The sequence below is a fragment of the Secundilactobacillus malefermentans genome, assembly GCF_008033155.1.
GTDB classification, from domain to species: domain Bacteria; phylum Bacillota; class Bacilli; order Lactobacillales; family Lactobacillaceae; genus Secundilactobacillus; species Secundilactobacillus malefermentans.
In genome coordinates, this window is sequence record NZ_CP042371.1 from 461,371 (window position 1) to 576,713 (window position 115,343).

Below are 115,343 nucleotides of genomic sequence, written 5' to 3' on the forward strand. Positions count from 1 at the left end.
ATTAAGTCATTTTGCGTTTCGCTTAATAATCTTTCCGTCAGTAATTGCGCCGTTTTTCCGTATGCACCAATAATCATTATTTTTGTCATTAATTTTTCCTCCTTACTTCTTATTGCAAATTTTACTCCTTAAAGTATACTTTAAGTCAAGGAGTGGATCGAGCTATGAAAATTGATGAAGTTGCAACCCAATACCAAGTTTCAAATTCTACATTGCGCTACTACGAAAATGAAGATCTTTTAGGTCCCGTGAATCGTGTCAATGGGATTCGCGAATTTAAGGAATCTGATTTAGAACAACTCGATTTTATTATTTGTTTAAAGCGTTGTGGCATGACGATTAGCCAAATGAAGTCCTTCATGGCGCTCTATCAAAAGGGAGATTCAACCGCTACGGAGCGATTAACAATCCTCCAAAAGCAATTACAAACATCCCGCGATAATTTAAATAAGTTGGAACAGTCAATTGAGCACCTGGAAACAAAAATTAATGACGTTAAGGCGTTAGTCTAAAACAACCTTCAACTATTCATAGAATAAGTTGAAGGTTGTTTTTTGATGCAAGGTTTTGGAGTATATCTGTCAGTAAAATGAATTTTAGTTAATTAGTTTTTGTAACTCATAGATCTGCTGAAACACCTGATTTTCTTCCTGTCGATCTTGTCGACTGGCCATGTGAATTGTACTACCTGGCCGATTGCGTTTTGTGTACAATAATTTTGGTAAATACACATACTGACCAGGAGTGTTAGCCACAAAAGTTGATGTAAAGAGGTAATCTTCAGCTAAGTGCAAAGACTCATCGAAAGATAAATTTGCTGAACGAATTGCTGAAGTTCGAAAGGCCTTATTCCAAACATACCCACCGAATTCAGTCCCTCGTTGCGAGACCTGATCAAATGCCGTTTTTTGATTTAATTCAATAAAAGAGTCAGACTGTGTCGCCGGACGACGATACCATTCATATCCAACAGCTGCCATAACCGCTCCAGTATTCAAGCCTTTCCCCAACATTTCAACAAAGCTTGGTGCAATCATATCATCGCCATCCACAAAGACTACGCCATCCCCAGTCGCATGACTCAGACCATAATTACGGGCCACTGAAACTCCTCGATGTTCTAACTGAACCGCATGGAAGTCTGAATTGCTTTTTGCAAATTCACTCAGCTGCGCAAAGGTGCCATCGGTCGATCCATCATCAATCAGCCATAATTCAAATGGCACCGTTTGATTTGCTAAGTTTTCCAACAATGCTTTTACATATGAACCCAGATTATAGGTTGGTACGACAACTGATAGTTTCATACGTATCGCCCACTTTTCTATCTTGATTAATTTACTGCAGCCAGTGGTGGTCGTTTACCAGTTGCGTCAATTGGTATTCTCACGAGCACTTGTTTGTCGTCCGTTAGCGGTAGTCCATCCAAATAAACTTCCCGGTGACTACCTGAATCGACTAGTTGATAGCCCACTTCTTTAGCCTCTTCTTGTAAGCCAGCAACTTGAGTGGCCGTCACAGCTCCACTGAAACTGGTTTGCATTTCAGTACCTTCACTCAATTGTTCAAAGTTGACGAGTTCGGATAGGCTGGCCTGATTCACCGCCTGATTATAAATTGTTTCATTAATGAACAACGGTTGTTTAAGCCAAATTTTAAAATCATCTCCATGCCAAACGGCTTGAACTGGGTACGGTCAATAATCTTTAAACCCAGGAACCTCAATTCCAGCCTTTGGTCCCTCACTAATTAACTGTGCTAATTTTGTGACGGCCGCCGCTTTTGCCAGGAAAGTCGGATCAGCGGTGCGCTTTGGTGCGGTACCACTTGCCGTTAGGTAACTTCTTTTTGTCAGTTCCACGAAACTTACATGAGTGCTGCGACTATATTCTGCTTGTTCTCTAGCTTCCCAATCAAACATTTAAGTCTCCTCCTTCTTATCCTGGCAATCGGCCTCTAGTCGATACAAAGTATAGAGCATTGAGCGGGAATAGCTACTAAAGCGTTTTTATTATTGCAAAAAATGACATAAAAAAGCCATCCCGTTACTGACAACAGAATGGCCATAAGCATTATAATCAAGCAATTTTATCTTAAAGCTTGAATAATTTTTCCGCAGTACCATGGGCAAATTGCTCACGGTCTTTTTCACTCAAATCAGCTTTCGTCATAAAGCCTTGGACATTTTCTTTACGCTCAATATAGGGAAAATCCTCTGAATACATCAAGTGATCAGCACCCATTTCCGTCAATACCATTTGTAATTGAGGATCCGAATACATTCCGGATGGCGTTACATAAACATTTTTCTTATAGTAATACTCAAATGAATGTGGCAGATCCAATCCAGAAAATGGTAAGAATTCGCTTAACCGTTCAAGAAACATTGGCACAAATTCGCCCCAATGACCTGAAATTAATTTTAGATTCGGATACTTTTCCAGTAAGCCGGAAATAATTAAGCGAACCATTTGGACGCCTTGTTCCATGTGCCAGCCCCAAGCAGCGCCGCCCATAAAGGTCGCTAGTGCTGGGGAATACGCCTTACTATCATATAGGATTGCTTTTTGTTCATCCTTAATAACGCCTGGATGTAGATACAACGGCACATCCAATTTCTCGGCCATGGCAAAAATCGGTTCAAATTTGGGATCGTCTAAGAATTGGCCATCAACGGTACCGCTAATAATACCGCCTTTTAAATTCAGTTTAGTAACAGCACGTTCCAGTTCCTTCGCTGCCTCATCTGGTAGATTAATCGGAACCACCGCTAATCCAGCAAGGCGGTCAGGATACTTTGCGACTGCTTCTGCAAGTGACTCATTTTGTGCGCGGCAAGCCTCAACAACTAAATTATCTGGCAGCACCTGAGGAGAATTCCCGGCGTCAGAGATAACCTGCATATCGATGCCGTACTGGTCCATATAGTCAATGTGCTTTGCGAAGTCGGTTAAGGTCGCGTTCAACATGTCTTGATGGGGATTATTGTTCTTAACCTCTGAATAGGCATTAAATTGCTTAATATTAGCTGGTGTATCAAAGTGTTCTTCAACTGTAATAATTTTCATAAAAAGTAGCGCCTCTCTATTTCCTTGTGTCACTGATACTCCGCATGGCATCAATAAATTTTTGCTGATCGAAGTTCTGGTCTGAAACAACGGCGGCCAACTGCTTTTCTTCAGCATCTAAAATTTGAAAAATTTTCGGATAGATTGCGGTTCCTTTTTCCGTCAGTGCAAGTTGGTACGCCCGTTTGTCTTGTAGATTCGGTCTTCGCTCAATCAAGCCCTGGGAAATCAACTGCTTAACTGCTCGGGTCACATTACTCGCATCAATGAATTCTCTTTCCCCCAACGTTTTCTGAGTTAGGCCCGGATTATCATGAATTTTTAAAATATAAAAATAATTACTGGCACTGAGTCCAATCAGGGCCAATTGTTGGTCCAACCGTTGGCTTACCTGTCGTCCAGCAATAATCAACCACTTATGGATTGAATTATCTCGTGATTCTTGCAAACTGTCAGCTCCTCATTTTTCATCTAAATTGATTTTCAAGCCAATGCCATTGGTGCTTGCAACTGTGGCCCTTCTCCGCGATGCGCAAGAATCCAGTCATCTCCGTTCCACATTTCTGAACTTTGGCGACCAGCTGAATAATCCCAATAACTATCACGTTCGAATTCTAAAACTTCACCGTTAGCACCAAGTCCAACCCAGCAATAGTTTCCCATATTTTGCGTATCGGCATATTTTGCCCAAACAATTGGTACTGTAACTGTTTTACCAGTATCGTCAGTGTAGTGGCGTTCCTGGTATGATGTGCTTAAAGGCTCAAGTCGTTGCCGATATGATGCATCAACGTTTTGCCATACTTGCTCCGCCTTGGTCCATAATTCCTTTTCCTGTGGTAAACTTCCTGAACTTGGGTGGATTAGTGAATTATAGGTCATCACATAACCATCATCTCGGCACAGAACCGTCACGTGTTTGCGCCCCAAAGCTTCCTTTTTCAAATTAGCCGGTTGATATCGACGCAACTGAATTTTCTCGCCATCACGCTCAACCGTCTGATCATAAACTAACTGATAATCATCTGGAATAGGTAGCTCAGAATAAGTTCGACCATTAATTTCGAGTTTAGTCATTTGTTAACCCCTTTTCAGTACATTGTTGTTCAACAATAATCTTTTAACCATCGGTATTATGACCCATTTTAGTTGCGTGCGCAAGCAATTAAACTTATAAAGGTGCCAGTATATAAACCGCGAAACAAAAAAATATGGACCAAAACCAACTTCGAGGAGGTTTTGATCCATATTTTTGTTTAGATACAGTCACAATTGCAACTTAGATCAGGTCACTTCTTTGCATAAAAATCATGCATTGCCTGATCCAGCTCTTCTGGTACCGACTGCCACACTTCTTCCGGACTTCTTATGCTGGTTCCCTGTGCCCTGACAATGTTAAATTGATCGAATCCCATCATTTCCACAAACATTTCCCTTAAGTAAAAGTGAGAAAATTCAAGTGGTGTGTATCGATCGTTATTGGTATAAATTGAACCACTTGCCTGTAATAGCATCACTCTATAATCATCTGTCATCAATCCCACTGAGCCAGTTTCCGTATATTTGAAAGTCTGCTGAGCAATCAAGATGTTATCGATATAATCCTTCATTCGGGAGGTCACATTAAAATTGTGAAGTGGCGAAACAATCACGATTCGATGGTGCGCTTTAAATTGGGTTAATAAGTTATTAGATACTTGCGCGACGTGGTCCTCGTCAGCAGTCATTTTTTCACCACTTCGTTGCTTATTCCAAACATCTAATAGTTGTCCCTTTTCAATCCGTGGAATTTCTGAGTCGTAGAGATTCAGAACTGTGGGCTGCTCATTTGGAAAGAGCTGCTGATACTTTGTTAAAAACTGTTCCTCTAATTGGTTAGAAAAGTGATCCTGGTTTGCGAAATCTGGATGAGCATTAATAAGTAAAGTTTGCATCGTCATACTCCTTTTTCTTTGATAAACTTAGTGTATAACTAAAAGGTGCCAATACATGGCACCTTTATGGAGGGATTTTCAAATGAATAAATCTGAACGGCTTAACCAGGAACTTATTTTTCTCAGGGACAAACACACATTTCAGCTTAAGAACCTCATGGCTGAATTTGAGATTTCCAAACGAACTGCCCTCAGGGACATTGAGGAACTTGAATCCATGGGCCTTGCCCTCTACGGTGAGAACGGGCGCAGTGGCGGCTATCGCCTGATTAACCAAACACCTTTAATTCCGGTCTACTTTAACAGTGAGGAAACGCAGGCAATCTTTTTCGCATTGGATGCCTTGAAGGCAATTTCCGCGACGCCTTTCAACGAATCTTATCAACGAATTCAGAAAAAACTAATGGCCACAATTTTGCCTGAACGCCAGAAAAATGTGACCAAAATGCTGGCTGCTGTCCACTACTACAACGCTGAACAGGTGACACTTTCGATTGATTTAGAAAAGTTGTTAGACGCAATTTTTGATGAAAAAGTTGTTAACGTCACCTATACACAGCACGAACGTAGTCATTTGCAACTGCAAATTCTTGAGTTATTTTATCGAAACGGCATTTGGTTTACGAGTGCTTTTGATTTTGTGACTCAACAATGGGGCACTTACCGTTGTGACTACATGTTCGATTTATCGACTAATAAAACGGTTAAGACTACCTACTCGAGATTAGAACTCCAGCAAATCCAAGATCAATATGAAAATAAATTCCACAACATCCCTTTTCGCTGTCGATTGACCGCTTACGGCAAGGAGTTGTTCCTGAAACATCATTATCCAAACATGCATTTGGAAGTAATAAATGATATTCCCTACATGGTTGGCGGTTATAACCAGACAGAACTAGACTATATGACCCATTTTTTGATTTCATTTGGTAAGCACATGCATATTGAGTATCCGAAGCAGCTCCAGGAAAGTTATCTGAATCAGCTAGATGACATACGGGGAAGCTATATTTGATGAGGCTAACATTCAAATTAGGGACTTCTTCTCTCTAATGGTAAAATAGGCATCATAAATTAAAATGAGGTGAGATTATGGTAAATGGCGAGATTCAAGCATTGACCATTGCGGGTAACGATTCTGACGGAAGCGCCGGAATGCCCGCTGATTTGCGCAGTTTCTATGCCCGAAATGTCTATGGTATGGGACTAATCACGGCCGCAGTGGCGGGAAATTCATATGGTATCGAAGCCGCTCATGTAATGCCGGTGGATTTTATCAAGACTCAATTTGACGTTTTAGCAAAGGATTTTAAAATTCGAGCATCCAAAACTGGTATGTTGGCAGATTCCGACGTCATCAACGTTGTGGCCGATAACTACGATACGCAGGTCTTTGGCCCACTCGTTGTTGATCCGGTCATCATCACCAAACACGGCGCGATGCTGCTTGAGGAAGAAGCTTATGAAACCTTCAAGAAGCGACTAATTCCGTTAGCCAACGTCATTACACCGAATTTCTTTGAAGCGCAAAAATTAACTGACGAGCCGTTAGACTCAAAAGAATCCATCATTGCCGCGGCAGCCAAATTGCAGAATCTTGGCGCAAAAAACGTCATGATTAAGGGCCGCCATGACAATCCTGAACAAGCTGACGTTAGCGATTATATTTTGTTGGAAAATGGTGACTCCTTCTGGCTATCAGAGCAATTCGTTAATACGGAAAGAGTCAATGGTACTGGCGACACGCTATCCGCCGTTATCGCCGCTGAGCTTGCCAAAGGATTTTCCGTTGAGCAGGCAATTCGAACTGCGAAAGCATTTGTCCACACCGCTATTTCAAATGAAATCGCTGTGGGTCACAAGTATGGCCCGATTAATCATTGGGCGGCGATGAAGAATATGGATTAAAATCACATCCATTTTTGATGGTATGTAGCAAATAATCAATGTTTAAATAATGTGGATAGAAATAAAAGAACAACGTCTTCCCGATTGAGGGAGACGTTGTTTTTAGTTGTGATATTAAGTTTCCAATGAATCTATTTCATCCATCAATCTCAGTCAAGATGCATCCACTCAACAGCACCAATCGGTTTGTTCTCTTCAGGGAATATTTAAGTCCTATTCCCATTCCACTGTCGAAGGTGGCTTACTCGTAACATCATACACGATACGATTGACATGCTTCACTTCGTTTACAATTCGGACGGAAATATCACTTAATACTTCCCAAGGAATATGAGCAAAGTCAGCAGTCATCCCATCAATCGAGGTAACTGCACGAATACCAACGGTGTAGTCGTAAGTTCGACTATCACCCATTACGCCGACTGATCGAATACCTGGAAGTACCGTAAAGTACTGCCAAATATCGCGGTCTAAACCAGCTTTTTTAATTTCTTCACGTAAAATTAAGTCACTATCCCGAACGATTTCAAGCTTTTCAGGTGTAATTTCACCAAGAACTCGAATTCCAAGACCTGGACCTGGGAATGGTTGACGCCAAACGAGGTCTGACGGCATCCCCAGCTTTTCACCTAATTCACGCGCTTCATCCTTGAAAAGTGAACGCAGTGGTTCAATCAATTGGAAGTGCATGTCATCAGGTAAGCCACCCACATTATGGTGCGACTTAATCGTTTGAGCAGTGTCGGTTCCACTTTCGATAACATCAGTGTACAGAGTACCTTGAGCTAAGAAGTCAATTCCATCAAGCTTTTGAGCTTCATCATTGAAAACTTCAATAAACTCTTTACCGATAATCTTCCGCTTCTGTTCTGGATCACTCACGCCAGCAAGTTTTGATAAGAATCGTTCTTGCGCGTTAACTTGCACAACGTTCAAGCCAAACTTACCTTTAAGACTGGCCATCACTTGGTCAGCTTCACCCTTACGTAAAAGGCCATGATCAACAAAAATGCTGGTCAGCTGATTCCCAATCGCTTTGTGGAGTAAAACCCCAACAACTGAAGAGTCAACGCCACCGGAAAGGCCAAGTAACACTTTGCGGTCACCAACTGTTTCACGAATGGATTGAATTTGAAGATCAATAAAGTCGTCCATTGACCAGTTAGCTTCAGCCTGACAAACGTCAAACGCAAAGTTCTTCAAAATGTCATTACCATAGTCCGTATTCCGAACTTCAGCATGAAATTGGATTCCATAGAAGTTACGTGCCGTATCCTGCATAGCAGAAATTGGGCAGTCGTCACTTGTTGCAACTCGTTCGAATCCTTCAGGTACCTTGGTTACCAAGTCACCGTGACTCATCCAAACGTTTTGCGTCTTTGGCGTGCCCTTGAATAATTTGGCATCATCAGAAGTAATGCTAATCTCTGCACGACCGTATTGTCCGTTATCAGAACTTACATCGCCGCCCTCAAGAGAGTACGCCATCAATTGCATCCCATAACAAATTCCTAAAATTGGAATGCCAAGCTTAAAAATTTCTGGGTCAACACGGAGCGCGCCATCAGCGTAAACACTGTTGGGTCCACCAGAGAAGATGATTCCCTTTGGATTAATTTCTTTTATTTCTTGAGCCGTGAGCTTATGCGACTTGAGTTCAGAATAAATTCCGAGGTCTCGAATTCGTCGCGTAATCAATTGGTTATACTGACTACCAAAATCCAGCACGATAATTTTATCAAATGTCGATAGATCTACGTTGGCCACTGCGTTCACCCTTTCAAAATAATGTATTTAAACAATCATACCCATCTCAATTGTTCCGGTCAATTACTATGAGGAAACTCTCATCAGTACTTCCGGAGTAATAATCGGTCAATCAAATGGTTATTGGTCTTATGAATAATTAAATCTGCCCGTGAGCGAGTCGGCAAAATAAACTCGTTCAGGTTCACTAAATCAACTTCGCGCCAAACCCGTTCCGCCATCATGATGGCATCGTCACGATTACCGGTCGCGTATGGATAATAATAATTTTTTGGATCCTGAAAGGCTGTATCTAGCAACGCCTTAAATCGCTCCAGGTACCACTGCTCCACCAGTTGTGGATTGGCATCGACGTAAATCGAAAAATCAGTAAAATCCGAAACATAAACCTGCTCGTTACTGGGCAGTTGAAGGGTATTAATCCCCTCAACAATCAAAACATTGGGTCGGTCAATTATTTGAGATTGATCAGGCACAATATCGTATATTTGGTGCGAATAGGTTGGTGCTTCGACGTTTGGTTTTCCAGCTTTGACGTCATTTAAAAATTGAATCAACGTCTTCATGTCATAGCTTTCGGGGAACCCTTTACGGTCCATAATCCCCTTCTCCTCCAACACTTTGTTGGGGTAGAGAAACCCATCAGTCGTAATCAACTCAATTCGTTCAGAGGTAAAAAAATGTTGAAGTAAAACGGCTAGCAAACGGGCAGTTGTGCTCTTTCCGACCGCAACACTTCCAGCAATTCCAATAATAAAGGGAACGTCGTGGGCTTCCTTTTTCAAGAAGTTTGCTTGCACAACTTGCCAGCGTTTGAACTGAGCCAACTTCAAGGAAAGCAAATAAACCAGCGGAATATAAATATCCTGCACGTCTTGCAACGAAATTTGATCATTAAACGCCTGAATTTGTTGCAAACTTTCTTGAGACATTGGCACACGTGCTTCTTGATAAAACTGTTTCCACTGCTCCTTGGTGAAAGAATCGTAGTTGATCAACTCTGCCATTTGCTTTTCCTATCCTCTGTATGAAAATTAAATTGAACTGTTATATTATAGCATTCTTTTCACCCGATAAAGACACAAAAATAGCGGCCAATAATGGTCGCCATTTTGTTACTTCACAATTTCATAATCTTTTTCTGGAACTTGATCAAATAATGGTGATAACTCACCAATCGCAATGACGGAAAGTTGGTGCATCGCCCGTGAGCAAATGGTGTACATCAGCTGACGTTCGTCATCATCATGATAAGTTACCTTGGAAGCTTCCCAAACGACCACTGCATCGAACTCTAGCCCTTTGGCGAGGTACGATGGCACAATGATGGTCCCTGGGGCAAGTCGCTGGTTCTCAGATTGAATGAGGGTGGCTTTTACGCCGCGCCCATTCAGCTGATCCGCAAGGGCGCGACAATCCTCTAGATTTTTTCCAATGATTGCGGTCGTTTCTCGTTCACTATCATTGAAGGCAAGTTGGGCTTCCAAGCGATCCAACGCCTGATCCATACTTGGTTGAACGCTCACTGTTGGCAGCGCGCCTTCCCGAGCAAACGAGTCAACTGCCTCACCATTCGTCAAGATGTGTTTAGTAAAGTCGGTAATTTGTTGAGTTGACCGATAGGACTTCGTTAACTGAATGACGCGTGTCTTGTCTTTATCAAACATCGTACTCAACTCTTCCAACAGCGTCTTACTATTTTCTTTGGTGAAAATTGCCTGGTTCAAATCGCCCAGCAATGTAAATCGAGCCTTTGGAAAACTAAACTTTAAATAAGCAAGTTGGAAAGGTGTATAATCTTGAATTTCGTCAATAAAGACGTAACGCATGGCCCGCTCACCCTTTTTACCCGTCATCAAATCGTACAAGTATAGGTAAGTCGAAATATCAGATAACCGAACGTGGCGATCCTTAATATGGTCGATAGACTGCTTAATCTTTTCTTGCCAGTCTTCACGCGAAATCCCATACTTTTCCAAATTAATAATCTGGGGAACACTTCGTAAGAAATGGACAAACTGGGAATTGATGCTGAGGAACCGATTCTTCATAATCGCATTTCGGACTGATTGGAATTCCTTCACCACAATTTTGCGTGCCAAGAATTTAAATTCCTTGTCATCAGAGTCGCTCTCTTTGGCTTCCCCAGCGTACATATCATTAATTTGTTCCTGACTCAAATCTTGAACAGCCTGCTCAACCCACTTCGTCTTCATTTCTGAGGTGATTCGGCGATTTAATTGTTTAATCAACCGCTCTTTCGTGCCTTGAAGACGATTAGACAGCCGATAGTTTTCGTTAAAGCTATAGTAAATTTCGCTAATTTGTTCTGCCGAAATGAAGTTCTTTCCTCTAAATGGAATGTTCCGGAAGATCATGTCCTCTTTCCCCAAATGATTGGAGTAAGTCGTGACCGCCTTGAAGAACGCCAAACTGTTGATGACATCATTAATTCGTTTTTGAGACGTTGATTCATTTTCTGCAAATCGCTCAGTCAAGGTTTCCACTTTCATGTTGGGCACCCGACGTCCCAAGAACTGGTAGTACGTCATCTGAACCATGTTGTGCTCGCCTAATTCAGGGAGCACTTGATCGATATAGTCGTTAAATAGTTGGTTGGGTGAGAACAAGATAACCTGTCCCGCCGTCAAATGGCCTCGATAGCGGTACAACAAGTAGGCGACTCGTTGGAGCACTGCCGCTGTTTTACCTGAACCAGCAGATCCCTGAACAAAGAGTAAATCTGACTTTGTATCCCGAATGATTTGGTTTTGTTCCTTTTGAATCGTGGTCACGATACTCTTCATTTTGGTATCAGATTGCTCGCTTAGGGCATCCAACAACATTTGGTCGCCAACTGCCTCTTCCGTATCGAAAACAGTCTTAATCTTGCTGTCTTCAATTTGGAATTGTCGTTTGAGCTTGACGTCCACCGCCTGCTCACCATCTGGTGTCTGATAAGTGACCTCGCCAATTCCGCCATCGTAATAGACACTCGAAATGGGCGCACGCCAATCATAGACTAAAAAGTGGTCGGGCTTGTCCGAAAATGAAGCTAATCCAATATAGATTGTTTCACTCTTTGGCTCGCCTAATTCGTGGAAATCAATTCGCGCGAAATAAGGCGTTTTTTGTAATCTTTTTAAAGTCGCTAATTGAGAAGTTGCATGCTGCCAACTATTTTGACGCTCAGCTAGCATTTGTTGTTGTTGCCGAACTGAAATTGCGGTTTCCATCATTCCAGTGTAAGAATCCGTCTTAATTCGTAGATCATTTTGAAAATTATTGCGGATTCCGGTTTCATCGCTTTCGGCAGTGTTAATCCGCCGTTTTGCTTCAACCTGGGCATCTTTAATCTTGCTAACAACACCGTCTAAATGCTGCTGTTCTTGCTCTTTGATGGAACCTGGCATAAAACCCCTCCATTCTCAAATTCGAGTATAAAGTTTACCACTTTTTGGGGACATAAGCCATCTTATTGTTTCATAACGATTGTTTTCTAACGTCTTTTCAAAAATTGCCGAGAAAAACTGAAAGTTTGCAATAAAGCGTTTTCAATTATGATAGAATAAAGCTGTTAGCTTTATAAAAATGAATTGCGAGGAGCGAATTTCACATGACAACTTTTAACATCTATATGGTTCGTCACGGTCAAACCTACCTTAATAAATATCACCGAATTCAAGGCTGGGCAGATACCCCACTGACAGACAACGGCGTCAAGGATGCCAAACGTGCTGGAGAACGACTACAGAACGTTGTCTTCGACAGAGCGATTTCTAGTGATGCGCGTCGTGCCAAGCAGACCGCTCAGTATATTTTAGCTGAGAATAACGGCAAGCTTGAGGAACCAGAAATTGATATTGCCTTCCGGGAAGAAAACTTTGGTTACTTTGAGGGGAACGATGACTACGCAACTTGGCATATGGTGGGGAGCCCTCATGGGACAAACAACTTCCACGAAATGATTGATACCTTCTCCATTGAAAAAACGAAGGATATGTTGCACGATGCTGATCCTTACCATGATGCAGAAGACAACGCAACGTTCTGGGGTCGACTTCAACCAGGATTTGATCGAATCATCAAGGACGCTAAGGACGGCGACAAGGTGTTCATTTCCACTCATGGTACCTTAATTCGAAGCGTCGTTTCCAAATTTTCCGACATCAACGTAGCGGTCTCCGCAATTAACGGCTCCGTTACTAAATTAAAAGTCGAAGATGGCAAAATTTCCGTTGTGTACTTTAACAACGTGGACCAGCCTATCGATTAATTTTTCCAAAACTAAAAGCGCTTGAGATTAGGTCTCAGGCGCTTTTAGTGTGCATTGGTTTAGTTTAGAAATGAGATGTTGCTATGTGAAAATATGACTTCTTAAATAAGTGGTACTCGTTAGCTTAGTCATCCGAGGATAAGAGATCGTTAAAGGTCTAATCCTTCACCAGCGACTCCGCTTGTGCTCGCTTCTGATACATTGGAATTTCATCCTCACTGGCACGAACCCAGTGACGTGGTGAAATTTCAACCATCTTACGTTCCTTATCATCATGTTCGAGTTTAGCATCGTAATCAAGTTGTTGACGAGTCCGCTCGTACTCAGGATCAGGAACTGGCACAGCAGAAATTAAACTCTTTGTGTAGTCATGCAATGGATGAGAGTAAATCTCATCTGCATCCGCAATTTCAAGCATTTTGCCATAGTGCATAACCCCAATTCGGTCACTAATGTACTTAACCATTGAAAGGTCATGGGCAATGAAAAGGTAGGTCAACTTACGTTCACGCTGTAAATCCTTCAACAAGTTGACAACCTGGGCTTGGATAGAAACATCCAAGGCTGAAATTGGTTCATCAGCAATGATGAAGTCTGGCTCAACGGCCAAGGCACGCGCAATACCAATCCGCTGACGTTGTCCACCAGAGAATTCGTGAGGATAACGACTTGAGTGGTCCTTGTTCAAACCAACCGTTTCGAGCAAGTTTTCGACTCGTTTGCTTCGTTCTTCATCGTTCTTGGCAAGGTTATTAATGTCGATTCCTTCCGCCACAATATCTTTAACCTTCATCCGAGGGTTCAAAGAAGCGTAGGGATCTTGGAAAATCATCTGCATGTCACGACGAAGATCTGACATCGTTTTACCCTTTTTCAGGCCAACAATCTCTTTGCCATGAAATTTAATAGAACCTGCAGTTGGTGTGTACAAATGAATAATAGCCCGACCAATTGTCGTCTTACCAGATCCAGACTCACCAACGAGACCAAAAGTTTCACCTTCGTAAATATCAAACGAGATATCATCGACGGCACGAACTTCGTCTGCCTTACCAACGTTGAAGTATTGCTTCAAATGGCTGACTTCTAGTACTTTTTTACTATCATCGTAATCGACCATTATAGCTCCTCCTCTTCTTTGACAGGCTTTTTAGCCTCTTCAGCTAATTCTTGTTGCATTTCCTTATACTTCTTTTGACGCTCAATAATCTGAGCAGGAGGCGTTACCTCTGGTGCATCTGGATGAAGTAACCAGGTAGCAGCGTAGTGTGTATCGGATACCTTGAAGAATGGTGGCTCTTGTTCCGTATCAATCTTCATGGCGTACGCATTCCGTGGCGCAAACGAATCTCCCTTTGGTGGATCCAATAAATCAGGAGGCGTTCCTGGAATTGATGGTAATGAATCGTCGGCAGTGTCCATCGTTGGCATTGAATTCAATAGTCCCCATGTGTATGGGTGCTTTGGATCGTAGAATATTTCGTCAACGGTTCCAAATTCAACAATTTTACCTGCATACATAACGGCAACCCGATCGGCCATTCCAGCAACAACACCCAAATCATGGGTGATGAAAATAATTGAAGTTGAAATTTTATCTTGAAGTTCCTTCATCAAGCGCAAAATTTGAGCTTGAATCGTCACATCCAAAGCAGTTGTAGGTTCATCAGCAATGATGATTTCTGGGTAGTTAATCAACGCAATCGCAATCACGATTCGTTGACGCATCCCACCTGAAAATTGGTGAGGATAGTCATTGATTCGGTGTTCCGCATCAGTGATTCCAACCAACTTCATCATTTCCAACGCTTGTGACATTGCCTTATCCTTCTTCATACCCTTATGAATCATGAGCGGTTCGGCAATTTGCCGGCCAATCTTCATGGTTGGGTCTAGAGAAGTCATCGGATCTTGGAAAATTTCAGCGATTTCGGCACCACGCATGGCTTCAATTTCCTTATCGCTCATCTTTAAAATATCTTTATCATGGAACATAATGCTACCCTTCGCAACATCGGCATTCGAAGCGTTTAAGCCCATGATTGAACGGGTTGTAACTGTTTTACCTGAACCAGATTCACCAACGATTGCGAGCGTTTCACCCTTATTGAGGTCGAAACTAACGTCACGAATGGCTTTAACTGTTCCAGCATAAGTATTGAAATTAATCGTTAAGTCTTTAACTTCTAGAATTTTTTCTTTACTTTCCATAGTTCGTTAGTTCACCTACCCTCTCGATTGTGACTGTGGATCAAAGGCATCTCGTAGACCATCACCAAATAGGTTAAAGGCAATCATAATGATTGAAAGTACGATTGCGGGATACCACATTTGATAAGGCAAGAATTGGAAGTTCTTCTGGCCATCATTCAGCAAAGTACCAAGTGATGCTTTAGGAGAACTGATACCAATCCCAATGTACGAAAGTAGCGCTTCGAAGAAGATTGCGTTTGGAATCGTAAACATTGTTTGAATAATAATGACACTTGAAAGGTTTGGCAACAAATGTTTGAACGCAATTTTCCATGAGCTTTCACCCAAAGTTTCAGCGGCCAAAACGTATTCTTGTTCCTTAATTTCAAGGGTTTGGGCCCGGACAAGACGCGCCATTGTCGTCCAACCAGTAAAGGCAATTGCCAAGATAATTGACGTCATACCAGGTTTCAAGATCAAGATTAACAGCACGATAACAACCAAGTTAGGAATCGACAAAATGATTTCGATTACCCGTTGCATGAATGTATCGACACGGCCACCCTTCCAACCTGAGAAAATTCCGTAAGTAACACCAATTGTTAAATCAAAGAACGTTGCAACAACGGCAATGATTAAGGAAATTCGTGTCCCAAATAAAATTCTTGATAAGAGGTCACGACCTAAGTAGTCAGTTCCAAGCCAGTAATGAATGCTTGAGCCAGCGCCTGCTTGTGCGTACGCATTAACTCGGTGTCCCGCCTGTACCAAAGTTCCGTTAAATCCGTTTATACCAACTCCCGGCCATTTTGGTGGTAAGTTCGCAAATTGTGGATTAACAGCATTTGGGTTATGTGGAGACCAAATGAGTGAGCCAAATGCCAGAATGAAGAAGAAGACCAGGATCCACATTGAAATAACGGCACCCTTATTCTTTTTCAAACGACGCCAAGCATCTTGAGCAAACGTCAATGATGGCGCAGCAATCTTTTCACTATCTAGATTATCGCCCTTCGTTAGTTTATCAAAACTACCTGCAGGGAGTTTAATTTCATCAGCCATATTTATTTTTACCCCCTGTTTTCCGTAATTCGGATTCGTGGATCAATGATGCCATATACGATATCCGTAAGAAGCAACACGACCGTCAACATGAAACAATAAACGATTGTCAGTCCCATAATGGTTGGGTAATCATTCGTCAAAACGGATTGAACGAATTGGTTACCAATACCAGGGATTGAGAAGATGTTTTCAATAACCATCGAACCGGTCATGATGTTAACCGCAACGGGTCCAATGATGGTGACCAACGGAATCAAACTATTCCGGAGCGCATGGTGATAAATAACACCCGTTTTGCTCATTCCTTTGGCCCGAGCAAGTTCAATGTAATCCGAACTCAACACATCGACCATTTCCGTCCGGACGAATCGCGCGGATTCAGCCAGCGGCGCCATTGCCAACGCAAGCGTCGGTAGCACCGTGTAACTAAAGCCACCCCAATCGGCAATTGGGAACCAACCCAATTTCAATCCGATAAAGTACTGAAGTACAACGGCCAACACGAAACTTGGAATTGAAATTCCCAAGATTGAGATAATGGTTGTTGCACTATCCATCCAAGTGTTTCGTTTAACGGCACCAAAGGCACCAATGACGATTCCAACAATAACGCCAAGAACCATTGCTTGAACCCCTAATTGAATTGAGGCGCCAATTCGACTTGAGATCAAGTATGAAACTGGTTGGTCACTGAATTGGAAGGAAGTTCCGAAGTCACCATGAGTTGCGTTAATCAAATACTCGATGTATTGCAGCCATACTGGCTTATCCAACCCATATTGTTTGTAAATCAAATGGATTTGAGAAGGCGAAAGTTTCTCCTGGTTGGTCAGTGGCGTACCTGGCATTAACTTCATCAAGAAGAACGTTAACGTGGTAACGATGAAAAGTGTTAATACCAGATAGAAAATTCGTTTACCTAGATATCTTGCCATATTCTTTCCTCTCATTTCTAACTAAATTAGTCCTAATAAAACCATAATAACCGTATAATCAATGCACTTCAATATGTAAAGGTAAGGGTTAACGACTAAGTTAATCCTTACTTATAGTCTAGATTATTTAGCTACATACATATTTTTAAAGTTAAATGGTGTTCCAGCGGTGTTGTAGATGATACCTTTCACCTTAGAATTCATCATTTGTGGTTGGCTAGTCTGGAATAATGGAACGACACCTTGGTCCTTCATTAATTCTTTTTCAGCTTTAACCATATTATCCCAACGTTGCTGTGTTTGATCGGCAGAAGCGTCATTGGCTTTGTCCATGTAGTTGTTGAAAGCTTTGTTGGTCCAACTACCATTATTTTGTGGGTTATCCTTTGTCATAATGTTTAAATCAGTTGAAGGATCTGAGTAATCAGCACCCCAAAGTGTAATGACAGCTTGGAAGTTACCAGCAGCGGAACGTTGCAAACGTGTCTTATATGGTAAGTTCAAGTTTTCAACTTTCACTTGTGGCAATACCTTTTGAATTTGGCTTTGAATATACTCAGCCGCGTTCTTTTCTTGTGGCGTGTTATCAGCCATCAAAGTAAAGGTTAACTTCTTCAAACCAACTTCCTTAAGACCTTCTTTCATCAACTTTTGAGCCTTAGCTTTGTCGTATGAAATTCCAACGCCATCGCTATCGGCATCCTTAGTGAAATCGGCACCCGTCTTAGGATTCTTTGCCAAGTCCTTCGTTACAAATCCAGGAGCAGCAATTGACCCATCAGCTAGGACATTCTTAACCATTTGTTTACGTTGTAATGCGTAAGAGATGGCTTGACGAATTTTCTTGTTCTGGAATGCCTTGCCGACTTTCTTATCCTTTTGGTTAAACTCAAGATAAGCTAATCGAGCCATTGGACGAACCTTCATTGACTTGTTAGACAACATGTTCTTAACTTGTTGGCCAGTCAATGTTGCGGCGTCTAATTTGCCACTCTGGAATTGGTTCAAAGCAGTATTGGAATCAGCAACAACTTGATCGTTGAGTTTCTTCAACGTCACGTTCTTCTTGTCCCAGTACTTATTATTCTTGACCAAAGACCAAGAATCGTTAGTCCCAGTCCAGCCCTTCAACGTGTAAGGACCGTTGTAAAGAACAGCGCTTGCTTTAGTTCCGTATGTCTTACCTTCTTTTTCAACAAATTGTTGATTTTGAGGGAAGAATGGGACGAAGCCCATTAGGAGTTTGAAGTATGGAATGTTCTTTTCCAACGTAACAACAAGTTTGTACTTGCCATCAGCCTTAACACCTAAGCTATTAACGGCTTTCTTACCATCAACAATGGCATCAGCATTCTTGATTCCAGAGTAAATGTAAGAATATTGGCCTGCAGTCTTTGGATTAACGGTACGACGCCAGCCGTAAACGAAATCATTTGCGGTTACTTCTGCACCGTTACTCCATTTAGCGCCTTTACGTAAAGTAAAGGTCCAAGTCTTGCCGTTCTTTGAAGTGGCTGTCTTAGTTGCCATACCTGCTTCAACCTTGTTGTCTTTGCCCAAACGATATAACCCCTCGTTTGTGTTGTTCATCATGTTAAAACTAATTTGATCGGTTGCCTTTGAACTGTCCATACTTGGTAACTGTGATGATTCCATCCAGTTGACCGTTTGGTTAGTTGCCAGGTTTCCCTTTGAGCTACTACCTGAATCGCTGTCCTTCGTACTGCCGCAAGCAGCTAATAGAAGTACAGAAGCAGCTGCAACAACTACCGTCGCACCAATTTGCTTAATTTTCATACCGGTCTCCCCCGAGAAGTTGTTTTATAACTTATTTACCAATATATGCTTGGCTGTAATCCCAGTTTGCGCCGGTTGGGAAGTAAACTAATCCCTTAACCTTTGAGTTTACTAACTGAGGTTGAACTTGTTGATACAATGGAACAATTCCTTGATCCTGTAAGATGGTCTTTGATGCTGTAACCATATCGTTCCAACGAGCTGTTGAATTGTTGGCATCCTTACCTTCAGCATTCTTTACGGCTGTATCGTAAGCCTTGTTGCTCCAGCTACCATTGTTGTAACTGTTGCTTGATGTGAAGAGTGATAAGAATGAAATTGGATCTGGGAAGTCTGCACCCCATGCAGAAACAACTAAATCAAAGTCACCACTTTGTGAACGGCTCAAACGAGTCTTGAATGGTAAGTTTTGGTTGGTGATCTTCAAGTTAGGCAATTTAGTCAACTGACTTTGTAGGAATTCAGTTGTCTTCTTACCAGCATCAGTATCATCAGAAAGTAAGTCTAATGAAATTGATTTTTCGCCAGTTTCTTTAAGCGCTTCTTTCCAAAGCTTTTGTGCTTCAGCAACGTTCTTAGTTGAAGCTGACTTAACGGCAGAAGCCTTAGTGAAGTCTTCACCATTCTTGCTTGCCAAACCTTGTGATACTAAGTTGTTAGCAACGATTGAACCATCAGCTAACACGTGGTTAACAAATTGTTTCTTATCGATAACCATTGAGATAGCTTGACGAGCCTTTTTATTCTTGAAAATCTTATCTTTCTTTTGGTTCATTTCAAGGTAGAAGGTTGAAGCTGACTTACGAGACTTGAATTGTTTGTCGTTCTTGTATTGCTTAACTTGAGTCCCTGAAAGGATGGTTGCATCTAACTTCTTGCTGTTAAATTGGTTAAGGGCTGTACCAGGATCCTTAAAGACCTGAGTATGAACCTTCTTTAATTTAACATTCTTAGCATTCCAGTAATTCTTGTTCTTAACCAAGTCCCATGAATCGCTGGTACCATTCCAGTTAGTTAACTTGAATGGGCCATTGTAAACTAAGCTTGAAGAGTTAGAAGCATATTTTGAGCCTAACTTCGTTACTTCCGACTTAAGTTGTGGGAAGAATGATGGGTTAGCGACTAACATCTTGAAGTATGCTTGTGGTTTATCCAAAGTAACAACCAGTTTATAATCTCCGTCAGCCTTTACGCCTAACTTATTAACTGCTAATTTACCTGTATTAACCTTTGTGGCATTCTTGATGTTATCAAACAAGTAAGCATATTGTGATGCCGTTTTTGGATCAAGTGTTCGTTGCCAAGCGTAAACGAAATCGTTTGCGGTAACAGCCTTGCCGTTGCTCCACTTAGACTTTCTAAGGTTAAAGGTATATGTTTTACCATCCTTAGAAACTGAGTAAGTTTTTGCAACCCCTGGATGAAGCTTTGAGTTCGTTCCAAAACGTAACAACCCCTCGTTAACGTTGTTAAGAACTTCCCCACTTGTAACGTCGGTGGATTTTGAACTATCCATCGTTGGAATCTCTGACTTCTCGTACCAATTCAACGTTTGGTCACTTGCTAAATCTTTACTTGAGCTATCGCTGCTTTTAGAACCACACGCAGCTAACAGAACTAAAGATGCAGCAGCAACAGCGCCTAGCTTTGCAACTGAACTTATTTTCATGCTTTACTCTCTCCTTTATTATGTAGGCCTCAAACCTATATATATGCACTTCCTCGAAAAGTTGAATTAATTGTATATTAGAAAGAGATTAAAATCAATGAACTTTTTTAATGAAAGTAACAGTATCAGGGCAAATGACTGTTGTAATGGGAATAACAGAATGAATATTTTTTTAGAAAATAATATAAATACTCATAAATAAGCCGATGCGCCATAAATCTGAAAGAAAACACGTTAAATTATGAGGATAAAACTCATGTATACCGTATACAAAAAATCACACAAGGATGTAAGATGCTATAATATAGTAGAAATTCAATTTAAGGATGGTGATTCAATGTCAGAATCAAGCTCACCCAAAGCAATTGCTATCGGGCTTAACACCGGTCAACAAGACTTTGATTACTCAATGGAAGAACTTAGTGCGTTAGCTGCTGCTAACAACGTCGACATTGTTGAAACAGTAACTCAAAATTTAGATCGACCAGTCGCAGGAACCTATTTCGGAACTGGTAAGGTAGAGGAACTTAAGGATATCGTCATTGATGACGAGGTTGAAATGGTTATCGCAAACGATGAACTTTCTCCCAGCCAAATTCGTAATCTAGAAGGCGTCATTAATGTTGCCGTCATTGATCGAACTGGTTTAATTCTCCAAATATTTGCGGATCGGGCGCAGAGTCGAGAAGCCAAACTACAAGTTCAACTTGCAAAGCTACAGTATCAATTACCCCGACTTCACACGAGTGCGTCACAACGTTTAGACCAACAAACAGGTACCAGTAGCGGCGGTGGCTTTACCAACCGTGGTGCTGGTGAATCACAAATTGAATTGAATCGACGAGTGATTGAGCGTCAAATTAATCACGTTCGCCAGGAATTGAAAGAGATTTCTAAATCAGAGGAAACAAAGCGTCAACAGCGTGAACGTCAAGGTTTGCCAATGATTGCGCTAGTTGGTTATACCAACGCTGGAAAGTCGACAATCATGAACGCGTTAGTTCGTCAATTTGGAACGAGTGAGGAAAAGCAAGTCTTCGAAAAGAACATGCTTTTCGCAACGTTGGATACCAGCGTTCGTCAGTTAACGTTCGGAGATCAAAAAAAGCTGCTACTTAGTGATACAGTCGGTTTCGTTGCCCATCTCCCAACCCATTTGATTGAAGCGTTTAAGTCAACGTTGTACGAAGCTGCAAATGCGGACCTCCTCATTCAAGTAGTCGACGCTGCTGACCCAAATCGGGACAGCATGATGGCGACCACGATGAAGACCCTTGAGGATATCGGCGTTCCTAACTTACCGATGATTGTCGCCTACAATAAAGCGGACCTAACAGACGTTTCCTTCCCCAGTCGTGAGGGCGAAAACCTGACCATGTCTGCGCGGGACGATGCCTCTATCGCCCTTTTGATCGATATGATTCGTGAAAAGGTTTTTAAGAACTACGTAACCGCGGACTTTTTAATTCCATTTGCCAATGGTGATGTCGTTTCGTACTTTAATGAAAATGCGAACGTCCTCTCTACTGAGTACGTGGCTGATGGCTCTAAGATGAAGGTCGAATTAACAAGAACTGATTACGATCGTTTCGAAAAATTTGTCGTATAAGAAAAACGAGATTCATCCGAACTAACGGATGAATCTCGTTTTTTAGTATTTATATTAATTTTATCGAGGCAGCCAGACCGGTTGCCGTCACGCTCTCTATGCCATTCTCTTTTCCAAATAACGTGACAATAGCGATAGTGCGTAACAAACCACAAAGTACATAACCGCCAACATCAGGAACATTGGAATAATGTAATTCGTATTTTGACCATAAACAATCTGAGCGTTGTGCATCACATCAGGCAACACAATGATTGTGGCCAATGACGTGTCCTTAATCAGTGAAATAAATTGACTAACGATTGCGGGAATCATTTTCTTCATAGCTTGTGGGAGCATAATGTGCCACATTGCTTGAGAATAGGTTAGCCCGTTTGCACGAGCACCTTCCATTTGACCCCAATCAACTGCTAAAATCCCAGAACGGACAATTTCAGCAAGCATTGCTGACTCAAAGATAATCATTGAAATAATGGTTGCCCAAACACTACTTGGTTTCAAGCCAATGTTTGGCAGGCCAAAGTAAACAAAGAAGATAATTAGCAGCAATGGTAAGTTCCGGATCAGGTCAATAACGAAGCCAACGATCGCGGAAACGTACTTAATTTTAATGTATCTAATAATTCCTAAAATTGCTCCAATAATATAACTACCGATAATTGAAATAACGGAAACAAAAATCGTAATTGCCAACCCTTCAAGTAAATAAACAATATTCATGGAAGAGTAAGCATTGATAAAATTAGTTAACATGGCTTTCTCCTCCTAAGCTAATTTCTTTTCCAGGTGACGCATATAGTAGCTCAATGGCATGGTAATCACTAAGTACAGGACACCGACTGCCATATAAGTATTAATGGTATCAAGCGAATTCGACGCAATTACGTTTCCTTGGTACATCAAATCAAATCCAGCAACAAAGGCTAGAACTGATGAGTTCTTAACTAAATTAATGAATTGATTTCCAAGTGGTGGAATAACGTACCGGTAAGCTTGAGGCAAGATGATCAAGCGCATTGACTGCCAGAAGGTCATTCCGTTTGCTCGGGCACCCTCCATTTGACCAGAATTAACGGACTGAATCCCTGAACGAACTGTCTCAGCAATGAAAGCTGACGTGTAAAGGGTTAATCCAATAGTTCCGGCGGTAAAGCCATCAACCTTCGCAAAGGTTAGTGGAATGACCACATAGAAGAACATGGTAATAACCAATAGTGGAATGTTTCGAAAAACTTCAATATAAATTCTCGCAATGACCCGCAAAAACTTAATTGGCGTCGTTTCAAAAATCGCAAACATTGAACCAATGATTAAACTGAAGAACAGCGCAATCACACTACATAGGAGCGTTCTGCCCAACCCCAAGAGGAGGTCTGGACCATAATTTGCAAATATACTAATCATCGCTTTGCCTCCCCATAGTTAAAGCCTTGCACATTTCCGAACCATTTGTACAAAATTTTATTGTATTCCCCGGTTTTTTCAATGTGTTTTAGAGCTTGATTAATGCTTCCTTTAAATTGAGTTTGTCCCTTATTAATCGCAATTCCGTAAGGCTCATTCGTAAATGACCCACCAACAACTTCATATCCAGGATTTTCAATAGCCATCCCAAAAAGGATCCCATTATCAGTCGTTAACGCGTCTCCTTGTCCAGACTTCAGTGCAGTTAACGCCTGCGCGTAGTCGGATAATTGGAGCACCTTCGCTTTTGGCGCATATTTTCCAATGTTCTCAACAGAGTTCGACCCAACAACCCCTAATACGGTAGTCCCAGCCTTATTTAAGTCCTGAACGTTTCTAATGGGACTGCCCTTTTTAACGAGCAATGACTGACCAGCATCAAAGTATGAGTTCGAAAAATCAACTTGCTTTTCCCGTTCTTTGGTAATGGTCATTGTGGCTATGATGCCATCAATATTCCCATTTGTAAGTAATGGAATTCGAGTTTGACTTGTTACTTGGACAAATTTTGCTTTTCCTTTTGGTCCTAAAATTTGCTTTGTTAATGCTTTAGCAACATCAACTTCGAAGCCCTGAATTTCATTATCTTTAATATTCATTAAGCCAAACAGCTTTGTGTCGGCTTTAACACCCCAAGTAATTGTGTTGGTACTTTTGGCGTTATTGAGAACATTTTGTTCCGACAACGGTTTTGCACCACAAGAAGTTAACACAACTAATGCAGCACAAAGGGTTGCCATTACGCCGATGTAACGGATGATTTTTTTCATATTAAACCCCTCTTACTAAATTAGTGCGTAATAATCTTCCCAAGGAATTGACGTGCCCGTTCGTTTGATGGCTGACCATCGAAGAACGTTTCTTTACTGTCGTCTTCCAAAATTTGACCATCCGCCATAAAGATAACTCGGTTAGCCACTTCACGAGCAAAGCCCATTTCGTGGGTCACAACCAACATTGTCATTGAGGAATCACGTGCGATATCCTTCATAACATTTAAAACATCATCAATCATTTCAGGATCCAATGCACTGGTTGGTTCATCAAATAACAGGGCCTTTGGTCGCATTGCTAATGAACGGGCAATGGCGATTCGTTGTTGTTGGCCACCTGAAAGCTGTGCAGGCATCTTTTGTGCTTGATCCGCTAATCCCACTCGATCTAGCAATGACATAGCGAGTTTCTTGTTTTCTTCCTCATCGCGTTTCAAGACGATTCGGGGCGACAACATAATGTTTTCTAAAATCGTTTTGTTAGCATACAAATTAAAATGCTGGAAAACCATTCCGACATTTTTTCTAATTCGATTCATATCCGTTTTTCGATTTGCTAAATCTTGGCCATTAACAATTAATTGACCTTCCTGAATTCGTTCAAGCCCATTGACTGTCCGAATTAAGGTCGACTTTCCTGAACCAGATGGTCCGATTAAAACAACCGTCTCACCGGCCTCGATTGTTAAATTAATGTTGCGTAATGCATGATAGTCACCATAATATTTTTGAACGTTATGAAATTCAATCATTGACATAGCTATTCCCTCCGCCCTTTTCTCTCACGTATGTTACTTAATTAAAACAAAGGGGATTAATTCTTCAATCCCCCGTGAACGTGCTTTATAGCCATTTTCGATACATTATCGAAAAAGTGACTCTTAGAATATTCTAAACCAAAACAACAGTACGGTCAAAGCCTATCATTCACAATCCGCATATTGACGCGCCTACAATCAATTTAATGGGAACAAAAAAAACGACCAATTTTGGTCGTTTTTCCCTTTACATTCTTGATCTTTGACGCCGCTCTTCCCGTTGTCCCTCTTGTTTCTTTTCATAAGCCAGCTGAACCGACACCGTATAGGGTTGATCATGCTCAATTGGTTGATTTCGTCCCATCACCTTGAAGGGGCCGCCCAATAGCGTGGCACTCGCCAAGTATAATTTAACGCGGTCCTTAACCTCTGAAATGGGTTGCAGCCCAACGGATGTAATCTGCCCAATTTCCCGTTTTTCCGCCTGATTCATACCGGCGAAAACAATTAACTGTCCATTTTGGTTTTGTAATTCAAAATAGGGTAGCAAAGCACCCGGTCCGGTTGCGTAAATTGGCTTATTTTCCGTCTTTAATTGTTGATAAATTTGTCGCTCAGAAAGCCCACTATAATCTAAATCAAGCAGATTATTTTGTTGTAACCGAGTAACCAGATCATCAATATTCATTTGCTGAAGTGCTGAAACGGTCAGCTTACCCGGTAGCACTTTCTTTTGATCAAAGAATCCGTTCGCCGGAATATTATTGACGCTACGGCCACGCGTCATCTCGCGCTCTTTCTTTTCAGCTTCGGCCTGTGGATCAAATCCAAAGGTCTTACCCATAAATCGTTCAATCTTTGGCGAGATATCAAATGGCGGTTTTTTCTTCGTGAAATAGAAGAAAATATTCATAATAGCAAAATACAGCAGTACAATTGCCGCCAGCATGATTAACGAGCCACGTATATAATACTTATTTGCGAGCCATCTGAACGCCACGTAAAAGAGGTAAACATCCCCTAGAAGCCCCAGAACCGTATAAATCCGGTTTTTGAATTTAACGTTGACGTTAAAGTAGCCCAAGTAATGGTTCATCATGTCTAAAAAACTAAACAATGGTCATCCCTCCTCACTTATTCTGAATCTTCATCATCCGTCGTTGTAGCGGTTGAACTACTTGTTGCTGGCGCAGTACTGCTCTCCGTTGATGAGTCATCATTAGTTGTTGTCGCTTTACTTGTCGATTTTTTATTTGTGGTTGAAGATGTCCGCTTAGCGCTAGAGGTGTCAGTCGTACTTGACTCTTTCGTAGAACTTTCTTTTGCGCTACTGCTACTCTCAGAGCTAGAATCCTCCGAAGAATCGCTTTCCTTTTTCTTCTTACTATCACTAGAGCTCATGCTGCTAAGAGAGTCTGACGCGACACTGCTGCTAGACTCTTGAGCGGTTGCTGGCGATCCTTCATTTGTTTTTGAAACCGTGTTGACCACCACGTTTGTCGCACTCAATGCCAATGCGATTGATAAAATTGCGAATGGTGTTAGGAATGGCGGTGTTCGATATGCCAATTACTGATCCCCCTTTCTAAAAGCTCACTGTCCTTAGTATCTCAAATAAAGTCTAATATACAATAAAATAAACCTTAATATTTGACTAAGGTTTATCAGGAAATTCTATGATGGTTGCTTAGCTAGCTTGCGATTACAAGCTGCACATAGCCCATAGATTTCAAATCGATGGGTGTCAATCTTACATCCCGGCAGTTGTGCCTGAAACGAGTCCATTGGGCACGTTTCTAATTCTTGTACGCGACCACAATTTTCACAAATAAAGTGATGATGATGAATGTGGGCAAAATCACACTGATACTTAACTTCCCCTTGTCCACCTTGCACCCGCTGCTCTACCATTCCCGCATCTTCAAATTCCTTTAGATTGCGGTAAATCGTATTATGACTCATCCCTGGAAATAGTTGGCGCATATGGTCATCCACCAAAGTAACTTCGTGGTAGTGATCCTGATGGGCTAACAAATATTCGAGTAGGGCTCGTCGCTGTTTTGTAATTTTTAAGTGTTGCTGTTTTAAAATATCAAGTGCTTCAGCAAGTGTTTGTTGCATGTTTTCCTCCCAAAATTGCCGGTAAATAATAATCATTACGTTTTAAGTAAGTGTATCACAAATTACGTAAATGCCAACTAATTGAGGTCGTTCCGTAACTCCTTGATAATTTCATCTAACATTAGCTTTGTCTTGTCCAATTTATCATTCACAATCACGTGGGCAATCCCCTGTAATTCCTTTGGTAATGCCATATCACGTTGATATTCGTCGCTTTCTAAACGATGGTCAATCGCATTAGGGTCATCACCGCGCTCTTTAATGCGCTGTTGCAGGGCATTATCTTTTGAAACGGTCAGGAAAATGATGACCGCCTCTTCGCCTAGCTTTTCTGAATAAGTAACGGCGCCCTTCGTATCCAGGACAACACTCAGGAGTGGTGATTTCTCCCATCCCCGTTCAAGGGCTTCATAAGAGGAGCCATAACGGTGACCATCATATTTGACGGATTCCAAAAAGTGGCGCTGATTAAACGTTTCATCTGATTCAAAATAGTAATCAACTTCGTTTTGTTCACCAGGTCTTGGCACTCTGGTCGTGTGCGTAATCACCTTCGGAATAGCATATTTATCTTTTAAATATTTTCCAACAGTCGTTTTGCCGCTTCCTGTTGCACCAGTAATGACGATGATTCGATCTCGCATCAGGTTCCCATCCTTTAATCGGTTTTAGTTATCCCCTATTCTAGCGTATTTCTGGGTGAAGGCAAAGGGTGCACCAAAAAAAGAGGGTGAGACAAAAGGCGGTCTGCTTTTGAGCATAGCCTAGATTAACGAATAATCCTGCACTTGGGATTGTTTGTTGATCGTAGCTAGGCGGAAAAGCAGCCTTTTGGAACCCGACTAAGCAAGAATATTCGGAAATAGTAAAGGGGTTGGGACAAAACAAATGTTTTGTCCCAACCTCTTTAGATTGTTATTTAAATTGAACATCACGATAGAACAGGGTCGTCCCATAAGGCGAAACTGCCAATCCCTTAATCTTTGAATTCAGGAGGTACGCATTTGACCCTTGGAAAACGGGTGCGGTAAAGGCATCTCGTTGAACCAATTGTTTCTCGGCATCCTTCAATGCTGCAAACCGCTTAACTGGTTCCGTTGCGTATTTGCCACGCGCATTTGCCATATCCTTCAAGTACGTCTTATTCTTGTAATCCGTATTTAAATGATAAGCACCACCATCGCCAATAAAGTTGATTGGATCCGCATAATCAGGTGCCCAGGTTCCATAAACAAAATCAAAGTTATAGACGCTGGTCATTTGGAGACGCTGCTTTAATGGAACCTGATGAATTGTCACGTTTAAACCAGGTAGGTTCTTTTGGTATTCTGCCTGCAAATATTCGACCACTTGCTTGGCCTCAGGTGTGTCGGCTGCCAACAGCTGGATGTTTGCCTTCTTAATTCCCAGTTGCTTCTTAGCGGTTTTCCACTCAGCCTGAGCTTTCTTAACGTTGTAAGGAACAAGACTCCCACTGTACTTCCGGAAATCAGTCCCCGTCTTCGTATTGTATGCAAAGTTGGCTGGAACGATTCCATTAAGTGGCGTTGACCCATCCTTCATGACTTGCTTAGTGAGGGCTTTCTTATCAAATGCAAGCGCTAATGCTAGTCGTGCGTGACGATTTCCCGTCACTTTTCGCTTGGTGTTGAATCCCATATACCCAATTGATGGGGATTTGCTGACGTGGAAGCCAGACTTGTTCTGATATCGAGAAACGTATTCATTTGAAAGCTGCGTATAGTCGAGCTTCTTTGTTTCAAATAAGTTCGCGCCAGTTGCCACACTCTTCACAACTTGAACGTCAATCTTATTTTGCTTAACGTCCTTTTTGTCCCAATACTGATTGTTTTTGACGTATTCCCAAGTATCATTTGTTCCGTGCCACTTTTTCAATACATAAGGGCCGTTGCTGACCAAATGAGCTGAATCAATTCCGTACTTATTACCAACCTTCTTGGCGTATGCCTCGTTAATTGGCATGAATGGTGCTCCGGTCAAAATTTCTGGCAAATAAGTGATTGGAGACGCCAAAGTAATTTGTAGCTTATATTTTCCTAGCGCTTTAATTCCTAAATCACTAACTGGTTTCTTGCCATTTCGAACGGCATACCCATTCTTAAACGGATCCAGTCGCTGTGAATTTGGTGAAGCCGTCTTAGGGTTCCCAAGCTGTTGCCAAGCGTAAACGAAATCCGACGCTTTCACATCTTGGCCGTTAGACCACTTACCATGTTGAAGGGTATAAGTATAAACTGTTTTATCTTTATTGACGGAAACCGATTTGGCCAGCGCTTTGACTGGTTGGCCCTTTTGGTTAAAGCGGTACAAGCCTTCAAAAACATTTTGAATGGCCTCAACACTACCAGTATCCGAATATTTTAAACTATTAGCTGACCCAATGTTGGCGCTCGTTCCAACTTTCATGACTTGATCTTTTGAGCTACTGCTTTGTTGACTTGAGCATGCTGCCAAAATGACGGCTAACCCAGCGACAACAACTACTCCTAATAGATTCCTTTTTCTCATGATCTCACCCATCATTAAATTATTTAGTAAATTTCAGCATGTTCCCTAAACACGCCCTTTACCATACCAACTAAAAAGTTATCGCTGTTGATTCACAAAGTCAATTAAGTCGACTTCTAAGCCCTATTATACAAGTCTCTAGCGTATAATAAATAAAAATACCCAGGAGGCTTTTTTATGAAAATCAATCAATTTGCAACTGTTAAAAATGAGTTCAAAACTGAACTACGTGAACTAATCAATAGTCATTTTGTCGCTAACGAATCCGTTTTAGAAAAAAGCCCGATGGTTGTCCTAAAATCATTGTTGCAGCGCTGCTATCCAGAAATGCCTAGTGTCAATGGCGCTGATTTTAAGATTGATCAGTTAATGGCGACTGAAAATTTAACCGCAACCCAACTCTTGAAAAATGAACACGCTTTAACCGTTACCCAATTCTATAATCTAGCACTTCAGTTACTTCAATTTGAAGTAGGGGTCGATTTCAATCTAAGCGATCCCATTTCGGCACTCAATGAAATTAACCTCCCCCAGTTAACAGTGGCGGACTTCACTACTCAGGATCTATTGCACGCCTGGTATCTCCTACTAACCACCCACACCAAAAATGGCCAAAGTTTCCTGGATCATCTTGCGACCAAAGGATACTTCGCCAAACTATTGCAAACGACCCAGTTGCCAAAGCCATTCCTATTTAATGGGAAGGCTCAAGCCGTTTTTGATACTAACAACTTAATTCGGGAAGTCGTTTACGTCGAATCGGACCAGGATACTGATCACGATGGCCAGCTTGATTTACTTAAAGTGGAAATTCTCCGCCCTGAAGAAACTGAAACTGGACTAAAGGTGCCCACTCTTTATACCGCATCCCCTTATAATCAGGGAACTAACGATGAAGCCGGTGAAAAATTGACCCACAACGTTGACGTGCCGTTGACGGAAAAGCCAGTCATCAGTCCAACCTTAACGGACTTACAAGCGTCAGAAGCGAAACCGGCCACCTTACCAGCTAAGCGTGACGTTAAGGGGAACGCCTCCCACGCCGAGCAAAGTTTCTCGCGCGAATCTTCCTATACATTAAACGATTACTTTTTAGCTCGTGGATTCGCCGTCGTTTATGCTGCAGGAATCGGAACCATGGAGTCCGATGGGTTTCGGACAACCGGTGACCCTGAGGAAACGACCTCGACTGTCGCCGTTATCGAATGGCTGGCTGGCAACCGTCAAGCCTTTACTAATAAGAAGGATCATATTGGGATTGAGGCTTGGTGGTCAAGTCACCACGTTGCCATTACCGGTCGCTCTTACCTTGGAACCCTTGCAATCGCAGCTGCAACGAGTGGAGTTGAGGGCCTGGATACGATTATTTCTGAAGCGGCCATTTCCAGCTGGTACGATTATTATCGTGAAAACGGACTGGTAATCGCCCCCGGTGGTTTTCAAGGTGAAGATGCAGACGTTCTCGCGGAAGAAACTTTTTCAAGAGAAAAGCAGGCAGCAGATTATCTGCCAATTAAACCTGCCTGGCAGGCAGCTCTTTCCCAAATGGGACAGGAGCAAGATCGAAGCACTGGCAATTACAATAGCTTCTGGGATGCTCGAAATTATCGAAAACAATTAGCTTCTATCAAGGCTGATATTTTAATGGTGCACGGGTTGAACGATTGGAACGTGAAACCGAAGAATGTGTGGAAAATGTGGCAAGGGCTCAAAGATTTGCCGGTCACCCAAAAAATCATTTTGCACCAAGGTCAGCACATTTACATTAATAATTTTCAGTCGTTAGACTACACCGATATGGTCAACCTATGGCTATGTAACAAGCTTCTTGGCGTTCAAAATAACGCAGATGAAATTCTCCCTGACGTTTTAGTCCAGGATAATACAAAAGTAGAAACCTGGAACGCCTATCAGGACTGGGGCGGAAGTGCAGCACCAATCGAACTGAACCTTAGCGCCGACAAATTAACCTCGGACGCTGCTCCATCAGCAATTTCGACCTTTACTGACCAACTTTCAGAACCCAATTTCACCCATTATAAAAGTCACTACGCCAATTGGCGACACGATTTAGTTTCGACTGATTCGACCCCAATGGCGGCTAACCGCCTCATTTTCAAAACGGACCCCTTAACTAAGGAAGTTGTTTTAGGTGGCGGAGCAACCGTTTCTCTCCGGGTGGCCTCAAGTCAATCGGTTGGTATGCTGAGTTTCCGACTCATTGATTACGGTGTTGCCAAGCGGCTATCCGTCAGTCCTCAATTACTTAGTCGGAATGCCTTGGATGAGGGTTACCATTGGCGAGAGGACGATTTAAAAGAATTCCAATTGGCAAGTGCCACGCCCTACAAACTCATTTCAATTGGTCACCTTAATTTACAGAATCAAAAAAATAGTTACCAAACTGAAAAACTGGTGCCTAATCAATTTGTTGATGTTTCAATTGATCTTCAACCAACCGTTTTCCGAGTACAACCTGGTCATCAAATTGGCCTTGTCGTCTACGCAACTGATATGGAAATGACGGTGCGCGGCAATCAAGATATTCAGTATCAATTGGATTTAAGTGGTTGTCATTTGACGCTACCATTACAGGAAAAATAAAAGTCATTGTTAGCACAACCCGTGCTGACGATGACTTTTCGTTTACTAAACTACTATTAATATTACATTTTTTCCCAATCGCGACTCCAAACAACTCCCATCACACCTTCACCCGTGTGAACACCAATTGAAGGACCAATTTCGCCAGCCTCAATCACGACCGGCTGTCCCCCAGCCGTTAAGTTTTCTCCTTGAAGTTGTTCAATCCAATGGGCCTCTTCAGCAGGATTATTTCCATTAATAACGCCGATTCTAACCGGATAATTCATGTCAGGAAGGGTTTCATTAATGTGTTCCTTAATCTTGTTGAAGGCGCGTTTCATTGTTCGCTCTTTCGAAAGTGCCACAATCTTCCCGTTTTCAAACGTGAGAATCGGTTTTATTTTCAATAGGTTGCCAATGAGCGCAGAACTGTTCGTAATTCGTCCCGTATGAAGAAGGTGTGATAAATTATCAACCGCAAACAGAACGTGGTTGGAATCCCGAAGCTTTTCAAGCTCTGGGACTATTTCAGCCGCGTTTTTGCCGGCTCTCGCCATTTTCGCAGCAAGTAGTGTCAACCACGCTTCACCTTCACTTGCCATTTTAGAATCAAACGGCACGACTTTGATATTCTCCACGGATTCTGCGTAACGACTCAAATTCTCAAAGAAGCTGGTAATGCCACTCGATAAATTAATGCAAACAACCTCATCAAATCCAGCCGCTGCCAATTCGTCAAATTGCTCCTGCATCTGGGCCATTGTCACCTGCGCCGTTGAAGGCATAATTTTATCCGCACGCATTTTGTCATAAAATTCTTTGTACGTGATGGTTTCATTTTCGAGAAAAGTCTGTTGACCAAAAATCACGGTAATTGAAACAATATGAATACCAGCTGCTTCCGCAATTGCTGGGTCTAAGTAGCTAGCTGTGTCAGTGATAACTGCCGTTTTCAAATTGAATCCTCCTATGGTATTGCTTCATTTAGATTTAGTCTACCAGATTTTTGAAATATTCATACGATTATTTCGCTACCATTCACACCTAATTTTCATTTTCGTGATATGATTGTTACTAATCTATTCTGAAATGAGGGATACCATGAAACAAGGGACGACAATTATTACGCTCGACAACGGTTACCATTTATGGACCAACACACAAGGTGAAGGCGATATTCATTTGCTTGCACTGCACGGTGGCCCTGGTGGAACCCATGAATACTGGGAAGATACTGCTCAACAATTAAAGAAACAAGGCTTGAACGTACAGGTTCACATGTATGATCAACTTGGTTCATTTTACTCAGATCAACCCGATTACGATGATCCAAAGATTGCGGACAAGTACCTCACTTACGACTACTTCTTGGATGAAGTTGAAGAAGTTCGCCAAAAGCTTGGCATCGACAAATTCTATTTAATCGGTCAGTCATGGGGTGGTGCCCTCGTTCAAATGTACGCTGCCAAATACGGTCAACATTTGAAAGGTGCTATCATCTCATCAATGGTCGACAATATTGATGACTATACAAAGCACATCAACCAAGTTCGTGAAGAAGCCCTTCCTGCTGAAGCAGTTGCTTACATGAAGGAAAAAGAGGCCTCAGGCGACTGGGACGATGCCAAATACCAAAGCTACGTTGACGTCTTGAACGATGGCTACGTTGACCGTAAAAAGCCAGCCGCCATTTCTCACCTTGCTTCAACAATGGCAACGGCAGTCTACAACGTTTTCCAAGGCGACAACGAATTCGTCGTTACTGGTAAGCTGAAGGAATGGAACTTCACCGATAAGCTTAAGGACATTAAAGTGCCAACGTTAGTAACCTTTGGTGAGCACGAAACAATGCCACTTGATACTGCTAAACGAATGGCTAAGGCAATTCCTCACGCGCGTCTTGCAACGACGCCAGAGGGTGGCCATCACCATATGATTGATAATGCCCCAGTGTATTATGATCATTTGGCAACTTTCATTCGTGACGTTGAATCAGATAATTTTAAAGATTAATCAAAAAGCTCGCGCAAATGCGCGGGCTTTTTTTAGTGTCCTCTTCTACTTCTTGTTCGGCTCCTAGTGGGTTCCTCTTGGGAACTGTCGGATTCTTCAAAATTTGGTTCCGTGGCAGTTTCAAGACCATCTCGTCGATGCTTAAACAAATAAATAACTGCACCAATCAATAAAATCAGTGGTACCGCCACGGCGCGATTTTGCAACCACGGTGCGAAAATTGCGGCAAGAAATGCCCCCACCAAAAAGCTTAGTAGGACTAGCGCTCCCGTTTTAACTTGCGGGCGCTTCTCTCGGTTACCCATGATAAAGGACTCATAAATCCCTTCACCAAGCCCGTGAATGCTGCCCGTCATCATAATTGACGTAAACGGTTGCCCTTCCAATTGTCGAAATTGTTGGAGTTGGGCGGAGGCCGCTAATGACAAAAGAACGATGATCATGACGTTTGAAACCGCGCTCCCCACCAAAATAACGGCGGCCATTAGGACCAATTCGTAAATTAAAATGACAGCAGACAACTGAAATGGCTTCTGCGTTAGCAAATGCTGCAGGGCTTTTACAATGATTGTGCCAATCATAAAAGCCAATAGAGCAATTAGATAGTAGCCAACTTTTCCCCATTCTGCATTACTGATACTAATTCCGAGTAAAATTAAATTTCCTGTTTGAAGTCCTGCAAAGACGCTCCCGTGTTCCAAATAAGTATAAGCGTCCAGGCTGCCAGCAACAGCCGCTAATAGTAATCCAAAATATAATTGCTGATAAGCTGGGTAGTGTTGTGTTCTCAACTGAATAGCCCCTTTCATTCAAAGTTTACCCAGCTAACTTTAGCATTCTCAGTGCCATTTAGGCGCAAAATTAGAGAAATTTAAAAAAGATGCTAAGGGATTCAGCATCTTTTCAATCAATGATTTTGAAATTTTTGTCTTGCTTCGCATTCACAAGCGGATGATCGGCAAAATAGCTACCAATCAATTCCGTCATATCGATTTGCACTTCTTTACTAATTTTATCGGCGCTAAACATTGAATAGTCACCGCCACCAAGCCCACGATATTGGTTTAAGGCGACCTCAATTTGTTGGACAGGGGTCACTGGTTGCCCATGGTACAGCAGCTTCGTCACCCGCTGACCCACGGGATTTCTTAAATTAATTTCATACTGGATGCCACTATAGACATCGTAATTATAGTACTGAACCTTTGGATCTTTAAATGCGGAAGAAATGCCCACTTTTCCATCCGACTTAATTTCAAAGAAACTCGCGCATCTTTCCAGCGCCAATTTTAAATCGGCACCAGTCACCTTGGAAACAACGAGGGTGTTGGGATAAACGTAGCTATTGACGATGTTTCGCATTGTCACCACTTCATCGTAGCCCAATACGTCATCGTTAAATAGCGCCGTTCCAGACACATCCGCGCCAGTCGCAGCCATCTGCACCTGATTAATAAATGACAGATAGGGGTGGCCGTTTAATCGTGCCGCAAATGGATCTGAAATTCGCATATCACCGCTAACCTTCCCCATTGGCTGATCAAGCCAATTTTCGACTTCATCATTGAGTTGGGTAACAATCGAAGCTGCTTTAGGATCGAGTGGTTCATCCTTAACAGCAATCAAATTTGGAACGGCGCTTTGAATCCTTTTTGATTCATCCAACGCTAACGTTATTTCACCGATATAGATTCCTTTTTCACCCGGCTGCGTCGTTGGAACGCCCTGACACATTGTAGCGATTTCTCTGTGTTGATGACCCGTCACGAGTGCATCAATTCCGGGGACCTCCGCTAACAGCTGATACCCTTCATTTTCTCCAGTTAATCGTTCGGTTTGTTTGCCAGAATCTGGATCTCTTTCGAAACCACCATGGTACGCAACAATGAGTACGTCCACTTGTTTCCTCAATTCTGGCACCCATTTCTTCGCAGCTTGGACAGCTAAGTGAAATTGCCAGTCTTCAATGTGCACTGCACTTTCCCAATGTGGAATAAAGTGCGTCGTCAGTCCTAAAATGCCGACCTTGACTCCGTCTTTTTGGAGAATTTTATACGGCGCATCAATGATGCCAACACCCTTTTTTTCTTCAAAATTAGCATTCAAAATTGGATAGTGGCGCCCAGCTTCACACTGAGCCAAATAAGCCATTCCATAATTGAACTCATGATTGCCTAAAATTCCTGCGTCATACCCCACTGAATTTGTGAGGTCGGTATAAACGGTTCGCCACTTGGCGGCCTTTTTTGCCGTGTAATAAGTCAGCGGCGACCCTTGAATGAAATCGCCATTCTCAATACAAATGACCCATTCATCTTCTTTTGCAGACTTTTTCAACTGATTGATTTTGCTGGCTACCTTCAAAAAGCCATAGTCTCGTTGATCATCACGACTACTGTAATTAGTCGGATACAGATAGCCGTGAACGTCACTCGTTGACAGAATTCTAATCTTCATTCGCTACACCAACCGTTTCCGAATGGATCCCGAGACAAAGTCAATCAACGTTACCGTGATAATAATCCCAATCAAAATTATTCCGACTCGCGACCAGCTTCTCGTTTGAATGGCAAACAGGAGTGGCGTTCCAATCCCGCCGGCACCAACCATCCCCAGAATTGACGCTGAACGAACAGCAATTTCAAATCGATAGAGCGTGTAAGAAAGAAATTCCGGCATAACGGTTGGCAGTGTGGCAAATATTAAAGTTTGACTGTGGCTACTACCACTACTGGTTAGCGCTTCTGCTGGTCCGCCATCCATGTTCTCAATTGATTCACTGAACAATTTTCCGAGCATCCCAATTGAGTGAATGCTGACGGCAAGGACCCCAGCAAAGGAACCCGGTCCAACTGCTTTGATGAACATAATTGCTAAGACAATTTCAGGAAACGTTCGAATCAACGTCAGCACTAATTTGCCAGAGGTGGAACGCATATGAACCTTGCTGTGACCCTTTCTAGCTGCCCAAAAGGCAAAGGGAACGCTTAAAATAGCTGAGATAAAGGTTCCCAAGAAGGCCATGGCTAATGTTTGAAGCGTCAGGCCCACTAAGTCCTCGCCACTTCCGTCATAGACGTATGCCCAATCCGGATGGAAAATGCCAGAAACAATCGACTTTGAGACTTCGCCAGCCGAGTCTTGTAATCCATGAAACGGAATTCCCGCAAACGCCCAAATGAACATGATGACGATAATGATTACCCAAAATAGCCATTTAAATGGATTTCGTTTGAGCGGCAATTGATTAGTTGCGGATACAGTTTTCATAATAGTCGCTCCCTCATCGTATTACTGATGGTATCAATGATTAACACAACCACCAGGATCGCAATGATAATGACCGCGGTCTGATCATAAGCAAACTCGTTTAATGAACGCTGTAGGTAAACCCCAATTCCCCCGGCCCCCAGGTACCCAAGGACGGTTGACGCACGAACATTAATTTCAAATGTATACAGATAGTAACTAATAAAGTAGTTAAACACTTGTGGAATTACCGCAAAAATCACAACTTGGGTACGACTTGCGCCAGTTGCCTGTAAGGCTTCAAGTGGCCCTTCATCAATGGTTTCAATTGCTTCATAAAATAGTTTGGATATCATCCCAAATGAGAAAACAGCTAGGGTGAAAACACCAGCAACCGGACCGATACCAACGATGGCTACAAAAAGAGCTGCAAGCATTAAATCAGGTAGCGTCCTGACCAAGTTCAAAATAAACCGAATGACGCTACGTAAGAATTTGTTTTTAACAATGTTTCTAGCCGCTAATACTGAAAACGGAATGGCAACCAATGTTCCGACGGTTGTCCCAATCAACGCCATTTGAATCGTTTGTAAAATTGGGGCAAAGACTAGTTTTGAGTAGCTCCAGTCTGGTTTTGCCATTTTTCCTAATAAATCCGTAAACTGGCCGAAGTTGTCAAAGAACATGACAAAATTTACGCCGGTAATATTGGCCGTCCAAAAAACTAAAATAATGAATAACGCCAGCCAAAATAGTGATTTTACATGATATTTTTGGGCAAAGGAACGCTTGGGGATTTCGTTCATGAGACCACCCCTTCTATGGGTGCGGTCGTTGTCATCCTTTCAATCTTTCCCTCACCATAACCAGGCTGATAAATATCATCTAAGTCAGTTTCAGTGACGTCCGCACTCATCTTATCGTAAACTAGTTTGCCGTCTCGCAACCCAATGATTCGATCGGCATATTTTTGTGCTAACGGAACTGAATGTAAATTGACAATCACCGTGATGCCAAAATCATCATTTAAGCTCTTCAAATCATTCATAACCGAATCCGTCGTTAACGGATCCAGGGAAGCGATGGGCTCGTCAGCTAACACAATTTTAGGATCCTGCATGAACGCTCTAGCAATCGCAACCCGTTGTTGTTGGCCCCCGGAAAGCTGATCAGCCCGAGAATATAGCTTTTCACCTAAGCCCACTCGTTGCAGCGCCTCCACCGTCTTTTGTTTATCTGCAGCACTGAACAGTCCTAGCGCACTTCGCCAGGTTGAGTAATAGCCCACTCGACCAGATAAAACGTTTCGCTGAACACTTGAACGCTTCACCAAATTGAAGTTTTGAAAAATCATGCCAATTTCTCGTCTCAAGTTTCTCAGGTCTTTGCCCTTGTAGTGAATAATGGATTTGCCATCAATTAAAACATCTCCCGAGCTCACATCGTGCATTCGGTTAATCGTCCGCATCAAGGTACTCTTACCCGAGCCAGATAGACCAACGACGACCAAAAATTGTCCTTTGGGAATACTGAAATTGATATTCTCCAGTCCGACCGTGCCGTTCGGATAGACCTTCCCCACATTTTTAAATTCAATGAAATTATTATCTGTCATTGGCTCTATTTCCCTTCATTTATCTAGTTTAAGGAAAAGGGAGTACGCAATTTGCGTCTCCCCTTAATAACTTGATTAATAATTGAAGACTTATTTATCGATCTTCTTTGCGGTCTTGTCATAGTTTCTGATAACGTTGAAATTACTGTCCTTTGCATCTACATAACCTTCATGTGAGTAAACGGATGAAATAATTTCGTGACCCTTTTTAGTTTTAGCGATTTCCTTAAATGCTTTGGCAATCTTCTTATCCCACTTAGAACTCATATCCTTACGAACCGTAATCGTGTCGTTTGGGATCCCCTTCGTCGTGTAAATTGGAACGACCTTTTTCATAACATCCTTCGCATCTTTTTGAACTAAGACACGGGCCCCTTCAAAAACAAACGCTGCATCAGCAGTTCCGTTATAGACAGCCATCACGCCTTGGTCATGACCCTTAACTTGAACCGTTGAAATATTGTTCTTATTGATATTTACGCCGTGATTATACAGTTCGACAATTGGATAGATCCAGCCGGCAGTTGATGTTGTATCCTGAACCGCAATCTTCTTACCCTTAAGGTCCTGAATCGTCTTAATCCCACTATTCTTACGAACCAAAATTTGCGATTTATACGTTTTGACCAGTTTATTTGTTTCCTGATCATTTGGTTGCTTATAGCCGTAACGTTCAGCTTGTAAGATAACCTTTGACCCATACTCCTTATGGGCTAAAACGTAAGCATCAGGTGGTAAGAATCCAACGTCAACCTTCTTGGACCCCATGGCTTCAACAATTGTGTTGTAGTCGGTTGAAACAGAAACCTTAACTGGAATGCCAAGTTGTTTCTTAAGTAGACCTTCCAATGGTTTCGCCTTCGCCTCAATGGTGTTGGCGTTTGAAGATGGAACAAATTGGACCGTTAACTTCTTAGGTGTGTAACTGCTGCTTGATGAACTACTTGAGCTCTTCCCGCATGCAGCTAAAACCGTAACAAGCAAAAGTGCACTGGCAATTGTTGCTAATCGTTTGAAGATTCGCATCGAACTGACTCCCCTTTTATTTTTATTTAACATATTAAGTGTACCCTTGTCCCCGAACTATTACAACATGAAAATAGCTAATGTTAGCTTTTAAATTGAAAACTAGTGAAAATACGAAGGTAAAACGATTTATGACATTAAAACACGAACTATAGCTAATTTTAGAAAACAAAAAAAGCGCTAACATCATGGTTAGCGCTTCTAAACCCATACATTTTGTGTTAATAATTTTTGAATGTCCATATATTGTGTCTATGAATTTGTGATAACAACTTTCATCCCGTATGGGACATTTTCATAAACCCATTTTGCATCAGCAATCGTCAACCGAACGCAGCCATGGGAATTGGCTTCTTTGCCAAGTCGATCTGCCTCAGATTTAATGTAGTTTCCATTTTTATCAACCGGAACCGAGTGAAACAAATAAACGCCATGATCTTTCCAAGACACCCAATAATTGGCACCCTCACCTGATTGTTGGTTATAGAAAGAATCCCCACGTTCTGACTGAATCGTGTACGTTCCAGTTGGGGTTGATTTTCCCTTCCCCGTTGAACAATACATGGTGTACTTCAGCTCGCTGCCGTCCATAACATAAACCCGCTGATCCTTGATTGATACCTTAAACCACGGATTTTCCATGCTCTCAAAATTAGGATAAGCCTTTTTTTGAGAGGATTTGTGCCAATTTACATTAATTGGCTTTGTTACTTTTTTCGTGTTTTTGGTTTGGCTTAGCTTTTCAGTCTGTTGCTGTAAAACCTTGGCCTGATGTGGTTGCACAAGAAATCGATTAATGAAAAACGCTGCCATCCCCAAAACAAAAATCACCATCAAAAACTTTAGTAATCGTTTCATATTGCCACCCTTAAATTTATTAATTACGTCTAGTTCTAATAAACCATATTTTAGCAATAATGACACGTTTTTGGCGTCAATTTAATCTAATTGTTAAACCTCTTTACTTTGTTTACGCAAACTTAATTTCTCAACGTTCAGAATCTTATCAGCGAGTCCATTATAAAAACTCGTTTCATGACTGACAACGATGGCGTTCCCTGGGAAGGCTTTGATAGCATCCTTGAGCGCGTTCTTCGTTTCGTCATCCAAATGGTTCGTTGGCTCATCCAAAACTAAGAAATTGCTTGGCTCAAACTCCATCATTGCAAGCTTAACCTTTACCTGCTCACCACCAGAAAGCTGGTGCATGGGCTTCATTGCGTTGGCGGAATCTAACCCACATTTGGCAAGCTTCGTCCGAATCGCCTTTTGCGGTAATTTTTCATATTGCGCCTGAATGATTTGAAGTGGTGTCATTTGATCATTTTCCCAAACTAAATCCTGGCTAAAGTAGCTTACTCGAGCGGATGGTGAGAATTCCACGTGCCCACCCTTAGCCTTAAGTTGGCCTAAGATTGTTTTAATCAACGTTGACTTACCCACACCATTGAAGCCCTCAAAACCAACCTTTTGATTGGTATTAACTGAAAAAGTAACTGGTTTCAGTAAGGGATGTTCATAACCCACGGAGAGTTGGTCAACAACCAGCGCGTTTTGTGAACCCGTATCCGCATATGGGAAGTTGAACGTTGCTTGAATATTAGTCGACGGTGGATCAACCCGTTCCATCTTGTTTAGCATCTTTTCCCGTGACTTGGCTAATGTTGAACGTGAACCAGCCTTAAACTTACTAATAAATTTCTCGGTTTTTTCAATCTTAACCTGTTGCTTTTCGTATTCGCGGCGTTGAACTTCTTCCTTTTCAGCCCGTTGACGCATGGCGTTCTTGAAGGTTCCACGGTATTTTGTGATTTTTCCAAAGGCAATGTTGGCAATACAGTTGGTCACTTCTTGTAAGAATTCAAAATCATGAGAAATGATCATTGCGGCGCCTTCGTAGTTATTCAAATAGTCTTCCAACCATTGAATATGCGCGACATCTAAATAGTTGGTTGGTTCGTCCAGTAAAATAACGTCTGGATTTTCCAACAATAGTTTAGCCAAAATAATCTTTGATCGTTGACCACCAGACATTTTAGCAACTTCGTGATCACGACCAATATCATCAAGGCCCAGACCAGAAATAACTCGTTCAATTTCGGTTTCAATATCGTAAAAGTTTCGGGCTTCGAGTTCCTCTTGAATTCGACCGGCACGCTCAAGCAATTTGTCTTCCATTGTTTCAGCATACTTCGTGTATAGCTCGGCCATTCGGTCATTTTGTGCGTATAGATCAGCAAATGCCGTGTGCAAAAAATCGATCAGCGTCATTTTTTCTGGGATATCGGCGTATTGATCCAAATACCCTACTCGAACCCGATTTTGCCATTTGATTGATCCTTCAAGTGGTAATTCCGCCTCCGTTAAAATCTTGATGAGGGTTGATTTACCAACACCATTTTGGCCAACAATGCCCATGTGTTCGCCCTTATTCAATTGAAAGCTTGCGCCATCGTATAATTTTTTATCAGCGAAACTCATGCTTAAGTCGCTGACCTCTAATAATGCCAATTCTGTTTCTCCTCTCAATGCTTGCTTCTTATATCGATCGTTTAAATCACGTAATAACCAGAGTACCACGCTCGAATAGCACGGTCAAATATTCAGAACTTGGTCATAATGGTATAATGTATCCCATTATGTTCCACATTTAATAGAATATGGAGGAATCTTATGGGAAGTTATCTCAATCGTCAAATACTCCGAATCGTTTGGATTGTCCTTCTATTCATTGGCTACCAAGCGGCAACTGCATTTTTAAGCACTGCATCAAGTCTCGCCGGAACCAATCCTGATCTGGCAGCTAAATACATCGGCTTAACGCTAATTGCATCCGCACTTCTACTTTGGCTCTTCCATTGGCTCTACCAAAAGCAACTTGCCAAAAATAATCCACGGCACTTTGGCCATACGCCACTCACTTCAAAACGGCTTTGGCAGTTTATTCTGCTATTCGCAATCATGTTTGGCATTCAACTAGTTTGGTCGCAGCTGATTGTTCATCACATTTTGCCCTCACCATCAAATCAAAAGCTGGTTGATCAAGGTGTCATGCAGCTTCCCTTATGGAACACCATTTATGATTGTATCGCGGCACCCTACTTTGAGGAAACAATCTTCCGGGGCTTCTTTCTGAACTTTTTCTTCTCTAAGAACACCCTTGTCTCAAATGTTTTGGGCGTCTTCGTTAGTGGTTTGATTTTCGGCTACCTTCATACACTGAGTTTTAATTGGACGTTGTTGCTTTACGCAAGTCTTGGCTGGCTTTTATCGTTCTCCTATTTGTATTTCAAAGATATTCGCTACAATATCGCCTTACACATGCTTAATAATATTTTGGGTTCCATTTAAAAAACGTCTTCAATTGAGGACGCTTTTTTATGTTGGATTAACATTTGCCGCTAACGTATACGTCATCGTTGCTTGATAACGCTTTGCACCGTAAACGCCAGAACTGAGCACCATCTTAATATTCGGATATGCTTTCGTCCAATAGCCGGTTGAATCATTTGCTTGCGTTGCAATCGCCACGTTTGTGTTATCGGCATTAACCTGATTTAACCCTGTATCAAACTTAATTCCAGCCGATGAGAATTGAGCAGATCCACTTGCAAATGGCGTCAATGCAGCACTTACAGTCCATCCATTTCCACTCGTCAAACCATCTACAACCGTGAGCTGAGTTCCGGTTCCCTGGTTACCGTATGTTGCCCCACCAGTTGGTAGATCGTGGTCGCCAAACTCTAATGGGCCTGGCACGCTGGTCAAGGAGAGTGATCCAGAAACAATTGGCGTTAACGTGACCGCATTTGACTTGGCCTTTAAGACGCTACCACTCATCAAAAGGTCGCTCAGCGTTACGCCAGTCGTCGGTAACGGGCTCGTCACTTGAACCTGGTACTGAACCGTTACCTGGTCCTTTGCTTTTAGCGTCTGTCCCAGCGCAATCGATAAGGTGTTGCCACTAGTCGTTGCATTTGCCGTTGTAATTGCTACCCCGTTAACCAGCACACTTAGGTTTCCTTTATAGCCGAGATTTGCTCCCAAATCACTTTGAATGACTGGTGTTGTGATGGCGGTCGTTCCATCATTTGTTAGTTTACTCTGCAGGGTGACCGTTTCCCCCGCAGCACTGCTCGTTGCGTTTTTAACCGCTAAATTAGTGACGGTCTTGCCATTGCTCAATGCCGCTTTAGTCATTGACACGTTGGCTACCTGACTGTCATCCACTACTTTGACGGTCATGCTGGCCGTGCCCGTTTTTCCCGTGGTCACCGTTTGCCCATTACTAAGTTTGACATTGGGTTGGGTAATTGTGGCCGTCAACGTATGGGTTCCCAGCAATGAGCTTCCCGTTCCTAGATTAAGGGCGCCAGAAACACTCCCACTACTTAATTTCAAGGCAAAGTTCTTACTAGAAGCGGCTGTCAAATTGGTGCCAGCGTTCGCGCTATTTCCAGTGACACTATCCTTCACGCTCACACTGTCCTGATTTGCGTAATCATCTACCCATGACCCACTGACGGTAACCGTCTTGCTGCTGGCCAGTTGACTGGTGTAGATTGTGACTGTTGATTCATCGAATTTCGTCGTTGGTGCAGGAATTGTCCCTTGAGTATAGAACATTGGCGCCGGCAAGATTTGGGCCGTATCGCCATTTGGTAAGGTTGATTTCCCGCCATAGTAAACGTACTGTCCCGCTGCAGTAGACGTGTTCGGCAGCGTTGAACTCGCGTCCGTTGCTAGGCTTACTTTCCCGGCCGTTCCAGCGGTTTTGTAGAGTGGTGCCAAATTTAGCTTACTTTTATCAACCGAAAGCTTGGCACTGCTCAACGCCCCTTCGCCATTACTATCCAGCTTAGAAGTATCAAAGTAGTTCGCAACTCTTGCAAATCGGTTTGCGCCAACTGCCCCCACCGTGCCATTCTGCGAACCAGAATAATCGGTTCCAGCGGCGTCGGTTCCTTTACCGGCATTTACCATGAGTCCGTCCAGTTTGATATCAAGCTTCGCTAGCCGATCGACTAGTGAATCTGTTTGAGAAACGTTAGGCAGTTCCGTCTTTTGCCCGTCAACTGACTCCCAGCTTGAAGTTGTCGTATTCAGTTTATTGGTGCTTCGAGTATCCCATGGAGATGCATAGGCATTCCAAGATTTAACGGTTGAAGTGACGGGCACATTTGTCCCAGAACTCACTTGATCCTTTTTCACGAGTGCGTAATCAACCGGTGATTTCCCGGGGTCAAACGTAAAATTAGTCCCACTTGAATTGATACTAAAAGGATCAACTAGCTGACTACTTCCGTACATCTTTAAACCTAGGTTAATCTTACCGTCCGCTCGTGGTGAAGGCATTAGCTTTCCTTTGGTTAATTGCTTATTTGGGGAGCTATCCGCCAAATTACCATTGTACTTTGCGATATCAATGTAAAAGTTAATGTTGGCGGTTCCATCAAATCCTGAACCAATTAGCCAAGAAAAGGTGTTCGCATTTTGTAACAGCGCCAAACTGTAGCCAATGGTCCCATTTAAGGCAACTGGCCCATAAACTGGTGGTAGGAAGTACCAGGACGACATAATCGATCCACCTGCATCAACTGATCCCGCTGCACTCGTGCCCAGTTCAGTTGGGGTAATTGAATCACCATTGTCAGAAACGTTATTTTTGAAGTCCTGACCATCCTGTGCGAAACGCGCTAATTTGATTGTACTTCGGTTACTAGGAAACAGGTATCTTTCCGAATGCTCAAGGGGAATTCCTTTTACTTTAAGGAAGAACGCGTGAGGATCATCCGGATCAAGGTAAACGTGGTGGTCAAACTGCATCGGAAATTGTGGTGAGCCAGCGATTGGTACAGAAATTTGAAGCATCATGAACGCTTGATCCCACACAATTGACTTAGCCATCGCACTGGCATCGACATCTTCCGGCATTTCAACGCGAACCATAACCCCGTAGTTTCCTGAAGACATATTGCTGACCAGGTTCCCGCCATCCGTCTTTGCCAACACGGCCCGAATTGAAATTTTTCCTCGGGCTTGTAAGAAACCACCCGTATAAGCCTGGTTACCGTTTGACATCAGTTGATTATCATTTAATTTAATATTGCCACTACTATCAGTCAGACTGGAAACACCACTTTTGTTCGTGCTTCCATCCGGAGAAACGTAGCCCGTTTTGTCCACGTAATTTAATGTAAAATCGCCATCAGAAATTTTAATATCTACTGGTGATTCCGTACTAATTGAGGTACCCGTATCTGAAACACCTGACGAACGAACCGTCCCAGTCGAGGCGGTGTAATCATTATTATCTGGCAAAGTAGCCGCCGACCCGTTTGCGATGAAAACAAATAAGCCAACGCCTAAACTCAAAATGAACATCCCTATTTTTAGCCATTTTTTATCAACATTATGAAGCATCGCTGTCCCCCCAGTCCCCTAACTAGTGACGTGTGCCTTGAGTAGTTTAGTCCTTAACGCGGACGTTTGATTCGAAAAAGTAGCCAGCCAATTGTGGCGATGGCCAATCCGACAAATAGACCAATCAAAATTTTCACCCAGCTAAGCCCTGTCTTTTGCTGGTCTTGCATCGTAACCTGATTCGCCTTGACCTTAAATGATTCAGTCGATTGCCATTTTTGATCCGTGGCGTTTGCAACCGCCCGGTAGTTTAATTGATAGTTTCCAGCAGGTAACGGCTTATCAAGCGTAACCTGCCAATCAAAATTTGAGCGGGGCGCTACCCCAATCTCCTTTTGAGAAAACTTTCTAACAACCTGATGATCTTCTGCCCGAACAATTTGGCCACTGACAACAACTTTTGGCAGCACCCATGGTTGATCATTAATCGTTTTGATTTGCAGAATTCCCTTACCATTTTGCAACTTATACCGAGCTCCTGAAGTCGTGATTGATCCCTTTAGTGTTTGGTTGCTCTGGCGCACGACAATTGGAATGGCGACCGCATACTGGTTGGCAATGCTTTGCTTTTGCTTGTTGTCCGCATTGACAACCCTGATTCCGCCCATGCGTTGTCCCCTAAAAGAGTTAGTTGGCATCTTCAAGCTGAAGCTAACGCGCTTTGTTTCGCCGCTTTTAAGTCGGATGGTCTTCTTTTGCGGTCCATTGACCAGTTCACCAAATTGGCTCTGATCTTTTGAACGGGCCGTTCCCTTATCATAAGAAATAATCCCGTTCTCGTTTGTGTAAGCTGCATTCAAACTAAGTCGCAGCTGCTGCGTTGTCGCTTTTTGATTCACAACTCGAACCGCCACATTGACTGTTTCGTTGGCCTTCGTTTTTAAGTTGAAGTAACCGTCCTGCGAGAGTTCAGTCTCATCATAAATGGGAGAAACTGCAATGCCATTCATGTCTTCAGCTTGAACAGTTCTTAGCGACAAAATCATCATTAATCCCAAACTAATTAACGCCAGCGTAAAGTTAGTTAAATGCTTCTCCCATTGCACTTCATTCCCCCCGTTTCTAAACGATACCATTTGATAAGTTGATATTAACCGGTTTTAATAGTTATTGCTAATAATAACTCCTGAGGACCTGACACTCTTCCCCAATTTTCATTTTCAAACAAGAATAGCTTGACGTGTCCTCATTAATTTCTTATAATTGTCAGCAATTAGTCAGAGAAGGGAAAGTTAGCATGCTAAATCATTCAATCCAAAATTTGAATAGTGACTGGCAAAGCCGATAAATTGGGCAATCTTTTAACACAGATGCGCCTGATGAGAAAGACATCATTAGTACGTGTCTGTGTCGGCTAACTTTTCTGTTAATAAAAAGCCTGCATGGATTAACACTTTAACCCAGCAGGTCTTTGTTTTTCATCGGACAATTATCCTGCGCGGATGATTGTCTTTTTTTATTTTCCTGAGCGACTAAACAACTAATAAGGGGGATTCATAATGAAACGACTTTATTCACTCATTGCTATTATTTTAGTCTTTCTTGGCTTTGCATTTGTTCGTCAGCAACCGTCTCAACAATCGACGCGGACCCAAAAAACGCAAACCGTCGGAATTTTACAATTAATGTCCCAACCGGCACTGGACACAATCCATAAGGGGATCATGAAGGGGCTCGCCGATGAGGGCTACAAACCTGGCAAGAATCTAAAAGTTGATTTTCAAAATGCCGAAAATGATCAAAGTAACATGAAGACGATGAGTTCTCGCTTTGTGAACGAAAACGCTGATGCCATGATTGGTATTGCAACGCCATCAGCTCAAGCACTCGCTAATGCATCGGATAAAATTCCAGTTGTGTTAGGAGCAATTACCGATCCAAAGGGAGCTGGCTTAGTCAAGAATAATAAGCGACCTGGTGGCAACGTCACTGGGGTTTCTGATCAAGCACCGCTTAAAGCTCAACTTGATTTAATTAAGCAAATCATGCCCAAAATGAAAACCCTTGGGATTATGTATACCTCAAGTGATGATTCAGCAACCGCACAGTATAAGCAATTCAAAGCCCTTTGCAAAAAGGAAAACGTGACGCTTAAGGCTTATTCAATTTCAAACACCAACGATGTTGATCAGGTTTCTCAACAAATGCTGAGCAACGTGGATGCCGTTTATGTTCCAACGGACAACACAATTGCGTCTGCCATGCAGACGTTGGTTGCAAACGCCAACTCCGCTAAGGTCCCCGTCTTCCCTGCCGTTGATTCAATGGTAAAGGATGGCGGATTAGCAACCCTCAGTATTAATCAATACAAATTGGGTGTTGAGACCGGCAAAATGACCGCACAAATTCTTAAAGGAAAACTCAATCCAGCAACGACACCAATTCATTTCTTCCGAAGTGGTGAAATGACGATTAACTTGAAGGAAGCCAAAAAACTTGGTATTACGCTTCCTAAGTCAGTTGTCGAAGAAGCTGAAAAGAACGGGGAGGTATTCAAATGAATTTAGTTGTATCCGCAATCGGGCAAGGACTCCTATGGGCAGTCCTTGGGTTAGGCCTTTTTCTAACCTTCAGAATATTAGACTTTCCAGACATGACTGTTGAAGGAACCTTTCCAATGGGGGCCGCAGCTTGTGTCTCCGCCATTTCACACGGTATCTCACCAATCTGGGCAACCCTTATCGCTGTCGGCGTTGGTATGTTGGCAGGACTCGTCACCGGCCTTCTTTATACAAAGGGTCGGATTCCAATTTTGCTAGCCGGAATCTTAGTCATGACGGCCGCTTACTCCATTAACTTACGAATTATGGGCCGAGCAAATCTCTCCTTATTAGGCAAATCAACCCTATTCAAAACACGTTTTCTTCAATCATTACCACCCTACTTTGACAGTGTTGTCCTTGGCATGGTGATGATTGCAATCGTGACGCTATTATTGGTTTACTTTTTACAAACCGATTTGGGACAGTCCTTCATCGCCACTGGTGATAATGAAGTAATGGCCCGCTCACTTGGAATTCACACCGACAACATGAAAATCATGGGACTGATGGTTTCAAACGGGATGATTGGTCTTGGTGGTGCCCTAGTTTCTCAAAACAACGGCTACTCCGACGTCAACATGGGAATCGGAATTATCGTCATTGCCCTTGCTTCCATCATCATTGGGGAAGTCGCATTTGGCGAATTAACAATGAATCAACGATTAGTTGCCGTCACGTTAGGGTCAATTTTGTACCGCTTTGTGCTCCTAATTGTTCTAAAACTTGGCTTCAACGCAAATGATTTAAACCTATTATCTGCCATCGTTCTAGCACTTTGCATGATGCTGCCAGTATTCCAAAAGAAGTTCAATTTCCGTCATATTCTAAAGAGGGGGCTTGATACCAATGAGTAACCCAATTCTAAAACTCGATAATGTCGTCGTAAATGTTAATCAAAATACACCCGAACAAATTACCATTCTTAATCACCTAAATTTAACGGTGAATGATGGCGACTTCATTACTATTCTAGGTTCAAACGGTGCTGGTAAATCTACCTTGTTCAACGCAATTGGTGGTAATTTAAAAATTGATGAGGGGCAAATTAGCCTTCGTGATAAAAATATTACCCACCTTTCAGAAGAAAATCGCACTCGAGTTTTGAGTCGCGTTTTCCAAGATCCCAAGTTAGGAACGGCGCCCCGAATGACGGTTGCCGAAAATCTACTGTTAGCCAAAAAGCGTGGTGAAAGTCGTCACCTGACCCCTCGCGGATTGAAACAACAAATGGCTGGGTTCGCTAAGCTGACATCAACAATGAATAACGGTTTGGACGAACGGTTAAACACGCCAACCGGTAACCTATCCGGTGGTCAACGTCAGGCTTTAAGCTTCCTTATGGCAACGTTAAAACGGCCAGACATTCTCCTATTGGATGAACATACTGCTGCGCTAGACCCTAAGACGTCGCAACAGTTAATGGCCGCCACGAACGATCGAATTAATACTGAAAAGTTAACCTGCCTCATGATCACCCATCATTTGGAAGACGCTTTGAAGTATGGTAACCGCCTAATTGTTCTTCAAGATGGCCAAATTACTTACGATGTTTCTGGCGCTGAAAAAGAAGCGTTAACCCAAGAAAAACTGTATTCGTTCTTCTCAGATATTGAATAGAACAAAAAAATAATCCTACCTCAAAAATGAGATAGGATTATTTTTTGTCTTCATTTATTCTGCTGGCGATAAAGCCGTTTCCTTTACCGTTCCAAATCGTAAGGCAACCAAACTAACAATTAAACATAGAACTCCAACTGCTAAGTCGGATTGAAGCGTTAAAGCTGGGTTAACGGTCACTAATCGCCCACTGATTAATGGTACCGTAACTGATGCAATACTTCCAAATGTGAAGAAAAGTCCTGTGATTCGGCCCTTATTTGCTGGGAAGAGTTCGCTTAAAGCGTTTAAGCCAACCTGCATGATTCCGCCGGCTGCTGATAATCCAAAGGTAAATGCTGCCATCAAAGCAATGGTCGCACTTCCCGCAAAATAGATTCCAACTAACGCTGCGACAGCAACAGCATTGAAAACAACTAACAATTTGAAGGGACTAATCCCAACTTTAAGCATAATTGAAATAAGGAAGACACCGGTTAATGACCCAATGCTGTACAACGATAGCATTCCATGTGCGGCAACGTTATCCAATTTCAAAACTGACTGGGCGTAGTAAGTTCCCCATTGTGTGAACCAGATCATCAGTGCCATTGAGCCGTATCCGTAAATTAAGAGGCCCACTGCAGCAATTCGCTGACCCTTAGTCAAATGCTTAGTTGCAACGGCCGCGCTTTCACTTGATTGCTTTTTAGGAAACTTGGTCATTGGTAAAATAGCTAAATTAAATGCCAAAATTGCTAATGCAAAGACGAATGATGATCCGTACCAGAAATGATTTAGTTCAATTGCGCTGACCATGATTGGCAAAACAAACTCTCCAGCTGACATAGCAGCTTTTATCAACACCGTTGAAGCTGACTGATGCCCCGGCATTTCCATGAAAGTTGGGTAAGTACCAGAATCCAAGGCGGAGTTGGCAACCCCTGCTAAAATAGTTAAACCGTATGCAACAGGTACGCTGCTCGTCATTAAGATTCCGGCGAAGAAAATGGCGTACGATAAAATACCAATGTAAATAAATGGCTTCCTACCCCATTTGTCGGACAAACTTCCTAAAATGTAGTAAGCGAGCAACCGGCCAATTCCTAATGCTGAAATAACGTAGGCAACGGTCGCAAGTGACGTATGCCATCCCGCCTGTAAGACCTTCATATTTTGGGTCAGAATAATTAATCCAACACCGTGGACGAAGTAGTTTAAGTAGAGAATAATGTTCAATCTGATTGTATTTGCTCTGGTCATCTGTGACACCCCATTTTCTAATTTTTGAAACAAAAAACCGGTTAGCATCTGCTAACCGGCGTCTTGAAAAATCATCCAAATAGAAATAGACTATCGCGCTCACCAGCTAGCATGTATAGACACCTAGCTGGATTGTAAAATAACTCCCACCTTAGATGCGATCTCGTTAGACCGCACCCTTGGAAGATGCGGTTACCTAAAGTAATAGAAGTTATAATACCAATTGTTGAGTTTGAGTTGAGCCTGCTTCATAGTGATGATCTCCTTCCGAATTGAATACATTTATTAAAACATTCTAATAATTCTTTGTCAACTCTAATTTAAAATTAATCTTTCCACTTTTCATACGTTTTGATTAAGCCCTGGGTTCCGTCATCCCCCAGATTGGCCTGTTCAACCATCGTTTCGTATAGTTGCTTTGCCAATTTTGTTGCCGGTAGATCGAGTCCCATTTTATCTGCTTCATCAAGCGCAATCCGTAAATCTTTGAGGAAGTGTTTCGCAAAAAATCCTGGAGTGTAATCCTGCGCTAAAATTCGCGGAACATAGTTTTCCATGCTCCAGTTATCGGCGCCACCACTACTCAAAGTAGCAAGCACCTGATCAAGTGGCAATTTCGCATTTTTCGCATAAACGAGCATTTCAGTCAATCCCGTCATGGTTCCAGCAATCATGATTTGATTGGCCATTTTTGTATGCTGACCAGAGCCGGCCGCACCAAAATAGTTAACGCGTTTTCCAATCAAATCAAATAAGTCAGATAACTGTTGGTAGGCGGATTCATCCCCACCCAGCATCACGGTTAGTGCCCCTTTTTGAGCACCAATATCACCGCCGGAAACGGGAGCATCTAAAGCCAGCGAATTATGCGTATGAGCTTCTTTATTAATTTTAATTGCTAAAGAGGGCGTGCTGGTTGTCATATCGACGACGATGCTCCCTGGTTTTAGCCCCGCAAAGATCCCATTTGCGCCAAAATAAACGGACTCAACGTCTTTGGGAAATCCAACCATGGTAAAAATAACATCCGTTCGATCAGCAATAATTTTAGGCGTCACGGCCCATTTTGCACCCTTATCAATTAGCTTTTGCGCCTTTTGTCTTGTTCGGTTATACACCGTTAAATCATGACCAGCATCGATGAAATGTTCCGCAATCGCAGCACCCATGACACCCGTTCCAATAAATCCAATATTCATCTGAGTCACCATCCTGTTCTAATTTAATCTAAAGCCATTTAGGACGAATAATCAAGAAAAAAATGGGATGCCAAATTCGCACCCCATCTCATCACGTTTATTCAGCTAATTTTTGATCTAAGTAAGCCGCAAGTTTTTCACGTGGATAAACACCGGTTACTTTTTCAGTTGCCTTACCATTTTTAAAAAGTACGAGACTTGGAACGCTCATGACCTTATATTGCATGGCAATGTCTTGATTGCCATCAACGTCCATTTTTGCAAACTTAATTTTGCCATCATACTCATCTTCAAGCTGCTCTAAAACGGGATCCATCATTTTACATGGCGCACACCAAGATGCCCAAAAATCAACGATTGTCATCCCGTCTGCAGTTTGGCTTTCAATATTATCTTTCGTTAAATTAACTGCCAAATTAAGACTTCCCTTCGCTCTTCGAATGTTTCGCTCTAATCATATGAATGAGAACCGTCACCACAACGGCGCCAACCACTATTCCACCAAATACGGGTGCCGGAATCTCGATATCAATTGCCGGGATGGACATAAATAATTTAATTGCGATAAATGCGATTAAAATGTAAGCCATTGGTTCAAGTTCAGGAATCTTCTTCATTAGTTTCATGATAAATTCAGCAATCCCCCGCATGGCAAGAATCCCAATCATCCCACCTAGCAGAACGATAACTGGGTTCGGAGAAATTGCGAGTGATGCAAGAACTGAATCAACAGAAAAGATGATGTCCATCATTTCAATTTGTACCACGACCGACCAAAATAGTGAGCGTTGACTCTTCTTACTATTATCGACTAAATGGCGCGTATGCGTGACTTTCGTTTTGGTGAAGTAACGGAAAGTTAGGAACACCAAGTAGAGCGCGCCAATCACCTTTATTTCCCACAAGTGAATGAGGAAAGTTCCTAATCCAATAATTAGGAACCTAAAGATGTACGCACCCCAAATTCCGTAGAATAATGACTCTTCTTGGAGCTTTTTTGTTGGCAAGCTTTGCGTCTGCGCAGCAAGTACCACCGCATTATCAACAGATAATAGACATTCAATCAGCACTAATGAAAAGATTAAAAGCCAGTCGTTCCCTGATGTAATAACAGTTTGCCAGTTATGAAGATCAAAAAAGGGTCCGTATAACTCACCCAGTAAATGTAACAACGATAAATTCCCCACTTCTAATTTCAGATTGATTTGATTCTAGCATTTTACTACGAGAATCGCTATCCCTAGTTATCATATTGATTTAAATTGTAGGTTTGAATCATTTGGATAATTTTTTGGGCATACTTTGGATCGGTGGCATAATTATTTTCCTGTAAAAATTCTGCTGCCGTTTGATAATTAGTGGTTGCTTGGGGAATGAACTTAGCTCGCAAAATTTTGTCATGATCCAAAATGGCGGACTTTAAATCGGGATAGTCTCTAAAGTAATCGTTCACCGTTATCTTTTTACCGTTTTCGTATTCCGTTGTTGGAAACGCCTTGGTGTTTCCTTCGTAGCTCCCCTTCATGCCAAATGGATTATTGGCCTCAAGGTAGAGCGTCGACTTCCCCCAGTTGGACTCCAAAATTGCTTGGGCAACCACGATGCTGGGGAGGACTTGTCGATTTAGTTTATACACACGTTGTGCTGGAGCAGCCATCTTTTTAATGAACGCTTGTTGTGCGTCAGTCAGGCCTTGCGACGCAGAAGTGGATTGAGTTGTGGCCGTCGCACTGCTGTCAAATCGGTTCACCACGTATTGACGAAGTTTAAGTCCCGCACCGAACACCAGGACAACAATGACAGCGACAATCACAAACGCGACGACGCCATTACTCTTTTTTCGCTTTGCAATCACAATAACCCTCTTTCCTTTGTTAGATTGGTTTGAAGTATAGGGACTCATCTGGAGAAAGTACGCTTTTTAAAGTCAACTTATTAAAAAATTACAGAATCACAGTCCCGGAACCTCATCCCGTTTGTTCAGATTATCGACTACCAAATCATTAATCACTGAGTAAAATTTAGGCTTTGTCCAGTTGAGCATTTCCGGCGTCAATTGAAGTTTCACAATGGACATCCGGTCATACGGCTCAAAATAGTAACTAAGGGACTCACTACTCGTTGCTGCCCGATAAATCGAATAAGTCCTTTGATGATCAGTACTTTTCGGAACACTCACACTATTTAACAGGTGCCAACTACTAATGACCGCTTCATCTTCATTTGCAGGAATATTTGCCCGCTCCTTATCGTAAGCAGCTCGAATAAATCTGGAACCCGGCGTGAAGGATCCAGTTGGTACTTTCTTCCCCGAAAAGTTACCAGTTGTTACTTTAGGCGTATTCAAAGGAACCGTCCCCGCCTTGAAGGCTGGCGTAAATTCCATATAATCCTCTAACTGATTAATTTGTTTCTCAAAATTATGTGAATTGGTCAAAATTCCCAATGGGTTATTCCGGACTTCCATTGGCTGCTTCGTGGGCTCAATGACCACGATCCGTCCCGTTTTGTCCAGAACAGTAAAGTGGAGCTCTGGGTGACCGTAGGCTTGATCAGCAAACTCATCGGTCATCAGTTCAATCTCCGATAGGTACGCTTCAATTTCAGCGACTGACTTAAAATTTCCTAACAAATAAAAGGGAAGTTCAAATGGTGCCAATTGCGTTTTCTCAGAGTTTCGCTGAGTTGAGAGGATTGATCCATTGGAAAAAGTTAACTTTTGGACGCTAAGCCCCCACTCATTGATTCCGTCTGACACATCTACTTCGTCGTCATGAGGACCTCCGCCACCAATGAGCGCATACTTATTTTTATATTCATGATGATCGTAGACGCTTTTCCAACTGTAATCTCTGGGGGTAAAAAGTGGCATACTTCCCATTCGATACCAGTCCATCGTCCGTGAAAGTAAATGCGTGCCATCCTTTGCAATTTGTAGAATGCTTGTGCACATATTTAATCCTCCTCGTATTATTAAAATTAATATCTTTTAGTTTTTTGTTCAATGTTTAGATGTTGCGTGATATTCTCTAGTTGTTCATTGGATTTAGGTCCAACTGGTATAGGCTTAATTCCTCCTGCAGTTTAATCTGCTTTAATAGCATGCCGCCCAGGCAATTCGAACAACCGCAAACCACAAGCTGTAGTGACTGAATTGATTTGTTTTCACTCGCGTGAAAACGCAGCTAAATTAGTTTCTGTCTAGTCTACTTATATTGCGAGGATGCCCGTAGAATTGTAATTAGGGAACATCATGCAGCACCTAAGCTTATTCAATCAAATAAAAGTGAAAGGAGGTCCTATCCCATGAACTTATTTATTGGTATTGACGTTGGTAAACTTAATCTAAGTTATTGTGCAATTAACTCAGATGACCAATGCCTATTTCAGGATGAGGCAAGTAATGATTTAAACGGTGCTTCTCAAATCAAACAAGCTATTCTTGCAGAAACCAAATTATCGGATTACCAAAAGGTAATCGTTGGTATGGAGGCAACTTCTGTCTATAATTTTCATCCAACTACGTTTCTGTCTGAAGACCAAGAGTTACAAAAAAATCAGCTCGAGGTTATTACCATTAATCCTTACACTTCTCATCATTTTAGTGAATTGTTTGATGATGGTAAAACCGACGAGGTAGATGCAAAACAGTTAGCCGAATTAATTCGTGTGAAACCATTGGGAACATCAGTTGTGCGTCAGGAAAAATATATGGCATTACAACGCTTAACCAGGGAACGGTATCATCTTATTCATCAACTAGTAGATGCTAAAAATCAATTTTTAAATAATCTCTACTATCGCTGCAATACCTTAGATCAAACACTACCCACATCTGTTTTTGGTTCGACGATGATGTCTTTAATTACTGATGAAGAACTAAGTCTAGATGAAGCTGCTGCAATGCCACTAGATCAGTTAGCTGTTAAATTACAACAGCTAGGTCATGGTAAATTTGGTAATCCAGAAGAAGTAGCTAAAGCCATTAAGAAGGCCGTTCGGTCTTCCTATCGACTATCTAAAGCAGTTACTGAATCAGTAGATTCAATTCTGGCGGTTTATGCTGAAATTATTCGTACACTTCAAGCACAAATTACAAAGCTCGATAAATCAATTCAACAACTTTCAGTGCAAATTACCGAAATCAAATGTCTCACTAGTATTCCTGGAATCGGTGCCGTATTTGCGGCGGGTATTGTATCCGAAATTGGTCAAATAACTCGTTTTCCAAATGAAAGTCACATTGCTAAATATGCTGGCTTAGCTTGGATGCCACATGAATCAGGAACTAGTATCCGGCAATCCACTCCTCGTACCCGTAAGGGTAACCAATATCTACGTTACTACTTAGTTGAAGCTGCCAACTCAGTAAGACGTTACGATCCAACATTCCAACGTTACTATCAAAAAAAATATAAAGAGGTTCCTAAGTATCGTCACAAACGAGCTGCCGTTTTAACAGCACGTAAGTTGGTTAGATTAGTAGACGTTCTAATTCGAAATAATCAACTTTACGTACCACCAGAAACTGGTATAGCTGAATAAATGACGATAACGGAAACGAGCGTAGCTCGGTGAAATTCTTACTTTCAGCGGGCTGGGGTAGATATGCTCTAAATTAACAAATTTTACGGGCTTTCAGGCTTATCACCTTCTTGACTTATTACCACAAGGCTATTTTGTTGCTTTGCTCTATTTTACTTCAATCCCCACAAATTAGCCTATTTCTTTACTTTTCGCTAGGTTGGCGCTTTAATAAAGATAGAATTGGTGGAGGTGTCATATGATTGAAAAGACAAGCGTCAACGATCAATTTAGCTGGCTCAAAGTCCAGGACCTCTCGGACGACGACCATAACGAGCTTAGGGAGAAATATAATCTACCCAAGCGCTTTTTGAGATATGTCGCCGACGTTCACGAACGCGCACGATTTGATACCGATGACGAAACTGGCGCAACGTTAGTCATTTTTGACGTCGTGATCTCGTCAAAATTTAACGGAATGGACAACACTGAACCCGTGGCTTTCCTAATCAATAAGGACACTTTCATTTCGTTTAATCACTCCAAAACAAGTTTTATCAATCACACGATTAAAGAAGTTATTACTAAACGCGCTCACAAAGATCACCAGTTAAACCAATTTGAATTGCTGATTCACCTGTTATTTAACCTATCGCTTCAATTCTTCGACGTTATCGATGATGTAAACGTTGCACGAACAGATATCCAGACCCACCTTATGCAGCAGAAAAGTCATAAGGCAATTACCCAACTGATGAACTTAGAAACTAGCCTGGTGTTCCTGCTGACTTCGCTAACGTCAAACTATGAGTTATTGAATGACATGAAGCGAACCTTGGATTTATCCGATACGGAGACTCAAGCTTTAGATAACGTTTTGATTGAAGCAAAGCAAGGTCAAGAAATGGCGCAAATGGCGTCAGATATTATTGATCGCGTTTCGACGGCTTATTCCAACCTGCTTGATAGTAACCTGAACAACACGATGAAGTTTTTAACGGTCTACTCAATTATTTTGACCATTCCATCAATTGTCTTTAGCTTTTATGGGCAGAACGTTCCAATTCCCTTACAGGATTCACCCGTGGCCTGGCTATTAACCATTTTGGTGGCTGGAATACTGGTTGCTTTCTTGATCCGTTACTTCCATAAAAATGATTTGTTCTAAGCATTCCTAATATGGGAATGCTTTTTTTAATCCGCTTGCCGTTCATTTGCACGCAAACGCGCTAACGTTTGACCAAACGCCGCATCAATTTCTGGTTGTAATTTTTCGATTCTACTATCATTTTGGTTATTCTCCGAGACCTCTGTCACCGTTTGTAAATAGGCAAACAGGACCTGACTGGGTTCCAAATGAAAATCGTTTGCTAATTTTGTCGCCAGTTCAAATCGGGACTCCCCATTCATTTTTTCAAATGGACTTTGGTACTTTAAATGTTTTCTTTTCATCGTTATCTCTCCTATTTGTAAAACATTAAGTATAGGGCGTGGCCATTTAAACATCAAGAAATTCGCACTCAGTTAGCTTACAGATAAGTAAAGTTTTAAAAAATACACCCCAATCACCATTTAACCTATGGTAGAATTGAGTGCGATTGAATTATTATAAATATATGTTGCAAAAAGGGGAAGCATTGACTATGCAAGAACAACTACATAAGCTCCATAAAAATCGAATATTTTCACTGATCGTCTGGCTGGTGGTCATTTTTATTGCCATCATTTCCATGCCAAAAACCAGCACCATGATTCAGTACTACGGCCAACCACAACTTTCAAATAGCAGCCAAGCTATGAAAGCTGCAAAGCTCAAAAACACGTGGGGACGCGAGCTAAATGGCACCTATAATGTCAACGCCGTTTTTAATAATAGTAATGGTAAATTAACGGCTAACAACAAAGCCCAAATTTCAAAAATCGTTACTAAATTACAAAACAAGCAAAAGTACTACGGCATCAAAAAGATTACAACCATCACCAACACACCTGAAGCTAAAAACCAGTTAGTTTCAAAGAATCAGTCAACTCAAATAGTTCAGTTGGCTGTTTCGCGGGATCAAGGAACTGTACGAAATATTTCTAAGCAGCTCTATTCTCAGGTTCAAGCGGCTGGTTTGAAATCTTACGTCACAAGTCCAGAAATAATCAACGACGACAATAACTTACGAATCGCTGGATTTGTCCAAATTGCAGCCATTATTCTCTTTGTTCTTGCAATCATCACAATGGGAATCATTTTTAAATCAGTTGCTGCACCATTAATTTCATTTCTGACATTACTAATTTCTTACCTAACATCACTCAGCATTTCAAACAATCTGACGTATCGAGAGAACTTCCCCTACTCTGAATATTTGCCACTTGCGATTTTACTTAGCACATTTCTAGTTGGTACCTTCGAATTATTCTTCCTATATCGTCGGTTTAAGCAAAATGTGGCTGAAGATGCAGAAGGTTCTGCCACAACGTCAAAAACGATTCGTTACGTTCAATACCCAATTATTGCAATTGGCGTGACCCTAACAATTATTTTTGCAGCATTCTGGTTCCTTCCATTTTCAACAATCAGGTCCTTTAGTTCACTTGCATTTACGTTTATCGTTTTAACGTTAGCTGTTCTGACAATTTCACCCATTTTCATGGGAATGCTGGAAGAAAACTTCTTCTGGCCAACTCAAAAAAGTGGTGAACCAAAAGAACGTCACTTCTGGAATAGACTTGCCCGCTTTGGTATGTGGCAACCAATCGTTGCAATCCTAGTTGTGCTTTACGTAGTTGGCCCATTTGCCTACAGTTACCACAACAATTTAACCTACTCCGTTATGAATAACCTTCGGAACGATAATCAAGCGGCTCAAGGTGCCAAAGTATTGGCTGCTCATTTCTCTCAAGGGAAGGCAAGCCCAATCACCGTTTACCTCAAATCAGATAAACGATTAGATAGTGCTAATTCGCTTTACCAAATTGATAACTTAACGACTAAGTTAAAGAGTATGCCTGGTATAAGCAGTGTTACCTCGTTAACACAACCAAATGGGATGCCAATCAGTCAGTATTATGTGTCAGCTCAATTAACTTCAGTTACGCAAACCCTTAAAGGGGCAACGGATCAGCTTAATTCAATTCAAGGAACTTTGAAGGATAACAACTCTGATTTAAGCGTTTCTGATTTGACCAAGATTAACAAGAGTTTAACCAAATTATCAACGGCCACCACTAAACTCTCCACCGACAGTAGCACGGTTCAAAGCCAAGTTAGTGAAATTGCCGGACGAGCAAGTGCCCTTCAACAAAGTAGCAGTTCTAGTCAATCTGCTAGCTATCGACGTCAGGCCCGAATTGTTGCAGCCCAATTACAAACTGCCGCAACTAACGTACAAGCATTAGTTAACCAAGCAAATCTGAACAATACTTCCGCCACCACTAATCAAACTGGTCTCGATAGTTACCAAACTCAGGTTAAGTCGGTTGCTAAGAGCTTGAAAGCTTCTCAAAAGAGTTTAAAGAATCTGGTTACCCAATATAATGATATTTATAACTATTTAACGAAGCTTCAGGCTTCAGACGCTGCTAAGATTTACTTCATGACCCCTGAACAAATCATGTCACCAACGTTTCAACGTTCAGTCATTAATAATACGAGTCAAAACGGTAAGATGACCGCTTTAACCGTCTACATGAAGAATTCACCTGATAGTCATAAGACCCTTGCAACCACTCAAAAACTACAGGATGAAATTAAGACCCAACTGCAAGGAACATCACTAAAGAAAGCGACCGTTGCAGTTAGTGGTCAGCCAATGGTTCAATCGGCTATTCAATCTGAATTTGAACATTACTTACCACTATTAGTTTTGATGACAGCTTCAATTTTGCTACTCGCTCTGATGCTGATTAGCAGATCAATTCTGCAGCCTTCATTCTGGTTGGCGACGTTCTTCGTCAGCTCACTTGCCGGCATGCAAATTGCTCATTTGACGATGCGCTTTATGGCTGGTCAATCCCAGTTCAACTGGCAAGTACCAGTGATCGCAATTGTGCCATTAGTGGCAATCGCCGCGCTCCAATTAATACCTTTGGCAATCGAATACAGATATAATGAAGACTCACTGCTTGGGTGGCTCACACCTGCAATGACGGAAACTGGTCAAACATTACGTCATACATTATTCATTGGCATCATAAGTGTGATTGGGTTGGCATTCTTACGATTCAATCCACTTACTGAAGTCATGCTAATTGTCATTTACACGTTAATTATCTTCAACATTGTCTTACCAATTACCGTTACGTCACTTGGAAAGCTTACCGTTACGGTGCCAAGTAAGAATCCTCATCTGAGAAGACACGGATAAGTAATTTAACTTAAAGATAGTCAAAAGCCATTCACCTGGTGCTTTCAGGTGAATGGCTTTTTTTGATGTTACGGCCCCTATTTGATTCTTAACGGCAATGCAATTAGTTTGTTACATGCTCGTCACATTTATTTGGTAAGGTTTTCATTGTAAACTTAATAAGGAGTATATCTGATGAAAAAAATAATCTTACATAGCATTGTACTTGCTTCACTCGTTGCACTATTCATAATTGGCTTTGGTGGCAAATCAGCTCAGGCCGACACAACAGATTCTACTGATTCTTCTACAACATACAGCAGCATCTACAAAGTAGCTAAGTCAAAATTAGGCTCTTCATACAGCTGGGGTGCAGTTGGCCCTAACCGATTTGATTGCTCAGGGTTCACTAGTTACGTTTACAAAAAGGGAATTGGCAAAACCATTTCTCGTACTGCACAAGCTCAATATAACAAGTACACGCACGTTAGTTACAGCAACATCAAAAAGGGTGACCTCGTCTTCTTCGGTTATTCAAAATCAAGCATCTCTCACGTCGGCTTATACGTTGGCGATGGCAAGATGATCGATGCTCAAAATCGTGGCGTCGTTAAAGAAGCAGTTAAGGCTCCATGGTGGCATGCAGTAGGATATGCCCGCGTAACAACTTTAAGTTAATAAATACAAAGAATCGATTGAAATTAATCAATCGATTCTTTTTTTTGCACTAAATTATAAGTCATTTTACGGTGTTTAATATTTGCCTCAAGAAATGGCTCGCTGGTAATGACAAAGCCCATCTTTTGATAAAATCCAAGCGCTGTCTCCTGTGCATCAAGGACTGCTTCTAGAAAGCCCTCATCCTGGGCATCAGATAATATCCGTTTGATGATTTGGGTATTATATCCATGATGTCGGGCAGCTTTCAGAGTTGCTACCCGCTGAATTTTTACCCGCTGATTAAAAAGCGGTTTAATCCGTGCAGTTGCCACTGCCTGACCATCGACATAGCCGACGTAGTGTTTAACATCCTCGTCTTGACCATCAAGTTCAAGTGCCTCACTAACACCCTGCTCACCGATAAAAACGGTTCGCCTGATTGCGATAGCATCTGGGTAGACAGGGTTCTCTGTTCCAATAACTGATTTTATTTCCATCATTTTCGCACCTTTAATTGAATTACTCATACTTTAGCGCGTAAATTAGCTTTTGTCATGCCCTATTTTTGATTATATGAGATGACCTTAACGCGATTACCATCAAGTTCAAGCTTCGTCAAACTGCCATTTGCTGGTCGAGTTGATAAATCATACTTACCTTCACCATAACGTTCCATCAAACTGAGCAGTGTGTTTCCATGACTAATTAGCAAGACGTTATCGCCATCTTTGAGTTGGGAATTGTTTCGGATCAATTCAAATCCCTGATCAATTCGTTTCCAATAGTCGTCATTATTTTCTGCCAAATGAAATGGGTCAGCTTCCTTCAAGAAGTCTTTGGCTTTTCCAATGGAATAGGTCGATTGGATATCCTTAAACATTGGAACCCCATGAGGCGCCCCGGCAACGTACCACGTTTGGTTCATGTCGTTACCCTCATAGTAGCCATAAAATTCTTCACGGAAAAATGGGCTGGTGGTTGGGTGGTCAACCGCAGACACCGTATTTGCTGCCAATATAATATTAGCCGTATCCATCGCCCTAGTGGTATCACTGCAATAGGCATCTGCAAATTTGGTGTCGGCCAATTTAGCGGCCGTTTCCTTTGCACCATCAATTCCCTTTTGAGTTAGCGGTGAATTACTCCAACCCTGAAGTTTATTGAAAATATTAAAATAGGTTTGACCATGTCGCACAACGTATAAATTCAGTTTTGCCATCTAAAATCGCTCCTTTGGTTTGCTAACTTCAGTATACCAATATAAGACCGCTTTCACTCACTAATATTTTACTAAGTAACCCTGAATCAGCTTCCTTTAATTCCTGAATCTGCTACCATTACAATGTTCACTTTAATTTTGCTGAATGTGATACAATTTATGAGTTAGTTTTTATTTCGTATATAAAGGAGCACCATTTTGAAAGTAATTAAAACTTTTTGGGAGAAACGTAACACGCGACTCGGCTTTTTCAGCTGGCTCGTCCTTTTATTTTGGATTAAAACCCTCATTGCCTATTTTGTAGACTTCCACCTAGGTATATCAGGGATTTTCCAATGGTTTATTCTCCTGATTAATCCACTCGCAACTACCGGTTTGCTCTTCGGACTGGCAATTTATTTACGGAAAGCGCGCCTATTTTATCCAATCATCATCATTATAGATATCGCCAACACGGTCCTGCTCTATTTAAACGTCATTTACTACCGTGAGTTTACCGACTTCATGACTATTTCAACAATGACCGGCTACTCAAAAGTTAACCAGGGACTTAGCGGAAGTTCATTAGCGTTAACAAATATCCACGATGTTTTGTATTGGTTAGACCTTGTGGTAATTGTCGTCATGCTACTTTTCAAATGGATTCGGATTGATCACCGCCCCCTCAACAAGCGAATTGGGCTCACGATTACCTCCCTCGCCTTTCTCCTGTTTGGCGTTAATTTAACGCTAGGCGAAATGGATCGCCCACAATTATTGACTAGAACCTTTGATCGGACCTACGTCGTTAAATATTTAGGGATTGACGCTTTTACGGTTTACGATGGCGTCAACACGCAGCATACTGATGCGATTCGAGCGACCGCGAAGAAGTCGGAACTGCGGTCAATCTTAAAATACACCCGAAAACACTACACTTCGCCAAACAAGTCGATGTATGGAAAAGCTAAGGGTAAAAACGTCATTGTCCTTCATTTGGAAAGTTTCCAACAGTTCTTAATCAATAAGAAAATCAACGGCAAAGAAGTAACCCCCTTCTTAAATAAAATCTACAACAGTCAATCGACTTACTCGTTTGATAACTTCTTCCACCAGGTTGGCCAAGGAAAGACAAGTGATGCTGAAAACTTGCTGGAGACCAGTACTTTTGGCCTTTCACAAGGATCACTATTTGCCCAACTCGGCAGTGATAACACGTTCCAGGCCGCTCCTTCTATTTTGAATCAGAGGGAAGACTATTCTAGCGCGGTATTCCATGGAAACGTCGCTAGTTTCTGGAATCGAAGCGCCACTTACAAGAACATGGGCTATCAATACTTCTTTGATGCCAGTTATTACGATACATCGGGCGATCGATCAACTGGGTACGGGTTAAAGGATAAGCTTCTTTTCCACGATTCCGTGCCATTCCTGGAAAATCTGCAACAGCCATTTTACGTGAAGTATATAACCGTTACCAATCACTTCCCGTACACGCTTGATTCAGAGGATACCACGTTTAAAGGCGCCAATACCGGCGATAACACGGTTGATAATTACTTTGTGACCGCCCACTATCTGGACCAATCAATCAAAGAATTTTACGCCTACCTAAACAAAACTGGTTTAGCCAAGAAATCATTAATCATGATTTACGGTGACCATTACGGTATTTCGAACTCGGAAAACAAGAAGCTCGCTAAGGCGCTTGGTGCCAATCCAAACACCTGGAATGACTACGACAACGCCCAACTTCAACGGGTTCCACTAATGTTCAACATGCCTGGAACTAAGGGTGGTAGTATTCAACACCAATATGGTGGCGAGGTTGATGTACTGCCAACACTCTTACATTTGTTAGGGGTCAGTTCAAAACGTTACATTCAATTTGGAACAGACTTATTCTCTAAGAATCACGATCAAGTGGTCGCATTCAGAAACCAGGATTGGGAAACACCTCAGTATACATCGGTTTCTGGGACCCTTTATTCCAACGCAACTGGGAGCGAAATCAAGAATCCTTCCAAGTCGCTACAAGCTAAAGCGGCCAAGATTCAAGCCCACGTTAAAAATGAATTATCACTTTCTGATTCACTAAACGAAAAGAACCTTCTTCGTTTCTATAAACCAAAAGGATTCAAGGCGGTTAATGCCCGAGACTTCAATTATTCCGATGGCTTACAAAAAGAAGAAAAGCTGGAAGACAAATTGGCGAAGAAATCAACCAGTCTCTTAAGCGAGAATAATGATAAGTCAACGTTGCCATTCTATAAAACGGATGCACCTGAACTTAATCACAAATCAACCGATTCTAATCGAATTAAGATTACGAATCCAGATGATAATAGTGGCAAATAAGTGGCTCTCTGTCAAATCCTGTTGATAGATAGTTTTACAGAACTAGAAGCTAAGCGGCTTCTAGTTCTGTTTTTGTATTTGGTTTTGTTCTCATTTGTTGAAGTTTGATCCGCGAGATTAAATGATGGAAATTTCTAAATCCAAACGCAGTCCGCTGAATCTGCTTAATCATCCGATTAATACCTTCAATTGGGCCGTTAGAATACTTAGATTCACTGGCATTCAAGACAATTTCCAGATTACTTTTAAACGTTTTTAGTGTTTCCTTCATTTGAAAACTTAGGTTTTCATTTTTGTAGAGATAGTGGACAATGCCATCTTTGTCATGATTTTTAAGACAGGACATGATACCTTGCAGCGCATCGTATGTGCTCGAAATAGTGTCATCAGTGTTAAGCCCCATTTGTACTCGCCCTTGTTGAGTTAACTGCTGTCGTAAATGACGATCATAGAAAGTTTGGCTGACTTCTAGTTCATCAATGTGCTTCAAATATAGTTTCCATGAGAACTTAAGCAGTCGATATTCGATAGATTTCTTGTCATATTTTTTCATTGTCTGAACTCTAGTCTGGTTGAATGCCCGCGTCATCATGGCGATAATGTGGAATCGATCAACGACAATTTCTGCGTTTGGAAACATTTCCTTAACGATATCTTTATAGTAACTATTGAGATCCAGAGTTACGGTTTGAACCCGTTTTCGGGTATTGATATGGAATTTATTAAAGTACTCAATAATGCTTTTTTTATAGCGATCCGGCAAGATTTGTTGAATTTCATGGTTGCTGGCACCGTTAATACAGATAAAGTGTAATTGACCACCAACACCGCGAACTTCATCCATCGCTAAATGCTCTGGTAAGTAATCATAATTCCGGCGGAATAAATCATCGTAATTATCTAAATAGCGACAAATTGTACTTGGTGATACACAATTATCTAAGGCGATGCTGGCCTGAGTCCGGTCGTCCTGCAAATGCATGAATATTTTCTGTCGTGTGGCTTGCGAAATGTTGCAATATTTATCAACTAGACTAGTGGATGCCATTATTGAAGCACCACAGTCTTTACAAACTAATCGTTCCTTATGCAGCTCAAGGTACACTGGCTCACTGGCATTGGCTGACGGGTACGAAGTACGCGCAATGTAGTGACCATTATGGTTCAGATGATTGAAACCACATTGGGGACATCTCACACAGTTAACTTTAGCGTTGGCGATGTAAATCTTAGATTGTTTGTTTTTAATAGATTGGCTTTTATAAGCAAAAAAGTTAACGTTCTCGTCAGTTATGCTTAGGACGAACTTTATGGTATTATCAATAGGGTTCATGGGTTCTTATCTCCTTTAATGATGCTGTAGTGGGTGGATTTTATTGGATGGGGACCTGTGGGCTTTTAATTTACAAAAAAATCCTGTTAATAGATTACCACTCTGGCAATCCATCAACAGGAAAAAGTATAGAACCAAATAAGTTACTTGAATTGAGTCTATTTTCCAATAATCAAAAAGAAGGATTAACCTCCAATCAGGTTAATCCTTCTTTATTTTCAGTGACGTACTATGAACTGGACCCCGTTTGTCAGGGTATATTTGCTGCATCATGGCATTTATAGCAGTTGGCGCTTCGCCATAGGCCGTTGCAATTAGCTGCTGCTTGCCAGGGTAAAGCACGCCATCACCAATGGCAAAGATTCCCGGCTCACTGGTTTGCATCTTGCTATCAACTTTCAGCATCCGGTGATCTTCATCAAATTGAACGTGCCAGCCTGCCACAGCCTTGTTGTCCGAAATAAAACCGTAGCTGACAATGACGTCATCAACCAATAGTTGCTCAAATTGATCTTCCGTCTTGACGCGCTTCAACGAAATATTAAGTTGCTTTGTGGGTGTCTGCTCGATATCCTTCACCAAAAATGGCGTTTTAATCGTCACCGAGGAGTTTCTCAGCTTCTCAACCATATATTCCAATCCCCTAAACTGATCCCGTCTATGGACAAGTGTGACATGTTTAGCGAGTGGCTCCAGCATGAGGGCTTGGTCAATTGCCGAATCTCCTCCACCGGCAATTAAAACCTCATGATTTCGGAAATGTTCTAAATCTGAAACGCTATAAAAAACCTGCTTACCTTCAAACGAGTCGATATTCTCGACTGCTAATTTCCGAGGCGTAAACGCCCCATTTCCAATGGCCAATAGGATTTCCTTTGTATGGGTGATTCGCTGTGGTGTTACGATTTCAAACCCATCGGCTTCCCGCTTGATGTCCGTTACCGTTTGATTCTTAAAAATATCAATTGGAAAATCCTTAAATTGGTTATTCTGCTGGGCAATTAGTTGACTCCCCTTAATCGTTGGAAATCCTGCCACATCAAGAATTTCCTTTTCTGGGTAAAGGGCCTGAACTTGTCCGCCCAACTCTGAGAGACTCTCAATCAGTTGTGTCTTTGCCGTTCTTAATCCGGAGTAGAAACCTGCGAACATTCCTGCGGGTCCTCCGCCAATAATTGTAATATCATATCTTTCAGTTGCTGCCATGATCTCACCCTTTCTTTTATAGTAAATAGGTTGATTCGATTGTTTGCCCTTGCAGGGTTCTGACTTCTCGCAAGCCCGCGTTAATTAATACAAATATTGCCACCCAACCAATGATGATTAAACTCAATTTTTGCAAATCGAACGTATTGAACAACTCACCCGGAATATTCCAGTCCCACATTGCGTGCAGAAAGATGGCTAACAAATAGAATCTCAAAAATTTCATATCCTTCAGACTATCGCGATTGATTGGTACGTGGCGCTCCTTTGCCAAAACAATTGCGGCACCCACCATCGCTGACCAAATGGTGTGAGTGCCCAACGCCTGCCAACTTCTGATAAACAACGTGACCAGTCCATATTCACCCGTGTAGCCTGCCGTTTCAAAAACTGCGAAACCCGCACCAACTGCCGCCCCAATGAGCATTCCATTGAAAATATAGTTAAGCCGAAAGTGGTTCACAAAGTAAAATATAATCAGCATTTTTGCGGTTTCTTCAATAAACCCAATTGCAAACGCCGAGCCAATACTCACACCGTTTCCTGAAGGAATAATCGAGTATAGAATCATTGTCATTATTAGCGATAAAATGCCACCAATCAGAAAAACTTCCGTTGTTTGAAAAACTGATACGTTTTTAAAAACATTAATTTCAAAAAACATAATTAATAGTGAAAATGGCACCATTAGCGAGCCAATAAAGAGCATCCCCGGCACTGCTTTATCACTATGAAACACGAGGAAAAGCAGGGTTAGCAGTGCAAAACTCGATCCAAGCAACGCAAATACCCGCGAAAAAAGCCAGGGCTTTACGGGCGCCGATGAAACGGTTGCGAGCGCTGGTGTTGTCGATTTCGTGCCCACAATGAACAAGGCATCCGCCTCATCCTTCCCATGCTTCTTGAAAATCTCGGAAAACATGCGAAATAAGTGGATTTCGACAGCTTCATTTTCACCCGTCCACTCGTTCAACTCTTTTGTCGCATCATCCAACAGATGCTCATATCGTTTCCGTGCTTTTGCGGCTTTCTCGCTATTAGGTGATTTACTATTTTTAGAATTTTCAGACAACAGAATTCTCCTCTTTTTAAATTCGGTCTAAAAACATTATAAAGCATGTTCAGATTTTTTTCCGTGTAAATTAGATTTGTTTTTAAGCGCTTTCTCCCTTATCATTTAAGTAGAGACTAACATCTCGAATAAATGGTTGGAGGTTTTCACTCATGGCACGCAGAAAACTCATTTTGGACTTAGATACTGGAATCGATGATGCAATGGCAATTGCCTATGCACTCGGTGCACCCGATGTTGATTTAATTGGGATCATTGGCTCGTATGGGAACGTCATCGTTGAAGAAGGTGGCAAAAATAGCCTCAAGATTTTGGAACTTTTAGGTGCAACAGACGTACCCGTTTACTTAGGCGAATCGCACGCTTCTCAAACTGATCACTTTGATCGACTTCCAGTTAGCGCCAACATTCACGGCGAAAACGGAATTGGTGGTGTTCAATTACCAGAAGCAAAACGCCCACTTGAAACGACTTCTGGTGTCGACTTTCTGATTGATGCCGTGAACCAGTATGGTAAAGACCTAACGCTTGTTCCAACTGGTCCTCTAACCAACTTAGCCGCCGCAATCAAAAAGGATCCAGACCTCCCAACCAAAATTGGAAATGTGACCATCATGGGTGGCGCCCTAACCGTTCCCGGAAATGTGACTCCGTACGCTGAAGCCAATATTCACCAGGATGCGGAAGCTGCTAACGCGGTTTTCACTAGCCCAATTCGCCTCACAATGGTTGGCCTAGATGTTACTCTCAGAAATATTTTAACTAAAAAAGGAACACAAGAATGGCGTAATCTTAAGACAAAAGCTGGCACGGATTTTGCTGACATCGTCGACTACTATATCGATGCTTATGCCGATTTTGATGCGACTCTCCACGGCTGCGTACTTCATGATCCGCTCGCTGTTGGCGTTGCGCTTGATCCAACTTTAATTACCTCATTTGATTTAAATATGATTGTGTCGACTGACAAAGAAAGTTACGGTCGAACTATTGGTGATACTACTCGAATTAACCAACCAGATGCTAATATTACGGTTGGGTTAACCTCTGATAGTAAACGCTACTTAGAAACCTTTATGAATTACCTGACGAAACTTTTTAAGCAAAACTAATAGTTTAAATGATAAACGGGAGGATCAGCTAATCATGCTGGTCCTCCCGTTTTTATTTATTTAAAAAAGCCATCCGTAAAGGCTGCCACGCCATCATCCTCATTTGAGAGGGTTATTTCATTTGCCGCCTGCTTAATTTCATCAGTTCCGTTGGCCATTGAAACGCCAACCTTGGCTGCTTTAATCATTCCCAAATCATTTTCAGCATCCCCAAACGTCATTAAGTTATCATAAGTCCAATTGAAATGGGTTAATAATTCTAGCAGCCCAACTGCCTTATCCATATCGTGATCGAGGAATTCAATAATTTGCGGTTGAGACCGAACAATATGGTAGTGCGCCGTCATATTCTGATCGAGCGTCGCCTGAACCAGGTCGATTTTCTCCCGTTGCGAAGCCATGACAGCCTTGCTAAAAAGACCATCCCCCAGTTTTGCAAATGGTGTTGGTGTGTAGTTCATCGAAGCACCCAACATTTGCTGATAAATTGAGGGCGTCAAATCGCTGACTGGATAGACTTGATCAAAGTCGAGAACATCCAGCGGGAATTCATGCTGTTTGGCAAATTCGTACAGCGGTGCAAGCCCAGTTAGCTTGAGCCCCTGCTTCGCCAAAACCTTTTTATCTGTATTATGGATGACAAGCGCGCCATTAAAGGTGATTGTGTAGTCCAAATCGCTCGTCAGGCCAAGCTGCTCGATGTATTTCCAAATAGCATTAATTGGACGTCCCGTGCACAAAACCACCATCATCCCAGCCTCATGAAGCTTTTTCAGCGCCTGCTCATTTCTCTGGCTAATGCGCTTATCATTCGTTAGCAACGTATTATCTAAATCCAACGCAATCATATTAATCATTTGTTCTACCCCTTGTCATCTATATATTCTGCTATGGTATTCAAGACACCCTCATCATTGTTGTCCCACTTTGTCACAAATGGTGCTATTGTTAATACTTCCGGCGCAGCATTTTTCATTGCGTATCCGTATTTGGCCATGCGTAACATTTCAATGTCGTTACCACTATCGCCAAACGTTAGCGTCTCGGCAGGCGAAACTTGCCACTCTTTTTGAAGTTGTTTTAACGCATAGGCTTTATGAACGTGCGGCAAAATAACATCGAGGCCCCCAAGCCCACTTGAGGTAGCCCTAAGTTTTCCGGAAAATGTTTCGTTAAATAATTTTTCCTTTGCGCGAACATCCTCATCTTCCCAGGTTAAATCAACTTTATAAATGTCATCACTTACCGTCATCAAATCAGTGACCGAATTGAATTTGCTGTAGAAGTAACTGGATTCCCCAAATCGAGTTGAATCCGACTTCAATTCTGTGTAAGCACCATTTTTCCCGGAAAGAATGACGTGAACTTCTGCAAATGCTGGTTCTGACATGACCCAATTAATCGCTTTTTTCCAAAGTTCGCTAGGAATAACTTCCGATTGGATAATTTGATCATTAACGGCGATCACTGCGCCATTTTCCGCAACGTAGGTCACTTCGCCTTTGATATCGGCGAAAGTTTCCTTCAAATGTATTAATTGATTTCCGCTTGCCGCAACAAAATGAATTTCCGCCTGATTCATTTGGGTCAATAATTTTTGAAACCTTGGTTGATTAAACATTCGATTATCCTTTAAAAAAGTACCATCCATGTCTGTTGCAATCATTTTAATCACGTGTAAGCTCCTCCAAACCATTAATTAATGTGAAATTGGGATTGTAACTTCAGCTCACCCAAAAGCGACTCCTTTTGCCGATTTGTATTTCGTTCCATTTTGAACTGCTTAGTTAGCGAAATGGCTCCGATTGGTACGTTGATCGTCTTAGTATACTTCATCAATTTATCGGTATCCTTAAACGCATTCTTATCTTTCAAAATAACGGTCACAATCCGATTACCATGCAGGGCAGCCGTTCCAACGTAACAAATCCCCGCCTTTTCGGTGTAGCCAGTCTTCAACCCATCAACTTGAAGCTGATTATCATAGTCTGCTGCTCCCTCAAGTAGTGGATTATAATTGTAAAGCGTTTGACCATCGACCTTTTTTGTTCGTTGATTGCTGAAGTCGACTATTTCGGGATAACGCAATAATAATTTTCTCGCTATCGTTGCTAAATTGCTTGCGGAAAGCTTATTGGCGCCGTCACGACTGCTACCTGGTAAAACTAAATCAAACTTTTTTAAGTCTTCATTTTCAAGCCCAGATGCAGATACAAAATGAGTTTGTGTCAAATGCCAATCTTGCGCAGTTTGATTCATTAGGGCAACAAATTTTGTATTTGATCCAGCCACCCACTCGCCAAGCGCGATGGCAGCATTATTGGATGATTGCACCACCGCTGCATTCACTAAGTCGCGAACCGTGTATTGATGCGTTGTTTTAAATTTGAACCCACCATATTCAGTATCTCGACTCATCTTGATTAAGTTCTTATTCTGGGTTGCCGTCACAACCTGGTTCCAGCCATTTTTCATTGAGTGAACCTTTGTTAAAACGAGGTACAGCGTCATTAACTTTGCGGTTGAAGCAACGAGCTTTGGACTATTCACATTTTTAGCATACAACGTCTGTCCGGTGGCGAGATTCATCGACAAAGCGGCCGTTGCGTTCTTCAAATTTGGTCCCGTTGCATTTGCTGCCCTTTTTAAATAACGCGACCAAATCCAACCTTGCTTTTGGTCACTAAGGTACACGTAGCTTACCCTGGAGACGCCACGACTCGAAACCGCGCTGCTCTTCTTAACGACGTACGAGATTCGATTAACATCCGTCCCAACTGAAAGGGTCTGCTTGGTACGGGGATTGTAGATGGTCGCGGCGCTATTCACGATTCGATAGGCTTGTGGCTGACTCAGCACTTCACTCACCGACTGCCCAGCCGCGGCATGCCCCGTCATTGGCATCATGAAAAGCAGACCAAAAACTGCCACAATGAGCCTAAATAAAATTTGCCGATATTTCAACCGTTATCACCTCACCAATTTGTTACCCTTAATTTTAGCAAATTCAAATGAGAAAGACAGGCTTACAGCAAAACTTAAACTTCTTGCAACCCCTTTCAATTTCTGGTAGTCTTGGTACTGTAAATTAGTTAAATATGTCTGGGGTGCCATTTGGCTGAGATAACACCCATTGAACCTGATCTGGTTAGTACCAGCGAAGGGAGATAAAATGAACGGTTCTATCATCTTTTTAGACGTGGAAACCCTCGACTCAGCTAGAGTCGGGGGCTTTTTATTTGGAAAAACACCCCTTTTCCACATTTAACTAACTACAACATTTTAAAGGGGGATTCACTATGAATATATTTAAAGCTTGGCATTTACGCGACATTATCACACTTGCCTTAATTTCCATCTTCTTTGGTGTCATCTACTGGGTCATCATTCCACTTTACAATGGCCTAACCATTGCACTTACGCCAATTGGTCTTGGACCAGCCGCCAACGACATTTTGATGGGCGTTTGGGTCATGGCTGGACCGTTAGCTGGCTACATGTTTAGAATTGCCGGCTCTGCCACCCTTGGCGAACTTCTCGGCTCCGTTGTTGAAATGTTTCTTGGTGGCCAATGGGGCGCAAGCACGTTAATCTCCGGAATTGTCCAGGGAATTGGATCAGAATTAGGCTTTACGTTGACTGGCTACAAACTGTACAACTGGTTCAGTCTAAGCTTAAGTGTTTTCACCACAACGGTTGTCACGTTTGGCTGGGACATGATTCGAAATGGGTACAATAAATATCACATTGGTCTATTACTGACCCTATTTCTCATTCGATTGGTCTCCACTTTCTTTTTCAGTGGCGTCCTCGTCAAATTGATCATGAATCTTTTAGAGAAGAGCCATATTTTAGCACCGCGTTAAATTGGAGGAATTCTTGTGGCAGCCGTAACGATTAAGAATCTTACATTCTCATACTCAACTGAACACACTAGCCTACCAGCGACGCTCAAAAATCTAAACTTAACGTTTCCTAGTGGAAAGTTCTCATTGCTCATCGGACCTTCTGGAACCGGAAAATCGACTTTACTCAAACTACTCGCAAATTTGTACCCTGCATTTCGTGGGCGTTTAGAGACGGGCACAATTTTGTATGACGACCAATCGCTTGCCGACATGCAGCCTAGCAGCATTAGTCGAATGGTTGCCCTCATGTTTCAAGATCCGGACCAACAATTTGCAATGGATACAGTTGAAAATGAAATCATCTTTGCGCTAGAAAATTTACAGGTTGCCCCTGAACAAATCTCCGCAGCCGTCGAGCGGGCGCTTGAATTTGTCGACATTACAAATTTGCGTCATCGCGTTCTTTCTACTTTGTCTGGCGGAGAAAAGCAGAAAGTGGCATTGGCAATCATCGTTGCCATGGATAGCGATGTCATTTTGTTGGATGAACCATTTGCCAGTATCGATCGCGGTTCGCGTCAGTTCCTCTTAAACCGCCTTGCAAAATTACGAGATGACGCTGGAAAAACCATCATTTTGGCAGACCACAATTTGAGCGGTTACCAAGATTTGGTGGATGCCGTCTTTGAGCTCGACCCTGCAGCAAAACAGATTACGCGTTTGTCAGATGAGCAAGCCGAAAACCGGTTTGCCAATTTTGACCACCAACTCTCACCCGTCAAATTAGGCATCCCCACCGCTGAGGAAAGCCAAGTCCTTCACCTTAGCCAATTAACGCTGGCCACGCCAAGGGAAACTTTGGTGCATGTCGATTCTTTAGGATTTGCTAAGGGAAAGATTACCCTCCTGACTGGTGAAAACGGCTCTGGTAAATCAACACTCTTTAACGCCATTACGCGATTGGGCCACTATCAAGGACAAATTACTTATCTTGCCGATGACATTCAAAAAATCCGCCTAAAGCGCTACGCCATGCAAGTTGGCCTCATGTTTCAAGATGCTCAATCACAGTTTCTGGGAATCACGGTCGACGAGGAGCTCGCCATCTCCAAAAAAGCGAGTCATCATCCTGATTATTATACCGATTCCAAAATTACAGAAATGCTTACCACTATTAATTTGAGTGGCCGCGGTGACCAAGTTGTTTATTCATTAAGCGAGGGGCAAAAGAAAAAGCTGCAACTCTTAGAAATGCTCATCGTGGGCTCACCCGTTCTTCTTTTAGATGAACCTTTAAAGGGACTCGATCTCAAATCAGTTACCGAGGTTGCTACCTTCATTGCAACGGCCAGCCATGAGTTGGGGCAAACTTTCATCATAATTAGTCATCAGCTAACCGGACTTGCAGCCATTGTAGATTATCATCTGACTTTAGCTAACCAAACGCTGACTTATGAGGAGGAACTAAAATGAATCCCAGCATAAAAATGTTACTGGCATTATTGATTGCCGTTGAGGTTTCATTCACCCAGTCATGGTCAGTCAACCTCATTCTCGTTTTGGGAAGCTTAATTTGGCTAATCGCGGTCAAAGTAGCCCCTCGAAAGATTGGCCTGCTCTTCTTGGTGCCAATTCTACCCGCCATTGCAATTACAATTTCAATGTACCTTTGGACTGATCAATCCGTCCACTTTATCCTCGTTCTGGTCACTCGGATTTTCGCCTACGTTTTTGTAGGATCAGTTGCCACTTTGACAACGACCCTTCAGGAGTTGATCCTTTCACTCGAACAAAATGCAAAGCTTCCCTCGAAGTTTGCGTATGGATTCTTGGGTGCCTTTAATTTGATTCCCAAAATTATCAACGAAGTCGCCATTATTCGATCGGCAGGTCGCATGCGGAATCAAACCATGCATTTTTGGTCACCCAGCCTTTATTTCAAAGCTATTTTAGCATCCCTAAACTGGTCTGAAAATTTAGCCGAGGCCATGACTTCTCACGGATTCGTTGAGGATGTTCGGCGGACTCACTACCGAATAATCCACGTTCCTCACCATAATTATTACGAATTCGGCGCCATACTAGTCGTTTTACAACTGCTGCTATTCGCCACCCCACTTCCCTGATGGCATAAACCTACCCGTTATACTAAGAATGGCTTATAATAAGGGGGTAAGGGGTGATTTCAATGAAAAAGTCTAATTTCAAAAATTTTACAACAATCTTTGGATTGGCTGCCGCAATTATCGGCCTTCTGCTAGAAGTGATTGCCTTCATAATTGATTTCGATTCTCAAACGAGCGCAGACGGCGTCATTGCTGGTGCCACACTACTTGCCATTGGTGTTGCCTTTCTACAAAGTAAATCCCTCGTAACGGAACTAATTTTGCTTACAATCAGTTCATTGGGATTCGGCTATTTTGTCTTTGTTCAAACCAGTCAAAATTGGCTGTGGGCTATTTTAACCACTATTCTAATTGACCTTCTATTAATTTATTTCTTAGAGGTCCGATCAAAGATTCGCCAAAATCATAGTAAATGGTTCTAAAAAAAGAGTAGCTAGAAAAAGTTTCATTTTCTAGCTGCTCTTTTGATATTGTATTTAATTAAACTCGCTTTTTTCTAATTGTCGTCATCATTTATAACTTGCCACGTAATAGAAACTTGCCCCACCGTTATCCGAACGATAAAGTTCACCACTCGTTGTCACTTCAAACCAGGCAACTGTTGGTGCGGTGTTGGGATCAACACCCTTTGCTTTCATATTGGCTGAATTATGATTTTCCGTTACTTGAATAACTGTCGCATTATTCGAACTCTTATAGGATGACATACTAATATCTTGCCGTTGATATTGTTGCTGAACTTGTGAATAGACCCAGTTATACATCTGGTTCTGACTCAATTTGGCAGTCTTAGTTTTAGGTTGACTTGAACTTGACGCTTTCGAACTATCCGCGTTAGACTCGCTACTTTTTTTGGCTTGGGTTTGCTTTTGACTGCTACTGCTACCCAAGCTACTTGTTGAACTGCTATCCGATTCGCTCGAACTAGCAGGTTCGCTGCTAACGGCCTGTTTCTTACTCGATTGACTAACCGCTTGTGATTGGTCACTATCGGATTTACTTGTCTGATTCCCACATCCTACAAGTGTTAAGCCCAAACTAACGATTAAAATGCTGATTAAGTGAATTTTTTTCATTTTGTCGGATTCTTACCTTTTAAGATAAGTTTCCATCCCCCCCAAAGGTTAATTAACTCACCAACATTATAACATCTCTCTCAACTTTATTATCTAAATCCAACAAAAAAAGAACCCACCATCGCTGGTGAGCTCCCTGCTTGATAAACTACAAAGATATTGTAGTTGTAATCAAAAAATGATTACCAAAAATTTATTAACGGTTAACTGTTCCGGCGAAACTAGGCATGAATGCACTATTAATTGTTTCAATCTCAACATTTTGACCTGGTTGTGGCGCTGCTACGAACTGATTATTGCCAATGTAAATTGCAACATGGTACGTTGCACCCTTTTGACCCCAGAAAAGCAGGTCTCCCGGTTTAGCATCTGCTACCGCTTTAGTTGTTACTTTACCTTCTTGGGTCACAGTGTAGTGACCTAATTGGATATTTGCAGCATTGCGGTAGACATAATCAGTTAGTCCTGAACAGTCCATTCCCTTCAAGGACTCTCCGCCCCATACATAAGGAATGTTTTCGGAAGCGAGCTTTTTGGCAAGAGTGACAACTGCCGTACTCGTTGAATCACTGGTACTACTAGATTTTACCGTAGCAGTACTGGTTGAGCTGGTTGCCGTATTCACCTGGGTACTACTCGACGCATACGGTAATGGTTGAATTGTGGTGTTCGTACTCGACACAGTATCGGCATTCGCACTAATAATTGGTGTGGCTGTAAAAGCAGCAACTGCTGCAATTGCTAAAATCGATGTTCTAAATTTCATATATTCACCTCATCATTATTTTGAGTCATATTCACTATAACTTCTGCACATAACAGACTAATTACACACAAATATTATTATGATGACAAACAACCAGGCAGCTAAATAGTCAGCTTTTAGTTAGTTTACCGCACCAACCCGCTATCAGCAATGTTTTATTGTCAATATGCGCCTTTTTTTGAAACCTGTTTGTCACCTTTTTTAAAAAAATAGCTATAATAGAGATGTAGTTACTAACTAAAACCTGGAGGGATTGTATGGAAAAAGAATTAAATAATATCTCTGAAGACATCGTCACTTTCCAGAAGAAGCATAACCTCACCGATAATGAGCTAGCATTTAACGTCCACATTACAGTTGAACGATTGCATGATATTAAGTCAATGGAATCTGACCCTACGCCGGAAGAACACGCAATCATCAAAAAGTACTTTAACCAACACGCATAACGTCTTTATGCCTGTCTCTTACTAAGTACGGCTTACAAGTTTAAAACCACTAAAAAAGATGCGATTAAATCGCATCTTTTTTTAGTTTCTATTCTGTTTGACGTTTTGATTTCGTTTTATATTCGCTTCATGCTGAGCAGAGCTTTCTGCAACTTCACGCTGTTTGCGTATTTCGGCGTCCTTCTTAGCTTTCGCTTCGGCGGCCTTGCGCTTTGCAGTGCTTTTTTCTTTCCAGTAACTATATGCCCCAACTGCAATTAACGCTACAAACATTTGAACTGGGAAATATAACCAAGTTTGTGGATCAACCGGTTTGTGGGTCAAAATCGGACTCGCAAGATAATAGGCGGCAAATAAGATGGCAATCATCAGGACAATTTCTAACGTACTTGCAACCCACTTTGGAACTTGCTTATTCTTTCGCTTCATAATATGAAACTCCTCCTTGTTATAAATCCCCAGCTTGTTTCAACTGTTGTTCAATTAAATGAGCTTCCAAATAATCGAACCCAATTTGGGTGATATCAGCTATTGGAATGGACTTGCCAATTGCATCAGTGATTTGATTTTGTTCAATCTCATGAAAAATAATTCGTTCATTCGTAACTTCGCTTGGGTAACCAACGATTGAATCACCATCCTTCAAACGAATCTGAAGAACCCGTTTGAATGCTGATTCTTGTCCCAAAACCGCTACGAAGAAGTCTGTCGTATCATCGAATAGTCGTTCATCGTTCAATACCGGCTGAAGTTCAGTTCCAATTCGTTCGTTCGTGTTCACCAGAAGCTTTACTGTTTGTAAATAATCTGACTCAACGATGACCTCGCGAATTTCTTGTAATCGCATCAGAACGTACCCGCCAAATTGCCCAGACATATCAACCAAGTTAAAGACGACGCCGGTGTCATTCATTGAGTTAACTTTCCCGACGAAGAACATTTGTGGATCACCATCTGGAATTATCGCAATAAACGTGTCGTTTTTCTGTGCGAATGACAGTTTCTCCGCTCGGTCAGCCAAGGTTGATGCCCGTTCCGATGGCCGATGAGATAGACCCGTTAATTGAGGCATAATCAAGGCTTGTAACGTGAGCTCTCGGCCCTGAAACTCGATTAAACTAATGTCGGCGTACTCCAACGTCACGATTTTATTATCTGAATAGTTAAATTTATTAATAGCAGCTAGTTCAATATGATCACTCGCTAATTTTACGATTTGGCCTTCATAAAAGTGACTTCGACTTTTATCCATGACCATAATGACCCAATCATTTAAAACCGCTTGATTTAGAACTTGTGCCAGTAATGGCTGGTCCGTCGCGAAGGTCATTTTTATTTTATTTAAATCAATTAAATTTTCTTCACTAGCGTTATTAATTCGAAAGTCCATATTATTGAGATCATCGCTATCAAATTCAACCTCATCAATAATATCAAGATTCAGATAAACGGCACCATCTGATAATCCAGTGTCACTATACGTTTGCAACACTAATTCAACTTGATCAAGCGCAGTCACGTACCCAGTGTAAACGACTTCTTGATTCTTTTGAAAAATATTCACTAAAAACTGCTTACTTTGCGCGTACTTTAAATCTGTCAAAATTGAATTCATGTGGTGACACCCCCTCTTGGAAAAAAACTTGACTAACAAATAATACTACCATAAAGTGGCCCCACAAAACAGCTTAATGACTATGATATCGCGTTGCTGACAAACTGGATGAGCTCAGTACCTTTTAGGTTACCGCTCAGCCCAACAAGCAGCTTAATTCTGGCTTTTTGTCCATTCAACCCTTGGCATAAAATTAAGCCCATTCTTTTGAGCTCGATGCCACCGCCCTCATAGTCATAAATATCCTGTGCAACTCCGTTATAACATCTTGAAACTAGGACAATTGGAACGTGACGATCAAGAAGCCGTTGAAGAGCGGGTAGTGTTTGTGGCGGCAGGTTCCCGGCTCCAAGTCCTTCCACAACTACCCCTTCAGTCTCATCAGAAAGGTAATCAAACAGCTCACCTGTCATCCCTGCGTATGCCTTGATTAAATAAACGTGATTCTCAACGTGATCTATTTGACAAGTTGTTTGCCGAATCAATTCCTGAAAATATCGGGCGCCCTTATTGGAAACAATTCCAATTGGACCAAACGTTGGCGTTCTGAAAGTTGCGACGTTTGTAGTGTGCGTCTTCGTCACGTATCGAGCCGTGTGAATCTCGTCGTTCATCACGACAAGAACGCCCTTGCCCTGAGACTCATCATCGGCGGCCGTTAAAATTGCGCTTTGGAAATTATACAAGCCATCTGATCCGACTTCATTAGATGAGCGCATTGCGCCGGTGATGACAATGGGAATTGTGTTTGGCAGTGTCAAATCTAAAAAGTACGCGGTCTCTTCAAGAGTATCCGTCCCGTGGGTGATGACAACGCCATCCACGCCATCCTTTTCAGCCCGCTCAATTCTATTTTTTATTTGAAGCATAATTTCAGGCGTAATGTGGGGTGAGGGTAAATTAAACATCTCATCCGTTATCAAATTTACCTGACCATTCAAGATGGTTGATTCGTTTGCAATCGGATTCTTAGAATTTGGCACAACTTCGCCCTTTTCATTTTGGGACATCGAAATGGTGCCCCCGGTGTGAATCGCTAAAATAGTTTTCAAATATCTCATGTCCCTTCATTCATCTGATAGTCCTATTTTACGAGTTTATTCTAATAAGTGGTCGAAAACTTTAATCTATTTTCACTTGTTTTTAAATTTTCAGGGTGCTAAGATAAGTCCAATCAAACAAATGTGATGCCTATATATAGCCAAAATAAGGTTGGCTGTCTCTACCCAGTACCGTAAATACTGGACTATAAGCAAAAGCGCTCAGTGATATTCTTTGAATATTAGTGGCTCCTTTGCCTATACCGGCAAGGGAGCTTTTTTCTTGCCAATAGGATCTTCACTCAAGGAGGAAATTTTTTGGCAAAGAATGACGAGTTAAACTTGATTGCAACATCGAAAGAAGTTTCCAACGGTAAAGCCGCACTATTAGGTTTTCAACATCTTCTATCAATGTATTCCGGTGACATGATTGTCCCACTACTTATTGGTGCCGCGCTTCATTTTAGCGCAATGCAAATGGCTTACTTGGTCAGTATCGATATCTTCATGTGTGGAATCGCAACGTTATTACAGTTACGAAAAACCCGCTATACCGGTATTGCCCTTCCAGTCGTTTTAGGCGCCGCAATTCAAGTTGTTACTCCCCTCATTTCAATTGGCCAAAAAATGGGACTTGCCGTTATGTACGGTTCCATCATTGGTGCAGGAATTTTTATTTTCTTAGTTAGTGGTCTTTTCTCTAAGGTTCGCAATTTATTCCCACCAATCGTCACTGGGTCATTAATCACCGTTATTGGTTTTAGCCTAGTTCCAGTCGGTTTTGAAGATTTAGGTGGCGGTGACGTCAGCTCGAAGTCCTTCGGTGATCCCAAATACTTACTCATTGGTTTCGTCACCATGATTGTCATTCTTCTATTTAATAGTTATGCTAGTGGTCTACTAAAATCCCTTGCCATTTTAATCGGGCTAGTTACTGGAACTGCATTAGCGGGTGCCATGGGCATGATTTCATTACATGCCGTTGCAACTGCTAGCTGGTTCCACATTCCCCGCCCCTTCTTCTTCGCAACACCCAAGTTTGAATGGTCCTCCATTATCACGATGATGGTTGTTTCGCTTACCACCATGGTTGAGTCTACGGGTGTGTTCTTCGCACTTGCCGACATCACCGGTAGTAAGCTTTCAACGGACGACCTCAAACGCGGTTACCGTGCTGAAGGAATTGCAGCAATTTTGGGTGGCATCTTTAATACCTTCCCATACTCAACCTTCTCAGAAAACGTTGGCGTGCTTCAACTTTCCGGCGTTAAATCAAAGAAACCAATTTATTTTGCAGCTGCTTTTCTACTTATTCTGGGTCTCTTACCTAAAGTGGGCGCTCTTGCAACTATTATCCCTACCCCAGTTCTTGGTGGTGCGATGATCGTTATGTTTGGAATGGTGGGCGTTCAAGGAATTCGAATGCTTCAAGCCGTTGATTTCAGAGACAACCATAATTTGTTAGTCGCTGCTATCTCAATTGGTCTTGGTATGGGCGTCACCGTTTATCCTCAAGTTTTCCAAGAACTTCCAGAAGTTGCCAAATTAATCTTAACCAACGGAATTGTGATTGCTAGCTTCTCCGCAGTTATTTTAAATGCGATGTTTCACTTTTCCATCGGCAACAAACAAGTAGCAGCTGAAGTTCATTCAGATGCCGCAGATAAAATCGAAAAATAATCTTAAAGAAGCGTTTGGAATTTTATATTCCAGGCGCTTTTTTTGCTATAATTGATTGGATATTTATAATAAGAACAAAAGAAAGCGAAGGGATCTATTTTCATGGCAAACGACACCAATCGCTACTATCAGCCTCAGAATTCTAAAGAGGCGATGCGGTATATCGAAAAACTCTTTAACTCATACAAAGATGCACCATTAACCGATGACCTGCTAACTTACCACGTCAAATTGGTGAACCAGGTTCAAACTGACATCATGCAGACTGCAAAAGCCGAGAATATTCCGGCCCGATTAACCGCAGTAACCGACTTAATCCAGACAATGCAACAGTGGCAGCGAATTCGTCTGAGCGGCAAGCCGTACAACGGCCGAATGCACCATTTTCAGTATGAACCCATCAATCAGCAGCAAAAGTTTAAACATCGCGTTATCAAATCAAATAACCATTCGAGCCATCGATCGAGCCGACACGGGTAATTTAGACCAAGACTGAGACAAAAACTAATTTTGTCTCAGTCTTTTGGTCTCCTATCAGATAGCTTATAATATGCAGGTGAGACAATAAATTTTGACTAACAATCAACGCAGAAAAATTTTGGAGGAAATCCGTGACTGAGCCAATTGTAAAACTTAAAAACATTCAAAAAAAATACGGCGACAATGCCGTTTTAAAAGATATTAATTTAGAGCTGGAGGCCGGTAAATTTTACACCTTACTCGGCCCCTCTGGCTGTGGCAAGACCACTATTTTGCAGACCATTGCTGGCTTCACCACCGCAACATCAGGCGATGTTTATTTTGATGGCCAAAGAATTAACGATTTGCCGCCCAACAAACGAAAAGTCAACACGGTATTTCAGGATTACGCTTTGTTCCCAACAATGAACGTTTTCGATAACGTGGCTTTTGGGCTAACCCTTCTTGGCATCAAGAAACCAGAAATTAAGCAACGCGTGACTGATGCCCTTAAATCCGTTCACCTAACCGGCTATGCCAGTCGGGAAATATCTGAGCTCTCCGGTGGTCAACGACAACGAGTCGCAATTGCCAGAGCCATCATCATGGAACCGAAGATGCTTCTTCTCGATGAGCCCCTATCCGCACTGGACGCCAAATTACGCCGCGACATGCAGTACGAATTACGAGACTTGCAGCAACGGCTAGGGATTACCTTCCTATTCGTTACCCATGACCAGGAAGAAGCCCTTGCGATGAGCGATGAAATCTTCGTCATGAACAAAGGCCGAATTCTACAAAGTGGGTCTCCAGTCGACATTTACGACGAACCAATTAACCATTTTGTCGCCAACTTTATTGGAGAAAGTAACATATTAAGCGGTGTCATGCGCGATGATTACGTTGTCGAATTTGTTGGCAAGCAATTTCAGTGCGAGGATGCTGGCATGCGCCCAAATGAACCGGTTGAAATCGTGATGCGTCCTGAGGATCTCACAATCACTTCCATTGAGGATGCCAAATTAGTTGTCACCATCGATACGCAACTATTTCGGGGTGATTACTACGAAATTGCTGCAACTGATGATGCCGGCAACGAGTGGCTAGTTCATTCAACTAATCCTGTTAAGGACAATCAACGCGTTGGCCTAACGTTTACCCCTAGCGACATTCACGTCATGCGGTTTAATGAAAGTGAAAAAGATTTTGATGCGCGTCTAGAAACCTATGAGGATGATTAAGGAGGACCAAATGAAATCGAAAACAAATAACCTATTTTATTTCATTCCATACGGCTTATGGCTGCTCCTCTTTGTCATGGCTCCGGTTGCGTTAATCGTCTACCACTCATTTTTAAACCTAAACCAACATTTTACGCTAGATAACTACATCACCTACTTCAAATCGGGAACCTACCTGATGATGACGCTGAACTCACTTTGGTATGCACTACTAATTACCGTGGCAACCCTCCTAATCAGCTATCCGACGGCCTACCTTCTGAGCAATCTGAAACATAAACAGCTTTGGTTACTGCTCATTATTTTACCAACTTGGATTAATTTACTTTTGAAGGCCTACGCCTTTATTGGCATTTTCAGTCAATCCGGCGTTGCAAATCAGTTTCTAACCTTCATTGGAATTGGTCCGCAACAGCTATTATTTACAAATTTCAGTTTTATTTTTGTTGCCACCTATATTCAAATTCCATTCATGATCTTGCCAATTTTTAACTCGATTGAAGATTTAAATCAGTCCTACATCAATGCCAGTCACGATCTTGGCGCAACTAGTTGGCAAACCTTTCGGAAAGTCATCTGGCCAATGACGCTGCCTGGCGTTAAAGCTGGCGTTCAATCCGTCTTTATTCCTTCCCTTTCACTCTTCATGCTAACCCGTTTGATTGGTGGCAATAAGGTGATTACCCTGGGAACAGCTATCGAAGAACACTTCTTAATCACGATGAACTGGGGAATGGGGTCAACCATTGGCGTCGTCTTAATTGTCGCCATGGTCGTCATCATGATTTTTACCGGTGAATCTAAAACACGGGGAGGCGTGCCAAAATGACCCATCGTTTTAAGTTAAGTAATCTATACCTTTTTTTGGTGTTTGCCGTTTTGTACGCCCCGATTCTATTTCTAATTGTCTTTTCCTTCAGTCAAGGTGATTCCATGAGCCATTTTCACGGGTTCACTTTTAGCCATTATTTAGCACTACTCAACGATACCCGACTAATCATTATTGTGCTTCAAACGCTACTCATTGCGCTGCTTTCCTCCTTGATTGCAACCATCATTGGAACCCTAGGTGCACTGGGCATTAATCAAACGAGTCGCCCGATTACTCGAAATTCGATTTTATCGTTAAACAACATTCTAATTGTCTCTCCCGACGTCATCATTGGTGCCAGCTTTCTGATTTTCTTTACGGCCCTAAAAATTCCACTGGGATTCACAACGGTTCTGCTTAGTCACATCGCCTTTTCAATCCCAATTGTAGTTTTAATGGTCCTACCAAAGTTACGTGAGCTTGGAACAAGTATGGTTTCCGCCGCATCCGATCTGGGTGCATCCAATGGTCAAATTTTATCAAAAATCATTTTGCCATATATCACACCCGGCATTCTATCAGGATTTTTCATGGCGTTAACCTATTCATTAGATGATTTTGCCGTTACTTTCTTTGTGACCGGAAACGGCTTTTCAACGCTTTCAGTTGAAATCTACTCTCGGGCACGGCAAGGAATCAGTTTGGAAATTAACGCGCTATCTGGGATCTTGTTCCTGTTTGCACTGGTCTTAGTTGTTGGTTACTACTTCCTAAACCAGTACCAGCAGAACCGCCGTCTCAAGCGGGCTAATCGAGAGGAGGATATCCTATGAAACGACTCTTATCCCTTCTCCTCGGAATTGCAGCAATTTGCGTGTTACTTGCCTTTTCCGCTAATAAACTTCAATCGACATCGGGTGATTCAAGTGCAAAGGTCCTCAACCTATATAATTGGGGAGATTACATTGACCCAGCCTTGATTACAAAATTTCAAAAGGAAACGGGTTACCACGTCAACGTTGAAACCTTTGATAGCAACGAAGCCATGTTCACAAAGATTAAGCAGGGTGGCACGAGTTACGACTTAACGGTCCCAAGTGACTACATGATTGAAAAAATGCGCGCTGCTCATCTATTAAAGCCGCTTGATAAATCACGGCTAACTGGATTTGCTAATTTAGACGCTCGCTTTACGAATCAAAGCTTTGACCCGCACAACCGTTATTCGGTGCCTTATTTCTGGGGAACGCTTGGCATTATCTACAATGATCAATCGATTAAGCCTGAAGAGGTTCAACACTGGAATGACCTTTGGCAGCCAAAATTCAAAAATAAAATCATGCTCATTGACTCTACTCGGGACGTCTTAGGATTCTCCCTGGTATCAATGAATCAGTCGATGAACACGACCAACCCAGCGATTCTTAAGGCTGCACAAGCAAAATTAAATCGACTCTCACCCAACGTTAAAGCGGTTGTCGCTGATGAAATTAAAATGTACATGACAGAAAATGAAGCTCCCCTCGCCGTTGACTGGTCGGGGGAAGCATCAGAAATGATTGCCAACAACCCTCACCTTCACTATGTTGTCCCAACTGAGGGAAGTAATCTGTGGTTTGATAATTTAGTTATCCCGAAAACTGCGAAACATTATAAGGCCATTTACGCCTTTTTGAACTTCATGTTAAAGCCCGAAAATGCCGCTCAAAATGCTGAGTATATTGGCTACGCAACGCCTAATAAAAAGGCCAAAGCCTTGCTACCCAAGTCCATTCGTAACGATAAGCAATTTTATCCGTCTGACCGAACCATCGCTAATTTACAAGTCTATTCGGACTTGAGTCCCCACACGATTGGTTTGTACAATGACCTATACCTTGATTTTAAAATGAACCACCATTGAAATCCGACGTTGAGAAGGACTAAAATGAGGAACAAGAGGTGTTTGACATGAAAAAAAGCGAAAAGAAAAGTCGTAAAATGATTTTCACTGATATGAACGATTTCTTAATGGATTATGCAGATAAAAAGCTGGGTCACCGTCCTGATTTAGCAAAAACGGTTTATGAAGCTGGTAAGACTGACTTAACTGGCCTCGACGATCTATTCAAGGACAATGGTGTCGGGCGCAAAGAGCAATACACCGCTGTTGGCATGGGATTCTTACGCGATACAACGGATGACGATCCGGATCAAGCGGAACACACTGCTGAAAAACTAGCAAAAGATGCGATGGCGTATCTGGGAACTCATTTAGCTGACTTTGAGTATTGGGAAGAAAATTAAATTAGACAAAAAGTGGCTGGGACAAAAGTCCTAATCTAAAATAAAAGAACCAGGAATTCGAATTTGAATTCCTGGTTCTTTCATTTTATGTAGGCACGGTGTGCCCAAATCTGTTAATCTTAAATCACCACAAAATAAGAAAGTTGGTGCCCACCGTGTATAAACATTATAACAATAACCAAACCATATTAACATTTCCAATTGAATTTAAAATTAATCCCAATCATATTGTCGTTTCAATTAGTGATTTTGTAGATAGTATTCCCACTGAAATTCTGTATCCGGATGCTGACAAGTTTGGGCGACCAAAATATTCGCCAGCGATGATGATGAAACTCCTATTATTTGCTTATATGCGTCATACGTTTTCTGGCCGTGCTATCCAAGAAATGGCAGAGGAAAACCTACCAATGAAGTGGTTAATTGGTAATCCGGACGAAGTCCCAAGTTATCGGAGCATTAATCGCTTTCGAATTTCACAAGTAGCAAAAGGGATTATCAAAAAAATGTTTCTTCAATTTCATGAACAATTAAGTGCATATGGTTTAGTAGATGACGAATCGTTATTTATTGATGGCACAAAGATTGTCGCAGATGCCAATAAATACTCCTTTGTTTGGCGAAAAAGCGTCGAACGAAATGATGCCAAGTTAGAGGAAAAAGCTAGCGCCTTATTTGATGACATGATTCAAGAAAAGGTTAATCTAGCAACTGATGCCGAAGGCACTTTGGCGAAGTTAGATCATGCAGAACGTGAATTAGAACATGATATTGATTACCTCGATCAGAAAATTAGTGCAGAAAAAGTCATTAAAGGTGGCTCGCCATCAAAGCAACGACGAAGAAAACTAAAACATTTTAAGCATATTATTACTTCGGATTTAAAGCCTCGGAAGCAAAAATATGAAGATTATCTTGAAATTCTGGGAAACCGAAACAGTTTTTCTAAGACTGATCATGATGCAACCTTTATGCGAATGAAGGAAGATCCAATGCAAAATGGTCAATTAAAACCAGGATATAACTTACAGATTGGTACTCAAAATCAATTTGTCCTATTTTATGATTTGAATCAACGGCCAGCTGACCAAAGAACGCTAGTCCCATTTTTGAATCAAGTCCAACAAAGAAAGGCCACGTTCCGTTACGTAGTAGCGGATGCAGGTTATGGTAGTGAACCAAATTATGACTTTGTTTTAAAGGATTTTAAAGCGACGCCACTTATTCCCTATACAATGTATTTAAAAGAACAATCCAAGAAGTATAAAAATGATGCCAATAAGGTTATGAATTGGACCTATGATAACGCAACTGACAGTTTCACTGATCAGCATCATATTCAATTCTCCTTTAAACAAGTCTATAACAGGACTGATAAGTATGGGTTTCAGCGGACCATTCGAAAATATGAAGCCAATCAATACGAGGATCCCGAAGGTTATCACTATTCGATTACGGAAAGGGGTAACCAACGGTCAATCCAAATAAATCCGCATTGGGAAATGGAAAAAAGATTAATTAGAGTTAAGCTTTCAAGTAAGACAGGTGCTTCAATTTACGCAAAGCGTAAAATTGAAGTTGAGCCAGTTTTTGGTAACTTGAAGGCTAATTTGGCGTTCAAACGCTTATCAGTCAGAGGGTTAGAAAAAGCCAAAAATGAATTGGGGATCATTTTAATGGCCGGAAACTTAAAGAAGATGATGAAAATCATCCTTTCAAGTCGTCAGCAGAGTCAAAAAAGTAGTTGGAAAAACTTAGTGAATAAGTTTTTCCAACTACTTTTTTATTCAGAGGTCAGTTTTGTCCCAGCCACTTTTTTACCATAATGACTTATAAACGTAAGTCTGAACATTTGGTGAATGAGTCTGCTTTGAATGTGAGGCGTACGCACCCGTAAACTGTTTTTGTGCGTATGATTTAACCCGACCCTTAAGCAAATACTTTAACGATCCAGAAGATTGATTGCTGACAATCCCATCCGAATCCGTTCCATTTCTCAAATCACCATAGACATTGGCGATTTTTGCCGATTTTGGAAATTTGCTACGGTTCGTTAAATAATATTGATAATAGGAAAACATCTTTGTCGGCTTTCCAGCTGAACTGAGTTTAATCTGATTTGCCCGTTCACCTTGCCAACCAAGAACCCCATTAAACGGGCCGCCAACGGTTACCCAAGTCTTTAACTTAGGTGATCCCGTTTTGCTCCCATACCTTAACTCGTAGTTCATGAAATCATTGCTCCCCTTAGAGTGGGAAACAAAATTATATTTTGTAAAATGCTTCTTTGCGTTCACTTTTTTCATCACGGTGTTAATCCATCTAGAAGTTGTTTGAACGCTACCTTGTCGATTGTTCTTGAAGATGATGTGCACCATCGGATTTTTCGACGTCCACTTACCACTTAAAGAAACTTTACCAGAACTGCTAACCGTTGCGGTATAAGCCTTCTTAGCAATGCCCTTTTTCCCAGCATTTGAAATTGTATCATTAAACGTTTTAGCGGTTTCGCCCGCCCCATGTAGGAAAAAGGTTGGCGTACTGGACTTGCTATAGGCGCTTGCTTCACTTGATTGACTCGTTAATCCCAAAGCAGCTACTGCAAAAATCGATGCAACAGAAATCAGCATCCCCCTGATGCTTAACTTCATTGTGATCCCCCCTATTCAATTAAGTTCAATTTTAATGAACAACGTTAGTATATCGGGAGGACATTTTTTCGTCACTTTTTATGCTTGTGCACAATTTAAATTGAAGCAACTTAAATAGTGCCCAACAAAAAAATCGCCGCTAAAGGCGATTCTTTTTCTAATAGCACCAGCCGTGCTTCACAAATTCGGTATGCACGAGACTCAGCAATTTCTGTGCATCTTGCGTCCCATCAACCATAATTTGAAAGTGCGTTCCTTTATTTGCCATTAACTTATTCAGATCATCCTGAGATGTCACATCAAGTATTTCATTTCCTAATTTTAGTTGGACCGTTGACTCGTATCCCTTGATTATCGCTTTTAACCGGTTTGCCTCATCTTCAGGAAGCTCAGCCTTATGCAATAGTTGGACTCCTATGACTTTCATTTTATTCACCTCAAATAAATTGTAAACGATTTCATAGCCTAGTGCAAGTTCCCTAATCACGCTGATTGAAGCTGTTCAGCTATACCAACATTAGTGTATAATTGCAACGAACTGAGGGGGTATGAAAATGACGGGAACACCAAAAATTGGGATACGTGAGCTGGTTGAATTTGTGCTACGATCAGGCAACTTGAACGCCTCAATGAACAGTCAAAATACAGCCTTAGAAGGTGCCAGAATTCACCGTCAACTACAAAGTCAGCGATCTGCAGATTATCAAAAAGAATTTACCCTTGAAAAGCTCGTTGATATGAACCACCATGACTTTCTCATTCATGGCCGTGCTGATGGTGTTGTACTTGATGCTGAACACCCTTTAATCGAAGAAATAAAGACTTCGGACATGCCATTTGAAGAGCTAAGCGAAAACACCCTCACCTTATATTGGGGACAAGTTAAGGTTTACGCCGCCATTTTAATGGCTGATGAAGACTTGCCCGAGCTAACCATTCAGTTGACTTATTTTCAGCGGTTGACTAAAAAAATCACCCAAACCGAAAAACAGATTACGCGTGCTGAGGCCGATGATTTTCTGAACGACTTAATCAAGGACTATGCTGAGTGGCTCCGTTTCAGAGAGGAACTTCATCAGCAACGTAACGATTCAATTACAAGTCTTCCCTTTCCATTTGGCCAATATCGCGTTGGCCAACATGAATTAGCGGCCGCCGCCTATAAGACCATCGTCTTAAACAAACACCTCTGGGTCGAAGCACCAACCGGGACTGGCAAAACCATCTCGACGCTATTCCCTAGCATTAAGGCCATGGGCGAAGATCGAATCAACCGCTTGTTCTATTTGACCGCCAAACAAAGTACCCGGCAAGTTGCAGAGGAAACTATCGCATTGCTGGCAGATAAGGGACTTCGCATTAAATCAATTACCCTCACGGCCAAGGACAAAATCACATTTGAAGATGAGGTTGGCCTCCAACCAGAAGAAAATCCTTACATGATTGGTTATTATGACCGCTTGAAACCGGCAATTAAGGATTTACTGACCAACGAGGACCTAATAACTCGCCAAATAATTGAGACTTACGCAAAAAAGCACAAGTTGGATCCGTTTGAATTTTCCTTAGATGTTAGCTTATTTTGTGATGTCATTGTTTGCGATTATAATTATCTGTTTGATCCGCAGGTGTTTTTACAACGATTCTTTGCCATTGACCACGATGATGACAACTTTTTCCTAATTGACGAAGCGCATAATCTGGTCAGTCGTTCCCGCGATATGTATTCGGCAGAGATTACATCCGATCCCCTGCTCAAACTAATTGATCAGTATAAACAAAATCCAGATTTGGCTGACGCCCCACGCAAACATTTGCAGAAATTAAACAAAGCATTTCGCAAATTCAGCAAACCACTGCGCGACAGTGGTGATCCTAGCAGTATTTTCTCGGAAGAAGTTACCGACTTCAACAAGGCCATTCGGAAACTCACCGACTACCTGCATGACTGGCTGGTCACTCAACCTAAATCTGATATGATTGATGCAACCCTTGACTACTACTTTTCGTGCTTAAGTTATTTAAAAATTAGTGACTACTACGATGATACCTATCGAACCAAGATTTCATTAGACGAACGGGACGATCACCGGATTAGCTTTAAGCAAATTTGCTTAGATCCCAGCGCTTTTTTACAAGAATCACTCAATAAAGGGCACGGTGCCATTCTCTTTTCTGCAACCCTTTCACCGCTCGACTACTATCAGCGCGTTTTAGGTGGAGACGAGGATAGCCTTTGCTATCAACTTAAATCTCCTTTTCCACCCCAGAATCAGCGAATTTTAATTACGCAATACATCCAAACGACTTACCGCCAACGCCAGGCAAGTTTAGGTAACATCATTGAAAGCATTCATTCGTTAGTAGCCGGAAAAACTGGTAACTACCTTATTTTCATGCCTTCTTATCGGTACCTGGACTCTGTTAGTTCGGCCTTTCATACCAAATATCCTGATATCAAAATTAACATCCAGAACCCACAAATGACGGAGCCCTCTCGGCAAGCTTTCGTGGATCAATTTAAAGATAATCCTGCCGAGTCCCTAGTTGGTTTTGCCATTCTAGGTGGCATCTTTTCTGAAGGGATTGATTTGAAAGCCAATCGCCTCATTGGGGTTGGCATTGTGAGTGTTGGCCTGCCCGGCATAAGTGATGAGAATGACTTACTGAAGGACTACTTTGACCAACAGGACCAAAACGGGTTTGCCTTTGCCTACCAACTTCCAGGATTAAACAACGTCTTCCAAGCAGCGGGGCGTCTCATTCGCGGAAGCCATGATGCGGGCATTATTCTGTTGATGGATCAGCGTTTCGGTGCTTCTCGCTACACGCACCTTTTTCCGTCCCATTGGCAAAATTACCAGCGGGTTTTTCAGCCTCAACAGTTAGAGCAGGAAATTACGACATTTTGGAAAAAACTCAAAAAATAAGACCAGCTAAAAATTTAGCTGGTCTCTTTTTTATTCAGTTGCCACACACACACCTTCTGGAACAACAAAGTCCTTCTGGCAAACTGTTAACTTACCAGTTTGTGCATCGCGTTCATATAGCGTCGCATTATTCGTATTCTGATTAACAACAATCAAGAACCGCTCATCCGCATTGAAATTGAAATCCCTTGGGAAATCACCCTCAGTCGAGATATTCTCAAGCAACGTTAACCGTCCCGCAGAATCAATTGCAAAAACGGCAATTGAATTCAATCCACGGTTTGAAACGTAGAGAAATTTATGATCACTCGATAGTCGAATGGCTGCCGCACCGTTATGAGCCGTCCAATCAGCAGGAATTGTTTTCTTAGTTTCCACCAAATCAAATTTGCCAGTTGCTTGGTCGTACTGCAAAACTGAAACGTTACTGCTTAACTCGCCAACTAGGTAAGCTAACCCTCTCGATTCATCAAAAACGATGTGCCGAGGACCAAATCCAGGTTCACAGTTAAACTGAGCTGCTTCACTCAATTGGTCATTGTGCCAGTCATACGTTGTCACCGTATCATTGCCTAAGTCGCAGACCACGATTCGGCCTTCTGGAGTTCGTTCCGCAATGTGTGGATGGGCCCCATCTTGCTGCTCAGGTCGAGGACCATTACCGGTATGCTTTACTTCATCCAATAATTCAAGCTTACCCTCGTTCACAATTTTGAAAACGGAAATAATGCCCGTATGGTAGTTTGCGGTGTAAACAAGTTGGCGATCTTCGTCAACCGTTACATAGGCAGGGGATGACCCAGGTGATAGCACCTTTTGGAGTAGCTTTGCTGGACGAACGTTTGCATCATAGACCATTAGCCCACCCGTTGTTTCGTCACCATTACTTTCCTTATCAATTGCATATAGAATTCCTGCCTTTGATAACGTCACGTAGGTTGGACTACCAGCCTCGGCCACAAAAGTTAAGTTCTTCAGTTTCTTGTTGTCCGTATCTAACTCAATTTCATAGACACCTTTACTTGTTTGCTTCGTATAAGTTCCAATTAGAAATTTTTCAACCATCAGAATGCCTCCTAATTAATTACTGAACTAGTATAGCACAACCCCTTTTGTGCTAGACTAGACTCAATAAAATTAAAGGAGCAATATCGTGATCTCATTTGAAAAATTACACCCCTTACTCACCGAACATTATCGGCTTGACTGGCTCACTCAATTTAAGCTGGTCGACATTATTTCACTTTTAAATCCAGGGCTTGCCAATCCAGATCCGGTGGACGCTGCCAAATTGGTTAACGAGATGATGAGCAAAATCATGAGAAGCCAAGCCATTTCCTGGGGAATTCAGGATCAGACAACGAAATCGCTAATTGGCATGACCACAATTTCAAATTTTGAGAAAAGCCAAGCAACGATTGAGCTCTCCTTACAGGAAAACGTCATTGAAAGTTTTAACTACGCTGAACTACTCGACTATCTCTTTCAACTATTGGGTCAGCATCTGCAAATCACCCAGCTGATAATCAGCCTAGAAACCAATTCCAGCGGGATCATCCACCAGCTTCAAGCCCTACCGACTAACAAATTTTTCATTGCCACAAAATCAGCGCAGCTCACTATTTCGAGTCAAACTCACTTTCAGGCTTAGAAATTTCAGCCTACTTATTGGAATTATTCTAAAAAAGGTGCTTCAATAAGAGCGACGGATTCATCACATTTAAAATAGAAAGGAGCCACCTCAATGGTTGAAGCAACCTTAGATAAAGAAATTAATCGCCTCAAGGATCAGCATATCCGAATAACGCCCCAACGAAAAACCATTTTAAATTACCTCATCACTCACCATAATCACCCAACTGTGGAAACCCTGTTTTCAGACTTATCCGCAGAACAGTCTAACCTCAGCATGGCAACTATCTACAACACTTTAAATCTTTTGGTATCCGTTGGCATTGTCATCGAACTATCAAATGAAACCGCCGGAATTCGGTACGACTATTTTGGTCGCCCCCATTTCCACGCCATTTGTGACAATTGCGGTAAAATTACCGATGTCTTTTACGACAATTTCCCCAAGATTCAATCCGAATTAAAACAAGTCGCAAATGAGCAAACCGGTTACCAAATCAGCACTGCTCACGTAGAAGTTCACGGATTATGCCCTGATTGTCAAAAATTACAACGACGCAATTAAAGGCTGAAAACGCCTTTTTTATTTGCCGTTTAATTAAAATACACGTTGCTGTCACTTATGTTACCTAGTTTTAATAAGATTGAAAAATAGGCTGAAATCCTTTATGGCAGCTATTTTAGGCGCTGTAATATTACAAAGTCGGGAACTGTTTAAAGTTGTTATTCAGGCGTTTTCAAGCTATATTGGTAACTGGATAAATGATTTCGGTACATACAATAATAATGCATTTGATAACTTACGAATTGAGGGATGAACATAATGAAAAAGAGTCGCGTATTACTATCTGCTTTGGTAGCAGTTGCTTCCGTTAGTATTTTAGGCGTTAGCACCGCAAACGCCAGCACATCAAAAGTAAATGATTATATCAGTAGCCAAGGAATCAAACCAGTTGGCGTCACTAAGAGCATCTGGAGTGGTTTTCCTAAGAACGCTTATCGTAAGGGAACTGGGAAACCTGAAGGCGTTGTCGTTCATGAAACTGCTAATGCAAGTTCCACAATCTACAACGAAATTGCGTATATGAAGAAGAACTACAACAACGCATTCGTTCACTCATTTGTTGATGCAAGTCACGTCATCAATATTGCCAACACAAACTACCTAGCTTGGGGAGTTGGCTACCCTGGTAACGCTCGTTTTGTTCAGTTTGAACAGGTCGAAGTTCACAGTAAGTCAGCCTTTGCTAAGGAAATTTCAAACGCCGCTAATTACACGGCAACCTTGCTTAAGCAATACAATTTGAAACCAAACGATGCCGCCTATGATGGCAAAGGAACTGTTTGGTCACATAGCTCCGTTTCTAAGAATCTTGGTGGCTCAAGTCACACCGATCCCGTTGGTTATTACTCAACAACAGGTAAGAAGTACTTCGGCCAAGCTTACACAATGGCTCAGTTCTACACGCTAGTTAAGGCTTACTACAACAGTGGTAGCTCAAGTGCAACTTCAGCAGCTACACCACTAGATAAAGTAAGTTACTACAGTGGTGATGGCAACGAAAATGCTAAATTATCAAGCTCATACAAGTCATATAAACTCTATAACCACGTTAAGGGTGCGAATGCTAACCAAAGTACGTACAGCTGGTCATCCGTTTCTGCTAAAACTGGTAAGAAAGTTTACCTTGATATGCGTGGTGTCAAAGCAAAATCAAATACAACATGGTATCGAGTTCGCTTCTCAAAATCAAGTACTGCTAAGAAGTACTGGGTCTACAAGAGTGCTTTAACATTCTTAAACGTCAGTTATAAAGACGCTACTGGAACAAAAACAGTGAAGAGCAATAGTACTTACGCAACTCACAACCACGTTTACAATTCTTCATACTTATCTAAAGAAATTGGTTCTACTAAGGACCTACAAGGTCAAACCCTTACTATCAACCAGCAGGGTGACAAGACAGATCCAGATGGTACAATCTCTACCTACTACAGAGCAACTGTAAATGGTAAAAGCGTTTGGATTTATAGCGGTGCATTTGAATAAGCAAAAAAGCAGGAAATTTTAAATTTCCTGCTTTTTTATTTGTCTAAATCTGAAAATGGTAAATTTCGCTTGCGGCGATAATCAACTTCGTGTTTCATCACGAAAGCCGTTAAAGGAACCGTTACGATGACGCCAATCATAGAAAATAGAATCATCAAAATTTCTGAAACGAAAACCTTGTCATTCAATATTTCGCCAAACGTGTACCCCACTCCCGAAAACCAGATAAATAGCGCTAGAAAGCCACCAAAGAATCCAAAGAACAGTGTATTAAACGTGGTCCCAATGATCTGTTTTCCAATCGTCATGCCATCCCTAAACAACTGTTTCGATGCAATTTGATCATGCTGACTGAGAATCTCAGTTAGTCCTGCTGCAATTGCCATCGCCGCCTCCGCGATTGCGCCAAGCGTACTTATAATTGCCGTGACCATTGAAATATTCAATAGATTAATGCCGATTAGCAGCGACATCCCCTCCAAATCTTCACTATCTTCCTGTCCAAAGCCTTGCACTTGAGCAATATGAATAATCGGTACAATTAAGAGGACCAACACAACCAACACGATAACCGACGTGAAGAAAGCGGTTTGACTCGTTAAATCATCTCCCCCACCCATAAAGATGGTTAACGCGAGAACAATTACGCCCGCAACTAAAGTCACGATTAGTGGTGGAAAATGAAACGCAATCATGACTACCGAAAAGAATAGCACACAGAAGTTAAAGAGCAGACTCAGAAATGACTGCGCGCCTTGCTTTCCGCCCACAATCACCATCAATATTAACAAAACGAGGCCTAATGCTGTAATTGTTGTCACATCGATTTCCTCCTCAATGCCAAACTAGCAAACCAGCTAGCTAGTGGAACTGATAACACAATTCCAATTCCACTAATCAGGCTTTGAATCATTCCCAACGACATGTTCATCGAAAATGTATAGCCCCAAGCATTTCCATTTTTCAAATACAAAAGTGTCATCGGAATCGTTTCTGCCATAAAAATAAAAAATAGTACATTAATTAAGGGGCCCATAATCGTCTTGCCAATTTGGCGACCGGATAGAAAAATTTGTTTTTGTGAAATATCAGGCCGTTCCTGCTTAAGCGTAAATAGCGACGATACAATGTCGGTCGATTCATCCATGACCGCTCCCAATGACCCCAGCAAACATTCCGCCAAAAAGAGGGGCTTTGGTAGTTGCGTGACGTACTGCATGGATTCATAGTACATCCCCTTGTCATGAGTGAGGGCAAACACAGATAAGGCAATCCCAATTGAAATAAACGTTCCCCCAATTGTCGCCAGCATTGTCACCAGCATTTGCCGATTAAAGCCAATCACTATCCAAAGGGTTACAAACGCAAATAAGAGCGTTAGAAGGCCAAAAATGAGCAATACTTTAGCTTCCTGCGTGGAACTATTCAGTTTGACGGCCCAAAAGAATAAAATTGAGTTAATGGCCACACTGAAAAACGCCATTAATCCGCTGAACATCATGATACCAAGTAGCAAACAGATGGTCATCCAAAAGGCCAAAGCCAGTTGAAAGTCCCGTTTAAAATCTCGAATTGTCCCATTTAACTTGTTCCCGTGGTGATGAATGATGAGGAAAACATCATTATTTTTAAAATATTGTTTATCAGAGGCACCTGACATGGAAAAAGTATTACTGAGCCTCACTTTTTGATTTTTGTATGGCCCATTTCTAATTTTTCCAACAAGTTTCTGAGATGTTTCAGTATCCTGATTTTCGAATTCATCTTTTTGTTTTTCCGGTTTACCATTTTTAACACTCGTGATGGTCGCGACCGGATCGTGGTACAGTGGATAATCGTATTTAACGCCAATGACGAGTAGCAGTCCAACCGCGATGATTGCAACAATAACGGGGATCGGCCACTGATGTGCCACCATTCTTTTACGTAACATATTTTCATCTCTATCCGATAGATTCTTTCAATCATTTTACCATTTTTCGACGGCAATCATTCGGTACTTCAGAAACCTTTAAATTATGACTTGATTTTTACCCCGTTTTTGCTGTAAAATACGTTGTTGGTTACTATCAATAAAGCGAGGGTTAATAATTATGAGAAAAGCACATCCAAATGGCGTCCAAGGCCGTCGTCCAATCTCAGCAAAAAATGCTGACAAGCGTCAAAAAGAAATTTCTGACTTACAACGATGGTTAAAGAGCCAAAAGTAAACCATATAAAAAAGGTCTGACTTTTATAGTCAGGCCTTTTTTGTTTGCTTATTTTTAACAAGACTACTAGTTTGGCTCGTTAACAACCATGACGTTAGTTGATGAGTGGGAAATAACATAGGCAGTCGTTGATCCCATGATTGCTCGGTTCAATCCGTGCACACCTGATTTACCAATAACGGTCAAAGTTGTGCCATATGTTTCAGGCAAGGAATCTGCAATTGCTTGCTTTGGAATTCCAACGACAAAGTGCGTTTCAACATTTACACCAGCACTCTTTACCTTGGTCTCTGCAGCCGAAAGAATTTTTTCTGCATCCTCACGCATGTGTTCAATGATGTCTTGACCAAAAATTGCCCCATATTGGGTATAACTCTGATCATTTGCCACTGAAACTAGAACTAATGTTGAAGAAAAATGTTTGGCCAAATCGATTGCTTCCGATAGTGCAGCTGATGCATTTTCACTACCATCCAATGGTACTAATAATTTTTCATACATAAAAATCCCTCCAGACTTTTTGAAACCTCTTTCTCCTCTTATTCTACACCGAAAGCGATTACAGAACTAACTTAACGCCCTCTTGAATAAACGAGCTGTCCATCCATCCAGGTCTGGTCTACTTGTGTTTTCCCGATTTCTGCTGGTTTCACGCTAAATAAATCTTGATCTAAAACGATAAAATCGGCCTTCTTACCGGGCGCCAGTGTCCCAAGTTCATGAAATCCAGCAATTGGTGCTGCCAAACTCGTGTACCTTCGAATGGCCTCACCAACTGAAATGGCCTCCTCAGGCTTGACTAGCTCGCCTCCTGATGCCTTTCGATTCACCGCCGCCTGAATGGCAATAAACGGACTGTCCGGCTTTTCCCATGGCGTACAAGGGGCATCGGAGCTTAACGCAACCTCAGCACCACTCGCAACCATGGACTTAATTCGGTAGCACTCGTTAAATTGTTCCGCCGAAAGAAAATTTCGATAGGAATCATACTCAGCAAAATAGAAGATTGGCTGCGTCACCAATGCATAGTTCATCTCTGCAGTTTTGATTTCATCCAGCATGTCATCCGTCAGCATTGTTGCATGCTCAATTCTGACTGAGGGGCGTCCATCTTTGAGCCAAGGAGTAATTGACCTAGTTGCATCAAGCACTCTTTGAACGGCAGCGTCACCCATCGCATGAATGGCAACTTGTAGTTGGTGTGCTTTTGCAAAATCAATTGCCGTCAAAATATCAGCAGTAGTTGCTTCCGCCACCCCAAAGTTGGTTGGGTCACTTGGATAAGCCTTCTTGACCCATGCCGTTTCACCTGAGATACTCCCGTCAATAAAGAGCTTTAGTCCTCCAATCCGCAACTTGCCAGCTTCCAGTTCACTTGCAAAATGAGCCAGCCCGTTTTCCTTCACTTCGTCCCAAACATAGTAGATAGCGGCTTCCGGCTTGAAGCCTTTTTTGATGGCATCTTCATACAGGTTCAAACTATCGTACGGCTTTAGTCTGCCCATCATCTCGCCAATCGCGATGATGCCATTTTCCAAATAATGCGATGAGCTATTTAATAGATTGGTAACATCCGTTTGATAGCTCTGTTGGGACTTAACTTGAATCATTAGTTGGGTCGCAGGAACCTCTTTTAGGTAGCCATTAGGCGTTCCATTTTCAAATTTACCAATTTCACCGTTTTCTGGATTAGGCGTTTCACTCGTAATTCCAGCTAGTTCTAACGCCTTTGAATTGACGACACTTGAATGACAGTCTGAACGATAAACGAAAACTGGTTGCGTCGTCGAGACTTGATCCAAGTCATGAACCGTCGGCGTCCGATGCTCCGCCAATTTGGTCTCATCGAATCCCCACCCTTCAATCCAAACGTCAGCAGACTTACCAGCTGATGCTGAATGCTTTAGGGCTTGAATCATATCCTGGATGCTCGTCACGTTTGGCGGCGTACAAGCGACTCCGTGTAAGGCATCCGCAATGTATTTTGGGTGCGTGTGAATATCCAAGATGCCAGGCAAGACTAATTTGCCGTGAAGATCCACGACTTCTTGATCTGTCGAAATCGAATTGCCAATTTTGGAAATTTTTCCATCGTTAACTTCCATAGAAGACTCAAAACCGTGATCCGACTTACCCGTAAAAATTCGTCCATTTGTAAAAACCGTCAAAATGATCGCCCCATTATTAATTATTAATCGTCTGTTTGTAATTGTTGCGTGACTTTTCCAGAAGTTGCGTCAATTCCAATTTCTTTATTAACGTCGCCGGTGTCAAACTTAAGCTCATAGATTAAGTTTCCGGTGTCCGCTTTTTCTAAATTATACTCAATCAGCGTCCCTTTAGCATCCGCATTTCGTGCTTTCTTGACCGCTGCGTTAACCGACAAAATGTCAGAAATATCAAAAACGTCCGCTTTTGCTTCCGCCTTATCATCGTTTTCCAACTGCTCGCTTTCGTTACGAGTGACCTTGCCCGACTTTGCGTTAATCTTTGTCTCCAGTTCCTTGGTTGCCGTCACTGAATTAATTTCGTACACAAACCCGCCGGCATCATTTTTTAACTCAATGCCCGTCAGTTTGGCATCAGAATTTTCCGACTTCATCTTATTAACGGCATCCGTCATTGTGAGCGGTACTTTTTGTGCATTTGAGCTTGTGGCGACTTTGGTGCTTGACCTACTACTTGAACTCGACTCAGTGCTTGACTGGTTACTATTCGACTGGCCACAGCCAGTCAGTAAAATTCCCAGCAGTGCAATTGTTGCAATTAGTGGTGTTTTCATTTTGGAAACCTCCTTAACTAGTTACACCACAATTAAAACATATTTCATTTAGCAAACGCTATCAATTACTTTTTCGCTGATAGTCAAAAATTCTTTTGACCGTCAAATCAAGCCCCAAATGAGTTCAAAAAAAGTCAACGTTGAATTAAAGTATTTCGCATTTATAATAGATAATATTGAGTCGAACGGAGGAGTTATAACCATGAAAAATATGTTGGAAAACGCCGAATTAACGGCGATTGAAGCCTATCAGAACAATCAAGTTATCGAGGTCGATTATCAAGAGAACGCAGTGACAGCGAAGCTTACCGGATTAGTCAATTTTGTTTCTGACCACGACTACTTTTACTTAACCCGTCATGGCAAAGTCACCCAGATTCATTTCCAAGACGTTCTCAATATCGATATATTGCATAAAAAATGGTGGCAACTCCAATTACAAACAGTGTAGATAGAAGACTCGACCCTCGTCAGAGCCTTTTTTTGTACAAACGACTATAATAGTCCTTTGACGGCACAAAGATGGGGTCATTTGACTTTTACGACCGTTATCTGGGATACTTATATCTATTGTTCTTTATTTTGAACAAAAGGAGGAGGATGCAAATGACTGTTAAAGTCGAAGTGAAACAACTAACTAAAATTTTCGGCAAACGAATCCCTAAAGCACAGGAATTACTTAAAGCTAACAAATCTAAAGCCGAAATTTTGGAAGCAACTGGGGCAACCATTGGTGTTGACCAAGCCAACTTCAAAGTGAGTTCAGGCGAAATATTTGTCATCATGGGCCTTTCCGGTAGTGGAAAATCAACCCTAATCAGAATGATTAATCGATTAATCGAACCTACAGACGGATCCATTTTAATTGATGGCGAAGACCTCATGTCTCTTGATAAAAAAGCGTTACTCGAGGTTCGGCGAAAGAAAATGAGCATGGTGTTCCAAAACTTTGCCCTATTCCCCAATCGAACAATTTTGGAAAACACCGGTTATGGCCTTGAAGTTCAAGGAATTGATAAATCTGTCAGAGATCAAAAATCTCACGACGCCCTTGAGCTTGTTGGTCTCCATGGCTACGACAACGAACTTCCCCAACAACTTTCTGGTGGAATGCAACAACGAGTTGGGCTTGCCAGAGCATTGGCCAACGATGCTGAAATCCTACTAATGGATGAGGCTTTCTCAGCTTTGGACCCCTTAAATCGAAAAGACATGCAAGATGAGCTCTTGGATTTACAAGAAAAAATGCACAAGACCATCATCTTCATTAGTCACGATTTGAACGAGGCCCTCAGAATTGGGGATCGCATCATGATCATGCGTGACGGGGTCGTTGTTCAGACTGGAACTCCTGAAGAAATTCTGACCCATCCGGCTAACCACTACGTTGAACGATTCATTGAAGACGTTGATCGAACAAAACTGTTAACTGCTGCAAACGTTATGATTCGGCCAAACACAGTGAACATCGATAAAGATGGTCCCAGAATTGCGATTCGCCGAATGCGAGATAATGATATTTCATCAATTTACGTGGTCGATAATAATCGTAAATTCGTTGGTTTCGCCGATGCAGATGACGTCATCAAGTTAATTCAGGAAAACAATCCGGACTTAAGTTCCGTTATTCAAACCAACGTTCCCGAAACTTCCGCAAAAACGCCAGTTAAGGAATTAATTGATAAAATTTCAACAACGCCGATTCCATTTGCAGTTCTAGATGACGAACGGCGGTTGGTCGGAATTATCGTTCGGGGTGCCGTTCTAGGTGCAATCGCAGGAAATGAGGTGACTGATCAATGATGAGCTTAATTTCAAAAATTCCTTTGGCGGAATGGATTAACGAATTCGTCAAATGGCTCACTCAATTCACCGGCTTCTTTAATGGGATTACGACTGGTATTGGCGCCGTTGTGGATCTATTCCAATGGTTCTTTGATTTATTGCCTCAATGGCTGTTTATCATTTTGATTATTGGAATCACTTACTGGGCAACTCGTAAGGAACGCAAGTGGACGCTACTGGTCTTTGAATTCCTAGGGCTCCTCTTAATTTGGAACCTTGGTTTCTGGCGTGATATGACGCAGACTTTAACTTTAGTCTTAACGTCAAGTTTGATTGCCATTATCATTGGCATTCCACTTGGGATTTTAATGGCCAAAAGCAAAACATTTGAAACAATCATGAAACCGATTCTTGATCTAATGCAGACAATGCCGGCCTTCGTCTATTTGATTCCCGCCGTTGCGTTCTTTGGAATCGGAATGGTACCAGGTGTGATTGCCTCCGTTATTTTCGCAATGCCACCAACAGTTCGAATGACCAATTTGGGAATTCGCCAAGTCCCAGCAGACTTAATTGAAGCTGCTGATTCATACGGATCCACAAGTTGGCAAAAATTAGTCAAGGTTCAATTGCCGTTAGCAAAATCAACGTTAATGGCCGGCGTTAACCAAAGTATGATGCTCGCCCTTTCAATGGTTGTTATTGCTTCCATGATTGGGGCAATGGGTCTTGGAACCCAAGTCTACTTTGCCGTTGGTCGAAATGATGCTGGTTCCGGGTTTACTTCTGGACTTGCCATCGTTATTTTAGCCATTATTTTGGACCGAATGACGCAAGCCTTCAACAAGAAAAAGCATTAGGGGGGAGTAATTATGTCAAAATTGAAACGTCTCCTTCTACTAGGCTTCATTGCTTTGCTTATCGTACCGTTGGCAGCGTGCCAATCTTCAACTGCTGCCTATAATCCTAAACAAAAATTAGGCCCACAAATCAACTACACGATTACGGGAATTGATGCGGGTGCCGGAATCATGGGTGGCGCGCAATCAGCCCTTTCCGCTTATCATTTGCAAAAGGACAATTGGCAACTTCAAACTAGTTCGACTGCCGCAATGACAAGTACCTTAGATAAGGCAATTAAGTACAAACAGCCTATCGTCATTACCGGTTGGCAACCCCACTGGATGTTTACTAAGTATCCAATTAAATTTCTAAAGGATCCAAAGCACGTCTTTGGTAAAGCTGAAAGCATTCACACTATTACGCGGGTTGGTTTGAAAAAAGATAATCCTGCCGTCTACAAGTTCCTAACTCAGTTCCACTGGAACGCAACGCAAATGTCCCAAATTATGCTAAAAGTTAATGCCGGTGAGGCGCCTTCCAAGGCAGCCAAAGCCTACATCAAGGATCATCCAGCGCAAGTCAACCAGTGGCTTTCTGGTGTTAAGGCCGGCCATGGAAAAGCTGTGAAGTTTACGTACGTTGCTTGGGATTCAGAAATTGCTTCAACTAATTTAGTTAAGCAATTACTGGAGTCTAAGGGCTACAAGGTCACAATCCAGCCGATGGAAGCCGAAACAATGTGGGCATCAATTGCCACAAACGCAGCGGATGCATCCGTCTCTGCTTGGCTACCAACCACTTCTGGTCGTTATGCTAAACAGTACAAAGGTCAATTCGTGGACGTTCGAGCAAACCTCCACGGTGCCAAAACTGGGTTGGCGGTGCCAAAGTACATGAAGAATATCAATTCAATTTCAGATTTGGTAAACAAATAGGTTGCATGGAGCATTCAACGCTGACTGTTGAGTGCTCTTTTTTTCATTCAAAGTGTATAATGAATAATTAAATAATCAATGGAGGTCTTGTGTATGACTCAAACTAACAATGATCAACTTAATACATCACTACTAAAAGATGATTTTTACGATGCCATCAATGGTGGCTGGATTGAAAATGCAGAGATTCCCGCTGACCACTCCTCAACTGGTGGCTTCATGGATCTTGCCGACAATATCGAAAAGATCTTGATGACCGACTTTGCCAAGTTGCGAGACGGCAAAATGGCACCAGAAAATCCTCAGATGGCTGAATTTAAAAAATTCTACCAAATGACCAGCAATTTTGAGCGCCGGGATAAGGCTAGTGCAGCCCCCCTCAAACCATACTTACAGCGAATTGAAGATCTAACTAGTTACGCCGATTTGAACGCGCAACTAGTCGATTGGATTATTACGGGACTTCCCCTTCCATTCGACATTGATGTTGATTCAGATATGAAAAATTCAACGATTTACGCATTATTTGCCGGCGGACCACGACTTTTCCTCCCCGACAAAACCTATTACGAAGACGGCAATGAAGCTGCTAAGAAACTGATGCCCCTCTTCAGCGAAATGACTGAATCTTTACTTCGGATGGCTGACTATCCCGAATCAGACGCCCATCAAATTGTGGAACAAGCTAAGGACTTTGACCGTCAAATAGCCCCTCACGTAAAGTCCGCCGAAGAATCTGCTGACTACAGTAAAATGTACAATCCTAAGGACATTGATACCTTTGGCAAATACACTGATAAGCTTGACCTCGTTGCAGCCGTCAAGGAGCTAGTTAACGGAGAGCCTAAGCAAATTATTTTGCCAGAGCCTGCCTACTTTGAAGCACTCAGTTCACTATTAACTGATGATAACTTCGAAAAAATTAAGAGCTGGATGCTCGTTAAGACCGTTGATGGACTGGCCAGTTACCTTTCTGAGGACTTCCGCCAAACTGGTAGCCAGTATGGTCGTGCACTTTCTGGTCGAAAAGAAGCCCGCAGCAAAGAAAAAGCTGCTTACTACCTCGCCTCCGGAATTTACGATCAAGTGGTTGGTGACTATTACGGTCACAAATACTTTGGCGAAAAGGCTAAGCAAGACGTCCACGACATGGTTGTCAAAATGGTCAACGTTTATAAGAACCGGTTGCAAAACAACGACTGGCTTAGTGCTTCAACTCGTGAAAAGGCCGTCTTAAAGCTTGATAAGCTTGGAATTCAGGTTGGTTATCCGGATAAAATCGACTCACTTTATGATAAGTTTAAGGTCACTGAACCCGCTGATGGTGGTACATTGCTGGGAAATATTATGACCTTTACTCAAATTCAAACCAAGGATCAATTTAGCAAGTGGAACAAACCCGTCGACCGGACGCGCTGGGAAATGAGTGCTAACACAGTCAACGCTTATTACCATCCATTCCACAACATCATCGTCTTTCCGGCTGCTATTTTACAGGCACCCTTCTACAGTCTGGAACAATCATCCAGTCAAAACTTTGGTGGAATTGGTGCCGTTATCGCGCATGAAATTTCTCATGCATTTGATAACAACGGTTCCCTGTTCGATGAGTTTGGTAATATGAACAACTGGTGGACGGATGAAGACCACGAACACTTTAAGGGGTTAGCCGAGAACATGGTTAACGAATTTGAGGGAATTCCTTTCTCAGGTCAAAAGGTAAATGGCCGCTTAACCGTTTCCGAAAATATTGCGGATGCCGGCGGACTCAGTTGCGCGCTCGAAGCTGCAAAAAGTGAAGATGATGTTGATCTAGAAGCATTCTTCATTAACTGGGGAACCATTTGGCGCATGAAGGCTACGACGGAGTACATGCAATTGCTGTTATCAATTGATGTCCACGCGCCAGCAAAGCTTCGTGCAAATGTTCAAGTCCAAAATTTGGATGACTTCTTCAAAACGTTTAACGTGACTGAAAACGATCAAATGTACAAGAAACCAGTTGATCGCGTTAAAATTTGGTAATTTAGAAATAACAAAGGGGCAATGACTTTTACAGTCATTGCCCCTTTGTTGTCACTATTTAATTGTTTGCTCTATCCCACTAATCCACTGCTTTAAGCTAGTTTCGTAGTTGGCAAGCTTAGCATCTGCATCAGCCTGGTTTTCGCCATTTGTACCAATATATAGCTTAATCTTCGGTTCAGTTCCTGAAGGACGCACGGCAATCCAAGTACCATCTTCCAGCCAGTACTTCAATACATCGGCTTTAGGAAGTGTTAGTGCAGTTTCAGAACCATCTGCACTAACTTGTACCCCCTTGAGGATATCGTCCACTGACTGGACGTTAACCCCTGCAAATGAGGTTGGTTGCTGCTCATGAACTTTAGTCATGATTTTCTTCATAATCGTTTGGCCCTTAACGCCATCGTACTCCTGAGCAATCGTCTTCTCCGCGTAGAAACCATACTTTTGGTAGAGTTTTTGGATGCCATCATATAGGGTCAGCCCCTGTTGCTTATAGTAAGCAGCAACTTCTGCCAATAACAACGTTGATTGAATCGCATCCTTATCACGAACAAACGGTTTGATAAGGTAACCATAGCTTTCTTCAAATCCAAATAAGAACGTCTTATCCTTCTTATCTTCAGCAGATTTAATTTGTTCAGCGATGTACTTGAAGCCAGTTAGTACATCAATCATTTCGACGCCGTAATCATTGGCAATCTTAGTTGCTAATTCGGTTGAGACAATTGACTTAACAACCATGCCATTTGCTGGTAAATCGCCAGCCTGTTTGTGGGCTTCCAAAATATAGGCTAGAAGGACCGACGCAATCTGATTCCCCGTCATCAATTGGTACTCGCCGTCAGGTTGACGCACGGCGGCTCCTAAGCGATCAGCATCGGGATCGGTTGCAACCAGCAAGTCAGCATGTTCTTCCTTGCCCAGCTGAATAGCCATATCAAACGCTTGTGAAAATTCCGGATTAGGATACGGCGTTGTTGGAAATTCAGGATCAGCGATTGCTTGCTTTGCCACCATCTTAAATTGACGGAAGCCAGCGTTCGTTAAAGCGCGTTGGCCAATGACCCGGCCAGTTCCATGTAAGGGTGTGTAGACTAATTTCATCTGACTGCCAACCGACTCAATTAAGTCGTGGTTGATTGTCACTGATGCAACATTTTCCAAGTAAGGTTCATCGACATCTTCGCCAATGATGTGCATCAAATTAGTCTGACGCAACACCTGTTCGCTTGACACTTTTTCAGAAAATAAATCAGTCACAGAATTAATTTGATCGACAATTTTTTCGAGGGCATCCGGCGCCATTTGACCGCCGTCTTCACCATAAAGCTTGTAGCCATTGTATTGCTTAGGATTATGACTTGCGGTAATCATGACCCCAGCAAACGTGTGCAAATAGCGCACTGCAAAAGAAAGTTCTGGTGTTGGTCGAATATCATCAAAGACGTAGCTTGGAATACCGTGAGCACCCAAAACCTTTGCCACCCGATGCGCAAATTCACGAGAATGGTACCGTGAATCAAACCCAACGGCAACTCCGCGCTTTTTATCAGCGGCGGATAAAGTATCCATAAACCGGGCGAGGCCCTCAGTTGCTGCACCCACCGTATAAATGTTCATGAGACCGATTCCGGCACCCATAACTCCCCGCATCCCGGCAGTACCAAAGGACATAGGTGCTTCAAAGGCGTCTTTTAGGGCTTCTTCGTCACCCTTCATTTCGCCTAATTCGGCGCGTAATTCCGGTTGCAAATGGGGCTGACGTTTCCACTCTTGATAATTTTCATTCCAACTCATTTATATTTACTCCTCTTGGTTAATCCATAAACTTCATAAACTAGTGTATCGCATTTTAATTATGAATTCATCAAAACATTCAGCAGTTCCTGGGCAGATTCATTCAAACTATCCTTTGACTTATCGTTGCCTAAATGCGTGTAAATTTCCCCAACGTACACCTTGTCGTCATAAAGTTTGTCGAATACTTTTTCAATGATTGGTCGAGTCTTCGCTTCCTCTTGGACGGGGCCGAATGGGTTCGCAAAGAACGTCGTTGTCATCCCAACTTCATCGGTTGTGCCAAGTGCGCGACGTTTTCCAGAAATAAAGGTCTCCTCAGCTTCAGCCTTATCATCAAATTGATGCAATCCAATTTGGTCAGAATAGTTGTTGGCGTACACCCACATGTCGATTTCATGATGCTGAATGATTCGTTCGTATGCGTTGGCAGGAATAATCACTCGCGCATTTTTTCGTTCAGGGTTTAAATAAACGCCCCGATCCATATTGTTGAAGGCAACCGCACTGCTCAAATCATCCAATCGAACAAAGGCTCCCGTTTCGGTTCCCTGCGCGTAAAGCCCAGGTTCACCATCGGTCAACGTAAAGCTGCCCATGTCATCAAAAATGGTTTCCATTGACACAATTTTATCATCAGCAATTTCTTGTAATGCTTCAATTGACTCAGATTTCCCGGCACCAGAATCGCCGAAGAAGACGACTGTTTTCGTCTTACCATTTGAAAAACTGATGCGGACCATTGACCCATGAATTGGCAGCTTCCCCTTATCAATCATGTGCAAATTATGCAGGGTTAGGCACATCTTCTTCATGTACCCAAAGTAGGTCGTCTTATCGTTATATGGCACTTCTCCAACCCAAATATCGTTCGCTTCATCATGATAATAATGACTGACGTCGCCTTCTGTTTCAGCTAGACCAAACAGTAAAATCAAATCTGGCTTTTGTCCCTCAATGCTCTTCCGGTCCGCTACTTCAAACAAGTTGGCAAGGGAAAGGCCACTGACAAAATAATCGCGGTGGAAGTAAATGTAGGCTAAACTTTCGCCAATTTTAGCAGGGAAACAATACCATTCTTCACGACTACCTTCAAATTTGGTAATTGGATTGTCTGAAACCTCTGAAAAGACGCCTTCACGTTTGTTGCTTTTAGTGTGCATCATCATTGGTGGACGCAGCATCAACGTATCCAGGAATCGAACAGATTGTAATTTTTCATAGCTCTTGGGAGCTGGCCATTTGATTGTTTGGGTTAATACACACGCATTGGTCCCGGCATTAACTTGGCGGTACGTTTTATTTAAGTGACCCTGTAATTTTTCTTCAATTGTTCGGTAAAGTTCAATAACAAGTTCATTAAACCGGTTATCAATCGTCATAAATTCGCTGGCAACGACATCATTGTCGTGCAAATTGATTGTGGAAACTCTCAAAAATGAACGATAAAAAGAGTAGAGATCTTCGATACTTGCGAGGATCTCCTGTCGGTTAAATGTCGCAAAAGCGCCTTCTTCATCCAAAACAATGGATTTAAGCGTCTTGAGGTAGGCCTCAGTACCCGCTTTTTCAAAGGTCGTATTGCTATCAACCTGTTTGCGACTAGCTAAAAATTGAGAAACAACAGAACGTAACTCGTCACTATTGATGAGTTCAAAAATATTTTTGATGTATTTTTTGTTGTAATCAAGGACCGCAACCTTTCGATTCTGATTCAAATATAGTGCACCACTTGTGATTGCTTGCGTTTCTTTCGTCATTCCACTGTCTCTCCTTTATGCGTTACTTAAAGGCTATTTTAGCCTATCTGTTTCATTTGCGATACCGCTTTTATGAATCATTTAATAAAAAAGGGGCCGGGACAAAACAAATGTTTTGTCCCGGCCCCTTTACTATTTCCGAATATTCTTGCTTAGTCGGGTTCCAAAAGGCTGCTTTCTCCGCCTAGCTACGATCAACAAACAATCCCAAGTGCAGGATTATTCGTTAATCTAGGCTATGCTCAAAAGCAAACCGCCTTTTGTCTCACCCTCACGTGCTTACCTATTAATTTGCGACCTTTTTATGAGTATTCTTCAGCATCAACGCAATCAACAAGCCAACTACTTCGATCGCGAAAAATGTGATGAACACCGCATGGAATCCTGATAGGGTCGCCAGTGCGTGCGTCATTCCCAAGTGGAAGTGACTTGCGGTACTATTTGCTAAAATGAGCGTGGCCACCATTACGCCAGTTGATCCTAGAATCTGTCGCGTTGTTGTGATGACGGCGGTCCCGTGAGAAATCAGGTCATCAGGAAGTGAATTCGCGCCCAACGTCACTGCGGGCATCATGACAAAGGCATTGCCACCCTCGATTAAAGCAGCCAGCAGAATCATCGCTAGGAGGGAACTTTGCTGATGCTGTAGGCTAAGAATTCCCCAGCCAATCACAATCATGACCATTCCAATCAGCATGACCGTCTTGAACCCAATTTTGTCGGCTAGTTTGCCCGTAATCGGGTTTAGAATGCTCAGAAAAATAGCACCTGGAACCAGTGCCATCCCCGAAATGAACGGCGAGACCCCGAGAACATTTTGATAATAAAGGGGAAAAATAATTGTCACCACAATTAGTGCAATATAGGAAGCCCCGGTTAATAAGACCGCCAAGTCAAAGTTAAACGTTTTTAAAACGTTGAGGTTGAGCAGTGGTGTTTCCAAATGAAATTGTCGCACAACAAACCAGGTAACCGCCAAAATGCTAATGATTAAAATTATCCAAGCTAACGGCCAGTTGACGCCCTTTTGCCCAACTAAATTAATAACGTATAAAATACCAATGAATCCGACTAGGCAAATAACCGAAATCAGATCTAACTTTGTTGTTTTAAGCGGCATCACACTCTTGATGAAAAAGAGTGCCAAAATAATAATGATCGTAATAATGACCATGAATACCAGGAAGAGCCCCCGCCAGGTCATGAACTTCAGCACGATTCCGGAAATAATCGGTCCAACTGCCAAAGCAGATCCCATGACCAGTCCGGCGGCGCCCATAACGGATCCTCGTTGGCCTTCTGGCGTAATCCGGAGCAAGACAATTTGGAAAGATGGAAACAAAATGCCAACCCCAATTGCCTCTAGTGCTCTTCCTAACAGCATAATCGGGAAGCTTGGTGCTAGGTAGATAATGAGCGTTCCCACGTCAAAGAAAATAAGCACCATGAGATAAATTGATTTGAACTTCATGTTGCTCAGTAACCAAGGACTAATTGGCATCATGACGCACATAATCAGCATAAATCCCGTAGTCAGCCATTGGACTGATGAAGCTGGAATTGAAAAAAACTTCATTAATAATGGATAGGCTGTTGAAAGCGATGACTGACTAATCGACATTGTGAACGTCCCTGCCAGTAACGTGATGATAAATAGCAAACGATTATAATCTTGATTCTTAGTATCTGATTGCAAGTTTCTGATCCCCCATCAGTTTAGAATTATTCTAGTGTACTCAAACTAATCATAGTCGTTTCAGTAATAATTGTAAAACCTAATTGATAAAATTTGCTTTAACTCACAAAAGTCGCTTTTCCTAAAGTTTATTCCTTAAATGCGCTATAATGAATCTAGGTAGTAATTAGTTATTTTACGAAATTGAGGTGAACGACGTGGATCTAGTAAGTTATTTAAAGGACCAAATCGAATTTTTAAGCGAACAATTTAAAGATGCAAAAAATGACCAAAACGAAACAATGGCCTACTTGGTTGAGTCGCGACTTGATGAAGCTAAAAAAATTATGACCGCTGTGAATAAGGGCCAAATTGATCGATTAAGCTAAAATTAAAAGAGCTTCCGGCAAATGTCGGAAGCTCTTTTTTGACCTATTTAATCTATCCTTCTGAAGCACCTGTACTTGTATCAGGCTTGGGTTCAGGTTTTGGTTCTGGCTTTGGAGCCGGAGCAGCATCTGAAGCACCGGTACTTGTGTCAGGCTTTGGCGCTGGTTCTGGTTCAGCGCCAGAAGCAGCAGTTGCCGTATCAGCAGGGCCACCCTTAACGGAGGCGCCCGTCACAGCGTCTGGATCTGGAACAAGTTTTTGGCCAGTCTTGGCGAGATACCACTTGATTTCTGGCATAATATCGAGAACTTGTTCGTTAACACCAGCGTAGTCGCCGTCTTTGTCGTGCATCCCAATGTAGTTATGGATGATGTAACGATCTGGACCGTTACCGGGAACTGGCATTTGGAAGCTGGCTTTTTCACCAGTTCGCAAGCCGTTGATTACTTGTGCAACATGCTTAACGGCACGCGCTGGATGAACTGCTGACATTGGGTCACCAGCTTGTTTTGGCCAACGAGGTGCTAACATGTCATCGTAGGGCACCATGTTGTTGTAGTAGATGAATTGGTTATTGTCATCCGCATAAGTTAACTCCATTGGCATCGAGTTCAAAAAGTTATTCAATTGGTCGACCGTTAGAATACCACGATCTAATTTGACGTAATCTTTCCCCTCAGCAGCATTAACCTTTTTGGCTGCTTGTTCAACCCAATCATCGGCATTCATATCGACACCCTCGACAGTTGCCTTAGACTTGCCACTTGCAGTTAAATCCTCAACGTTTCCATTATCTAATTCAATATGACTAAAATCATTTTCACTCATAATAATGCTCCCTTCAAATGCACTTTTTTTAGCATAATCTATTATAAGATTTTTTTCACATAGATGTAAAGCGGTTACAACATAAAAATTAATTATTTTCTTTTATCTAATAAAGTTATGCCAACTAATAACAAAAATACGATTAAAATCGGAAAGACGGTTCTTAATGATTGAGCAAGATAATTTTTAAATCCAGCCACATTCGTAAAATCAATTTGTCCCGAAACGAAGAAAGCAATAATAAATGCCACCAGCAAGAGCCAAAGAACCATTCTAACCACTAATAGAACGCGTTTCATGTAAGGCACCTCCATCTGATCTAGTTGCCATCAGTATACCCTATAAAAGGTCAATCTCGTCATAATCGGAAAAAAGGAGTAAATTAGAATTAGCATATCAAAGGAGTTCTTGGAATTGATTACATTAAAATCTGCACGAGAAATTGAAAAGATGCGTGAATCCGGCGCT

The 115,343-nt window shown here is 42.0% G+C and carries 111 protein-coding genes and 2 riboswitches (2 of these 113 only partly in view); of the genes, 41 read left to right on the plus strand and 70 right to left on the minus strand.

Annotated elements, in window-relative coordinates; genetic code table 11:
- A protein-coding gene (locus FGL90_RS02330) for an NAD(P)H-binding protein (RefSeq protein WP_010619503.1) crosses the window boundary here: on the minus strand, nt 1-89 show its 5' portion. It extends 553 nt beyond the left edge of the window; 89 of the gene's 642 nt are visible here — the first part of the coding sequence; its start codon is at nt 87-89; the stop codon falls past the left edge of the window.
- Nucleotides 90-164: 75 nt separating this feature from the next.
- Here FGL90_RS02330 and FGL90_RS02335 point away from each other — a divergent pair, with 75 nt between their 5' ends.
- Nucleotides 165-512 carry a MerR family transcriptional regulator gene (locus tag FGL90_RS02335; RefSeq protein ID WP_010619502.1) on the plus strand — a complete coding sequence of 116 codons (348 nt, stop codon included), beginning with the start codon at nt 165-167 and terminating at the stop codon, nt 510-512.
- Between the two features lie 84 nt (nt 513-596).
- Here FGL90_RS02335 and FGL90_RS02340 read toward each other — a convergent pair whose 3' ends face one another.
- From FGL90_RS02340 to FGL90_RS02365, 7 genes are all read right to left on the minus strand, one after another.
- A complete protein-coding gene (locus tag FGL90_RS02340; protein WP_147656687.1) occupies nt 597-1,307 on the minus strand; it encodes a glycosyltransferase family 2 protein in 711 nt (236 codons plus the stop codon).
- A 26-nt stretch (nt 1,308-1,333) separates the two neighbouring features.
- Nucleotides 1,334-1,636 (minus strand): hypothetical protein, encoded by a 303-nt coding sequence (locus FGL90_RS10625; RefSeq protein ID WP_318635550.1) that lies wholly within the window; start codon nt 1,634-1,636, stop codon nt 1,334-1,336.
- Between the two features lie 60 nt (nt 1,637-1,696).
- Nucleotides 1,697-1,921: a hypothetical protein gene (locus FGL90_RS10630; protein WP_318635551.1), complete on the minus strand. Its 225-nt coding sequence runs from the start codon at nt 1,919-1,921 to the stop codon at nt 1,697-1,699.
- 172 nt (nt 1,922-2,093) lie between these two features.
- Nucleotides 2,094-3,068 carry an amidohydrolase family protein gene (locus FGL90_RS02350; RefSeq protein WP_187240429.1) on the minus strand — a complete coding sequence of 325 codons (975 nt, stop codon included), beginning with the start codon at nt 3,066-3,068 and terminating at the stop codon, nt 2,094-2,096.
- A gap of 16 nt (nt 3,069-3,084) precedes the next feature.
- Nucleotides 3,085-3,516, minus strand: a complete 432-nt coding sequence (locus tag FGL90_RS02355) for a MarR family winged helix-turn-helix transcriptional regulator (protein WP_147656691.1) — start codon at nt 3,514-3,516, stop codon at nt 3,085-3,087.
- Nucleotides 3,517-3,551: 35 nt separating this feature from the next.
- Nucleotides 3,552-4,145 carry a hypothetical protein gene (locus FGL90_RS02360; protein ID WP_147656693.1) on the minus strand — a complete coding sequence of 198 codons (594 nt, stop codon included), beginning with the start codon at nt 4,143-4,145 and terminating at the stop codon, nt 3,552-3,554.
- A 212-nt stretch (nt 4,146-4,357) separates the two neighbouring features.
- Nucleotides 4,358-5,002 (minus strand): FMN-dependent NADH-azoreductase, encoded by a 645-nt coding sequence (locus FGL90_RS02365; protein ID WP_147656695.1) that lies wholly within the window; start codon nt 5,000-5,002, stop codon nt 4,358-4,360.
- An 82-nt stretch (nt 5,003-5,084) separates the two neighbouring features.
- On the opposite strand from FGL90_RS02365, the gene FGL90_RS02370 reads away from it, so the two are divergent.
- Nucleotides 5,085-6,020 (plus strand): helix-turn-helix transcriptional regulator, encoded by a 936-nt coding sequence (locus tag FGL90_RS02370; protein ID WP_010619496.1) that lies wholly within the window; start codon nt 5,085-5,087, stop codon nt 6,018-6,020.
- 77 nt (nt 6,021-6,097) lie between these two features.
- Nucleotides 6,098-6,913 (plus strand): bifunctional hydroxymethylpyrimidine kinase/phosphomethylpyrimidine kinase, encoded by an 816-nt coding sequence (gene thiD / locus FGL90_RS02375; protein ID WP_147656697.1) that lies wholly within the window; start codon nt 6,098-6,100, stop codon nt 6,911-6,913.
- A gap of 213 nt (nt 6,914-7,126) precedes the next feature.
- On the opposite strand, the gene guaA is transcribed toward thiD, so the two are convergent.
- From guaA to helD, 3 genes are all read right to left on the minus strand, one after another.
- Complete coding sequence (guaA, locus tag FGL90_RS02380; RefSeq protein WP_010619494.1) at nt 7,127-8,680, minus strand: glutamine-hydrolyzing GMP synthase; 1,554 nt, start codon at nt 8,678-8,680, stop codon at nt 7,127-7,129.
- Nucleotides 8,681-8,763: 83 nt separating this feature from the next.
- Nucleotides 8,764-9,687 carry a type I pantothenate kinase gene (coaA, locus tag FGL90_RS02385; RefSeq protein ID WP_010619493.1) on the minus strand — a complete coding sequence of 308 codons (924 nt, stop codon included), beginning with the start codon at nt 9,685-9,687 and terminating at the stop codon, nt 8,764-8,766.
- 108 nt (nt 9,688-9,795) lie between these two features.
- The gene (helD, locus tag FGL90_RS02390; protein ID WP_010619492.1) at nt 9,796-12,093 is read right to left on the minus strand and encodes an RNA polymerase recycling motor HelD; all 2,298 of its coding nucleotides are present in this window, start codon (nt 12,091-12,093) and stop codon (nt 9,796-9,798) included.
- Nucleotides 12,094-12,296: 203 nt separating this feature from the next.
- Between helD and FGL90_RS02395 the strand changes: the two genes are divergently transcribed.
- A complete protein-coding gene (locus tag FGL90_RS02395) occupies nt 12,297-12,956 on the plus strand; it encodes a histidine phosphatase family protein (protein ID WP_010619491.1) in 660 nt (219 codons plus the stop codon).
- Nucleotides 12,957-13,113: 157 nt separating this feature from the next.
- Here the strand turns inward: FGL90_RS02395 and FGL90_RS02400 are convergent, their stop codons facing one another.
- The 6 genes from FGL90_RS02400 to FGL90_RS02425 all read right to left on the minus strand — a co-directional run bounded on the left by FGL90_RS02400 (nt 13,114) and on the right by FGL90_RS02425 (nt 20,615).
- Complete coding sequence (locus tag FGL90_RS02400) at nt 13,114-14,076, minus strand: ABC transporter ATP-binding protein (protein ID WP_010619490.1); 963 nt, start codon at nt 14,074-14,076, stop codon at nt 13,114-13,116.
- On the minus strand, nt 14,076-15,167 hold the full coding sequence (locus FGL90_RS02405) for an ABC transporter ATP-binding protein (protein WP_010619489.1): 1,092 nt from the start codon (nt 15,165-15,167) through the stop codon (nt 14,076-14,078). Before FGL90_RS02405 ends, FGL90_RS02400 begins: the two co-directional genes overlap by 1 nt.
- Before the next feature lie 15 nt (nt 15,168-15,182).
- Complete coding sequence (locus FGL90_RS02410) at nt 15,183-16,211, minus strand: ABC transporter permease (RefSeq protein ID WP_010619488.1); 1,029 nt, start codon at nt 16,209-16,211, stop codon at nt 15,183-15,185.
- Between the two features lie 8 nt (nt 16,212-16,219).
- A complete protein-coding gene (opp3b, locus tag FGL90_RS02415; RefSeq protein WP_010619487.1) occupies nt 16,220-17,149 on the minus strand; it encodes an oligopeptide ABC transporter permease in 930 nt (309 codons plus the stop codon).
- Nucleotides 17,150-17,272: 123 nt separating this feature from the next.
- A complete protein-coding gene (locus FGL90_RS02420; RefSeq protein WP_147656698.1) occupies nt 17,273-18,946 on the minus strand; it encodes a peptide ABC transporter substrate-binding protein in 1,674 nt (557 codons plus the stop codon).
- A 31-nt stretch (nt 18,947-18,977) separates the two neighbouring features.
- The gene (locus FGL90_RS02425; protein ID WP_010619485.1) at nt 18,978-20,615 is read right to left on the minus strand and encodes a peptide ABC transporter substrate-binding protein; all 1,638 of its coding nucleotides are present in this window, start codon (nt 20,613-20,615) and stop codon (nt 18,978-18,980) included.
- A gap of 337 nt (nt 20,616-20,952) precedes the next feature.
- Here FGL90_RS02425 and hflX point away from each other — a divergent pair, with 337 nt between their 5' ends.
- Nucleotides 20,953-22,224 (plus strand): GTPase HflX, encoded by a 1,272-nt coding sequence (gene hflX / locus FGL90_RS02430; RefSeq protein WP_010619484.1) that lies wholly within the window; start codon nt 20,953-20,955, stop codon nt 22,222-22,224.
- A 96-nt stretch (nt 22,225-22,320) separates the two neighbouring features.
- Here hflX and FGL90_RS02435 read toward each other — a convergent pair whose 3' ends face one another.
- The 9 genes from FGL90_RS02435 to FGL90_RS02475 all read right to left on the minus strand — a co-directional run bounded on the left by FGL90_RS02435 (nt 22,321) and on the right by FGL90_RS02475 (nt 29,869).
- Entirely contained in the window at nt 22,321-22,977 is a 657-nt protein-coding gene (locus tag FGL90_RS02435) for an amino acid ABC transporter permease (protein ID WP_010619483.1), read from the minus strand.
- A 12-nt stretch (nt 22,978-22,989) separates the two neighbouring features.
- Complete coding sequence (locus tag FGL90_RS02440) at nt 22,990-23,628, minus strand: amino acid ABC transporter permease (protein ID WP_010619482.1); 639 nt, start codon at nt 23,626-23,628, stop codon at nt 22,990-22,992.
- Nucleotides 23,625-24,458 carry a transporter substrate-binding domain-containing protein gene (locus FGL90_RS02445; protein ID WP_010619481.1) on the minus strand — a complete coding sequence of 278 codons (834 nt, stop codon included), beginning with the start codon at nt 24,456-24,458 and terminating at the stop codon, nt 23,625-23,627. Before FGL90_RS02445 ends, FGL90_RS02440 begins: the two co-directional genes overlap by 4 nt.
- A 20-nt stretch (nt 24,459-24,478) precedes the next feature.
- Nucleotides 24,479-25,219: an amino acid ABC transporter ATP-binding protein gene (locus tag FGL90_RS02450; protein WP_029327521.1), complete on the minus strand. Its 741-nt coding sequence runs from the start codon at nt 25,217-25,219 to the stop codon at nt 24,479-24,481.
- A gap of 247 nt (nt 25,220-25,466) precedes the next feature.
- Nucleotides 25,467-26,336, minus strand: a complete 870-nt coding sequence (locus tag FGL90_RS02455; RefSeq protein ID WP_010619479.1) for a DUF6681 family protein — start codon at nt 26,334-26,336, stop codon at nt 25,467-25,469.
- Nucleotides 26,337-26,353: 17 nt separating this feature from the next.
- Nucleotides 26,354-26,788 (minus strand): hypothetical protein, encoded by a 435-nt coding sequence (locus tag FGL90_RS02460; RefSeq protein WP_010619478.1) that lies wholly within the window; start codon nt 26,786-26,788, stop codon nt 26,354-26,356.
- 105 nt (nt 26,789-26,893) lie between these two features.
- Nucleotides 26,894-27,340, minus strand: coding sequence for a Fur family transcriptional regulator (locus FGL90_RS02465; protein ID WP_010619477.1), 447 nt, complete (start codon nt 27,338-27,340; stop codon nt 26,894-26,896).
- Between the two features lie 77 nt (nt 27,341-27,417).
- Nucleotides 27,418-27,984, minus strand: coding sequence for a guanylate kinase (locus FGL90_RS02470; RefSeq protein ID WP_010619476.1), 567 nt, complete (start codon nt 27,982-27,984; stop codon nt 27,418-27,420).
- A 271-nt stretch (nt 27,985-28,255) separates the two neighbouring features.
- Nucleotides 28,256-29,869, minus strand: a complete 1,614-nt coding sequence (locus tag FGL90_RS02475; protein ID WP_010619475.1) for a peptide ABC transporter substrate-binding protein — start codon at nt 29,867-29,869, stop codon at nt 28,256-28,258.
- A gap of 177 nt (nt 29,870-30,046) precedes the next feature.
- On the opposite strand from FGL90_RS02475, the gene FGL90_RS02480 reads away from it, so the two are divergent.
- Nucleotides 30,047-32,473, plus strand: coding sequence for a Xaa-Pro dipeptidyl-peptidase (locus tag FGL90_RS02480; protein ID WP_147656699.1), 2,427 nt, complete (start codon nt 30,047-30,049; stop codon nt 32,471-32,473).
- 62 nt (nt 32,474-32,535) lie between these two features.
- On the opposite strand, the gene FGL90_RS02485 is transcribed toward FGL90_RS02480, so the two are convergent.
- The gene (locus FGL90_RS02485; protein WP_010619473.1) at nt 32,536-33,411 is read right to left on the minus strand and encodes a DegV family protein; all 876 of its coding nucleotides are present in this window, start codon (nt 33,409-33,411) and stop codon (nt 32,536-32,538) included.
- 145 nt (nt 33,412-33,556) lie between these two features.
- On the opposite strand from FGL90_RS02485, the gene FGL90_RS02490 reads away from it, so the two are divergent.
- Nucleotides 33,557-34,468, plus strand: a complete 912-nt coding sequence (locus FGL90_RS02490) for a proline-specific peptidase family protein (protein WP_147656700.1) — start codon at nt 33,557-33,559, stop codon at nt 34,466-34,468.
- A 32-nt stretch (nt 34,469-34,500) separates the two neighbouring features.
- Here the strand turns inward: FGL90_RS02490 and FGL90_RS02495 are convergent, their stop codons facing one another.
- From FGL90_RS02495 to FGL90_RS02530, 8 genes are all read right to left on the minus strand, one after another.
- Nucleotides 34,501-35,259 (minus strand): YoaK family protein, encoded by a 759-nt coding sequence (locus FGL90_RS02495; RefSeq protein ID WP_050899312.1) that lies wholly within the window; start codon nt 35,257-35,259, stop codon nt 34,501-34,503.
- 112 nt (nt 35,260-35,371) lie between these two features.
- On the minus strand, nt 35,372-36,925 hold the full coding sequence (locus FGL90_RS02500; RefSeq protein ID WP_147656701.1) for a bifunctional metallophosphatase/5'-nucleotidase: 1,554 nt from the start codon (nt 36,923-36,925) through the stop codon (nt 35,372-35,374).
- A gap of 3 nt (nt 36,926-36,928) precedes the next feature.
- Nucleotides 36,929-37,738 (minus strand): phosphonate ABC transporter, permease protein PhnE, encoded by an 810-nt coding sequence (gene phnE / locus FGL90_RS02505; RefSeq protein WP_147656702.1) that lies wholly within the window; start codon nt 37,736-37,738, stop codon nt 36,929-36,931.
- Nucleotides 37,735-38,523 carry a phosphonate ABC transporter, permease protein PhnE gene (phnE, locus tag FGL90_RS02510; protein WP_010619468.1) on the minus strand — a complete coding sequence of 263 codons (789 nt, stop codon included), beginning with the start codon at nt 38,521-38,523 and terminating at the stop codon, nt 37,735-37,737. Before phnE (FGL90_RS02510) ends, phnE (FGL90_RS02505) begins: the two co-directional genes overlap by 4 nt.
- Nucleotides 38,520-39,332, minus strand: a complete 813-nt coding sequence (gene phnC / locus FGL90_RS02515; protein ID WP_147656703.1) for a phosphonate ABC transporter ATP-binding protein — start codon at nt 39,330-39,332, stop codon at nt 38,520-38,522. Before phnC ends, phnE (FGL90_RS02510) begins: the two co-directional genes overlap by 4 nt.
- Before the next feature lie 90 nt (nt 39,333-39,422).
- Nucleotides 39,423-40,358 carry a phosphate/phosphite/phosphonate ABC transporter substrate-binding protein gene (locus FGL90_RS02520; protein WP_010619465.1) on the minus strand — a complete coding sequence of 312 codons (936 nt, stop codon included), beginning with the start codon at nt 40,356-40,358 and terminating at the stop codon, nt 39,423-39,425.
- A 252-nt stretch (nt 40,359-40,610) separates the two neighbouring features.
- Entirely contained in the window at nt 40,611-41,216 is a 606-nt protein-coding gene (locus FGL90_RS02525; RefSeq protein ID WP_225423046.1) for a L,D-transpeptidase, read from the minus strand.
- Nucleotides 41,217-41,309: 93 nt separating this feature from the next.
- A complete protein-coding gene (locus FGL90_RS02530) occupies nt 41,310-42,869 on the minus strand; it encodes an ABC-F family ATP-binding cassette domain-containing protein (protein WP_010619463.1) in 1,560 nt (519 codons plus the stop codon).
- Nucleotides 42,870-43,031: 162 nt separating this feature from the next.
- Between FGL90_RS02530 and FGL90_RS02535 the strand changes: the two genes are divergently transcribed.
- Nucleotides 43,032-43,709, plus strand: coding sequence for a CPBP family intramembrane glutamic endopeptidase (locus FGL90_RS02535; RefSeq protein WP_010619462.1), 678 nt, complete (start codon nt 43,032-43,034; stop codon nt 43,707-43,709).
- A gap of 27 nt (nt 43,710-43,736) precedes the next feature.
- On the opposite strand, the gene FGL90_RS02540 is transcribed toward FGL90_RS02535, so the two are convergent.
- A complete protein-coding gene (locus tag FGL90_RS02540) occupies nt 43,737-46,781 on the minus strand; it encodes an autotransporter outer membrane beta-barrel domain-containing protein (RefSeq protein WP_147656706.1) in 3,045 nt (1,014 codons plus the stop codon).
- Between the two features lie 53 nt (nt 46,782-46,834).
- On the minus strand, nt 46,835-47,827 hold the full coding sequence (locus tag FGL90_RS02545; protein WP_010619460.1) for a DUF916 domain-containing protein: 993 nt from the start codon (nt 47,825-47,827) through the stop codon (nt 46,835-46,837).
- Between the two features lie 453 nt (nt 47,828-48,280).
- Between FGL90_RS02545 and trpX the strand changes: the two genes are divergently transcribed.
- Genes trpX through FGL90_RS02560 form a run of 3 tightly spaced genes read left to right on the plus strand, consistent with a single transcriptional unit; the run spans nt 48,281 to nt 50,941 of the window.
- Nucleotides 48,281-49,282, plus strand: coding sequence for a tryptophan ABC transporter substrate-binding protein (trpX, locus tag FGL90_RS02550; protein ID WP_147656710.1), 1,002 nt, complete (start codon nt 48,281-48,283; stop codon nt 49,280-49,282).
- Nucleotides 49,279-50,178, plus strand: coding sequence for an ABC transporter permease (locus tag FGL90_RS02555; RefSeq protein WP_010619458.1), 900 nt, complete (start codon nt 49,279-49,281; stop codon nt 50,176-50,178). The genes trpX and FGL90_RS02555 overlap by 4 nt, the downstream gene beginning before the upstream one ends.
- Nucleotides 50,171-50,941 carry an ABC transporter ATP-binding protein gene (locus FGL90_RS02560; protein WP_147656712.1) on the plus strand — a complete coding sequence of 257 codons (771 nt, stop codon included), beginning with the start codon at nt 50,171-50,173 and terminating at the stop codon, nt 50,939-50,941. The genes FGL90_RS02555 and FGL90_RS02560 overlap by 8 nt, the downstream gene beginning before the upstream one ends.
- Before the next feature lie 54 nt (nt 50,942-50,995).
- Here the strand turns inward: FGL90_RS02560 and FGL90_RS02565 are convergent, their stop codons facing one another.
- From FGL90_RS02565 to FGL90_RS02590, 6 genes are all read right to left on the minus strand, one after another.
- Entirely contained in the window at nt 50,996-52,183 is a 1,188-nt protein-coding gene (locus FGL90_RS02565) for an MFS transporter (protein ID WP_147656720.1), read from the minus strand.
- A 326-nt stretch (nt 52,184-52,509) separates the two neighbouring features.
- Nucleotides 52,510-53,382 carry an NAD(P)-dependent oxidoreductase gene (locus tag FGL90_RS02570; RefSeq protein WP_147656722.1) on the minus strand — a complete coding sequence of 291 codons (873 nt, stop codon included), beginning with the start codon at nt 53,380-53,382 and terminating at the stop codon, nt 52,510-52,512.
- A gap of 97 nt (nt 53,383-53,479) precedes the next feature.
- Nucleotides 53,480-53,797: a thioredoxin gene (trxA, locus tag FGL90_RS02575; RefSeq protein ID WP_010619454.1), complete on the minus strand. Its 318-nt coding sequence runs from the start codon at nt 53,795-53,797 to the stop codon at nt 53,480-53,482.
- A gap of 1 nt (nt 53,798) precedes the next feature.
- The gene (locus FGL90_RS02580) at nt 53,799-54,554 is read right to left on the minus strand and encodes a TerC family protein (RefSeq protein ID WP_010619453.1); all 756 of its coding nucleotides are present in this window, start codon (nt 54,552-54,554) and stop codon (nt 53,799-53,801) included.
- Between the two features lie 68 nt (nt 54,555-54,622).
- A complete protein-coding gene (locus FGL90_RS10635) occupies nt 54,623-55,237 on the minus strand; it encodes a glycoside hydrolase family 73 protein (RefSeq protein WP_147656724.1) in 615 nt (204 codons plus the stop codon).
- A gap of 96 nt (nt 55,238-55,333) precedes the next feature.
- The gene (locus FGL90_RS02590; RefSeq protein WP_147656727.1) at nt 55,334-56,335 is read right to left on the minus strand and encodes a linear amide C-N hydrolase; all 1,002 of its coding nucleotides are present in this window, start codon (nt 56,333-56,335) and stop codon (nt 55,334-55,336) included.
- A gap of 353 nt (nt 56,336-56,688) precedes the next feature.
- On the opposite strand from FGL90_RS02590, the gene FGL90_RS02595 reads away from it, so the two are divergent.
- Together FGL90_RS02595 and FGL90_RS02600 are read left to right on the plus strand one after the other, a co-directional pair.
- Entirely contained in the window at nt 56,689-57,927 is a 1,239-nt protein-coding gene (locus FGL90_RS02595) for an IS110 family RNA-guided transposase (protein ID WP_010620861.1), read from the plus strand.
- Between the two features lie 238 nt (nt 57,928-58,165).
- On the plus strand, nt 58,166-59,074 hold the full coding sequence (locus tag FGL90_RS02600; RefSeq protein ID WP_147656729.1) for a magnesium transporter CorA family protein: 909 nt from the start codon (nt 58,166-58,168) through the stop codon (nt 59,072-59,074).
- Nucleotides 59,075-59,100: 26 nt separating this feature from the next.
- Here FGL90_RS02600 and FGL90_RS02605 read toward each other — a convergent pair whose 3' ends face one another.
- Nucleotides 59,101-59,358 carry a hypothetical protein gene (locus FGL90_RS02605; protein WP_010619449.1) on the minus strand — a complete coding sequence of 86 codons (258 nt, stop codon included), beginning with the start codon at nt 59,356-59,358 and terminating at the stop codon, nt 59,101-59,103.
- A 191-nt stretch (nt 59,359-59,549) separates the two neighbouring features.
- Here FGL90_RS02605 and FGL90_RS02610 point away from each other — a divergent pair, with 191 nt between their 5' ends.
- Both FGL90_RS02610 and FGL90_RS02615 read left to right on the plus strand, forming a co-directional pair.
- A complete protein-coding gene (locus FGL90_RS02610; protein ID WP_187240430.1) occupies nt 59,550-62,264 on the plus strand; it encodes an MMPL family transporter in 2,715 nt (904 codons plus the stop codon).
- 174 nt (nt 62,265-62,438) lie between these two features.
- Complete coding sequence (locus tag FGL90_RS02615; protein ID WP_010619447.1) at nt 62,439-62,921, plus strand: C40 family peptidase; 483 nt, start codon at nt 62,439-62,441, stop codon at nt 62,919-62,921.
- 23 nt (nt 62,922-62,944) lie between these two features.
- On the opposite strand, the gene FGL90_RS02620 is transcribed toward FGL90_RS02615, so the two are convergent.
- Both FGL90_RS02620 and FGL90_RS02625 read right to left on the minus strand, forming a co-directional pair.
- A complete protein-coding gene (locus FGL90_RS02620; RefSeq protein ID WP_033445194.1) occupies nt 62,945-63,403 on the minus strand; it encodes a GNAT family N-acetyltransferase in 459 nt (152 codons plus the stop codon).
- A gap of 59 nt (nt 63,404-63,462) precedes the next feature.
- Nucleotides 63,463-64,122, minus strand: a complete 660-nt coding sequence (locus tag FGL90_RS02625; protein WP_010619445.1) for a histidine phosphatase family protein — start codon at nt 64,120-64,122, stop codon at nt 63,463-63,465.
- 207 nt (nt 64,123-64,329) lie between these two features.
- Between FGL90_RS02625 and FGL90_RS02630 the strand changes: the two genes are divergently transcribed.
- On the plus strand, nt 64,330-66,459 hold the full coding sequence (locus FGL90_RS02630; protein WP_304611177.1) for an LTA synthase family protein: 2,130 nt from the start codon (nt 64,330-64,332) through the stop codon (nt 66,457-66,459).
- Between the two features lie 49 nt (nt 66,460-66,508).
- Here the strand turns inward: FGL90_RS02630 and FGL90_RS02635 are convergent, their stop codons facing one another.
- The 3 genes from FGL90_RS02635 to FGL90_RS02645 all read right to left on the minus strand — a co-directional run bounded on the left by FGL90_RS02635 (nt 66,509) and on the right by FGL90_RS02645 (nt 70,070).
- Nucleotides 66,509-67,792, minus strand: a complete 1,284-nt coding sequence (locus FGL90_RS02635; RefSeq protein WP_147656733.1) for an ISL3 family transposase — start codon at nt 67,790-67,792, stop codon at nt 66,509-66,511.
- Between the two features lie 201 nt (nt 67,793-67,993).
- Nucleotides 67,994-68,998: an NAD(P)/FAD-dependent oxidoreductase gene (locus FGL90_RS02640; protein ID WP_010619443.1), complete on the minus strand. Its 1,005-nt coding sequence runs from the start codon at nt 68,996-68,998 to the stop codon at nt 67,994-67,996.
- A gap of 16 nt (nt 68,999-69,014) precedes the next feature.
- Entirely contained in the window at nt 69,015-70,070 is a 1,056-nt protein-coding gene (locus FGL90_RS02645; protein WP_010619442.1) for a PrsW family intramembrane metalloprotease, read from the minus strand.
- 152 nt (nt 70,071-70,222) lie between these two features.
- On the opposite strand from FGL90_RS02645, the gene FGL90_RS02650 reads away from it, so the two are divergent.
- On the plus strand, nt 70,223-71,182 hold the full coding sequence (locus tag FGL90_RS02650; RefSeq protein WP_147656735.1) for a nucleoside hydrolase: 960 nt from the start codon (nt 70,223-70,225) through the stop codon (nt 71,180-71,182).
- Nucleotides 71,183-71,238: 56 nt separating this feature from the next.
- On the opposite strand, the gene FGL90_RS02655 is transcribed toward FGL90_RS02650, so the two are convergent.
- Genes FGL90_RS02655 through FGL90_RS02665 form a run of 3 tightly spaced genes read right to left on the minus strand, consistent with a single transcriptional unit; the run spans nt 71,239 to nt 74,146 of the window.
- Nucleotides 71,239-72,039: a Cof-type HAD-IIB family hydrolase gene (locus FGL90_RS02655; protein WP_147656737.1), complete on the minus strand. Its 801-nt coding sequence runs from the start codon at nt 72,037-72,039 to the stop codon at nt 71,239-71,241.
- Nucleotides 72,040-72,044: 5 nt separating this feature from the next.
- Nucleotides 72,045-72,848, minus strand: a complete 804-nt coding sequence (locus FGL90_RS02660; protein ID WP_225423056.1) for a Cof-type HAD-IIB family hydrolase — start codon at nt 72,846-72,848, stop codon at nt 72,045-72,047.
- A 29-nt stretch (nt 72,849-72,877) separates the two neighbouring features.
- Entirely contained in the window at nt 72,878-74,146 is a 1,269-nt protein-coding gene (locus tag FGL90_RS02665; protein WP_010619438.1) for a D-alanyl-D-alanine carboxypeptidase family protein, read from the minus strand.
- A 129-nt stretch (nt 74,147-74,275) separates the two neighbouring features.
- Nucleotides 74,276-74,365, plus strand: a riboswitch (TPP riboswitch).
- A 116-nt stretch (nt 74,366-74,481) separates the two neighbouring features.
- On the opposite strand from FGL90_RS02665, the gene FGL90_RS02670 reads away from it, so the two are divergent.
- The 4 genes from FGL90_RS02670 (at nt 74,482) to FGL90_RS02685 (ending at nt 77,578) form a co-directional block, all read left to right on the plus strand.
- Entirely contained in the window at nt 74,482-75,048 is a 567-nt protein-coding gene (locus tag FGL90_RS02670; RefSeq protein ID WP_010619436.1) for an ECF transporter S component, read from the plus strand.
- A 15-nt stretch (nt 75,049-75,063) separates the two neighbouring features.
- The gene (locus tag FGL90_RS02675; protein ID WP_147656739.1) at nt 75,064-76,503 is read left to right on the plus strand and encodes an ABC transporter ATP-binding protein; all 1,440 of its coding nucleotides are present in this window, start codon (nt 75,064-75,066) and stop codon (nt 76,501-76,503) included.
- On the plus strand, nt 76,500-77,156 hold the full coding sequence (locus FGL90_RS02680; RefSeq protein ID WP_010619434.1) for an energy-coupling factor transporter transmembrane component T family protein: 657 nt from the start codon (nt 76,500-76,502) through the stop codon (nt 77,154-77,156). Before FGL90_RS02675 ends, FGL90_RS02680 begins: the two co-directional genes overlap by 4 nt.
- Before the next feature lie 62 nt (nt 77,157-77,218).
- Complete coding sequence (locus FGL90_RS02685) at nt 77,219-77,578, plus strand: hypothetical protein (RefSeq protein WP_133278372.1); 360 nt, start codon at nt 77,219-77,221, stop codon at nt 77,576-77,578.
- Nucleotides 77,579-77,665: 87 nt separating this feature from the next.
- Here FGL90_RS02685 and FGL90_RS02690 read toward each other — a convergent pair whose 3' ends face one another.
- Nucleotides 77,666-78,232 (minus strand): hypothetical protein, encoded by a 567-nt coding sequence (locus FGL90_RS02690; protein ID WP_147656741.1) that lies wholly within the window; start codon nt 78,230-78,232, stop codon nt 77,666-77,668.
- Between the two features lie 196 nt (nt 78,233-78,428).
- A complete protein-coding gene (locus FGL90_RS02695) occupies nt 78,429-78,998 on the minus strand; it encodes a C40 family peptidase (RefSeq protein WP_147656743.1) in 570 nt (189 codons plus the stop codon).
- Between the two features lie 257 nt (nt 78,999-79,255).
- Between FGL90_RS02695 and FGL90_RS02700 the strand changes: the two genes are divergently transcribed.
- Entirely contained in the window at nt 79,256-79,447 is a 192-nt protein-coding gene (locus FGL90_RS02700) for an LBP_cg2779 family protein (protein ID WP_010619430.1), read from the plus strand.
- Between the two features lie 81 nt (nt 79,448-79,528).
- Here the strand turns inward: FGL90_RS02700 and FGL90_RS02705 are convergent, their stop codons facing one another.
- The 3 genes from FGL90_RS02705 to FGL90_RS02715 all read right to left on the minus strand — a co-directional run bounded on the left by FGL90_RS02705 (nt 79,529) and on the right by FGL90_RS02715 (nt 82,123).
- Complete coding sequence (locus tag FGL90_RS02705) at nt 79,529-79,876, minus strand: hypothetical protein (protein WP_010619429.1); 348 nt, start codon at nt 79,874-79,876, stop codon at nt 79,529-79,531.
- Between the two features lie 19 nt (nt 79,877-79,895).
- The gene (locus FGL90_RS02710; protein ID WP_010619428.1) at nt 79,896-81,062 is read right to left on the minus strand and encodes a hypothetical protein; all 1,167 of its coding nucleotides are present in this window, start codon (nt 81,060-81,062) and stop codon (nt 79,896-79,898) included.
- 80 nt (nt 81,063-81,142) lie between these two features.
- Nucleotides 81,143-82,123, minus strand: a complete 981-nt coding sequence (locus FGL90_RS02715) for an asparaginase (RefSeq protein WP_029327515.1) — start codon at nt 82,121-82,123, stop codon at nt 81,143-81,145.
- 110 nt (nt 82,124-82,233) lie between these two features.
- Nucleotides 82,234-82,331: riboswitch (purine riboswitch) on the plus strand.
- An 89-nt stretch (nt 82,332-82,420) separates the two neighbouring features.
- Between FGL90_RS02715 and FGL90_RS02720 the strand changes: the two genes are divergently transcribed.
- The 8 genes from FGL90_RS02720 to FGL90_RS02755 all read left to right on the plus strand — a co-directional run bounded on the left by FGL90_RS02720 (nt 82,421) and on the right by FGL90_RS02755 (nt 90,405).
- The gene (locus tag FGL90_RS02720) at nt 82,421-83,782 is read left to right on the plus strand and encodes a nucleobase:cation symporter-2 family protein (RefSeq protein WP_147656745.1); all 1,362 of its coding nucleotides are present in this window, start codon (nt 82,421-82,423) and stop codon (nt 83,780-83,782) included.
- Nucleotides 83,783-83,884: 102 nt separating this feature from the next.
- A complete protein-coding gene (locus FGL90_RS02725; protein ID WP_010619425.1) occupies nt 83,885-84,262 on the plus strand; it encodes a hypothetical protein in 378 nt (125 codons plus the stop codon).
- 131 nt (nt 84,263-84,393) lie between these two features.
- Complete coding sequence (locus FGL90_RS02730) at nt 84,394-85,482, plus strand: ABC transporter ATP-binding protein (protein ID WP_010619424.1); 1,089 nt, start codon at nt 84,394-84,396, stop codon at nt 85,480-85,482.
- A 10-nt stretch (nt 85,483-85,492) separates the two neighbouring features.
- Nucleotides 85,493-86,311: an ABC transporter permease gene (locus tag FGL90_RS02735; protein ID WP_010619423.1), complete on the plus strand. Its 819-nt coding sequence runs from the start codon at nt 85,493-85,495 to the stop codon at nt 86,309-86,311.
- Nucleotides 86,308-87,126 (plus strand): ABC transporter permease, encoded by an 819-nt coding sequence (locus FGL90_RS02740; protein ID WP_010619422.1) that lies wholly within the window; start codon nt 86,308-86,310, stop codon nt 87,124-87,126. Before FGL90_RS02735 ends, FGL90_RS02740 begins: the two co-directional genes overlap by 4 nt.
- On the plus strand, nt 87,123-88,196 hold the full coding sequence (locus tag FGL90_RS02745; RefSeq protein WP_147656747.1) for an ABC transporter substrate-binding protein: 1,074 nt from the start codon (nt 87,123-87,125) through the stop codon (nt 88,194-88,196). The genes FGL90_RS02740 and FGL90_RS02745 overlap by 4 nt, the downstream gene beginning before the upstream one ends.
- A gap of 47 nt (nt 88,197-88,243) precedes the next feature.
- A complete protein-coding gene (locus FGL90_RS02750; protein ID WP_010619420.1) occupies nt 88,244-88,579 on the plus strand; it encodes a hypothetical protein in 336 nt (111 codons plus the stop codon).
- A gap of 155 nt (nt 88,580-88,734) precedes the next feature.
- Entirely contained in the window at nt 88,735-90,405 is a 1,671-nt protein-coding gene (locus tag FGL90_RS02755; RefSeq protein ID WP_187240431.1) for an IS1182 family transposase, read from the plus strand.
- Here FGL90_RS02755 and FGL90_RS02760 read toward each other — a convergent pair.
- Nucleotides 90,397-91,230: an alpha/beta hydrolase gene (locus tag FGL90_RS02760; protein WP_010619418.1), complete on the minus strand. Its 834-nt coding sequence runs from the start codon at nt 91,228-91,230 to the stop codon at nt 90,397-90,399. The genes FGL90_RS02755 and FGL90_RS02760 overlap by 9 nt on opposite strands.
- A gap of 157 nt (nt 91,231-91,387) precedes the next feature.
- Entirely contained in the window at nt 91,388-91,657 is a 270-nt protein-coding gene (locus FGL90_RS02765) for a hypothetical protein (RefSeq protein ID WP_010619417.1), read from the minus strand.
- A gap of 127 nt (nt 91,658-91,784) precedes the next feature.
- Here FGL90_RS02765 and FGL90_RS02770 point away from each other — a divergent pair, with 127 nt between their 5' ends.
- Nucleotides 91,785-94,160 carry an ATP-dependent DNA helicase gene (locus FGL90_RS02770; RefSeq protein ID WP_147656751.1) on the plus strand — a complete coding sequence of 792 codons (2,376 nt, stop codon included), beginning with the start codon at nt 91,785-91,787 and terminating at the stop codon, nt 94,158-94,160.
- A gap of 30 nt (nt 94,161-94,190) precedes the next feature.
- On the opposite strand, the gene FGL90_RS02775 is transcribed toward FGL90_RS02770, so the two are convergent.
- Nucleotides 94,191-95,225, minus strand: a complete 1,035-nt coding sequence (locus FGL90_RS02775; RefSeq protein WP_010619415.1) for a lactonase family protein — start codon at nt 95,223-95,225, stop codon at nt 94,191-94,193.
- An 88-nt stretch (nt 95,226-95,313) separates the two neighbouring features.
- On the opposite strand from FGL90_RS02775, the gene FGL90_RS02780 reads away from it, so the two are divergent.
- From FGL90_RS02780 to FGL90_RS02790, 3 genes are all read left to right on the plus strand, one after another.
- Nucleotides 95,314-95,811, plus strand: a complete 498-nt coding sequence (locus FGL90_RS02780) for a hypothetical protein (RefSeq protein WP_010619414.1) — start codon at nt 95,314-95,316, stop codon at nt 95,809-95,811.
- Between the two features lie 93 nt (nt 95,812-95,904).
- Entirely contained in the window at nt 95,905-96,357 is a 453-nt protein-coding gene (locus FGL90_RS02785) for a Fur family transcriptional regulator (RefSeq protein ID WP_147656753.1), read from the plus strand.
- A 258-nt stretch (nt 96,358-96,615) separates the two neighbouring features.
- Nucleotides 96,616-97,842 carry a peptidoglycan recognition protein family protein gene (locus FGL90_RS02790; RefSeq protein WP_010619412.1) on the plus strand — a complete coding sequence of 409 codons (1,227 nt, stop codon included), beginning with the start codon at nt 96,616-96,618 and terminating at the stop codon, nt 97,840-97,842.
- 35 nt (nt 97,843-97,877) lie between these two features.
- Here FGL90_RS02790 and FGL90_RS02795 read toward each other — a convergent pair whose 3' ends face one another.
- The 5 genes from FGL90_RS02795 to FGL90_RS02815 form a co-directional block, all read right to left on the minus strand.
- Nucleotides 97,878-98,663: a YibE/F family protein gene (locus tag FGL90_RS02795; protein ID WP_010619411.1), complete on the minus strand. Its 786-nt coding sequence runs from the start codon at nt 98,661-98,663 to the stop codon at nt 97,878-97,880.
- Nucleotides 98,660-99,775: a YibE/F family protein gene (locus FGL90_RS02800; RefSeq protein WP_147656755.1), complete on the minus strand. Its 1,116-nt coding sequence runs from the start codon at nt 99,773-99,775 to the stop codon at nt 98,660-98,662. The genes FGL90_RS02795 and FGL90_RS02800 overlap by 4 nt, the downstream gene beginning before the upstream one ends.
- 343 nt (nt 99,776-100,118) lie before the next feature.
- The gene (locus tag FGL90_RS02805) at nt 100,119-100,553 is read right to left on the minus strand and encodes a universal stress protein (protein ID WP_010619408.1); all 435 of its coding nucleotides are present in this window, start codon (nt 100,551-100,553) and stop codon (nt 100,119-100,121) included.
- Between the two features lie 71 nt (nt 100,554-100,624).
- Nucleotides 100,625-102,220, minus strand: coding sequence for an amidohydrolase (locus tag FGL90_RS02810; protein WP_147656757.1), 1,596 nt, complete (start codon nt 102,218-102,220; stop codon nt 100,625-100,627).
- A gap of 23 nt (nt 102,221-102,243) precedes the next feature.
- Nucleotides 102,244-102,834: a PepSY domain-containing protein gene (locus tag FGL90_RS02815; protein ID WP_147656759.1), complete on the minus strand. Its 591-nt coding sequence runs from the start codon at nt 102,832-102,834 to the stop codon at nt 102,244-102,246.
- A 202-nt stretch (nt 102,835-103,036) separates the two neighbouring features.
- Here FGL90_RS02815 and FGL90_RS02820 point away from each other — a divergent pair, with 202 nt between their 5' ends.
- The 5 genes from FGL90_RS02820 (at nt 103,037) to FGL90_RS02840 (ending at nt 108,422) form a co-directional block, all read left to right on the plus strand.
- Nucleotides 103,037-103,285 (plus strand): hypothetical protein, encoded by a 249-nt coding sequence (locus tag FGL90_RS02820; RefSeq protein ID WP_010619405.1) that lies wholly within the window; start codon nt 103,037-103,039, stop codon nt 103,283-103,285.
- A gap of 155 nt (nt 103,286-103,440) precedes the next feature.
- Complete coding sequence (locus FGL90_RS02825; RefSeq protein WP_147656761.1) at nt 103,441-104,637, plus strand: quaternary amine ABC transporter ATP-binding protein; 1,197 nt, start codon at nt 103,441-103,443, stop codon at nt 104,635-104,637.
- Nucleotides 104,637-105,479 (plus strand): ABC transporter permease, encoded by an 843-nt coding sequence (locus FGL90_RS02830; RefSeq protein ID WP_010619403.1) that lies wholly within the window; start codon nt 104,637-104,639, stop codon nt 105,477-105,479. Before FGL90_RS02825 ends, FGL90_RS02830 begins: the two co-directional genes overlap by 1 nt.
- A gap of 12 nt (nt 105,480-105,491) precedes the next feature.
- Nucleotides 105,492-106,397 (plus strand): glycine betaine ABC transporter substrate-binding protein, encoded by a 906-nt coding sequence (locus FGL90_RS02835; RefSeq protein WP_147656763.1) that lies wholly within the window; start codon nt 105,492-105,494, stop codon nt 106,395-106,397.
- Nucleotides 106,398-106,490: 93 nt separating this feature from the next.
- On the plus strand, nt 106,491-108,422 hold the full coding sequence (locus FGL90_RS02840; RefSeq protein ID WP_147656765.1) for a M13 family metallopeptidase: 1,932 nt from the start codon (nt 106,491-106,493) through the stop codon (nt 108,420-108,422).
- Nucleotides 108,423-108,476: 54 nt separating this feature from the next.
- Here the strand turns inward: FGL90_RS02840 and FGL90_RS02845 are convergent, their stop codons facing one another.
- The 3 genes from FGL90_RS02845 to FGL90_RS02855 form a co-directional block, all read right to left on the minus strand.
- Nucleotides 108,477-110,222 carry a phospho-sugar mutase gene (locus FGL90_RS02845; protein WP_010619400.1) on the minus strand — a complete coding sequence of 582 codons (1,746 nt, stop codon included), beginning with the start codon at nt 110,220-110,222 and terminating at the stop codon, nt 108,477-108,479.
- A gap of 59 nt (nt 110,223-110,281) precedes the next feature.
- Nucleotides 110,282-111,982, minus strand: coding sequence for a phosphoenolpyruvate carboxykinase (ATP) (locus FGL90_RS02850; protein WP_147656767.1), 1,701 nt, complete (start codon nt 111,980-111,982; stop codon nt 110,282-110,284).
- 286 nt (nt 111,983-112,268) lie between these two features.
- Nucleotides 112,269-113,678: an MFS transporter gene (locus tag FGL90_RS02855; protein WP_010619398.1), complete on the minus strand. Its 1,410-nt coding sequence runs from the start codon at nt 113,676-113,678 to the stop codon at nt 112,269-112,271.
- 197 nt (nt 113,679-113,875) lie between these two features.
- Here FGL90_RS02855 and FGL90_RS10370 point away from each other — a divergent pair, with 197 nt between their 5' ends.
- Nucleotides 113,876-114,046 (plus strand): hypothetical protein, encoded by a 171-nt coding sequence (locus FGL90_RS10370; protein WP_010619397.1) that lies wholly within the window; start codon nt 113,876-113,878, stop codon nt 114,044-114,046.
- A 52-nt stretch (nt 114,047-114,098) separates the two neighbouring features.
- Here FGL90_RS10370 and FGL90_RS02860 read toward each other — a convergent pair whose 3' ends face one another.
- Together FGL90_RS02860 and FGL90_RS02865 are read right to left on the minus strand one after the other, a co-directional pair.
- Nucleotides 114,099-114,875 (minus strand): PAS domain-containing protein, encoded by a 777-nt coding sequence (locus FGL90_RS02860; protein ID WP_147656769.1) that lies wholly within the window; start codon nt 114,873-114,875, stop codon nt 114,099-114,101.
- Nucleotides 114,876-114,967: 92 nt separating this feature from the next.
- Nucleotides 114,968-115,174, minus strand: a complete 207-nt coding sequence (locus tag FGL90_RS02865; RefSeq protein ID WP_010619395.1) for a hypothetical protein — start codon at nt 115,172-115,174, stop codon at nt 114,968-114,970.
- A gap of 115 nt (nt 115,175-115,289) precedes the next feature.
- Here FGL90_RS02865 and map point away from each other — a divergent pair, with 115 nt between their 5' ends.
- Nucleotides 115,290-115,343, plus strand: the start of a protein-coding gene (gene map, locus FGL90_RS02870) for a type I methionyl aminopeptidase (protein WP_010619394.1). Its footprint extends 738 nt past the window's final position; 54 of the gene's 792 nt are visible here — the first part of the coding sequence; the start codon lies at nt 115,290-115,292; its stop codon lies off the right edge, out of view.

Coding starts and splice junctions, on each gene's coding strand:
- FGL90_RS02335 (WP_010619502.1), top strand. CDS start 165: ATGAAAATTGATGAAGTTGCAACCCAATACCAAGTTTCAAATTCTACA.
- FGL90_RS02340 (WP_147656687.1), bottom strand. CDS start 1,307: ATGAAACTATCAGTTGTCGTACCAACCTATAATCTGGGTTCATATGTA.
- FGL90_RS10630 (WP_318635551.1), bottom strand. CDS start 1,921: ATGTTTGATTGGGAAGCTAGAGAACAAGCAGAATATAGTCGCAGCACT.
- FGL90_RS02350 (WP_187240429.1), bottom strand. CDS start 3,068: ATGAAAATTATTACAGTTGAAGAACACTTTGATACACCAGCTAATATT.
- FGL90_RS02360 (WP_147656693.1), bottom strand. CDS start 4,145: ATGACTAAACTCGAAATTAATGGTCGAACTTATTCTGAGCTACCTATT.
- FGL90_RS02365 (WP_147656695.1), bottom strand. CDS start 5,002: ATGCAAACTTTACTTATTAATGCTCATCCAGATTTCGCAAACCAGGAT.
- FGL90_RS02370 (WP_010619496.1), top strand. CDS start 5,085: ATGAATAAATCTGAACGGCTTAACCAGGAACTTATTTTTCTCAGGGAC.
- thiD (WP_147656697.1), top strand. CDS start 6,098: ATGGTAAATGGCGAGATTCAAGCATTGACCATTGCGGGTAACGATTCT.
- coaA (WP_010619493.1), bottom strand. CDS start 9,687: ATGGCAGAGTTGATCAACTACGATTCTTTCACCAAGGAGCAGTGGAAA.
- helD (WP_010619492.1), bottom strand. CDS start 12,093: ATGCCAGGTTCCATCAAAGAGCAAGAACAGCAGCATTTAGACGGTGTT.
- FGL90_RS02395 (WP_010619491.1), top strand. CDS start 12,297: ATGACAACTTTTAACATCTATATGGTTCGTCACGGTCAAACCTACCTT.
- FGL90_RS02400 (WP_010619490.1), bottom strand. CDS start 14,076: ATGGTCGATTACGATGATAGTAAAAAAGTACTAGAAGTCAGCCATTTG.
- FGL90_RS02405 (WP_010619489.1), bottom strand. CDS start 15,167: ATGGAAAGTAAAGAAAAAATTCTAGAAGTTAAAGACTTAACGATTAAT.
- FGL90_RS02410 (WP_010619488.1), bottom strand. CDS start 16,211: ATGGCTGATGAAATTAAACTCCCTGCAGGTAGTTTTGATAAACTAACG.
- opp3b (WP_010619487.1), bottom strand. CDS start 17,149: ATGGCAAGATATCTAGGTAAACGAATTTTCTATCTGGTATTAACACTT.
- FGL90_RS02420 (WP_147656698.1), bottom strand. CDS start 18,946: ATGAAAATTAAGCAAATTGGTGCGACGGTAGTTGTTGCAGCTGCTTCT.
- FGL90_RS02425 (WP_010619485.1), bottom strand. CDS start 20,615: ATGAAAATAAGTTCAGTTGCAAAGCTAGGCGCTGTTGCTGCTGCATCT.
- hflX (WP_010619484.1), top strand. CDS start 20,953: ATGTCAGAATCAAGCTCACCCAAAGCAATTGCTATCGGGCTTAACACC.
- FGL90_RS02435 (WP_010619483.1), bottom strand. CDS start 22,977: ATGTTAACTAATTTTATCAATGCTTACTCTTCCATGAATATTGTTTAT.
- FGL90_RS02440 (WP_010619482.1), bottom strand. CDS start 23,628: ATGATTAGTATATTTGCAAATTATGGTCCAGACCTCCTCTTGGGGTTG.
- FGL90_RS02445 (WP_010619481.1), bottom strand. CDS start 24,458: ATGAAAAAAATCATCCGTTACATCGGCGTAATGGCAACCCTTTGTGCT.
- FGL90_RS02450 (WP_029327521.1), bottom strand. CDS start 25,219: ATGTCAATGATTGAATTTCATAACGTTCAAAAATATTATGGTGACTAT.
- FGL90_RS02465 (WP_010619477.1), bottom strand. CDS start 27,340: ATGCAACAAACACTTGCTGAAGCACTTGATATTTTAAAACAGCAACAC.
- FGL90_RS02470 (WP_010619476.1), bottom strand. CDS start 27,984: ATGCGAGATCGAATCATCGTCATTACTGGTGCAACAGGAAGCGGCAAA.
- FGL90_RS02475 (WP_010619475.1), bottom strand. CDS start 29,869: ATGAGAAAAAGGAATCTATTAGGAGTAGTTGTTGTCGCTGGGTTAGCC.
- FGL90_RS02480 (WP_147656699.1), top strand. CDS start 30,047: ATGAAAATCAATCAATTTGCAACTGTTAAAAATGAGTTCAAAACTGAA.
- FGL90_RS02490 (WP_147656700.1), top strand. CDS start 33,557: ATGAAACAAGGGACGACAATTATTACGCTCGACAACGGTTACCATTTA.
- FGL90_RS02500 (WP_147656701.1), bottom strand. CDS start 36,925: ATGAAGATTAGAATTCTGTCAACGAGTGACGTTCACGGCTATCTGTAT.
- phnE (WP_147656702.1), bottom strand. CDS start 37,738: ATGAAAACTGTATCCGCAACTAATCAATTGCCGCTCAAACGAAATCCA.
- phnE (WP_010619468.1), bottom strand. CDS start 38,523: ATGAACGAAATCCCCAAGCGTTCCTTTGCCCAAAAATATCATGTAAAA.
- phnC (WP_147656703.1), bottom strand. CDS start 39,332: ATGACAGATAATAATTTCATTGAATTTAAAAATGTGGGGAAGGTCTAT.
- FGL90_RS02520 (WP_010619465.1), bottom strand. CDS start 40,358: ATGCGAATCTTCAAACGATTAGCAACAATTGCCAGTGCACTTTTGCTT.
- FGL90_RS02525 (WP_225423046.1), bottom strand. CDS start 41,216: ATGAAACGATTACTAAAGTTTTTGATGGTGATTTTTGTTTTGGGGATG.
- FGL90_RS02535 (WP_010619462.1), top strand. CDS start 43,032: ATGGGAAGTTATCTCAATCGTCAAATACTCCGAATCGTTTGGATTGTC.
- FGL90_RS02540 (WP_147656706.1), bottom strand. CDS start 46,781: ATGCTTCATAATGTTGATAAAAAATGGCTAAAAATAGGGATGTTCATT.
- trpX (WP_147656710.1), top strand. CDS start 48,281: ATGAAACGACTTTATTCACTCATTGCTATTATTTTAGTCTTTCTTGGC.
- FGL90_RS02555 (WP_010619458.1), top strand. CDS start 49,279: ATGAATTTAGTTGTATCCGCAATCGGGCAAGGACTCCTATGGGCAGTC.
- FGL90_RS02560 (WP_147656712.1), top strand. CDS start 50,171: ATGAGTAACCCAATTCTAAAACTCGATAATGTCGTCGTAAATGTTAAT.
- FGL90_RS02565 (WP_147656720.1), bottom strand. CDS start 52,183: ATGACCAGAGCAAATACAATCAGATTGAACATTATTCTCTACTTAAAC.
- FGL90_RS02570 (WP_147656722.1), bottom strand. CDS start 53,382: ATGAATATTGGATTTATTGGAACGGGTGTCATGGGTGCTGCGATTGCG.
- FGL90_RS02590 (WP_147656727.1), bottom strand. CDS start 56,335: ATGTGCACAAGCATTCTACAAATTGCAAAGGATGGCACGCATTTACTT.
- FGL90_RS02595 (WP_010620861.1), top strand. CDS start 56,689: ATGAACTTATTTATTGGTATTGACGTTGGTAAACTTAATCTAAGTTAT.
- FGL90_RS02600 (WP_147656729.1), top strand. CDS start 58,166: ATGATTGAAAAGACAAGCGTCAACGATCAATTTAGCTGGCTCAAAGTC.
- FGL90_RS02605 (WP_010619449.1), bottom strand. CDS start 59,358: ATGAAAAGAAAACATTTAAAGTACCAAAGTCCATTTGAAAAAATGAAT.
- FGL90_RS02610 (WP_187240430.1), top strand. CDS start 59,550: ATGCAAGAACAACTACATAAGCTCCATAAAAATCGAATATTTTCACTG.
- FGL90_RS02615 (WP_010619447.1), top strand. CDS start 62,439: ATGAAAAAAATAATCTTACATAGCATTGTACTTGCTTCACTCGTTGCA.
- FGL90_RS02620 (WP_033445194.1), bottom strand. CDS start 63,403: ATGATGGAAATAAAATCAGTTATTGGAACAGAGAACCCTGTCTACCCA.
- FGL90_RS02625 (WP_010619445.1), bottom strand. CDS start 64,122: ATGGCAAAACTGAATTTATACGTTGTGCGACATGGTCAAACCTATTTT.
- FGL90_RS02635 (WP_147656733.1), bottom strand. CDS start 67,792: ATGAACCCTATTGATAATACCATAAAGTTCGTCCTAAGCATAACTGAC.
- FGL90_RS02640 (WP_010619443.1), bottom strand. CDS start 68,998: ATGGCAGCAACTGAAAGATATGATATTACAATTATTGGCGGAGGACCC.
- FGL90_RS02650 (WP_147656735.1), top strand. CDS start 70,223: ATGGCACGCAGAAAACTCATTTTGGACTTAGATACTGGAATCGATGAT.
- FGL90_RS02655 (WP_147656737.1), bottom strand. CDS start 72,039: ATGATTAATATGATTGCGTTGGATTTAGATAATACGTTGCTAACGAAT.
- FGL90_RS02660 (WP_225423056.1), bottom strand. CDS start 72,848: ATGATTGCAACAGACATGGATGGTACTTTTTTAAAGGATAATCGAATG.
- FGL90_RS02670 (WP_010619436.1), top strand. CDS start 74,482: ATGAATATATTTAAAGCTTGGCATTTACGCGACATTATCACACTTGCC.
- FGL90_RS02680 (WP_010619434.1), top strand. CDS start 76,500: ATGAATCCCAGCATAAAAATGTTACTGGCATTATTGATTGCCGTTGAG.
- FGL90_RS02685 (WP_133278372.1), top strand. CDS start 77,219: ATGAAAAAGTCTAATTTCAAAAATTTTACAACAATCTTTGGATTGGCT.
- FGL90_RS02690 (WP_147656741.1), bottom strand. CDS start 78,232: ATGAAAAAAATTCACTTAATCAGCATTTTAATCGTTAGTTTGGGCTTA.
- FGL90_RS02695 (WP_147656743.1), bottom strand. CDS start 78,998: ATGAAATTTAGAACATCGATTTTAGCAATTGCAGCAGTTGCTGCTTTT.
- FGL90_RS02700 (WP_010619430.1), top strand. CDS start 79,256: ATGGAAAAAGAATTAAATAATATCTCTGAAGACATCGTCACTTTCCAG.
- FGL90_RS02705 (WP_010619429.1), bottom strand. CDS start 79,876: ATGAAGCGAAAGAATAAGCAAGTTCCAAAGTGGGTTGCAAGTACGTTA.
- FGL90_RS02710 (WP_010619428.1), bottom strand. CDS start 81,062: ATGAATTCAATTTTGACAGATTTAAAGTACGCGCAAAGTAAGCAGTTT.
- FGL90_RS02715 (WP_029327515.1), bottom strand. CDS start 82,123: ATGAGATATTTGAAAACTATTTTAGCGATTCACACCGGGGGCACCATT.
- FGL90_RS02725 (WP_010619425.1), top strand. CDS start 83,885: ATGGCAAACGACACCAATCGCTACTATCAGCCTCAGAATTCTAAAGAG.
- FGL90_RS02735 (WP_010619423.1), top strand. CDS start 85,493: ATGAAATCGAAAACAAATAACCTATTTTATTTCATTCCATACGGCTTA.
- FGL90_RS02740 (WP_010619422.1), top strand. CDS start 86,308: ATGACCCATCGTTTTAAGTTAAGTAATCTATACCTTTTTTTGGTGTTT.
- FGL90_RS02745 (WP_147656747.1), top strand. CDS start 87,123: ATGAAACGACTCTTATCCCTTCTCCTCGGAATTGCAGCAATTTGCGTG.
- FGL90_RS02750 (WP_010619420.1), top strand. CDS start 88,244: ATGAAAAAAAGCGAAAAGAAAAGTCGTAAAATGATTTTCACTGATATG.
- FGL90_RS02760 (WP_010619418.1), bottom strand. CDS start 91,230: ATGAAGTTAAGCATCAGGGGGATGCTGATTTCTGTTGCATCGATTTTT.
- FGL90_RS02765 (WP_010619417.1), bottom strand. CDS start 91,657: ATGAAAGTCATAGGAGTCCAACTATTGCATAAGGCTGAGCTTCCTGAA.
- FGL90_RS02770 (WP_147656751.1), top strand. CDS start 91,785: ATGACGGGAACACCAAAAATTGGGATACGTGAGCTGGTTGAATTTGTG.
- FGL90_RS02775 (WP_010619415.1), bottom strand. CDS start 95,225: ATGGTTGAAAAATTTCTAATTGGAACTTATACGAAGCAAACAAGTAAA.
- FGL90_RS02785 (WP_147656753.1), top strand. CDS start 95,905: ATGGTTGAAGCAACCTTAGATAAAGAAATTAATCGCCTCAAGGATCAG.
- FGL90_RS02790 (WP_010619412.1), top strand. CDS start 96,616: ATGAAAAAGAGTCGCGTATTACTATCTGCTTTGGTAGCAGTTGCTTCC.
- FGL90_RS02800 (WP_147656755.1), bottom strand. CDS start 99,775: ATGTTACGTAAAAGAATGGTGGCACATCAGTGGCCGATCCCCGTTATT.
- FGL90_RS02805 (WP_010619408.1), bottom strand. CDS start 100,553: ATGTATGAAAAATTATTAGTACCATTGGATGGTAGTGAAAATGCATCA.
- FGL90_RS02815 (WP_147656759.1), bottom strand. CDS start 102,834: ATGAAAACACCACTAATTGCAACAATTGCACTGCTGGGAATTTTACTG.
- FGL90_RS02820 (WP_010619405.1), top strand. CDS start 103,037: ATGAAAAATATGTTGGAAAACGCCGAATTAACGGCGATTGAAGCCTAT.
- FGL90_RS02825 (WP_147656761.1), top strand. CDS start 103,441: ATGACTGTTAAAGTCGAAGTGAAACAACTAACTAAAATTTTCGGCAAA.
- FGL90_RS02830 (WP_010619403.1), top strand. CDS start 104,637: ATGAGCTTAATTTCAAAAATTCCTTTGGCGGAATGGATTAACGAATTC.
- FGL90_RS02835 (WP_147656763.1), top strand. CDS start 105,492: ATGTCAAAATTGAAACGTCTCCTTCTACTAGGCTTCATTGCTTTGCTT.
- FGL90_RS02840 (WP_147656765.1), top strand. CDS start 106,491: ATGACTCAAACTAACAATGATCAACTTAATACATCACTACTAAAAGAT.
- FGL90_RS02845 (WP_010619400.1), bottom strand. CDS start 110,222: ATGAGTTGGAATGAAAATTATCAAGAGTGGAAACGTCAGCCCCATTTG.
- FGL90_RS02850 (WP_147656767.1), bottom strand. CDS start 111,982: ATGACGAAAGAAACGCAAGCAATCACAAGTGGTGCACTATATTTGAAT.
- FGL90_RS02860 (WP_147656769.1), bottom strand. CDS start 114,875: ATGAGTGAAAATGATTTTAGTCATATTGAATTAGATAATGGAAACGTT.
- FGL90_RS02865 (WP_010619395.1), bottom strand. CDS start 115,174: ATGAAACGCGTTCTATTAGTGGTTAGAATGGTTCTTTGGCTCTTGCTG.